Consider the following 115,343-nt stretch of genomic DNA (forward strand, 5'->3'; position numbering starts at 1 on the left):
GCTCCGGTCGCATTGGACGTGCCGTCCGGATGGTCCACCCGGCCGACAATCACGCCGCTCTCGTTGAACAGCGAAATCTGACTGTTGTCCGTCGTCAGCAGCAAGGAATCCGTCCCGTTGCCGCCCGCGATCGACAGTGTCACATGCGTCGTCGCGCCTTCATTGTCCGAGCCCGTCGACGTCGTGGTGTCGACTAGGTCGACATTCGACCGCAGTCCGATCGGCGTGCCGTAGCCCGCCGGGAACGGATTGCCCGCAACATTGTCGTCCGCCGTGTCGTTGGCATCCGCCGCGCCGGCCGAGTTAGCCGGCCGCTCGCCGATCGACTCGTCCATCACCACGCTGTTGCCGGTCGCCACGATCGCCGCCGTCGGGCCATCGTCCTGGAACTGGAGCGCGTTGCCGATGCCGATCGATTGGGTGGCGATGTCGCCATCGCCGTCGGTCACGGTCACGACCGCGTTCACCAGGCTGCCGAGATTGACCGACTCGTCGTAATTGTCCGGTGAAGTCGGGTGATGGAGCGACAGATACTGGGCGACCGTAACCTCGCCCAGATCGTTGATCGAGATCGCAAACGCAACCGCCCCGGTCGCATTGGACGTGCCGTCCGGATGGTCCACCCGGCCGACAATCACGCCGCTCTCGTTGAACAGCGAAATCTGACTGTTGTCCGTCGTCAGCAGCAAGGAATCCGTCCCGTTGCCGCCCGCGATCGACAGTGTCACATGCGTCGTCGCGCCTTCATTGTCCGAGCCCGTCGACGTCGTGGTGTCGACCAGGTCGACATTCGACCGCAGTCCGATCGGCGTGCCGTAGCCCGCCGGGAACGGATTGCCCGCAACATTGTCGTCCGCCGTGTCGTTGGCATCCGCCGCGCCGGCCGAGTTAGCCGGCCGCTCGCCGATCGACTCGTCCATCACCACGCTGTTGCCGGTCGCCACGATCGCCGCCGTCGGGCCATCGTCGTCGAAGTTGATGAAGGAGCCGACCTCTTCGGTGTGGGCGCTGGTGCTCGTCGTCGAGAAATGGAACTCGGTGATGTCGCACCCTTCATTTGAATCGACCCCCGTAACCAGCAATCGATCCATTTGGCTGCTGGTGGTGATATTGACGGTGGTGATGTTATCGAGCCCGGTGATCGTGACGACGTTGGTCCCGAGCCCGCTGACGGTGACGTCAACGCTCCCCGCGACGTTATAGGTACCATTGACAGTGATGGGGGACGCTACCCCCGACTGCCCGGTCAACGTGACGCTGGTAATGGGCGCGGCGGTGGTCGGGCTGCCGTTATAGAAGTCCAGGCCTTGCTCGTTGCCCGTAACGTCGAGGGCGGTGATCTTGACGTCCACCCGCAAATTCGGATTGGAAGGCGTGATCTGGTTGATCGTGAACCCGGCGTTCACGATGTTATCGAGATGGCTGCCGTAAGAGATTTGCGAGGCAGTGCCCGCGGCCAGGGTGCTGCCACTGATAAAGTCGACCTGCAGCGTTTCGGTCGGATTAATGCTCTGGTTGTTGACGCCGAAGCCCTGTGTACTCACGTTGGCCGTGGCATTGTTCGCCCCCAGGAAGCCTGTCACCAGAAGCTGACTGGAAGGGCCACCGGATGAATTGATTGCGTAGAAATCATGATTGCCGGGCGCGGCGTTCTGGCCTGAGAAATTAGCCACGGTGGTCCCCGCGACCGAGGCGTACACCTTATTGGTCAGGTCGATACGGTCGTCCGGGTTGGTCGTGATCAGATGGTGCAACGGAACATACTCGACCAGGTACAGGTCCGCGTTGGTGGCGCTCGTGGGAAACAGCCCAAACGAGAAGGCGAGCGGCCCGGTCTCGGCGGGCTCGGCGTCCGGGTCGGAGGTGCCAATGACGCCGATGACGACGTTCGCATTGTCTGGATCCTGGAACAGCCAGACATAATTGCCATCGACAGTCTGAATTTGGCTGTTCACGCCGACGGTGGTGGAAAACGGATGCCCTAAGGAGTCCTGGGTTAGAACGACTCCGGTGATGGTTTCCCCTGCGCTAGCCGTGGCGTGCACGAAGTCGGCCTGGGAGGCGACCTCCAGCGCGGTGCCCAGAGTCAGGAGATATTGCAGCGTGGTGTTGGGGTTGCCAACGGGGTCAATATCGTCGTCCGTATGGCCGATGCTTTCGTCGATGATGATATCTTGAGCTGTGATGTCGAGCATGGAGATTCTCCCCTTTTTTGAATACATCAAGAAAAGGGTATTCACCCCCACCCGATGCCGGATGCACCTACCCCAGGGCATCCGCTGGCGCACAGAATTGCGGCCTTTAATCCTCCATTGTGCCGCCGCCGAAGAGGACGCGTCCATTCGCGGTTCGATAGTGTTATGGTGAATGCCCTTACCTGATCGAACGATATACATCCTTCGACCGCGACAGGCGCTCGCGGGCAACCGCGTTGGTGGATCGAACGATATGCCGTGGGGTTCCGGCCTCTTGCCGGTATCCTGTCGACGCAGTGCCAACGGCAGGAGGGAGGGGTCAAAGCCCGCTTTTGTGACTTGGTCCCGGATGGTCCGGACGTTCGCCAAAAGTCGCCCAGGCGAGTTCCGCCCTGCTGCCGAGGCGCAGCTTCTCGTAGACGTGATGCAGATGCATCTTCACCGTGCCTTCGGACACATGCAGCCGCTGCGCGATGATCTTGTTGCGCAGGCCGCGTGAAACAAGGCCGGCGACTTCCGTCTCGCGCCCGGTAAGTTTTGGCGCGGGCTGAGGCAGCGGTCTCGGCGTCAGCATATGCTGGAGGATGTGGTCGTCGACCCACTTTCGGCCGGCTGCCACCGCATTGACGCATTCGACAAGGTAACCGTGGCTGATGCCGTCCATCAACAGGCCGTCGGCATCGAGTTCGGGGATTTCGTTGAAGTCGAATCCGCCGTTTGGCTGCAGGATGTAGATGATGCCCAGAGGGCTGCTGGTGGCTCTCAGCCTTGCGGAAAGACCGGCTGCCTGCCGGTCCGCAGCGTCCAACCCTATTATGACAAGAGCAGGCCGGTGGCGCTCCACCAAGGGGAGAACCTCATTCGTATGGTGGCATTCTGCGACAACGCTATGTCCCGCCTTACGCAAAACCCACTCAAGACCGGCGAGATAGACCCCCCGCGGGTCCGCTACAACCAGGGCAGACATGTGAACACCGTCCGTAAAAAACGCAACGAACTTTGTTTAATATGTCAAGAAACCAGAGCTTCGGTCGGTTGTCAAGAAGTTGCTAATATTATAATATATTCAAAGATATGAATGGCATTTTCTGCGCGCTCCACAGGCCCGCCGAAGCGCTCGCGATCGCGCAAGGTGCCTCTGGATTTTGACGCCTGTTAAGCTGCCAGTGATGACGGATTTTTGAGCGGTCTTCTCCCCGGGCAGACCGGCGGAGCTACTCGCAAAGCCAAATCATATGTTCTATGTTCGCTGGCATCACTGCGTACCACCGCTGTGATCGGAACTGAGGTCTGTCCTGAGGCGGGGCATCCATGTTCGAGGCCGGCGGATTTTTTTGGCGACTAATGTCGATGTCAAAGGGGCGGCGCATGGTCGGCGCCTTTGCTCTGGCCACCGCTATACTCGGCCTGTTGCTGCTTGCGCCGGAAGCGGCAAATGCGAAGCCGAACTGGACGCTCGATCCGGCGAATTCGACACTCACCTATCAATCGGTGAAGAAGAACACCATCGTCGAAACCAACAAGATCCGGAACCTCTCCGGCACGTTGACGGCCGACGGCGCCGCCAAGGTCACGTTCGACCTCAACTCGGTCGACACCGGCATTGATCTTCGCAATGTCCGCATGCGTTTCCTGTTCTTCGAGACTTTCAAATTTCCGGCGGCGGAAGTGACGGCGAAAGTCGACCCCGCCGCCTTCGCCGAGCTCGCCACCAAGCGGCGCATGAACGCGCAGATCCCGTTCCGCCTCAGCCTGCACGGCGTCGACAAGGATCTTGAGGCCAATGTCGTGGTCACCATGATCACCGACTCGATGGTGTCGATCGCCTCGGAGGCGCCGGTTGCCGTGCATGTCGAGGATTTTGGCCTGCTGCCCAACATCGAGAAACTCCAGCAGGCGGCCAATGTCAGCAGCATCGTGCCGACGGCCTCGGTGTCTTTCGACTTCGTCTTCACCGCTGATGGCGCCAAGCCGGCGGCGGCGCCTGCCGTTGCGGCCGCGGCCCCGGCCGATGCCGGGCCAGTCGCCACCGATGCCGGCAAGACGTCCTTCAGTGACGATGAATGCCTGAACAGGTTCGAGGTGCTGTCGCGCACCGGCGCCATCTATTTTCGCCCGGCCAGCGCCCGCCTCGACGAAAAGAGCCGCCCGCTGCTGGCCGAGGTGGTCGGCGTCGTCGGCAAATGTCCGAAACTGAAGGTCGAGGTGTCGGGCCATACCGATTCCGACGGCTCGCCGGCGGCCAACAAGACCCTGTCGGAACGGCGCGCCAGGGCGGTCGCCGACGCGATCATCGCGGCTGGTATTCCATCGGCGCAGATTTCGGCTTCCGGCTATGGCGAGGAAAAGCCGGTGGCGCCGAACGATACGCCGAAGAACAAGGCGCTGAACCGGCGGATCGAGTTCTCCGCCACGCCGCTCGCCAACTGATCCGGCCCGTTGGCCGAGAAGGAACCCGGTGCGTTTGGATATGATTGCGAGTTGCGGCAATTTCATGCGCGGCATCGGCCTGGCCGTGCTGGCACTGGTGTTGACCGTGAGTGCGGCCAGTGCCGAACGCCGCATCGCTTTGGTACTCGGCAATTCCCACTACCAGAATGCGCCCGTGCTGCCCAATCCGGTGAACGATGCGCAGGCAATGTCCGATCGCCTGAAGGGCCTTGGCTTCGAAATCGTCTCCGGCCTCGACCTTACCAAGGCGCAGACGCAGGAAAAGATCGCGCAATTCGCCAAACAGGTGCGCGGCGCCGATGTCGCGCTGTTCTTCTACGCCGGCCACGGGTTGCAGGTCTCCGGCAGGAACTACCTGCTGCCTGTCGACGCCGCACTGGAGGACGAGACCTCGCTCGACTTCGAAGCCGTGCAGGTGGATTTCATCCTGCGGCAGATGTCGCGCGAGACCAGCATCAGGCTGGTGTTCCTCGACGCCTGCCGCGACAACCCGCTCGCCGATGTGCTGGCCAAGGAGACCGGCGGCGACAGCTCGGCGAGCAGCGGCCTTGCCGAAATTCCGATCGAGAATGGCGGCGCCGGAACGCTGGTTGCCTTCGCCGCCAGTCCCAACCAGCTGGCCTATGACGGATCGGGCGAGCACTCGCCGTTTTCAGCGGCGCTGCTTGCTCATATCGGCGAGGCGAATGTCTCGATCAGCGAAGCGATGAACCGGGTTACCTCAGATGTGTTCAAGGCCACCGCCGGCCGCCAGCGGCCCTGGATCAACGTCTCGCTGACCACCGATGTCGTGCTTCACAAGGTCGATCTCAATGCGCCGCTGATCGTCGGTGATTCCAACGCGGCTGCGCCCGAAGGCGATTCGCAGACGCGCACCGGCGCCGCCACCAACCCGCCGGGTACCGACGCCGGCGAGCAGGCGCTGGAAAAGCTGCGTGAGGAAATTCCGAAGCTGGGCTCGGACGCGCCCGTCCTTTTCGATGTTCCGGTCAACTTTGGCGACCCGGCGATCGACGGCAAGAGCATCGCCCAGCTCATCCAGGGAAAACCGCACTTCAGTCCGGTCGAAGGCCTGGAAAAGTCGGTCTGGGACAATCAGTGCAGCAACTGCCATCAATGGACCGAGGAGCGGCTGTGCGACCAGGCCAAGACCTACGTTACCAATGACGTCTCGGTGTTGCGCCTGCAACATCCGCTCGGCACGCGCTTCAAGGTGGCGCTCGGCAAATGGGCGCAAAACGGCTGCAAATGAAACCGCGGCGAGTCAGAGCAATCAGGCTCTGCGCAGCGCTTCGGTTTCGGCAAGATGAATGCCCATTTCGACAAAGGCGGTGAGCACCGAGAAGCGATCCGCCACCGCAACCCGCGCCAGTCCGGCCAGAATGCCGGCGTTGACGGCATGGGCAGCGGGCAGCGGCCGCAGCCTCGACCCGTTGGCCTGGTCGGCCGAGCCATTGACATGCCGTTGCACCGCCAGCGCGATCCAGCCGGCAGGGGTTTGCTGCCGCCCCATCGCCGCCTCGGCGACAGCCGCCCGGCGGCTTGCATTGCCGGGTTCGGCGACCCAGTCCTGGACCAGCGCCAGCGTTTCGAGATCCTGCTGCTCGAGCAGCTCGGTCAGGTGGCCCAGGCACTCATGGCCCCACCAGATCGCCGCCCGGTCGGGCAGGAGATAGGCGCAAAAGGTGATCGCTTCCTCGGGGATTCGCCCGACCATCAGCCGGCGACAGAACTCGAGTGAGGGCTGGTCGGTGGGAACAGCCGTCATATCCTGGGCGACAGCACTGTTTGCGGCAAAGAGATCGCGTGCGGTCTGGAATTGAAGCCCGTTGACCATCGCTGCTGTTGTCCTCCCCCCAAGAGCAGCTATCACTCAACGCGCCTGCGAGGCGCGGGTCAAGCCTGTCGACCGCCACATGTCCATGACGTTGTTCACAGACAAACGCGCCGCGCTTTGGTATATTCCACAGTCAGACCCAGGAATCCGAAAAAAGGCCAAGCCGGCTTTCGGAGAGAGAGATGCAGGGTCAAACGGAACATGGAGCCTGGCCGTCTTGGTCCGACGGATCGGGCTTTGGTGACATCGGAAGCTCAGAGCAATTCCAGGAAGAAGCGGCTTTCCGTTGGGAATTGCGTCGAAACAATGAGGCAGAGCAGGAGTAACCGTTATGCTGCGGGGCATTTCAGTCTTAGCGTTGGCGACCGTGCTTTTTTCGACGCACGCCTACGCCGACCCACTTCAGAAATCGGAAGACATTGTGAAGTTTTTTGCCGGCGCGATCGATCACGGCGCGGCGCGCGGGATTTGCGTCGGCACCGAGGATGAGTGCAAGAGCAAGACCGACAAGAAAGATAAGTCGTCGGAGAAGACCGGCCTCGATATGCTGATCAATTTCAGCCTGGATTCGTCCGAGCTCGATGCCAAGGCGCGCAGCGAACTCGATGAGTTCGCCAAGGCGCTGAAGGATGATCGGCTGAGCAAGCTGTCCTTCGTCGTCGAAGGCTATACCGACGCGTCCGGCTCGGCGAACTACAATGAGGGCCTGTCGCAGCGCAGGGCGCAATCGGTGACGGCTTTCCTGGAATCCAACGGCATCGAGTCCACGCGCATCACGGCGGTCGGGCTGGGCGAGGCCAATCCGCGCAACCCCGACCCCTACAATCCCGTCAACCGCCGGGTCGAGATGCGGATCAAGGCGCAGTAGCTTTGCTCGCGGCGTTTTTCGGCCGTTGTTAAACACAAAAGCCGCGTGTCCAAACGGACGCGCGGCTTTTGTGCTGTTCGACGTGATCGGTCAGTTCTTGAGCACGCCGCCGACCGCTACACCGGTGCCGAAGATCAGCGCCTTGGTCAGGAAGTCATTGTTGTCCTGCGGCGGCGGTTCGTCCTCGCGCACGACCTCGCGGTTACGCCTTTTCTGAACGAATTGCTGTTGTCCGCGCGGCTTCTGGGCATACTGCTTCTTGCGCGGTTTCTCCGCCACCGGCTTCAGCGTGCGGGCCTTCTGCACCGCCTGTTTCTTCGGCTTGTCCACGCCGGCCTGGTCGGCCGCATGCTTGGCGCGCACGGCCTCCATCATCGGGTCGGTCTGGATCTCCAGGAACGCCAGCTGCTCACGCGTCAGGAAAGTGGTCGGCGGCAGCCCGTTCTCCTCTTGCCAGTCGCCGATCGCTTGCCGGGTCTTGGCGCCGATGTCGCCGTCGACGCTGCCGAGCTCATTGCCCAGCGCTTCGATGCGCAATTGCAGGTCGATGCGGCCCTGGCGGTCGAGACCGATGGCGTTCTCCGTCGCCTCGGTGCCGAGCACCTTCTTCATGTCGTCCGAAATGCCGACCGAGGTGCGCACGGCAGAGCCGGGGTTCGCTTCGGCAGCATCAAGCGCTGCGACTTCCCGCTCCTGGGCTTTCGGATCCTTCAGCGCGTCGATGTTCAGCCGCGCCACCGTGGCGAAGCGGCCATTCGGGAACTGCTCGAGATAGGCTTCGTAGAATGGCGCGGTATTGCGCTTCGAGGCCTCGTCCCACAGCCGCTGCTCGACTTCCCACGAGGGCGGTTCGCTGGCGACAGGAGCAGGGGCGGGCGCTGCCGTGGCGTTCGCTGCATCGGCGGCCGGCTTGGCCGCGGCTTCAGTTGCGGGTTTTCCAAGGAAAACCTCGCGGCCCAGCGATGCATTGTGCCATGGCCGCTGGCGGCCTTGGGTGGTCTCGGCCACTTCGCCACGCACCCGGGTCAGCGCACTCTGGATCTCGACGCCCGGTTCGGTCAGATGCCTGGCGAGCGCGGTGGAGTAGGGGCTGTCGACGCCGTTGCCGTCAAAGGCGATGGCGCCCGGGTCTGTGGCATAGGCAATCAGGACGCCGCCGGTGCCGACGCCTTCCGATTTCGGATCGATTGGGGCGAGACCGGTGCCTAGCGCGGTGGAGCGCGTCTTCGGCATCGCGGCCGCCAGCGTGCGTGCCAGCGGATTGTCGCGGCAGGCATCGAGGATGATGACGCCGACCGCCGGGTCGGGCGGCAATGCTGCCATGAAGTCGTCGATCTGGATGGTGCGGGTCTTGAGATAGGCCGGCGACGTCAGCTCGGCGTCGACCGGGATCAAAAAGTTCTTGCCGTCGACCTGCATGCCGTGGCCGGCATAGAAAATCACGGCGAGGTCGGCATCGTAGGACCGTTCGGTGAATTTGCTGATCAGGCTGTGCATGCCGGCATTGTCCTGGTCGACGCCCTCGATCACCTCGAAGCCGGCATTGCGCAGCGTCGATGCGATGAGATGCGCGTCATTGGCCGGATTGGGCAACTCGACGGCATGGACATATTTGCTGTTGCCGATGACCAGCGCGACGCGTTTGGCGCCAGGCGCCCCGGCATCCGGCGCTGCAGCCTGGACGGTGCCAAGCGCGGTCAGCATCAACAGAAAAAATCCGCTCAAAAGGACGGCAAACGCTTTCATAGGATCAGCCCTCCGCCCCAATGGGGCGCGTTATGGATGTCTGCGCATGCTAAATTTCACCAGCGACACAGTCGCTTCTGCCAAAATGGCTCTTGGGCGTATGTGATCCCAACCACAGTTTTGGTTCACGACGGACCCAAAAAAGCTCTCTAAATGCCGGCTAATATACCATTTGCCGGCCTCAAAACCAATCGGCCCGGCGAAAACCGGCGCGGCTGCGCACTGAGCTGCGGCTAGCCCGGCTCAAGGTCGTTCTGAAGTGAACCCACCAGCGCCGTGATGGCCTGCTTGTATTTTTCGAACTCCGGCGATGTCTGGCGAACCTCCGTCGTCGTCTGCTGGCCTGCATCGGTCGTCGCGGGCGTCGGCAATTTGCGGCCCATTTTCCGCTCCGCCCAGTCGACGACGTAGCTGGCGGTCTTGCCGGTGAGGAAAGGGTTGGCCTGGATGACGGCCGAGCCAAGCACCGCGCTCAATTGCGCCGATCCCGGCGCCGCCAGCACCTGATGCGCGCCTTCCATGCCGAGGAAATGGCAGAGATAGAGTCGGCCGGCGGTGATCTGGTGGCCGCGCGCCTTGAGATAGGCCTCGCCCTCGCGCGCCAGATTGCGCACCATCTCGCGCGAGATGGTGGCGTCGTAGCGCAGCGCCAAAAGGTCGGCGGTCGACAGCGAGCGCGCCAGTTCGGGACGGTAGGTGTTCATCATCCGGATCCAGGTTTTCGAGATGAACTGGCCGGCGCCGGTTGCCGAAGACAGCGGGTTCTTCGCCCGCGCGCTGCCGCCCGATTCGACATGAACGATACGGTCGGTCAGCGTCTCGACGGCGGGATCGCTGGACGTCGCGGCGATCGCGGCGGTCGCGGTGCCCAGCGGATCGATCGCCACACCGCCCTGATAGAGTTCGAAATGCAGATGCGGCCCGGTCGACAGTCCGGTGGTGCCGATATAGCCGATGATGTCGCCGGCCTTCACCTTGGTGCCGACGCCGCTGGCGATGGCGAATTTCGACATATGCGCATAGCGCGTCTCGCGGCCGCCGGCATGCGCGATCTTGACGACATTGCCGTAGCCGCCGCCGTCGCCCTGGAAGATGATCTCGCCGTCGAAGGCGGCGGCGATCGGCGTTCCCACAGGTGCTGCCCAGTCGACCCCCTTGTGGATGCGAACCACGCCCAGGATCGGATGCTTGCGCGGCCCGAAGGTCGATGTCATGACGCCGCTGACCGGCGTCACCATGCCGTTGGCCACTGTCAGCGAGCGCACCTGATCGTCGCCCGAGACGCAGGAAAACTGGCCGTCGCTCTGCTGGAAGACGAAACAGTCGAGGCTCTTTTGCGCGCCCTGCACGCCGACATAGAGCACCCGTCCGTCGGCCTCGTTCTTGCCGCGCGGCGTCTGCGAATAGATCAGCACCAGGCGCTGGTCCTCGCTGGCGAAGGCGTCCAGATCCTGTCCGCGCGACAGATACATGATGGCTTCGCCGATGATGCCGCTCGGCACGTTGTTGCGCGCGGCCGTCGAATAGATCGCGTCGAGCAGGCGGTATTGCCGTTTCTGCGTACCTTCGGTCTCGGCACCCGAATAATTGAACAGATCCTCGCGCACCCAGGGGTCGACACCCGACACGAAGGCGCCGGCCGCATTGCGTGTCAGCGTGCCGACAAAGACATTCTTGGCGTAGATCGAGACCTGCATCAGCGACATGGTCGTGGTCTCGCGCGTCGGCCTGAAGCCGCGCATCGCCACGACATAGCCGGGCTGCAGGCCGTCCTTGTCGAACAGCGCCTTCAGCGCTTCGCCGGCAAGCTTTGCGTCCTCGGCGGAAAAATGCGCATCGAGCGCAACGCTGTCCAGGCTGCGGTCGTTGAGGATTTTTACGAACGTGTCCTCGGTCGCCTCGAAGCGCTGGTATTCCGAAGTGACGGTGGCAACGCTGGTGTTGTTCTCGACCGCTGTCTTCTGGAAGGCGGGGAGTGCTGCTTCCCCTTCATCGATGGTCTCGCCCCAGCCGGCTTCGGGGTCATCGGCTACCGCCGAGGCACCCGGAGCGGCCTGCGGATCAGGAGCTGGGCCGGGAGCCGCCGGGGCTTCGTCCGCGCCGGGCGAGGGTTGAAGATCATTCTGCAGGTCATTCTGCGGATCGCTGGGTTCGGTCGGCGCAACCGCGGTCTTTCGCTGTGCCTGGAAGAAGGCGAAATCCTCCTGCGTTGACGGGATCGTCGTCATGAATTTTTCGCTGGCGCTGAGCATCACGTCGGACAGGACTTCGATCTCTGGAGAGATGCCGGCCTGGTCGAGCTCCGCCGGGCGCGGCATCGCGCGGCCCTTGGTTGCAGCGCCGGCCTCGGGCGCCAGCGTGATCCACATCGGGTCGCCGGCAAGATCGATGATGGCCGGCACATAGATCGATGCGTCGGCCGGCACGTCGTCCGAGCCTTCGACGGCGTGCAGCTCCTCGTCCTCGTCACCAAACGACCAGTAGTCGGCAGTGAGGTAGAGGCCGGTGGCGATCGCGGCAAGGACGACGGCCCCTAGACCAGCCGCCAGCCCGAGCCAGATCCTGCGTCTGCGCAGCGCGGCCCGCGCCTGCTTCTTTGCCTTGAAGCTGGTGTCGATGCTGTGCGTCACGGCGCGCTTCCGGTCAGGAAGAAGGTCCAGCGCACCTGTTCGAGCGTATCGACTTCGAGAAATTTCGCGGCGATATGGCCGCGTTGCCAGCATTCAGTGATGCCGCGGATCGAGAACCGCCGCCGCTCGATGCACATGTCGGTGGCGCCTGCCAGGATAGCGTGGCCGAAGACATCGGTGGCGTAGATGTAGATGTAGCGGTTTGTCAGCTCCTCACGGATGACGTTGACGCATTGGTTGGCGCCAATGGTCCACCAGCCATCGGTCTGGTCGGCGTCGTCGACCTTCTGGCCGACGGCAAGATTGACGACGTCGAGCGTCTGGTTGCAGACGGTGAATTCGGCGCGCGCTTGCCCAGTGGACAGAAACGCCAGCAAGAGCGTCGCGCCTGCGATCGCAGCAAGCTTCACGCGCGTTCGGGCAAACAGGACGGGATCACGGCGACGGCGTTTCATCGGCGTCCGTGCTACCCGCCGAGGCGGAAATATTTGGCGGTCGCCGAAAATTCCGAGCTCCTGGGGCCGATCTCGTCGAGGATTCTGGGCAACAGCACCGAGGCCGGCATCGGCGTCGAGAAATCCGCCGCCTTGATGTCGTCCGGACCGGTGATCACCATGATGATCTGCGGCAGCGCCTTGCCTGCCGCCTTGTCGGCGGCGCCGAGCCCGATAGGAATGCTGAAAGTCGCCTTGTTGGCTTGTACGACAACACGGTCGTCGAGGTTGAAGGCAATGCCCCTGTGGTCGATCAGGATTACGCTCGACACCAGCCCGCCGCGCGTCACCAGCGTGCCGTCGATCGGCGAACCGTCCGGCACCGAAGTCTGGTCGAGCACAAGCTGCGGTCTGTCGGCGGTGCTTGCCCCCATGAAACGCAGGAAGTCGGTGATCCCGCATTGCGTGGGCTGGATGAGGCGGACGCTGATGTCCGGCTCGACATGGAACTTCGCCTGGAATTCCCCAAGCAGCTGTTCGAACGGCGGCACCGACGTGCCAAAGCCCTCGATCGCGGCACTCTTGTCGGTGGCCGATGTCACCGTCGCATAAAAACAGTCGCCACCATTGAAGGCGCTCACCCAGGTGACCTGCTCCGCGGCCGCAGCGGGCGGCGGCACCGCCGGTTTGGGCACATTCATGGCAATGTCGGGCTCTGCCGGCTTGTCGGCCTGCTGACCGCTGGCAATATCGGGCTGGCTTGGCTTGGGCTCCACGATTGGTTCCGGCGCCTGCGTGTCGGGCTTGGGCGCCTGCGCGGTCGGTTCAGGCGCCTGCGCCTCGGGCGCTTGAGCGGTGGGCTGAGGCGTCGGCGCTAAGGGTTTAGGTGCTTCGGCCGTTGGTTCAGGCGTTTGCGTGGTCGGCTCGGGTACGGTTGCTTTGGTCTCTGCCGGCGGGCCGGCCGGCTCGGGGTTTTTCGCGACATCGGGCTGCGTCGGGTTGGAAGGCGGTTGCAACGAGACCGTCTTGTCGGTTGGTGCGGCTGGCTGCGTAGTGCTCGACGCGACCGGCGGCGTCGGCTGCGGCGCGACCGGCGCTTTGGCTTGATCTTCAGCCGGAGCCTCTGCCGGTTGCGGCTTTGGCTCCTCCACCGGCGCAGTGTCCGGAGCGGGTTTGTCGGCGACGATCGGCTTGGTCAGCTCGGGTTGGAGCGGCGGTGTCTTGTCGGTATCGGTGACGGGAGGCCGGTCTCCGAAACCCACGATACCCGATGCATAGAGCCCCCCCAGCGATGCCACGACAACCGCCGCCAGCGCCGCGATCGTCAGGTTTCGGCCTGTAGTAGCAGGCTTCGTCGGTGTGCTTGCTCGCCTGGGAATTTCAGCTGTCGGCTTCGGTTGCGTCAGAAGTGCCGGGCGCACGTGCGGCACGAAGGATGGCTCTGCCGCGCCGCTTGCGGGGACTGCGCTGAGGCTCTGCGAACCCTCGACCGTCGAGACCGGCCCGGCAGTCTGCCCGGTTCGCGGCAGACCCGGTCGGGGTGCAAGCGAGGCCGGCGGCAAGGTGGCGTCGCTGTCGTCGCGCGTTAGTCGGGCGATTTCGGCCATGCTGGCCGGCCGTTCCTGCGGATCGGGCTGCAGCATGGCTTCGACGACGTCCCTGAAATCGGCATCGATGCCGGAGAGATCAGGCACGCTCCGCCGCTTTTCGACGATCTCGTATTGCGAGCCGCCCATGTCGATCGGCTTGCCGAGCAGCGCCGCCGCCAGCACCAGCCCCAGGCTGTAGATGTCGGACTGTTCGCTGACCTCGCCGCCATAGAGCCCGAGCTGCTCGGGAGAAACATAGTTGTATTTTCCAGCGAACTTGCCGCCGATCAGCGTCTCGCCGCCGACCGCCGCCGATCGCGCAATGCCGAAATCGATGATCTTGGCGCGATCGACCCGGCCTCCCGGTAGGATGATGTTGTCGGGCGAAAGATCGCGGTGGATGGCGCCGGCCTGGTGCACGGCGCTCAGGCCCGACGCCAGCCGGTGGCACAGCTTGCGCACGTCCTGCGTCGCCATCGCGCCGCCGCGCATGACGTCGTACAGCGACTGGCCGTCGACGAATTCCATCGCCAGATAGGGCCGCCCGATGCCGGGGTCGATGGTGAAGACGTGGTAGCGCACGACAGCGTCGTGCGACAAATGGTTGAGGATCGAGGCTTCCTTGCGAAACAGCGACAGGATCGTCTGGTCGCGGGCGAATTCCGGCAGCACAATCTTGATCGCGACGTGATCGCCGGTCTGGATGTTGTGGCCGCGATAGACCTCGCCCATGCCACCCGAGGCGATGCGTTCGTCGAGCTCGTAGATACCGCTGAGCTGCGTGCCGACGCTGGTATCCGCCATATTGGGCAACAGCCGCGTCTTGTCGTCGGAGCTCATCGGTTGTGGCCTCCTGCTTGGGACAGGCCATTGCCTTTGTCTCTGATCTTGACCAGCACGATGGTGACATTGTCGGTGCCGCCGCGCTCGAGAACCATGGAGAGCAGCTTTTCGCAGGCAGCCTGTGGCGCCGCCGACAGTGCTGCTGTCGCTATCTCGGCGTCGCTGACATGAGCCGTCAGCCCGTCCGTGCTCAGGATGAAAATGTCACCGGCCAGCGTCTCGCCTTGCTGGAAGTCGATGTCGATGTCGTCGTTGACGCCGATGGCGCGCGTGATGACGTTGCGGCGTGGCCAGTTCTCGGCTTCGGCGGCGCTGATCACGCCGCTGTCGAGAAGCTCCTGAACCTCGGTGTGGTCGCGCGAAATCTGCGAGATCGCGGCGTTGCGAACGAGATAGACGCGGCTGTCGCCCGACCACAGGCAGGCGAACCTGCCGTCCATGGCCAGAAGGGCTGCGACGGTGGAGCCGATGGTCACGCCGCGCGAGCGTGCGATCCGGCGGATCTCGGCATGCGCCCGGTTCAGCCGGTCCTCGAAGCGCGCGCGCAGATCCGGCGCCGAGCTGGCGATGCCGATCGTCGCCAGATGCTCGACGATACTGGCCGACGCGACCTCTCCGGCCTCGTGTCCGCCCATGCCGTCGGCCACGACCCAGAGGCCGATCTGCGGCTCGACCAGATAGCTGTCTTCATTGTGGTCGCGCACGCAGCCCTTGTGGCTGACGCCGTAGCTCTCAAAGGCGGCACCGCTCACTTGCCTACCCTCCGCAACGCCTTGTCGCCTGGCCAGTCTGCCACAGCCCCATCCATTAGCGTATCGAAATCTAGGCCGCAGGCGATGGACGGCATGATGCCGCCGCTCTCGCTCCGCCCCGCAATCGCCGATCCTGCCATGCAATTCCCCATCAGAAGGCCTTTGGACAGCTGAAGGCGGAAAGCGCCGGCAGCGTGAAGGGGTTGCCATCCTCCCCGGTCTTGATCGTATAGGCGACATCGCGCCCGCCGATGACGAAATGCGCTTCGAGACTGTCGCCATTGGCGGTGACCTGTCCCTTGTCCAGCAATCGTTTCAACGCCCAGGGGCCGTCGAACTTGATTGCGGACTCGCGCCCCGGCAGCTCCGGCGTCAGACTGAGACTGGCCGAACCTGTCTTGCCCGGCCACGGGATCAGGCCCGGGGTGTTGCCGGCCTGCGTGGCCTGCAGCACCTGGCCGTCGATGTTGAGCAGCGCCATGTCGGCATCGCCATGCAGCGACAGCGGCGTGAAGGTGATGTTGATCGATGGCGCCGGCCCGCCGAGCGGAAAGAAAGCCGCGCGGATTTGTGCCGCAAGCTGAAAATTCCTTAGCGTCGATTTCGCCAGATTGCGGCCGAACTTGGTGTCCTGTTTCCAGTCCCAGTCCTGGCCGCTCATGTCGACCAGCGACGCCAGGTTCTGCGCGAAGAACCGGTCGAGCACCCCGCCCGGAGAAAACAGCCTGGCAAAATCGGCCATCGCGACATCGTCGGTGCCGGCAGGGGCGAATGGAAAGCGCCCGGCGATCACCTCTTCGCACGGGCGGCCGACGGTCTCTTCCAGCATTTCATTGAGATGCGTGGTCGATGTCTCGGCGACGGTGCCCTCGAAATCATCCGCCGCCGCACTCACCATCCTGGCCAGCGCCTTCGGCAGCCGCGAGGCGTTGGCGCGCAGCGTCGAGATCTGCAGTTGCAGATTGGCGTTGGCCTGGTCCGTCTGCGCGGGGACATCGGCGGCCAACCGCACACTTTGGTAGATTTCGCGGAAATTCTGGGTCAGGGCATCGAGCGGGCGCTGGCCGGGCGCGCCGGCCACCAAAGCCTGAACGGACCGGAACTGGGCTTCGATGTTGGCGCCCGGATCCTGGCTCTGCGTGCTGACAAAGGCGGTCCCGGCCCGGCTTTGCGATTTACGCGCCGCGAGTTCGATGCCGATGCGGGCAAGGCCCTTGGCGCGCGCGGCGGTTTCCTGGTCGCTGTCTTGAGACGCCGCCGGATTGCGCTCTTGCGTCAACGCTGTTTCGCGCGCGATCGCCTCGAACAGCTGCATCAGCGGCGAGTTCGGCGAGCCGGCCGCGGACAGCGCCAGATATTCCGGCTTGTCGGCGGCCATCGCCTTGAACTTCAACCGGTCGAGCACCTCGTTCCACGCCGCCGCAAAACCCTTGCCGTAGCGATCGAGAAGCTCGGGGCCGAGCTTGAGCAATTCCTGGTCGAAGCCGCCTTGCTCGCCGCCGCTGCCGATCACCCATTGATCGTCGACCAGCGCCTGCGCCACCTTGGCGAGCTGCGCCAGATAAAAGTCGAAACCGGCATGGGTGTAGAGACCGGGGACGCGAAGCGAGGCGAGGTCGTTGGCGTCAGTGCGCTCGAACAGGACCGGCGCTTCCGCGCCGGCCTGCTGCGAAACCGAAAAATCGCCCAGCGCCGCCGCATAGGTAGCCGACTGGATGAGCGCGGTGGCGCGGTCGGCGAGCGTCATACGGCCGAGCGAGCGCTGGGCGGATTCGACCAGCGAACGGTTGAGTTCGAAGGTAGGGTCCTGGTCGTCGTCGAGCGCCAGCATGGCGCGCAAATGTTTCTCCAGCTGCGCGCGGCCGTCACGATTGTGGGCGCCGGGATAGCGGTTCTGCTCCCAGTCGCGCTTCAGCCAGGTGACGACCAACTCGTCGTCGACTTTCGGCGCCTTGCCGCCCAGCATCAGGTAGATCTTCAACGGCTCGTACAGCGCCATCGGATCGGCCATTTTGGCCTCGATCGTGCGTTCGAGCTGGAACAGCAGGCGTGAGCGGAACATCCGCTCCAGCCCCTGCCGGTAGGCGGTCTCGGATGCCGACAGGATACGCTCACGCTGGCTGAGGCCGAATGTCGCCTTGGCCGGCGTCGCCTGGTCTTTTGCGTCATAGCCGGCCGGCAGGCTGCGCAGCGCATCGAGCGCGCCGATGACGGTTTCGAGATCCGCATCCGACACCGTCGTGGTCGCAAGCAGCGGGGCGGCTGTCTGGCGATATTGCCCGGCCGCCTGGCTGGTGGCGGCGACCAGCGATTTGTTTGTCGTGAAGCTCAGGCCGAGGACGCCAAGCCCGGCGATAGCTATGGCCGCGATCGCCGTCAAACCGGCATAGCGGGCGATGGTCGCCCGCCTGTCGGCTGCCTTGTCATAGGACACCCAGCCGGACTCGGCGAAAATCACGCGGCTCAACATATCGTGCAGGAAGAAGCTTTTGCCGGTGCCGGAAAGATGCGCCTGGGCGTTCTTGCCGAAACTGCGGCCGATGCTGCCCAGCAGCTGGTCGATCGGCGTGCCTTCTTGCGTGCCTGAGGAAAAATAGAGGCCGCGCAAGGGCGCATTCAGCTGCTTGCGCGTCGGCTCGAAGACGCCGTCGAGGAAATGCACGATCCGGCCCCTCAGCGCGCCGAGCTGCGCGGCGAAGCCGAAAATGGCGATACGGGCGACGGGATCGGTCTCCGCCTGCAGCCGCTCGCTCATCTCCTCGCTCAGGCGTTTCACCAGCGCATCGAATTCGGCCGGCGCCTCGCCGACCAGGTTCAGGCCGCGCTCCGCGGTCTGGAAGGTTGCGCCCCAGACTTGGCGTCGGCGCGCTTCGTCGAACCCGCCGAAAGTCTCCATGAATCCGGAGACCAGGTCCGCCTTGGTGAACAGTACGTAGACCGGAAAGCGGACCTTCAGGACCGTGTGGATTTCCTGCAATCGGCTGCGGATTTCGGCGACACGGGCGGCCTGCTCGCCGTCCGCCATCAGGTCGGCGAGGCTGATCGCCAGGATGACTCCATTGATCGGCTGCCGTGCCCGATGCCGCTTCAGCAGCGACAGGAAGGCGAGCCAGCTTTTGCTGTCGGTTCGCGCGTCGGAATCCTGCGTCGTGTAGCGCCCGGCCGTGTCGATCAGCACCGCCTCGTCGGTGAACCACCAGTCGCAATTGCGCGTGCCGCCGACGCCTGCCACCGGCTGCGCCTGGCCCGATCCGGCAAGCGGAAAGTTCAGCCCGGAATTCACCAATGCTGTGGTCTTGCCCGCCCCCGGCGGGCCGATGACGATGTACCAGGGGACGTCGTAGAGGAAGTTGCGCTTGCCGCTCGATTGTCTCAGCGTCGCAACCGCCTCGTTCATGCGGGTTTCCAGCAGCTTTGCGTCACTGCCGTCCTCGGCGCTGGCCATCGCGGCTTCCAGGGCCTTTTGCGCCTTGCGCCTTCGCCAGAACCGGATCGCATAAATGACCGCCACCGTACCGACGACGGCGCCGATGATCACCGCGCGCAGCCAGACGGGGTCCAGCGGTCGGGCGCCGGCATAGCGGATCAACGGGCCTGCGAACCAGACCGCGGCGGCAAAGCCGGCCAGCGCGAGCGCTGAGAAGATGCGCAGCAGCCAGCCGGTCACAGTGTCTCCTCCCGCGGGATCATCACATCGACACGGCGGTTTTTGGCGCGGCCCTCCGGTGTTGCATTGTCGGCGATCGGCTCGTCTTCGCCCTTGCCCTCGACCTTTGTCCGCGACGGATCGCTGAAATGCGCCGCGATCATCTTTTCGACCGATTGCGCCCGGGCGACGGAGAGGTCGAAATTCGATTTGAAGGCGCTGGTCTTCTTCGGTTTGACGTTGTCGGTGTGGCCGACGATCCGGACCGGTCCGCGCTCGGCATCGAGGGCCGCCGCGATGCTGGCGGCCACGGGCTCGAACTCGGCTTTGATGTCGGCTCGCCCAGACTGGAACAGCAGTGCGTTGCTGATTTCCACGACGATGAAATCGCCCTTGGTGCCGACGCTGACGCCGCCTGCCTCGATCTCCTTGCCCAGCGCGGCGCGGATGCGGTCGACCTGCGCAATCGTCGTTGGCGCTGCGACGACTTTCACCTCCTCGGTCAGCGGCACGAAGCCGGTGCGCTCGATGGTGACTTGCGTCGCCGGATTGAGCGCCAGCAATTCGCCGGCGACGGCCTCGCCGTCATTGGTGATGAGAACCCGCAGCGTGAAAAAGGCTGCCGTCAAAACCGCCGCCGTCGAGGAGGCGATGGCCCAGAGCGGAACCCGCCTGGAGCCTTGCGCTGACGTCAGCGACAGGCCTTGCCAGCGCGGCGAGATGTCGTCGTCGTTGCCCGTCCTGAAGTAGGCCAGCGTCTCGTAGACGTCGCGGCGGACACGCTCCAGGCCCTCGCGCGCCTGGCCGCGATACTGGCCTTCGAAGCCAAGCGACAGGCAGACATGCATCAGCTCGATGAGATTGCGGTGCGGTTCCGGCGTCGCCAACACCGTGTTCAGCGCCTGGAAGAAACCGGCGCCGGTCGGTTTGACCTCGAAGAAGCGCTGCAGCATGGCGTGCTGCGCCCACGCATCCCGGCCGGAGCCGGGCAGGTTGGCGATGATATCGTCTGCGGTTTCGCAAAGCACATAGCTGGCGATGCGCGCATCCTCTTCGGAGGTATCGGTTCTGGCGATCTTGCGGTCGAATTCCTCGATCAGGCCGGCAACATGCTCCGCCAGCGGCTCGGCCTGTCTTTCGATTGCCACCAGCCGCAGGTGCCCGAGCAGCATCAGCAAGGGCGCCGCGGCGGCAACGATCGGGTTGGCCGTTCCATAGTCGACGTCGTCGCTGGCGCCGAGCAGCGCATCCCACGGCGTTTTCTCTGCCGTTGCGGCCGAACCGTGAAATGACGGGTCGGCGGAAGTCTCGGTGAAAGGCGCGCCTTGATAGATCACAGTCCCCGTGACGTCGGTCTGTGCTGCCGGCTGGCGGCCGGCGTTGGGATCGAAAACCGTCGATTCCGGCGTGCTGGCAGGGGCGATCACGGTGCTGCCTTGCGCCGGCGCATCGCGGGCGAGAACCGTCTTTTGCTTGCGACCGGGATTGGGGCGGCTGGGGCGGATGACGGTCTTGCCGGCCGGATCGAAAGGATCGTCGTCAGAGCTCATCGCCGATCATGCCCCGACGCGCGCGGCCGCGCGACGCACGGCGCCATGTCCGCGCGAACGCGGACCGCAGGACGCTATCTCGCCGTGACGTGACATGTGCCGCAGACCCCCGAGGTCGACCAACCGTACCCGCGTGCTCAATCGTCGTATGTGATCGTAGTCTCAGAAGGTTGCGATTGAAACCCGGCGCAATTTTGGTCGTCGGCTGGTGCCCGGGCAGGCTTCGGGGCAGGCGAGATCAGCTCTTGCCTGGCGGTTTCTGTTTGGCGGCCTTGGCATAGGCTTCGCTGAAATAGGTGAGGAATATGTCCAGCAGGCCGTTTTCGTGCGCTTCCTCCTTGGCCCGCCAGGTTGCGACCAGCGCGTCCCAGGCGCGCGTCTTCTTCGACGCAAACGAGGATGGCGGCAGTTTCTTCGCGATCGCCTCGGGCGACAAATCGTCGAGCAGCCGCGCCAGCGCTGCCTGCATGGCAGCGAAGGTGGCGAATTCATGCGTCTTGAGGTCGTGGAAGGCGTCCTCGATGCTGTGCCTGGCGTCGAGATAGCCGGCCCTGCGCCGGGCAAACATGATGTCGAGGATTTCGTCGGTCCCGGGCACGAACTTCAGCGGATTGTTGTCGGCGGCATTGATCATGGTTCGATCGCTGGTCTTGGCCAGGACTTTTGCCGCGGCGCGCGCCTTCAGCAGCAGCACCAGCTCGTCGACGACGATCCGCAGCACGCCACCGATCTCGCCCGCAACCTCATTCGGCTGGCGCAGCAGGAGCACCTCGGGCGGGATACCGGCGCCGGCGGCAATCGCGCGCAGGATCTCGTCGACTTGCTGTGGCCGGCTGGAGCCCGATGCGGCTGGCGCGGTCGGTGACCGTGGCGATGCGATATGGTCCGGGAAGGATCCGGCGACGGGCATCTGCCGTTGCGTCGAGCCATGGCCACCGTAGGCTGCGTTCCCGTCATTGATCGATACCGCCACGATATAGCGGCCGATCCTGAGCCGGTCGCCTTGCGCAAGCCGGTGCGGGCCGGCCAGGCGCTGGTTCGAGCCGTTGACGAAGGTGCCGTTGCGCGAGACGTCGTGGAGAACGAAAGCGCCGCCTTCATAGCGGATTTCGCAGTGCCGGCCGGAGATGAATTTGTCCGGATCTGGCAAGGTCCAGGCGCAGTTCTCGCGCCCGATCTCGAAGCCGCGGTCGCGCGATGCGTAACCGGGCGGCAGCCCGGCAGGCAGGACATCGACATTGCTGATCTGCAGACTGATGAACATGCAATATAGCCTGTCGACCGCTGGCCTTCCCATTGATCCGATGCGCCACAGTCTAGCAGCTTGCGGGCACAGCGGGAGAGCGACGTTTCACACTGGCGAAAGCGGCGCAAACAGGACCTGTCTGCCGCTCGTCCTCTTTGGTCTGCCACAGAACATGTGGTAGGCTCAACACGGCCTGGGGTGGCAAGTTGCGAAATGTCCCTGAACGTGAGGTCGTTAACACAAGAAGGGCTTCGAACCTGCCACACTAGAGCCTGTTCCATCCCGACAGGTCGGGATGGGGCTCTATTTCTTTGTTTGAGCATGATCGTTTCCGAAAACCGGACCCACTTTTCGGGATCATGCTCCGGCCGCGTCCAGGAGGGGCACGACCCATGCCGAGTGAACAACGCGCCGCACTTGTGCAGACGCCGGTCGGCGCCGAGCTGCTGACCTTCACGCATCTCGTCGGCCGCGACGAGATCAGCCGCTGTCTTGCCTACACCGTGGGATTTGTCAGCACCAATGCGGATATCGATCCGCTGAAGATGCTGGGCGGCGTCGTCTCGATCGAAGGCGAGTCCGATCCCAAACGCTGGTTCAGCGGCCTCATCGCCGAGTTTCGCCTTACCCGCATCGAGGATCGGCTGGCTTACTACGAGGCGATCGTCAGGCCATGGCTATGGTTCCTCGGCAATACCACCGACTGCCGCATCTTCCAGGACAAGACCGCCGTCGAGATCGTCGAGGAGATATTCTCCAAATATGGCGGCATCGCCAAGTTCGAGAAGCGGCTGCAGGGGTCGTATCCACCGCGCGAATATTGCGTCCAATATGACGAGAGCGACCTTGATTTCGTGCAGCGGCTGCTCGAGCACGAAGGCATCATGTACTTCTTCGAGCACGCCGAGGGCGAGCACAAACTGATCCTGGCCGACGCCATGAGCAAGCTGAAGCCTGCGCCGGGCTATGAGACCGTGCTCTATCAGTTCGAAGGGCAGGGCTCGCGCCGCGACGTGGAATACATCACCGAATGGATCCCAGGCAGTGCGGTGCGCCCCGGCGCCTATGCCCACACCGACTACGATTTCGAGAAGCCTGCCGCTGATTTGATGGCGAAGTCGGCGCAGCCCTTCGGCCACAAGCAGGCCGCCGGCGAGAACTATCGCCACCCCGGCGCGCATCTCGAAGTCGGCCGCGGCGACAGCCTGGCGGCGATAAGGCGCGAGGAAATCCAGGCGCCGCATATGCGCATTGCCGCCGTCGGCACCGTGCGTGGCCTGTTTTCCGGCTGCACCTTCAAGCTCGACGGTTTTCCGCGCAAAGACCAGAACAAGGAGTATCTGGTGGTCAGCGCCGAATACCGGCTGTTCGATCCGGGCTACCGCGCCGGCGTCGACACCGACGGCGAGAATTTCAAGGTCGTGCTCGGCGTGGCGCCGACCTCGGTGCCTTATCGGCCGCCAAGGATCACGGCGCGGCCGATCATGCGCGGGCCGCAGACGGCGACGGTCGTCGGCCCGTCCGGCGAGGAGATCTTCACCGACAAATACGCCCGGGTGAAGGTGCAGTTCCACTGGGATCGCCTCGGCAAGAAAGACCAGAAGAGCTCCTGCTTCGTGCGGGTGTCGCAGACTTGGGCCGGCAGCGGCTGGGGCTTCATCCAGATCCCGCGCATCGGCCAGGAAGTGATCGTCGATTTCATCGAAGGCAATCCGGATCTGCCGATCATCACCGGCAGAGTCTACAACGCCTCGCAGATGCCGCCCTACGGGCTGCCTGGCAACGCCACGCAGTCAGGCTGGAAGTCCAACTCGTCGAAGGGCGGCGGCGGCTACAACGAGCTGATGTTCGAGGACAAGGCAGGGTCCGAACTCGTCAATTTCCAGGCGCAGAAGGACCACCACCTTCTGATCAAGCACGACCGCAACAAGACGGTCCAGCACGACCAGTCCGACCGCATCGACCACGACGCCAAGCACTCCGTCGGCCACAACCTCGACGAGGACGTCGGCAACAACAAGACGGTCAAGGTCGGCGTCGACCAGACCACCGATATTGGGTCGAACGACACCGAGACGGTGGGCAAGAACCGGTCGCTGACGGTGGGGGTCGATGAGACGATCAATATCGGCTCGAACTCCACCGAGACGATCGGCGCCAATCACACGCAGACCGTGGCGATCGTCCAGACGATCACGGTCGGTGCAGCGCGTATCGACACCGTTGGCGCAGCGGAGCAGCGTAGCGTTGGTGGCCCTCAAATGAACGATATTGGCGCCACGCGATCAATGACCGTTGGCGCGGGTCAAAGCCACACGATTGGTGCAAGTGACACTTGGCAGATTTCTGCAGATCAGACCGTGCAGACGGGGGCGGACCAGGTGTTCAAGATAGGCGGCGCTCACAGCACCGAAATTGCCAAGGAGCGCGGCGCAAAAGTCGGCGAAGACGACTCGACAGAGATCGGAGGTGCCCGCAGCACGAAGGTTGCGAAGAAGGACATGCTCGATATCGGCGAAGACGGTCTCATCAAGGTCGCCAAGGGCATGACCATCACAGCCGGCGAGCAGATCATCTTCAATTGTGGATCCTCGTCCATCACTTTGAAGAAGGACGGGGAAATCACCATCAGCGGAAAGGACATCATCGTGAAGGCGTCTGGCAAAGTGAACGTCAAGGCTTCCAGCGACATCACGATGAAAGGCTCCGAGATCAAGCAGAACTGAGGCCAGCTATGACAACGGTCGTTGATCGAATTGAAGGCGTGGTGATCGGCGTATTCCTCGGCTTTGGAGACGACGCACCACTCGTCGTATTTCCCGGAAATCCCAACGACACGGCGATCCCCGCACGCACGCTGACGGATCTTTCCGCCGGTATGATCGGAACCGAGGTTGCACTGCTGTTTCAGGATGGAGATCCGTTACGGCCGTTGATTGTCGGCGGCATCGTCGAACCGAGTCGCGGCGACAGTGCGGTGCATATCGTCAGGGACGGAGAGACGGTGAAGATCGTTGGCAAGGAACGGATCGAGTTGCGGTGCGGCAAGGCGGCTATAATCATGGAGAAGGATGGTCACATCACCATCCGAGGAACGTATGTGACAAGCCATGCCAGTGCCACGAATAACATTCGAGGCGGGTCGGTGAATCTCAATTGAGCAAGTTTGTCCTGGAAAAAATCGTCCGGCAGCACGCGGAGATGGCCGCGTTTCTTTGGTCCGTCTATGACCACCACCTCCTGCACCCTGAGGAAAACGCTGAACTGGACGAGATCAGGATTGCTCGGCTGATAGAGCGTCTTGAGGCTCATCTCGACGGTCTGCGGGTCGCGCGCGAAGCCGGGCTCAGGATCGCAAAGGAGCGATATGAGGAGTTCCCCGAACAGGGTGAGCTTTTCGTGCTTAGAATGCTATCGGCGGCCGAACCGCCACGAATCCTCGATCTCGACCTTGATAAGGTGCGGACCTACCTGCGTACCGCTCCGCGCTCGTGACCTCGCCGCAATTGTCTCGGCTAAAACGCCGACACGTCCATTTAGATATCTGCAATCAGCGGTATGTTTATCCACCGGCCGTTCTCGAATTTGTCGACGCCGCGCCCATACTGCTTCCACAGCTGATTTCCGTCGCAGGTCAGCCTGATCGCCGGCGTTGAGTCAAAAACCGACAAGGTCGTACCATTCAGTTCGAGTATTTCCTCGCCTGCCGCAATCAAGACCTTGTTGTCCCAGCGAGCTGAATTCATGAGGGTCTCGGTGCGTCCGTCAACGTCGAGTTGGGTTAGCTGGTCGGCGTTGCCTATCAAAGCCGTGGCGTTCCAGCCCGTCACCAGCATCGTGTCTTTGGACAGCGCGGACACCGATGTAAGACTGGCATTTGTCGGCACGTCTATCTGCTGAAACGCGCCGTTCACGACGTAGGCCAGGAAGCCGTTGTCGCCGGTCGCCACCATCTTTCCGCTGCCGTCGAGTGCAAGGTCGAACAGGTATGTGTCGTCATCGTTGGGGGTCACTTCGACCCAGGCCGGATCTTGCCACAGGCAAATGACACCTTCTGAAGTCAGGCCACACAGTTTGCCGGTGACCACGCGCAACGCATTTATTCGTGGGACGGGATCGCCAACGTCCGGCAGATCCGTCCATTGGCCGCCGCGCAATCGATAGAGGCCCGAATAGCCGTCCACGGCGAACAAGGAATCGGCCACGCAAGCGATCCCGGTCACTTCGATGCCAAAGTCCCGGATAAGCGTGGCTACGTTGTTACGAACCTCGAACAAGAGCGTTCGATCCGCGTCTACCGGCCCGTCGCCAATCGGATGCGCAATCACGTATGCGCCCGCATCGTGCAACGCGATGCAGGTAGGATACAAACCACCAGGCGTGCGATACCTCATACGTCTAACTCCTTGCGGCGCTCCGCTCTACGACGGGACGGCACTGATGTTGGCGTTACCGCCGCTACCTGTAGCGAAAGATGTCGCGGTCGGAGCGCTGGTCTCAGGCCCGCCAACCTCCGTACTATCCGTGCAGCCCATTTGTTTCTTGTAGTAGGAATCGAGCACGATCTTGATGCATTCGGCCTGTGCGTCCGTCAAATTGGCCGCCTTCTTCACGGATTTGACGCCTGCAGCTCTCGCCTGACTGTACTTCCATTTCCCGCCCTTGGCCTTGACATTCGCCTTCTTTGCCTCCGCCCGCGTAACGTCATGTGCCACCTTGTGCTGCTCACCATGATCCATGTTGTCTTTCAGACAGATACAGGGTGCATCGTCTTCGTTGTAATTTCGGCCCGGATGGGGGCTTCCGGCCTGGAAGATATTCTTAAGTTTTTTCCAGACGCGGGCCGCCATCTTTTTTGCCGACTTAAAGGATTTCTTGGTTGAGGCGCGCGCACCTGCTCGTACGAAAGCACAATTGTCTATAATATGGTGCGGTTCATAGCCTTTGGCACACTTGTTCGGCTTGTACATGAATAGGTAATCTTCGTACAATTTCTGACAAGTCGGAGTCCATCCGGGGTTTAGCTTGCATACATGCAGCCAAGGTGGTGTGTTGGCTATTGTCGATCCGTGGTTGTTCGTTGCAAGATCGGTAAATCTTATTGCAGGCTCTCCATCTGCTTTCACATTTGGCGACCACGAGTTGAAGTATTCTTTGCCGGTATTATTGGAAGTTATCACCCCTTTTTTGGCGGCAGATCCGGCCTCTGTTCCAGATGTTTTGGTTAGGTCAGACTTGTTCTTTATGTTTATCGTCTTACCGCCAATTTTCACGGTCCCGGTACCATCCTCCGTATCGGAAGCAAATCCAAAACTAGGGTATGGGATCGGAACTCCGGGTGGAGTCGCTGGATTTTCCGGCGGGGTGAAGCAGACGTCGGGAAAAGCTGCGATTGTCTTTGCGTCAACCGCCTTGCCGGAAATCTCCAGTCCGTTTGCAAAGACGTTGGACATTTAGTTCGGCCTCGACGCCACTACGGCGGCGCCGCAGGCCCCTTCGTCGTTCGAAGCCTCGATGAGCACCGGATTGCCGGCAGCATATCCCTTCTTTGCCGCAGTAAAGGCCATTCCGATCATCGTGGGCACAACGGCGGCTCCGACATTTCCCATCGACTCGCCCGGGGACCAGAGGTCCTGAAATTCGATATGGCCCCTCGTCAGGCGGAGCGACGCCAGAGCCGTCTGCTTGAACCAGTATTGCTCGCCGATCAAATCCGATATTCGATAGCCAATTCCGATCATGTCGAAGAGTGATTCCTGCAGCGCAACGCCATATGCAGCAGTCATACCGTCTCCACGGAGTGGGAGATCCTCCTTGTTGTAAATGGCTGCGGGGTCGCGTGATAAGCCAAGCCCAAGCAACGTTAGCAGGCCCTTTCCAGGCTTCGTACATAGCACGGCCGCGGCGGCCTCTCCGGGGATGAATCCGTTTGGATTGAATTTGGTCATCAGCCGGCTCTGATTGAGATAGTGTCGGACCGTTCGCGAAGTGAGGTAACTGTCGACGCCCACGATCACGACGTTGGGCACTTGTCCTGAAGAGATCAGGCGACGAGCCTGCTCGAGCGCCACATGGCCCGAAGGTCGGCCGTAGCTGATAACGCGCGATTTTACGTGCGGAGCTATCTCAACGATCTCGGCGATTTTGGTCAAAAGCCTCGACGCGTCTCTAACTGGTTTTCCTAGGCGGTTGTCTTCGGCCAAACATAGAATGAGGGCTGTTTGCTCGCCAGCCGTATGCCCTTCGGCCAATGCTTCGGAGATTGCGCCGGCTGCCAGATGCGCAATTCTTCGCTCACCGATCCAGTCCCGCGGTAGCGGTATCGGCGCTCCGATCAAAGGTTCGCCGCGTGCTCCTGTGAAACGTGTCTCTTGAAAACCGTCGAGCCGTGCGCGCATCGCGGCGCAAGAAGCGGGCGCATCAAGCCCCACAGGGGTCACCATGCCAACCGAGGCTATGTCGATCTTGCCGTTCAAGCAGCGTCCTCCTCCTCGTCGTCTGGCGCTGCGCCATTTGCCCGAATGAAGATGCGACCGGTCTCGTGGGCATGAATCATCGATTCCGTTGGGGCGCCGACCCAGCACTCCGTGAAGTCGAGCACCGTTCGCTCGATTCGATGAGACAGGCGCCAGACTATCGAAAAGCGTCGTGCCTCGAGATCGAACAGTATGGTGTCGGGACTCACGTTCCCTTCGAAGGCAGTTAGCCTTCCTTTAAACAACCGCATCGGCAATGCCGTCTGCGGTAGGCGAAAGCTCAGCCGCCCCTCACGGGTCAGGTTCACCAACTGCACGTCCTCGCCACCTCTCGGCGCGTCGATCTGCTGATCAGGCGGCGCCATCTGGAAGTAGCGTTCGTCGAAATCCTGCGGCAGGAAAGGGAATATATTGTCGATCCAGTTCTGGTCATAAGTGCCGCCATATTCGATGCGCCCCGGCCAGCCGCGACCCATCGGCCCAAAACTCATCGGCTTGTAGTCGCCAAAAGGTGAGCGGATGTCCTCGCCGACAGCTTGCGTGTTCGGCAGCCGAAGGCCGGGAATGAGACGCTGGTTTTTGGCCCGCGACCAACCGGTTCCGACCGGGTTGTATCTGTAGCTGGCGGGAAGCTTGTCCTCCGGATCGAGCCTGTCGACACCACCCCAGGCGACGTCATAGGAGATCGGCAGTTTCAGGAAGGGCTGCGGCGACGTAGTAGTAAAGAGCGGACCGATGGAGCGCCATTCGCGGTGGCCAACGACCTCGAATAGTTTTGACCAATTGCCGACTTTGATACCGACCGGCACGCGCTCGGTTGGTCTGCCGTTTGGTGCATAGGCACAGCCATTGGCGACCACATCGCAACGCGGCTTGCGGAAGGCGAAATCGGTTTCCCATAGCGTGGCTGAGTAGCCTGGCTCGCCAGTCTGGGTATCGGCAAAGACGAGCGGCGCCTGCTCCGCGGATTTGCGTACCGGTTCGCCCGGCATCGCGGGAAAGTCGAACGTAGCTTTCACAACTACGACGACCCATTCATGGCCGGCCTTGTCCAAGCCCATGGTGAATTCGTGCTGATACCCCATCTGGTTCCATATCTGCATCAACTCGTCTCCCAACTGCCGGCAAGGATTGTCTCTAGCGTCGCTTGCGGCGCGTGCGGATCGATGTCGAAAATGTCGGAGTACCGGGTCCAGATCACCATGTCGGCGATCAGCTCCTCGCTCGGCTCCATGGATGGCACAGGCAGTCCGCCGAGCGCTGCCTCCAGTTCGTCGGGCGTCAGCTCGCCCCGCTGGGCGGCGGTGGCGGCCTCGTCGATCCCGGCAAACCAGGCTTCGGCATGGGTGAGCGTAACGGGGGCTCCAGGCAGTTGCGCGACGACGCTCAGTGGAAATTTCCGGCCAACCTTGTCTGCGCTTTGCAGGATGATGCCCGCAGACGCGCCGAAGGAATTCGGGCCCGCGAGAAACCGCAGCGCAGTGCCGGGGGCCCAGATGTCCTGGCCGAACAGTGGTACCAGATGCTGCGCCAGCCAGCGGTCCCACAGCCGCACGAACTCGCCCGTCAGCCGCCGCGTCACGAAATCGCCGGTGGCTGGCATTTTGCCGTAAAAGCCGGGCAGGATCATATCTGCGGCGGACATGAGAATTTCTTGAACATCTGGAGGTTGTAGGGATTTTCGACGCTCGCCGCCTTGAGTTTGAAGTCGGCGTACATGCCTTTCGTTCCCAGCCGCAGGCTGTAGACATCGGACAGCGAGGTGCCGGTGAAGCGGCCGCCGCGCAGCATCCTCAGCCACGCCCAGCTGCCGGTCTCGTTGAGCATGATCTCGGGCGAGCCGTCGATCGGCTGGAAGGCGAGCGAAATGACGCCCGTGCCGTCCTTGCCGGGCCATGTCATCGGCTGCGGCCGCGTCGCATTGTTGAAATAGACGAGGCTCTGGCCGTCGAGATTGAGGGTGACACGGGTGACGTTGGGCGACAGGTCCGTCGGCTCAAGCGTGAACGCCATCACCGGGCCCTGGCCGCCGGGAAAGAGATCGTCGCGGATGCGCCGCGCCTGCTCGAAGGCGGCAAGCGCGGACGGGTCGAGGCCGAAATCGGCGCGCCATTTCCACGGCTGCGCCGAGGTGTCGACATAGCTGATCAGATGGTCGTTGATGAAGGCGTCGATCATGCCTGCCGGCCCGAACAGGCGGGCGAAGTCGCGCACGTTGACGTCGACCGCGCTGTCGGGGCTGAACGGATAGCGGTCGTTGAGCGCAGCTTGGCAGAAGGGCAGGATGTCGGCACGCCAGATGGCGTTGAGCTCGGAGGCCACGGCCTTCTGCGTCAGGCCGCTGGTGTCGCCGGCAATGCCGCTCAGCCAGGTGTTGACCGGGTCGGGCAGTATCTGCGCCTGGCGGGCGACGGCGCCGGTCAGTTCAGCCAAGCCGCCCTGTTTCTTGATCGCGTCCTGCGGGTCGGGATTGGCGGTGACCGTCTGCAGCACATTGGACAGCGCTGTCAGTGCCACCACCGCGGCATCGAGCGCCGGTGGCTGGCCGTCGACCTCGGCAATCGTGCTCTTGAGCGGCTTGAAGTGCTCGGCCACCAGCGTGCCGGTCAGGTCCACTTCGCTGGCCGAGCCCGCGCGCGGCAACAGCTTGGCGCCGGTCTTGACGATCTTGCCCAGCTTGCCGAGCTTGCCCAAGAGTTTGGAGCCGCCCTTCGCCGCCGCCTTGTCGTCGGTCGCCGGCGCCTCGTCGGAACGGGTGAGGTCGACCTCCTGAACCACCGCCGTCAACAGCCGCTTCAGCGCGGAATCGGCACTCGACAGGTCCTTCAGATTCTCGCTGGCAATGTTGAGGTCGCTCAGCGGCGCCAGCCGCATGTCGCGCAGAAAACTGTCCCACTGCGCGATGTAGTCGTCGTAGTAGAGCTTGAGGATGTCTTCCGACAGCGCCGACACCGACGTTTCGGAATTCTCCGAGCAGCCGCCGGCAAACACCGCGCGATCGAGTGCCGCCTGGGCGGCGACATCCTCGACCCGGTCGAGGATCGCATCGTGGAAACCGTCATAGGTGAAGGCGCCTGATATGCCGACACGCAGCGTCTTGTCGGAGCGTCGCGAAAACACCTTGGCGCCGTTCGGGCCGGCGAAATTGGCGGGGATCCATTCCTTCAATCCGGCCACCGCCGGATCGGCCAGCAATTGCTTGTAGGCGCGCGCCGGCAGCGAAATCGTGCACACCGTCTTCAACGCTTCGGCGACCAGCGCCTGGTCGGGCGCGATGTAGCTGTCGTCGACCGCCATGCGGCGGATCGCAGCCAGCTGGTGTTCTTCAGCATCGGCGGTCGGGAAGGGGGCGGCCGGTGCGAACTCGGGCAGGTCGTTCACCCACCAATTCTGCACGAAATCCGAATCCATCTGCGACAGGCCGGTCATCATGCGGTAGGTCTTGAGCGCGCCCAGCATGAAATCCGGATCGCGGATCTGCCGCCACATCGTCGCTTCGAGCAGCGCCACCATGCGTGGCTCGAGAACGTTGCGCAAAGCGTGATCGTAGGTATCGGTCTGCGCCCGCATCAGCTCGGCGGAAGCCGATGGCCCGAGCAGATCCTGCGCCTTCTCGGGAGGCGCAGTCCTGGCATTGGCGACCTCGTCCATGGCGTTGAGAGCAACGTCCATCGCCGGCTGCTGCACCGAGGCGGGCGTTGTGGCGGTCGAGGTCAGCGGCGCCTGCAGCGCCTCGAACTGGCCAGCCTGCGCGGCAATCGCATTGCGGTTGTCATAGTAGGACCAGGTGAACAGCGAGCCGGCCAGGATGGCGGCGGCCGCGCAGGCGGCGGCGGCACCGCGCCAGATCCAGCTGCGGCGGCGCTGCGCCAGCGGATCGAACGTGCCGAGCCCGGCCTCCTTGAAGATCACTTCGGTCAGAAGATTCTTCAGGAAGAAGCTGCGCTTTTCAAAACGCTGCGCCGGCATCGAACGCCGCGCCGGCAGGCCGAAGGAAGAGGCGAGTGCGGCGGTCAGCCGGTCGATCGGCGCGCCCTCCTGGGTGGCCGAGGTCAGATAGAGGCCACGCAACCAGGCCGCCTCCTCGTAGCGGCTTTCGCCGAACATCGCTTCGACCAGCACCTGGATCGGCTCGGACAAGCTTTGCAGCTGCGCCGGAAAGCGGAAGATCTCGGCGCGCTCAGTGAGCTTGTCTTCGTCTTCCAGCCGCGGCACCAGTCGCTTTTCGAGCTCCCTCGACAGCGTCGAGATTTCACCCGCGATGGTCTTGGCGTCGACGCGCGCGTCGAGCGGGAAGGTCGTGCCCCACACCTGTTCGCGCGCCTGTGTCGACAGGCCGCCGAAGAAGGCCTCGAAGCCTCTGATCAGATCGGCCTTGGTCAGCATGAGATAGACCGGCAGACGGATCTCCAGCCGCTCCTCAAGCTCGGCCAGGCGCCTGCGGATTTTGCGACCATGCGCCTTGACGGCTTCGTCGCCTTCGGAAAGCGCATCGATCCCAAGCGCGACGATGACGCCGTTCAGCGCACGCCGGCCGCGATGCTTCTTCAACAGGTCGAGGAAGCCCAGCCATTCGGCGGCGTCGACGTCGGGCTGGCTTTCCTGCTGGACATAGCGTCCGGCCGTGTCGATCATCACCGCGTTTTCAGAGAAGAACCAGTCGCAGTTGCGCGTGCCGCCGATGCCTTGCAGATCGTCGGTCAGGTCGATCGGAAAGTTGAGGCCGGACTGGCGCAGAGCCGTCGTCTTGCCGGTGGCCGGCGGACCGACGATCACATACCACGGCATCTCGCGCAGGAATTTGCGGTTGCCGAGCTTGCGGCGCTTCAGCTCGACCATGACGTCCTGGAATTTGGCGCCGACGGCGGCGACGTTTTCCTCGCCGGGGCTGAGCCGCTTTTCCTCGACGGGTGCGGAAATCTCGGCGACGAACATGCGGTTGGCGCGGATCGCGCGGCGCTGCGCGACGATCAGCCAGATCAGCCAGAAGATCACCAGAAGCGCGATGATGACGATACGCACCGTCTCCGACGCCATCGGCACATAGTCGCCGACCCGCACGATCGGGCCGAACACCCAGATGATCAGCGACAGCAGCGCCAGCCCGATCAGCGTCCACAGGAAACGCGAGGTCAGGACCGCCCAGAGGAAGCGCAGGATGAACATGTCACAGCCTCTTCTCGACCAGCACTTCAACGCGGCGGTTGAGCGCACGGCCTTCCCGCGTGGAGTTGTCGGCCACCGGATCGCTTTCGGCGCGGCCTTCGGAAGATATGATCTCCTTCGGCACGCCGGCTTGTATCAGAAGCTCGGCTATGGTTTCGGCGCGCGCTTCCGACAGGCGCTGGTTGCTGGCAAGCGGGTTGGATCTTTGCAGGCGCACATTGTCGGTATGACCAACCACGGTGATCTTTCCGATCAGGTCCTTGTTGTCGAGGATCACCTTGGCGATGGACTCGATCAGGGGCTCATAGCCCTGGGTGAGTGTCGGGCGCGACGATTGGAAGAGTTCGGGACTGGAAGCCTGGATAACCAGCTTGGCCAGCGAGACGCTCTCCGTGCCGCTCAGCGCCTTGCTCGTTTCAGCCGGCGCTGCCTTCTGGAATTCCGGCAGCAGCGCGTAGTCGACGGCGACCGGCAGAGGTGGCGGAGCGTCGGCCTTGGGTGCCGCGCGCGTGACATCGGCCCGCGTCGGCGGCGGCAGCGCGCGCACCAGCGCCGAAAGCTCGACCGCCTGGCTGCTCAGCCCCATCGACAGGCCAATATGGATGGCGGTCGCGATCACCGCGGCGGCCACGGCCATCACCCAGATCGGCACGATGAAACGCTGCGGTTCGTCGGACGCGATCACGCCCTTCCAGTTGGGCGACAGTGGTGCGCCTTCGGCGTCGCTGTCGCGCAGGAAACGCGCTGCCGCCACGCGCACCGCATTGAGCGAGCGGTCGCCGGAGCGGCCGGGCACGCGATATTTGCCGCGGAAGCCGAGCGCCATGCAGTGATACTGCAGCTCCAGCATTTCGCGGTCGCGGTTGGGATGGCGCTCGAGATCTTCGAGGCGGGCAAAGAATTGCGCGCCGGCATCGACGTCGCCGCGCAGCATCACCACCAGCGGCTGGCGCGGCCAGGCGCTGGCGCCGCCCCACGGCGTGTTCAGCGCGAGGTCATCGAGCAGCGCCGCCACCAGCCATGCCGCCTGGTCGGCGCGTTCGAGCGACGAGCCTTGCGCCATGGTGGCGTCGCGGCAGCGCACGAGTTCGTCGAGCAGCCTCGTGCGCAGCGCTTCCGGATTTTCGGGCGGCAGCGCGTTTTCCAGTTCGGGCGCAAATTCGAGCAGCGGCGAGAAAGCGTTGACGAGTGCGTTCGGATGGGCGCGCGAGGAACGCTTGGCTGTGACGCCCGACGCCGGCAGGGGCATGGCGCGCGGCGTCGGCGCTCCGCTCAGACGGATGCGCGTGCGCTCCCGATCCTCGGACAGTCCGAATGGATCGTCCCTGCTCATCATCTCACCTGTTGACCGAGTAGCAGTCGACCTGCGGTTCGCTGGGCAGCACGCCCGAAACGCCGATCACAAAACCGGGCGCTTCTAGCAGCGAGGCCCAGTGCTCGCTTTTCTGGTCGAGCTCAAGACACAGCCGATCACCATCATAGGGAATTTCACGCGGCTGCGAATGCAGCGGCTTCAGCGGAATGCCGGGCAGGCGGGACTTCCACAGCCCTTCGAATTCGCTGGCCGAGCCGACGGTCGCCTGATTGACGAAAATCTTGCGCAAGGCATCCTCCGACAGTTCGGAGCCGATCCGCACCACGATCCGGCTCGCCACCAGAAGCTTTGGGTTGTCGATGCGGATCTTCCACACATTGGTGGCATGCCGCATGACCGGCAGCGCGCGCGATTTCGGCTCGATGTAGCGCAGGCTGAGGATCAGCGAGCGCAGCGCGTCGGCCAGCGCCGAATAGGCCGGGCCCGGCGCCATGTGGTCGTAAACAGGCAGTTCGCCCAAGCGCCGTGCGCTCGAGCCGTAGGTCGCCATCGAGCCGGCGAGGCCGACCAGTTCCATATAGACCTCGGCCGGATGGAAAACGTCCTGCGCCAGCATGTGCGCCAGCCGTGGCCGGGCAGCGTTGACCAAATTGAGGATCAGAAGATCCTCGACGCTGCGGCCCGGGCCGCCCAGCACCATCTTGCCATGCGCTTCGGCGATCTGGTCGAGGCCGGTGACGACCTCCTGCAGCAGGCGGCTGTACCAGGAGGCCGCGCCGATGACCAAGGTCGGCGGCAGGAACGTGTCGTCGAGCGCCACGCCGCCATCGGCGCGCACCCCCTTGAGTTCGGCCACCGGCAGGGCGGTGTAACCGCCGACCGCCGTGCCCGGCGCCAGCAACAGCGCCTGCGGCCGCGCGATCTCGATTTCTTCGGGGTCGGAGCCGCCATGCACGGCGTCGCGCACCGACACGATCCGGCCGCGATAGCGCGCGCCGGACGGCTCGGCGTGCGCCGGGTCGAAACCGACGCCGCCGGGCGGTTCGAGCGGCAGCGCGATCAGCACCGGTCCTGCGCCCATCTCCGGCGTCACCGCCAGCGGCCGCGGCGCATCCATCGTCTCGGGGATCGAAAACGGCGTCCCGTCGGGAAAGATACCACGCGCCGAAAGCACCGAGATCTGGCCGGCATCGAGTTGTGCCTGATCGAGCGTCAGCGTTCGAAAGCCGAACGTATGCAGATGCCCGGCCTGCAAGGCGCCGCGCACCGTCGCCTCGAAGAAGCGGTCCTGTTGCTGGAAATGCTGGGTGCGAAGAAACAACCCCTCCGACCACAGCACCCTGTTTGCATCGCTCATGCCGGCACTCTCTGCTTCCTGCTCATCACCCTGGCGCGGCTTTGCGGAATTGCCTCCGCTAGGCGGAAATGCCGCCGCTGCCGAGCTTCACATTGACGGTGAACTTCGATCCCGGCGACACCGACTTGGTCGTGCGCCAGTTGCGTCCGGTGGGTTCCCTGATCAGCGCGACGAAGCCGAGTGCGGCCACTTCCGGTTCGACCGTGATCGTCTTCGACGCGGTCTTGCCCGGCCCGACCGAAATCGTGTCGGAGCCAATCAGATCGCCGCCAAGTGCCGCGCCGGCACCGCCCTGCAGGGCGAAATAGTCGGCCGAATTGAAGGCGCCGGTGCTCTTCAGGCGCAGGATCATGACGGTCACCGGCCTGTCGCCGCCGCCCGGTCCCGGATTCATGCCGGCGTCGCCGGCAAGATTGACCGTTATGACGGAGGGTTTCGGCGGGCCGCTCTGGCAAGCCGTCAGCAATCCTGTCGCGCCCAAGGCAAGAATGAATTCGCGTCTGTCGATCATGTCCTAGTCCTCCTCATATGCGTCCCTAAAATCAGCGCCGATCTCGCCCAGAAAACGCGTCTCCGCGCTGTGAGCGATTTCACGGTGGCGTTTCTGGTACAGTTCCCAGAGTTTTGCGCCGCGTCCGCCGGTCAGCAGATTGCCGATCGCCGAACTCGACTTCAGTTCCTGTTCGATCGCCGCCGGATCGAAGCGGTCGATCATGCGTTTCAGCGCGCCCTGCACGCCGCGCCAGGCGCGAACGTGATGCTGCGCCAGATCGCGCACCGCATCCCTGATCGCCGCGTCGGCGCCGAGGAAGCCGGGGCTGCGCTCGGCCAGGATGGTCACCAGCGCATCGTCGATCGACGGCAGAAATTTGAGCGGGTTGACCTCGGATGCGCCGACCACGGTCTGCGCCACGCGGGCGTTGCCCTTTTCCTCGGCGCGCTTGCGCAAAAGCTGCATCAGCCCTTCCATCATCAGCCGGTATTCGCGGCCGAATTTCTCCATATCGGCCACCGGATCGCGGCCGGGAAAATCGGCCTCGTCCATGCCCATGCCGCGCAGGAAAGCAGCCCGCAATTCCGTGTCCGACTGTCCGGCCGTCGGCCGCGCTGCGGCTTGCCGGACAGAAGCGCGCGGCGGCGGTGGAGACGGAGCTGGCGGCGGCTGCCGCGGCGATGGCTCAGCCGCGCGGACCGGCAGGTCCCAGGGCGCAGGAGAGGGGGCAGGCGAGGGCGCTTCGCTTGCGCCGCCATTCGTTGCGCCGGCGTCGAGGCTGGTGGACTCGGCAGGGCCAAAACCGAACCCGTCATCGAAGGCCGGCGGCTGCTCGGAACTGGATCTGCTCGGCTCTCTCGACAGCGGCGTGGAGTCGAGGCCGAAGGGATCGTCGAACGATGGCTTGGCGCCGTTTCTGTCATTGGGCTCGGGCGCCGGCGTCGCCACGGGGTCGAGGCTGAACGGATCGTCGAACGCCTGCGAACTGCGTTCGTTGGACTGCGCACGTGCGAATGCGCCCGGCACCGGCTTCTCGAACGGATCGGGCAGATCGGCGGGTCGCGGCCGTCCCGGCTCTTCTTGCGTCGTGGACGAAAAGAAATCGTCGCCGCCGAGGCTGACCGGCGCCCGCGACGCCGCCGGATTGCTGGCGGGCGCCGAGGGTCTATGGGCCGGCGCTTCGGTTTTCGCCGTCTGCAGATCGACCCACACCACATAGTCGCCCAGCCGCAGCCGCATGCCGCTTTGCAGGCGCGCGGTATTTCCCGCGCCGAGCGGGCTGGCGGCATCGTCGATGAACAACCCGCTGCTGGAGGTGTCGGTGACGAAATAGCCGCCCTGCTTGGTGGTGATCTTGCAGTGGGCGCGCGAGACGAACATGTCGGGATCGTTGATCTGCCAGTCGGCGTCCGCGCTGCGACCGATCACCAGCTCACCCTCGTCCAGCCGCGCCTGCCGCGTGACTTGCGCGCGTGGTCCCTGTTCGAGCGTCAGCAGCAGGCTCATGCCGCCACCTCTTCCCGCCAGCCGACTATGGTCCGCAGCCGCATGTCGTCGGCATCTCCCTTTTCGACGGGCCGTTTCAGCCAGGTGGTGCGGGCAAGCTGGACGGTTCCGAGCTTCGCCGGTGGCACTGCCTTTGCCGCAAGAACGATCCTCAGATCGACATCGATGGTTTCGCCGATCAGGTCGCGCACCGCCTGCTTCAACAGCTTCAGCCGCTCGCCGCCCGGCAGGAAGGCCTTGTAATCCTTGTAGCTCAGCGCGCCGATGCGCAGCTCGATGCGGCTCTGTCGGCTGAACGAGCGCGGGCCGATGGTGGCGCTGCGGCCGAGCGTGGCATAGCTGCCGGCAAGCCGCGTCTGCAGCGCCTTGGGGATGGTCATCCAGGCGGCGACAAACTCCTTCAGCACCACCGGCACCTTGAAGGCTTCTGCCAGGAACAGGGTCAGCCGCTCGGGGCCGTCGACCTGGCTGGCGAGCGAGGCGGCCTGGCGAAGTTTTACTGCATCGAGTTCGGCATCCTGCGTGCCCGGCAGCCCGATGCCGGCCATTGCCTCCAGCATGGAACGGACGCGGCCGCCGACCCCGCGTTCGACCTGCACCGCCGGATGCGCATCCGCCCAGGCGCGGTAGTAGAGCGCGATCATCCGGTGCTGCAGGATGTTGACGAAATCGACGAAGGTCGTGTCGCTCGTCTGCCGTGCCTCGGCACCGGCATACCAGCGTTGCGACAGGCGATCGAGCACCCAGCGCGTCAGATGCAGCGGCATCGGCCCTTCGGGCCCGAGCAGGCCGAGATTGTTGACCGTAACGCGCGCCGGCGACGTGTCCGTCGGCTCGCGGAAATCCACCACATCCTGCACCGCGAAGGACAGCCGCACATTCTGTCCGAGCCTTGCCGGCTCGCGGTCCGGCCGACCGGAATGGCCGAACAGGCCGCCTTGCCGTTCCAGCCGGCGCAGCAGTTCGAAGAAGTCGAAACTCTCGGACAGGGTCGCGGCTCGCTCTAGATCAGGTAGCGATTGCCGGGCGTCATCGGCCATGGCACATCCTCCTGTTTCTGGAGCAACCGCGTGCGCGTGCGCACGAACCCGTTTATCCCGGCATGGCGGGCGAACAGCCGCGACAGCAGGCCCGACAGCAGCAAGGTGCTTTGTCCTGCCAGCACCGACTGGTCGACATGCAGGGTCACTTCCGTGCCGCGGCCGAAACACATCGGTCCGTCGATCGCCAGCCGCTCGATCACCGCGCGCGAGTCGATGCGCACGATCGAGCGCACATTGCGGGCAAGCCCGGGATCGCCGCGTTCGGCGTAGAGATCGAGCAGCGCGTGCAGCGGATCGACGCCGCGGCCTTCCTTGGCCAGGCTGAGGAAGTTGAGCGCCAGCTGTGACACCAGCCGCCAGGCGAGATCATCGGCGCGCGACTCGCCGTCGGCGCCGGCCGGCAGCGCCGCGGGGATGGCCGGCTGCGGCGAACGCAATGCGCCGAGCAGCCGCACCGTCTCCACCGGGTCGCCGGCTTCCAGCGTCAGGTTAGGCGTGTCGTCGAGGATGGCCAGGTCGCGGTTGGTGCACAGCGCCACGATGTCGACGCGCTTCAGCGGCCGGTTGGCTTGACTGTGGACCGGGCGCGAGATCGCCAGGAAGACGTCGTCGCCGGCATAGGAGGTGCGCGTCACGCCCTGGCTGCGCTCGTCCTCGGTCGGCCGGCGCGGCCGCCGCTCGGTCGAATAGACCCAGCCGCTGCCACGGTTTTGTCCAAGGCTGAAGAGCTCCGGTATGTCCGCATCGGGACCTTCGGCGTCAGCATCTTCGACGCGGATCACGCGGTAGATCTCAAAATCGCGCGCGCGCGTGCGGTCGGCGTGCAGCACCTGGCGCGTCTTGCGGTGATCGAGCTCGATGACGTTGCACTCGCGCTCGAAGAGATTGATGATCGGCGTCGCGAAAAGTTCGAAATCCGCCGGCGACAGATCGGCGAGCTCGGGCACCGGGCGCCTGAACAGGAAGATGATCTCAAGCCCCGCCTGGCATTTGCGCACCACCGGCTGCAAGCCGGTTACGCGCGCATAATGGAAGCGCTCGGGCATCATGAAATATTCGCGCAACAGGCGGTAACCTTCGAAGGTCGGCCGCGTGCGCGGCATCATCGCCTCGGCATCGGCGATGCCAACCATCTCCGGCGCCGGCAGGGGCGACAGCGGATTGGTCTTGCCTTCAGGTCTTGCGCCGACGCCAGAGCAGACGCCGAAGATCGCGTCGAACGTCAGCGGCGCCTTGGTGCGGTTGGCGAAGTAGAGGTCAAGCCGGTCGAGCGCCAGTTCGCTCAGTTTGACCTTTCCGGTCGGGGCAAGCGTGATGCGAAGTGCGGCTTCGCCGCCCTTGCCACCGATCGGGCCAATGCCGGCGGCGGCCAATGCGCTGCGATCCTGGAAATAGCCGACCGAACTGATTGCGATCGGAAACAGCGTCATGTCCTGCGCCGTGGTGAATGTGCAGCGTGTCGACAGGCCGGCCTGCAGGCTGGAGACCAGCCGCGTGCCGCGCTTGACGACATGGCCGGCAAGCATGGTCTGCACCTGCTGGCCGGGCTTCAGCACCACCATGGCGGTTGCCGGCGCCGGCGTGACGAGATCGGGATAAAGCACGTCGAGGATGGCGCGCGAGAACCGCGAGCGTTCGGCATCCACCTTCAGCCGCGTGCGCGCGGCGAGAAAGGCGACGCCGTCGAGCAGCCGCTCGACATAGGGATCGGGACACGGCACCGTATCCAGCGACAGATTGCGCGCGACGGCCGGATGCATGTCGGCGAACTCCGCCGCCAGCCCGCGTATGTGGGACAGTTCTTCCTCGTAATATTCTACGAAGACCCGGTCCATCTCAGGCTTCCCTGAACTCGGTGCGCGCCACGCCGTTGTCGAGATTGATCGTCGTGCGCAGGCGCATGCGTTCAGGCGTCGGCGTCATGATCAGCACCGCGTCGATCTCGATCTTCAGGCCGGTCTTGTCGCCAAGATTGACCGTGACCTTCGTCGCGCTCTCCTTCAGCCGAGGCTCGAAGGTGGCGAGCACCGCGCGAATCTCACGCGCCAGCACATCGCGGTCGAAGTCGCGCGACGAACGGCCCGAGAAGGACGGCACGCCATAATTGACGACGCTGCGGCGCACCTCCGGAAAGTCGTCCAGCGCTGTCGGGCTGTCGATCATCTGCTCGGCTTCGAGATCGGAAAGCATGGGCGTCGATTCGAAGCGTTCGGTGTTGAACAACGCCTCGATGTCGCGCCGCACGGCCTCGCGCAGCACGTCGGGCGACACCACGATGCCGCGGCTTTCGAGCTCGCCGCGATGCCGGTTCTGAAACGCCAGCCTGTGCAGCCGGCGTTTCTGATCGGGGTTCAATGCGTCGTCGGCGTCGATCCGCCTCGGACCGTCCGCCAGCAGCTCGTCCAGGCGCTCGTCGCCGAGTTCGTCATGCAGAGCCTGCCTGAGCCCGTCTATCTCGGAACTCAGGCCGGGCAAATCGTTGACGAGGCGGTCCCAGAGCGAAGGCTGTACTGCCTCGCGCTTGGCCCGTGAACCGCCCGCCGTTGCCTTGTCCGCGGCAGGGCGTTTTGCACGCCCCTCACTTGCCGACATAGACATCCATTTCGGCTTCGTCATTGTCGTCATAGACGAACTTGATCTTCTTGTAGGCGAAGGAGACCTCCTCCTGGATCAGGTCGGCTTCATCATCGGCCTGCGACATGTCGTATTCCATGATCGAGGCGTCGGTCAGGGTGACGACCAGATAGTCCTTGCTCTCGCCGTCGATGGTCCGCCGTGCGGAGAACTTGACCTCGTCCAGCGCCTTGTTCTCGAACAGGGCCTTGGCCAGATAGGGCGAGGCCTTGTCATAGTGCTTGGTGAACTTGATCATGCCCATCGACACGCGGCCGCGGCGCGAGAGCGAATTGGGGTCATAGGGCGCGACCATCTTGTAGTCGACGCCATGGATCTCGATCTCGTCGTCGTGGCCGTCGCGCGTGCTGGGGCCCTTGATATCCGGAACTTTCAAAAAACCGTCGATCTTCATTGTGGGCATTTTCGTTCTCCACCGCTTTCAACAAAACAAGGTTGGTTGCTGCAATCAGGTCTTCACGGACGGCAATTCCGACACCAGCCGGAGCGAGGCGTTGATGCCTTCCAGCTGATAGTGCGGGCGCAGATAGAAGCGGGCGTTGTAGTAGCCCGGCCGGCCCTCCACGCTGTCGACCTGCACCTCGGCGGCGGCAAGCGGACGCTTGGCGCGCGCCTTGTCGTCGGCAAAGGCCGGGTTGGCCAGCACGTACCGGTTGATCCATTCGGTCAACCAGATCTGCATGTCGGAGCGTTCCTTGAACGAGCCGATCTTGTCGCGCGCAATCGCCTTGAGGTAATGCGCGAAACGGGAAACCGGGAACAGATACGGCAGGTTGGCGGAGAGCCGTTCGTTGGACTGGGCGTCGGGATCGACCAGGCGTCCGGCGCGCGTCTCGTCGTCCTGCAGCGAGTGGGCGCCGATGAAGGCGGCCAGATCGGTGTTCTTGCGATGCAGGATCGGCATCAGGCCGAGTTTGGCCAGTTCCGCCTCGCGCCGGTCATCGATGGCGACCTCGGTCGGGCATTTCATCGCGATCGAGCCGTCGTCCGTCGGGAAAGCGTGCACCGGCAGGTTGAGCACCGTGCCGCCATTCTCGACGCCGCGGATCTGCGTGCCCCAGCCATAGAGCTTGTGGCTGCGGTTGATGTTGACGCCCATCGGGAAGGCGGCGTTCATCCAGACATATTTGTTGTGGTCACCCTGCACCTCCTCCTCGAAGGAGAAGCCCTTGACCGGAACGGTCTCGGACCCGTAGGGCAGACGCGCCAGCACGCGCGGCATGGTCAGCCCGATATAGCGGGCGTCCTCGCTCTCGCGCAGCGACTGCCACGAAGCATAGGCCGGATTGCTCACGATCATCTGCAGGTCCTGCGGATTGGGCAGTTCCTGCCAGCTGTCCATGCGGAACAGCCGCGGCGAGGCGGCGGCGATGAACGGCGTGTGCGCCGAGGCGCAGATGCCGGAGATGTTGCGCAGCAGGCCGACGTCGCGCGGATGGTTCGAAAACTCGTAAGCGCCAACGATGCAACCGATCGGCTCGCCGCCGAGCATCGAATACTCGTCCGTGTAGACTTTCTTGAAGATCGGGCTCTGGTCCCACATCTGGCCTTCATAGTCTTCAAGCGTGTCGGCCAGTTGCTCCTTGGAGATGTTCATCACCCGGATCTTGAGATGCTTGGCATCCGTCTCGGTGTTGTTGATGAGATACCAAAGGCCGCGCCATGTGCCTTCCATCTCCCGCACTTCCGGTGCGTGCAGGATTTCGTTGACCTGCGTCGTCAGCATCTTGTCGATGCCGGCGATCAGCGACTTGATCGACTTGATCGAATTCGACGAAATCGTCGTCGTCTCCGAGCGCGACTGCGCCGCCAGCGCCAGGTTGCGCACAAGCTGCTGCAGCTTCTCGCTGTCGTCCTTCTTGACCTTGAAGTCCTTTTCCAGCAGCTGGCTGAACTCGCCGAGATCGACGGCCTCGGCCTCGGCGACGGATGCTGCGGTCTTTTGCTGTTCGGCCATGATTTATTCCTCACCCTTGTCGTCGGACAGCGCCTGGGCAGCGATCTGGCCAAGCAGCGGCTGATTGTTCAGCAGCTGCGCGATGCGCTTTTCGGCATCGACGCGACCGTCCATGAAGCCGAGCAGTTCCTCGAGCTGGCGCCGCATCTTGAGGATCTCGGCCAGTTGCGGCACCTGTTCAGCGATCTTGTCAGGGGCGAAATCGCCCATCTTGGTGAAGGTCAGGTCGAGTGCGAGCTCTTCGTCGCGCTCCTGGCCTTCGGCCTGCGGCAGCGTGTTCTTCACCCGCGCCTTGACCCTGGGCCCCATTGCTTCCATGAATTTGGGGAAGCGGTTGGCATCGGTCTCGACAAAGGAACGGTCGAGCACCGTCTTTGCCGCCTCCCGGGTCTGCGATGCGCCCGACAGGTCGGCCATCACGCCCATGACGAACGGCAGTTCGATCGTCGTCGGGCTGCCGTAGGTTTCGACATCGTAGGCGATCTGCACGCGCGGAGCGCGATTTCGCTCGATGACCTTCGCTTTGCTTTCGGCTGGCATGTGTTGCTACCTTTCATCCTTTTGGGCAGTCTTCTTGGCGTCGGGAACGCCGGCGAGCAGCCGGAATTCCTTCAGCCCCGACGGGGCGAGATCTTCCATCAGTTCAACAAAATCCATGTGCACCATCCGGCGTACCCGGCGGGCGAGATGCGGGATCGGACTCGACGGCTCGGTGCGGTCGTAGAAGGCCACCACAAGGTCGAGGCACTTCACCACATCGTCGCGCGAGGAAATCCTGTCGGGGAGCCCCGCATTTGGCTCTGCGTAGCTTGCCATCGTCTCGGCTCCATGACCGTTTCTGGCCGGTATTGCCGGGCTTGCCGTGGCAGGCGCCGGACTGGCAGCGCCATTCGTCGTCGCCGCGGCCGTCGTTTCCACCGCCGTGTTGCGTTCCAGCGTCGTCAGCAAACGCTGCAGGAACCGCTTTAATTCCGGAACCGCCGCACCATTGCCTTCAAGCCGGGCGTTCAGCGCCGTGTCGACCGCGTCGAGCGCTCCGATCGCGCCGTGAGCATTGGCGATCAGTGCCGTCATCTGTTCACCGGCCTGATCCATCTGCGCCGCGCATCCGCTGCCCACCCGGTTCAGGAGCTGCCCATGCGCGCTGACCAGCGCTGCCTTTTCGGCGGCATTCAATCCCGACGCCGCTTCCTGAAGCATGACGCGATCGTCGAGCGCGCCCTGTTCCAGATCGCGTCCAGTGATCGGCCCCATGGGTCGTGGGGCGAAGAAAACCATCTGCCTGAGGTCAGCCAGCAGCCCGTCCTGGCTATTCTGCAGGTCGGCCAGCGCGTTGAGGCGGCGCAAGGCGGCGTCGCGCGGCTGACCGCCGGGCCGCAGCGCCGGGTGCATCGTCTCCCAATGCGCCTCGAAAGTCCGCGCGATCAGTGTCAGGCCCTGCGCCAGCCCGGCGAGCCCTTCTTCATTGGCGAGCGCCCGGGCGACGATGACAAGCAGGCGCAGGTCGCGGCCATGTGAACGCAATTCCTCGGCTTTGCCAAGAACGGCAGGCCAATCGACGGGAATCGTCGATTGCGCGGCAGGCTTGTTGCGCCCGTCATGGACAACCTTGACCTGCGGCTCGGTGAGGCGCTCGAGCTCGTGAAAGACCGGATCGTTGCGCAAGTCTTCGCCTGACGGATTTTCACCGTCCAACGGAGCAAGCCAGAGTGCGAGATCGATCACAGCTACCCCCAGCGACCGGCTCTAAAACCGTACGTGACCCAACGTTAGCACACGGTTGCACCCTACCACAATTCGGCAAACCGCTCAAAAGTTAACGGGCGCTACCGCGAGCCAGTGCAACTGCATCTCGAAGGGCGCAATCTATGGCCCGCTTGCCCGGCCCCGTATGTGAAGCGCATCGCATAGAATTTGAAAAATTCGTGGTTGTCTGCATTTGGTGGCGCGGGACTTTCCACAAAGGGAAGCGGCCGGCTGAATGACGCGCTTTGTCAAGCGGCTGCTTATGTGGCAGGCTGTCGACGGGCAGATTGCAGGAGCACGTTCGATGGAACAGCGCCGGTCGTCGCAGAGTGTCAAACGCAAGGAACTGGTCGACAAGCTGAACCCGACCAGCAAGCGGGCCTTCGGCGCAGCGGCCGCAGCGGCAAAGCTTCGCGGCAACCCTTATGTCGAACTTGTCCACTTCATCGAGCAACTGGTGCTTTCGGAACGCAGCGACGTTCAGATGATCCTTGCCGATGCCGATGTTGATATGGGCAAACTGGCCGGCGACATGAGCCGCGCGGTCGACAAGCTGCCCTATGGCGCCACCTCGATCGAGGAATTTTCCGATCATATCTTTCATGCCATCCAGGAAGCCTGGAGCTTGGCCGGGCTGCAGTTCAAGGCCGATGAGGTCCGCAGCGCGCATATTATCCTTGCCTGCCTGAAGACACCGGTGCTGGAGGGCCTGGTGTCGAAGATCAGCGCCGAGTTCGACAAGATCGACGCCGACGCGGTCATTGCCCGCTTTGCTGAAGTGGTGGAGGGCTCGCTTGAGGCCGGCGCCTCGGCTGCGGCTCCTCCCGCAGCCGAGGCGCCACGGCGGGCTCCGGGCGGGGATTCTGCGCTGGCCAAATACGCCACCGATCTGACTCAGCGTGCCCATGACGGCAAGATCGATCCGGTCGTCGGCCGCGATCCGGAGATACGGCAGATCATCGATATCCTGATGCGGCGCCGGCAGAACAACCCGATCCTGACCGGCGAGGCCGGCGTCGGCAAGACAGCGGTGGTCGAGGGCTTTGCCTTGCGCATCGCCCAGGGCGACGTACCGCCGCCGCTGCAAGGCGTCAGCGTGCGCATGCTCGATGTCGGTCTGATGCAGGCCGGCGCCAGCGTCAAGGGCGAGTTCGAAAAGCGCCTGAAGGCGGTCATCGACGAGGTTCAATCCTCCGAAAAGCCGATCATCCTGTTCATCGACGAGGCGCACACCTTGATCGGCGCCGGCGGTGCTGCCGGAACCGGCGACGCCGCCAATCTGCTCAAACCGGCGCTGGCGCGCGGCGAATTGCGCACCATCGCGGCAACCACTTGGGCCGAGTACAAGCAGCACATCGAAAAGGATCCGGCGCTCACCCGCCGTTTCCAGGTGGTCAAGATCGACGAGCCGTCGGAAGCGGTGGCCGTGCTGATGCTGCGCGGCGTTGCCGGCGTGCTCGAACAGCACCATGAGGTGCAGATCCTGGATGAGGCGATCGAGGCGGCGGTCGGCCTGTCGCATCGCTACATCCCGGCCCGGCAATTGCCGGACAAGGCGGTCAGCCTGCTCGACACCGCTTGCGCCAGGGTCGCGGTCTCGCAGCATGCGACGCCGGCCGAGGTCGAGGACATATTGCGCCGCCGCCAGGCGCTGGAGGTCGAAAGCGGCATCATCGGCCGAGAGGCAGCGATCGGCATCGAAGTGGCCGACCGGCAGGCGCGGGTCGACGCCGGGCTTGCCGAGACCGAGACCACGCTCGCCGCCGCCGAGGAGCGTTGGGAGCGCGAAAAGGCGCTGGTCGCCGAGATCCTCGAATTGCGGGCGCGGCTGCGCGGTGGCGGCGTGCCGCTCGATGAGGTGGCGACCGCTGAGGCCGATGCCGAAACGGCGGCGCCGGACGCGGAAAAGACCAAGGTGCCGAAGGCCGAGGCGCCAAAGGCTGAAACACCTAAGGCTGAAAAGCCCAAGGCCAAGGCGGCCAAAGCCAAGGGCGAGGCGCTTGCGGATACAGAGGCGGCGCCGTCAGATCCGGCAGCCGATCTTGCGCGGCTGCGTGAACTCATGGCCGAGCTTGCCACCGCGCAGGGCGAGACCCCGCTGATCCTGCCCTCCGTCGACCGCAATGCGGTGGCTGCCGTGGTTCAGGATTGGACCGGCATCCCGACGGGGAGAATGCTGTCCAGCCAGACCGAGAAGGCGCTCAAGCTGGCAACAACTTTGTCAGAACGCGTTGTCGGCCAGGACCACGCCATGGAGATGATCGCCAAGCGCGTGCAGACCAGCCGCGCCGGGCTCGGCGCGCCGGAAAAGCCGGTCGGTGTGTTCCTGCTCTGCGGCCCCTCGGGCGTTGGCAAGACGGAGACGGCGCTGGCGCTGGCCGAAACGCTCTATGGCGGCGAGCAGAACCTGATCTCGATCAACATGTCGGAGTTCCAGGAAGCGCACACCGTTTCGACGCTGAAGGGCGCACCGCCCGGTTATGTCGGCTACGGCAAGGGCGGCATCCTGACCGAGGCCGTGCGCAGAAAACCCTATTCGGTGATCCTGCTCGACGAGGTCGAGAAGGCGCATCCCGACGTCCACGAGATCTTCTTCCAGGTCTTCGACAAGGGCATGATGGACGACAGCGAGGGCCGGCGCATCGACTTCAAGAACACGCTGATCCTGCTGACGTCCAATGTCGGCTCTGAAGTGATCATGGAGCGCACCGGCAACGGCACGGTGAGGGCAGGGCTCGAGGGCCTCGACGCCGCCTTGCGGGCCCCGTTGCTGAAGGTCTTTCCAGCGGCCTTCCTAGGTCGCGTGGTGACCATCCCCTACTATCCGCTCTCGGATTCGATGATTGAGGCCATCACCCGCCATCAGTTCGGCAAGATCGCGCGGCGGCTGCGCGCCAGCCACGACGCCGAGCTGGTGATCGGCGACGGTGTCATGGCGCTGGTCAAGGCGCGCTGCACCGAAATCGAGTCCGGCGGCCGTATGATCGACGCCATCCTCACCAACACGCTGCTGCCCGAACTCAGCCGCGGCGTGCTGAACCGTTCGCTCGACGGCGAGAAGATGACCAAGGTGACGGTGAGCGCTTCCGCCGACGGGTTTGCCTATTCGTTCGAATAGGCCTGACCGCGAGCCTTCGCCGGCCTACTGCTGCGGTGTCTCCGCCTCGGCGCGGATCAGCTTGATGTCGGCGCCCGCCGCCCAGGCGCTGATATCTTCGCGGCGCAACGCCGCCGCCATCATGTCGGGAAACAGGTCGGGCGTGCAGGCGAAGACCGGAATGCCAAGCGCCGCGACCGAGGCCGACATCGCCGGATCGTAGCCCGGCCGGCCCTGGTCGGTCAGCGCCAGCAGCACCACGACATTGACGCCGGACCGGACCAGCGCCGCCAGTCGCCGCAGCAAGTCCTGGCCATTGCCGCCTTCATAGAGGTCGGTGATCAGCACGAAATGGGACTTGGTCGGCCGCTCGATGCGGTCGGCACAATAGGCGACCGCCTGGTTGATGTCGGTGCCGCCGCCGAGCTGCACGCCGAACAGCACCTCGACCGGATCGCTGAGCTCTTCGGTCAGGTCGACGATTGCCGTGTCGAAACAGACGAGCTTGGTGCGCACCACCGGCAGCGACGCCATCACAGCGGCGAAGATCGAGGCGTAGATCACCGAGCTCGCCATCGAGCCTGACTGGTCGACGCACAGCACCACCTCATCGAGATCGACCAGCCGGCGCTGCTTGCGCATGAAGCCGACCAGCTTCTCCGGCACGATGGTTTTGTGTTCGGGCTGGTAGTGGCGAAGATTGGCCGAGATGGTGCGCGGCCAGTCGATGTCGCGCTGGCGCGGGCGGTTGGTGCGTCGCGACTTGTCGAGCGCGCCGCGGATCGCCTCGGCGGTCTTCTGTTCCAGCCGCTGCATCAGCTTGGCGACGATGTCGGCGATGATGGTGCGGGCAATGTCCTTGGTCTTGGCCGGCATCACCGAGCGCAGCGAAATCAGGTCGGCGACGAGGTTGACGTCGGCCTCGATCGCCTTGAGGAATTCCGGCTCCATCAGCATCTGCTTCAGGTTCAGCCGTTCGAAGGCATCCTTCTGCACGATCTGAACGACCTGTGCCGGAAAGAAGGAGCGGATATCGCCCATCCATTGCGCGACGCGCGGCGCCGAGCGGCCAAGCCCGCCGCGCCGCTTGCGCGGGTCGGCATCGCCATTGGCGCCGTCGCCGTAAAGCGCATCGAGCGCCGACGACAGTTTTTTGTCGTCGCTGGAAAGGGCTGAGGAGGACTCGTCATCGGCGCCGATCGCCAACCGCCAGCGGCGCTCGCGCCCGCCATCGGCTGATGCTGTGGCGCCATCCGCGTTTGTCTCGTCTTCCATCATCACGCTCCGCTCGCAAGCAGGGGCCCAAGCCTCTCCAGGTGCCTGCGCCAACCCTCACCACCGTCCGGCGCCGGCGTCAGCCCGGCCGGCAGCCTGGCGGCGCGGCCGAGCACGGCCTCGATCAGCCGCCGGCGCTCCATCGAGTCCAGATTGGAGAAGACGCGGCGCAGCAGCGGCAGATGCGCAATGAAGGCATCCTCGTCGAGCGATTTCAGCCACGCATCGACCGCGCCGCGCAGACCCTCATCATAGATCAGCCGCTGACCGGCGGTGCTGAAGAAACCTTCGAAGAAACCCGCCGCCTGTGCCACCGGTGTCCCCGGCGACAGCCTGCGCCCGAGCAGCCCGGCGGCGTCCTCGGCCGACAGCTGGCCGGCCTCGTAGAGCAGATGCGCAGCGCAGCCGGCAAGCAGCGCCGTGGAGCGCGACCCATCCAGCACGCCGGTCAGCCCGTTGCGCCAGGCGTCGAGCACGTCTTCGCCGGGCTCGACCAGCCGGATCGCCGTGTCGGCCTTGCGCATCGCGCCGACCAATGTCGTCGCGGCCTGCTCGTCGAGGTCGCGCACTGCATAGGGCAGCGCGATCGCGCCTTCGACGATCAGCCGTTCCAACAAACCGGACAGCCGGTTGGTTTCGGTCTTGCGCGCCTCGCCATAGCGGATGATGTCGGCAAGCGGCGGCACCGAGGCCAGCATCTCCAGGCATTCGCTGCTGTGCGCCGCGCGCGCCTCTAGCGCCGCAAGGCCGGCGCTCGAAGCCTCCGACAGATCCGCAGTGATGGCGCTCTGGACCAGGGCTGCCAGCGTGTCGAGGCTGGTAGCGGCGCCGAGCATCTGGGTCAGGCGGCCATTGGCGGCCTTTTCGATGGTCGGGCCATAGATCAGGTTCTCGACCAGGCGCACGGCATATTCCGGCTCCCAGGCCAGCGTCCATTTTTCGCGAAACGTGCCGCGGCTGCGGCCGGCATCGGCCAGCTTGCCCCATTGCACGCCAAGCACGTTCAGCCGGTGCAGCAAGGTCGAGCGAAACAGTCCGCTGTCGCTGCGCAGGTCGACGGACAGTTCGCGCTCCAGCGCCTCCGGCTTCAGCCGCGCCGCCTTCTGGTTGCGCTGCAGATCCTCGATCAGCGGCGCCAGCGGCGTATCCGGCGGAATCTCGCCGACATCGGCACCCAACAGCAGCTCGGCTTCGACCAGTGACCACAGCACCGCCTCGCCGTTGAACAGCGCCGCGATCGCGGCATCACGCAATTCCTCGAAACCGGGTTTTGGCCGCTCGCGAATGGCGGCCAGCGTGCGGGCAAGCCGCTCGGCCTCGATCAGCGATGCCGTCGACACCAGATGCCCCTTCGCCCGCAGCACCGCCGCGATCATCGCCAGCCACAGCGTCGCGGCTTCGCGCCGCTCGCGCGTGCGCCACAGATGCTTGCACCAGCCGGGCGCAACCACGCCGGCGCCATAACCGTAGCCCAGCGCCAGCCGCGGTCCCGTCCAGGGCGCCCATGTCATCGTGCTCTTGCGCCGGGCAATTCCTTTGATCACCGCCTGGTCGTTCTTCTGCGTGTGGGTGGCCTGCAGGGCCGGCACGTGCCATGCGCCGCACACGACGGCGATCGGTCCGTCGAACTCCTTGCGCGCGGCAGCGATTTCCAGCCGCATATGCGCTTCACGTTTGGCCTCGAACGGCGCGATTGTGCCTTCGCCGTCGCGCAGCGTCGTCATCGCATCGGCGATGGCCGCGAAGATCGGACCGGGCTGCGGGTTTTGCTCGATAATGTCGGCCCACCAGCTTTCGCCATCCTCATAGCCTGCGGCCTCAGCCAGCGTGCCGATCGGATCGCGATGCGATGCCGTCTCGCCATCCGCGCCGGCTTCGTCCTTGGGCTCAGCCGTGTCGGCCTCATCGGTCTTGTCGGCGCTCTCCGTCGCCGTCGCGAACCGCGCCGACGACGGCAAGTCGATGAACCTGAGCGCCGCCTTGTTCTCCACCGCCCACACCGCCGCCTGGTATTCGGGCGAGAACTCGGCGAATGGCCAGAAGCTGGTCGCGGCCGGCTCGTCCTCGGGATAGCAAAGCAGCGCCACCGGCGGCTGCATTTCCGAACGCGCCAGCAGCGGCAGCAGTGCGGACGCGTCGCTCGGCCCTTCGATCAGCACCGCGACCGGCTGCAGGTCGCGCAGCGCCTGCACCAGGCTGGCGGCGGAGCCCGGCCCGTGATGGCGGATGCCGAAATAGGTGACGTCGCTCATGACCTCAGATCGCTGCGTTCAGCGCCGCGTAATAGCCGGCATAGTCGGGCCGCTTCTTGAGCACCGTTTCGAGATATTCCTCCAGCACCACCTTGTCCTGCACTGGGTCCTTGATGATGGCGCCGACAAGGCTGGCGGCGAGGCCTTCGGCGCCGAGCTTGCCGCTGTCGAACCACGCCGCCTGGCTGAGGCCGCCGACCATGGTGGCGATCGCCTCGGCGGTCGACAGCGAGCCCGAAGGCGTCTTCAGCGTCACCTTGCCGTCGGCGGTGGCGCCGGAGCGCAGCTCGCGGAAAATGGTCAGCACGCGGGCGATCTCCTCGCCGACATTTTTCGGCACCGGCAGGTCGAGCCCGCCAGCCATCTCGTCGACCCGTTTGGAAACGATCGCCACCTCTTCGGCCATGTCTTCTGGCAGCGGCAGCACCACCACGTTGAAGCGGCGCTTCAGCGCCGAGGATAGTTCGTTGACGCCCTTGTCGCGGTTGTTGGCGGTGGCGATGATGTTGAAGCCGCGCTGGGCGTAGATCGAGGTGTTGAGTTCCGGGATCGGCATCATCTTTTCCGACAGCACGGTGATCAGCGTGTCCTGCACGTCCGAGCCCATGCGCGTCAGCTCTTCCAGCCGGCACAGCTTGCCGCTTTCCATCGCGCGGTAGAGCGGCGTCGGCACCAGCGCGTCCTGGCTCGGGCCCTTTGCCAGAAGCTGGGCATAGTTCCAGCCATAGCGGATCTGGTTCTCATCGGTGCCGGCCGTGCACTGCACGATCAGCGTGGAATTGCCCATGATGGCGGCGGCGAGATGTTCCGACACCCAGGATTTCGCGGTGCCGGGAACGCCGAGCAACAGCAGCGCGCGATCGGTGGCAAGTGTGGCCACTGCTGTTTCCATCAGCCGGCGGCGGCCGACATACTTTGGCGATATCACGGTGCCGTCAGTCGCTTTGCCGCCGAGCAGATAGGTCAGCACGGCCTTCGGCGACAGGCTCCACCCCGCCGGCTTCTGGCGGTCGTCATTGCGCGCCAGCGCCTGCAGTTCGGACGCATAGGCCTGCTCGACCGGGAGGCGGATGGCTGCGTTCATGGTGCTGTTCTCCGATTGCTCATGTGTTGGGTCCAGGCCCGGTCAGGGCCGCGTTGAGGCGAAGGAAAGCGAGCGAGGCGGCCGCCGGCGGCATGCCGGCCGCGACAACGTCGCCGATCAGTTTTTCGGCCGTCGCCGCTGTGCCAAGAAAGCCCATCGTTTCCAGGGCGTGGTCCGCGCTTCGCTTCGCGGGCTCGTCGTTTCCCGCAACCTTGGAGCGCAGTGCCGACAGCGCCTTGCCATTTGTCAGATCGCCCCATTCAAGCCAGCTTGCCTCGGCGCCTTCCACCAGGTTGAGCGCTTCAAGATTCTGCGCGTCCTTCAGGATTTGCCTGATCAGGGTACGCTTCCTGCCGCTGTCCAGGCGCAACATGAGGTGGAAGACGAAAAGCGCCGGCTTGCCACCTTCGGCGACAAGCGTGTCCGCCAACAGCGCCACCGTGGCATCGCTGCCGGACACCGCGACCATCCGAACGAGAGACAGATCCGCTTTGTCGTCGACACCGAATTGCCATGCCTCGATAAAATCGGATTCTGTTTTGCCGAAACGCGCGGCAAGATCGACCAGGTAGCAGCTTGCAAACAGGTCGACGCGACGACTTTCCTGCGCAGCCGATTTGAGTTTTGCCGGCGTGTAGGTGGTGCGGCGGCGGATGAAGCCGGATTTGCCCTCTGCGATGAAGGCGGCGAGTTCGGTAACAGAATCGTCGGCTCCGCCATCGCCGGCGCGGCCGTGCTCGCCCAGCCTTGCCAGCAGCCGGCCCGCCAGTTCCTGCACCTTGCCGGAGCGGTCGGTGGCGAGGCTCTTCAGGAACGGCGCGTCCTGAGGCGTCAGACCGAAATGCATCAGTTCGATCAGTGCCAGCCTGATTTCCGCCGGTTCGCCCGGTGCCTTGGCTTCGATCAGGCTGCGGGCCGTGGCCGGGTCGCGGCGACGCATCTCGGCCAGCGCAATGCGCCGTGCAGCGGGATAGAAGTCGTCCCAATTCTGCGCCGTCAACTGCTCCTGCGGGGCAATCTTCAGCCCCTCGACGCTGGCCTGCCAGTCGATCCAGGGGGCGTAGACGTCAGGACTGTTTTGATCCGATGCCGCCGGCATCCAGTCCATTGGATGCAACACGTAGCCGCGGCTGGCGACAAGCGTCGCCACGCGCGCCTTACGCCGCGCATCGGCGGCATTCTTCAGGGCCGCCCGCAACAGCGGCCGTAACCGCTCCGGCAGCAGCGGCAGGCCAAGCCTTGGCAGCGGCTGGCGGCGCTTCAGCGTCTTCGGCGCCGCAGGCCGCAAGCCGACATCGAGCGCCTGCGCGGCGATCGCCAGCAACAGCCGCTCGCGTTCGTCCGGAGTTGCGCCGCCGGCGATGTCCTTCCACGCGGCTGGGGCCAGATCGAATGTGGTTCCGCCGGTGATCCAGCAGTCGCGCATCGTCGCCAGGCCGGTCAGTTCGAGCTCGTTCATGACAGATCGAGCCTCCCGAAGCCGCTTTGCGCGGCCAAGAGATCGAGCCGCGCACCGTTCCAAAGTGCTGCCGTGGCCGCGAGATCGAGGCCAAGCACTGTCTGATCGACGGTTCCGGCGACCGGCAAAGCGATACCTTGCGGGTCGTGCGCTGCTTGCCACCAGGCGGCGCCACGCTCGTCGAGCAGGATCGCACCGGCCGGCAGCATCAGCGGGCAGTCGGTGGACCAGGGTGCTGCGTCCTGATGCGATGTATGCGCCGCGAGCGGATCCTTGATGGTGCCGAGGCCGAAATCGGGCCAGGCGCCGGACGTGACATCGCCCTTGCGTTCTGCCACCAGCGCGCGCAGCGGCTGGCGCGACGGGTAGAACACCAGCCTTGCATCGAACCGGTCGCCGGGCGTGAACGCGGCCGAGCGGCGACCGGCCGAGGCCGGGAAGAAATCGAGCAGCAGGGCAAACTGAGGCGTCGGGCTTTTCAGATCGAGCAGCCAGGTCGAATGGCTGACGAGGCCGTCGCGGCGGGTTTCGATCTTCTCGCCGATGACTTCCCAATGGCTGTCGACCTGCTTTGCATCGGGATTGGCGAGTACCTGGTCGCGGGTCTCGGACGCCGACACCAGCCGCTTCAGTTCGGGATCGTCGGGTGCCGCGCGCCAGGCCTTGGCCAATAGCACCAGCTTGCCGAGTTCGCGGATCGCCGCATCCGGCCGTTCCTCGCTACGCAGCGCCATCAACCGGGCCGGGATCTCGTCGATGCGCCCGGCGAGTGCCGTCGCCTTCATGTCGACCAGCCGCGCGGCAATCCGCCGGCAGCGCTCGCTGCTGGCATCGGCAAAGGCTGAGAGGCCGAGCCGCAGCTGGTCGGCGATCCACTGGTCGAGTTCGTCCAGCGCGCCCGCCACCGCCGTTCGCGTGTCTTCCGCCCGCTTGCGCTGCGCTGCCTCACGGCGCTCAGTCGCGGCGGCGTCCTCGACGGTGCCTTCCTCCGGCTGTGCTGCCTCACCGATGCTCTTGCCGGAAGCACCGGCAGCGGCGCCCGGCGTTGCGGTGGCTGGCTGGCTTGTCGTCTTCCTGCGCCGGCCAAGCCAGTCATTCACCCATTCCGGCGTCGATTCGGCAGCGGTGAAGTTGGTCGGCGCGGTGGCGGCGATCCACATCAGCGCCAGCGTGTGCTTGCACGGAAACTTTCGCGACGGGCAGGTGCATTTGTAGCCATGGTCGCCGGTGTCGACCACGGTGCGATAGGGATTGGAGCCGGAGCCCTGGCATTCCCCCCAGATCAGTGCTTGCTGCTCGTTCTTCTCCAGCCGCGGCCAGTTCGAGCGCTTGGTCAGCTTCGAGGCGGCGCTCAGCGACGCCTGATCGGGGGCCAGCGCCTCGATGGTTTTCAGGTCGAATTCCAAGCCGCGCCTCTCGTACCCCGACAATCGCAATCACCACTATAGGGTGCCGTTTGTGAAGGATTGTTGTGGCTCCGGCAAGACGAAGATCACTCAGATCAGTACAGCGGCGTGGCCATGTGCCGGGGCGTCGGCCATTCCGTCGTGACCCCCGGTTGCACCGGACGCTCAAGATAGGTCGACAGCACGACATAGCTTCGTGTCGAGGTGACGCCGGGCGTTTCGTAGAGACGCGCCAGCAGGCCTTCGAGCGCCCTGGTGTCCTCGGTGCGAACCTTGAGCAGCATGCAGGTGTCGCCGGCCACCGAATGGATTTCCTCGACCTCAGGATATTGGGAAACGGCCATCAGCTCCGGCGTCTTGCCCCAGCCCTTGGTATCGATATGTACGAAGGTGAGCAGCGGCTTCTTCACCGCCTTGGGGTCTATGATCACCGCTGTGCCGCGGATGGCGCCGCTACGCCGCAGGCGCTTCACCCGCTCATGCGCCGCCGGCGGCGACAGGCAGACGCGTTCGCCAAGTTCGGCGTAACTGATCGTTGCATCCTCGACCAGCACGCCTAATATTTTTCGGTCGATCGCGTCGAGCTCGCGGGCGGCTACCTTGTTCTGCAGAACACCATCTGTTTCTTCATCCATAACGAAATTCCTTGTTGTCGCAGAATTTAATTCGGCCACTATGCCGATATGACGAACACACATCAAGCTGCAACGCTCCCAACAACAGCGCCGATTCCGGCGCTGGCCTATCTGCTGACCGGCTGCATCGCCGTCATCGGCTCCAACTCACTGGTTCTGGGTCCGATCGCCCCGGCGGTGGCGGCATCCTTCGGCACCAGCGTGCCGGCGGTGATGGCCGCGTCGGCCGCATTCGGTCTCGGCACCTCGGCAAGCGCTTTGTTCCTCGCCCGCTACATCGACGGTGTCGGCGCCCGCCGCATGCTGCAGGGCGCGTTGCTGTTGCTGGCTGTCGCGCTTCTCGCCAGCGCGCTGGCGCCGACGGTATTCGCGCTGGTCGCGGCGCAGGCGGTCGCCGGCCTTGCCGCCGGCGTCGCCATGCCGGCAATTTATGCCAGTGCGGCGGCCATCGCGCCGCCCGGCCGCGAAAGCGGCACCATCGGCGTCGTGCTGACCGGCTGGACCGTGTCCATGGTGGCCGGCGTTTCGCTGTCGGCCGTGCTTGCCGACCTCGTGCACTGGCGCGCCGTCTTCGCCGCCGTCGCGGTGCTTTCAGCAATTGCGCTCGCCGCCTTGTCGATGACCTCGCTCAGCGACGCCAGGAAGAGCGGCCCGGCGCCGACGCCGTTCGGTGCGCTGGCCATTCCCGGCATCGTGCCGCTGCTCATCGCGTGCACCGCCTTCATGACCGCTTTCTACGGCGTCTACGGCTATCTCGGCGATCATCTGCACCAGGATCTCGGTGAGCCCGTCAGCGCCAATGCGCTCGCCGCTCTCGCCTATGGCGCCGGCTTCGGCACGGCGGCTTTTCTCGACGGCGTGATCGATCGCATCGGCGCGCGCCGCGTCATGCCTTTCGCCTATCTCTTGGTCGCCGCGGTCTATGTCGCGATTGCGCTGGCGAGCAGCAATTTCGCGCTGATCCTCGCCATGATCGCCATATGGGGCCTTGCCAATCATTTCGGCCTGAACGTGCTGGTGATGCGGCTCACCGCGCTCGATCCGTCGCGTCGCGGCACCATCATGGGCCTGAACAGCTCCGTCACCTATCTCGCGGTCTTTATCGGCACCACCAGCTTCGGGCCGCTTTACTCGACATTCGGCTTCTCCGCCTGCGCGATTGTCGCCGCCGTGCTGATGCTGATCGCGGCTGCGGCGGGGAGCTGGCGTTCGCACGTCAGACCGTAAGCGACTGCGGCAAAGCTTGCATCTTCATCCCGTCCTTCGTTAGAGCTTGGCTCGCCATGCGAGCCGCGCCTAGATGAAGACAACACTTGAGACCACCGCCGATCCCTTGGCCGAGGATCTCGCCTTCCTGGCCGAGCGGCTGACGGCGTTCAATGACGGCGATGTCGGCCCTTCCGGCCGCAAAGCGCTCGCCGTCTTCGTGCGCGACGAGGGCGGCACGGTCGTCGCCGGCATTTCGGGCTACACCGCCTGGGGTTGGCTCTACGTGCAATGGCTGTGGGTCGATGAACGTGTGCGCGGCCGGCATATGGCCGGCGACATGCTGGACGCCGCCGAGCGCGAGGCGCTGGCGCGCGGCTGCCGGAACGCCTGGATCGACACGTTCAATCCGACGGCTGCCAAGGTCTATGAGCGGCAGGGTTACCGGCCTTTCGGCGAGCTGCCGGATTTTCCTGTCGGCCGCAGCCGCATCTTCCTGCAGAAGAAACTGGTGGCCTAACCGGCCAGCCGGCCGCCTTGCATCGGCTGCGGGACGCCGGTGGTGCTGGGAAAGCTGATCGGCAGGCCGCGCAGCACGCGCACCGCCAGGAACGCAAAACACTCGGCTTCTACGGCATCGCCTTTCCAGCCCAGCGTTTCGGCTTGGATGACCTCGACGCCGGCGCGGCTCGCCAGCATCGCCATCATCGTCGGGTTATGGCGGCCGCCGCCGCTGACCGCCAGCCGCTTCGGCCGGCGCGGCAACAGGTCGAGCGCCTTTCTGACGGCCGAAACGGTGAAGGCCGTCAGCGTCGCCGCGCCGTCCTCGACGCCGAGCCCGTCGGCCATCGCTGCTGTAAAGTCGAAACGGTCGAGCGATTTCGGATAGGGTTTTGTCAGGTAAGGATGCTGCAGCAATTTGGCCAGCCGTGCTTCGTCGACCTTGCCAGCCGCGCCCAGCCTGCCGTCGCGGTCCATCTCGCCGAGGCCCTTCGCCTTTATGAAATCGTTGAGCGGCGCATTGGCCGGGCCGGTGTCGAAGGCGACGACATTGTCCTTGCCGTCCCACCAGGTGATGTTGCCGACGCCGCCAAGATTGAGCACGGCGGTGTCGCCGCTGGCATCGACCTCCCTCAGCAGCGCCGCGTGATAGGCGGCCGCCAGCGGCGCGCCCTGGCCGCCGGCGCGCACATCGGCCGAGCGGAAGTCGTAGGCGACCTTGGCGCCGAGGATCGAATGCATCAGCTCGCCGTCGCCCAGCTGGCGCGTATCGCCGCGCCGCCCGGGTTGCGGGGCGCGATGCAGCACGGTCTGGCCGTGGAAGCCGACGACGCCGATATCGGCCATTGTCAGTCCGTAGCTTTCGACGAGATCCTTCACCGCCGCCGACTGCGCCCGCGTCAGTGCCTCTTCGGCTTCGGCAAAGATCGCCGGCTCCGACCCGTCGAAATTCCACGCCCTCGCCTGGCGCAGCGTCTCTTCCAGCAAGGTGCGAATCGATTGCGGGTAGGGGGCCAGCGTATAGGTGCCGAAATCGGCGATGCGCTCGCCATCGGTCTTGATCAGCGCGACGTCGATATTGCCGTCAAGCACGGTGCCGGTCATCAGGCCGACGGCCCAGATTGGTTCCATGGTCGATTCCCTTGCGACACCGTTTGCGATTCCAACGGGAATCACCTGTCGGACGGATTGGCTCGTCAGGCAAGACCTTGGCCGACGCCTGCTCGAACTTGCCGGCAGCCTTTTTCGCCGAACAGCGAAAATCGAGCAACGCCGTTCTTGTCTCTTGCCGCTCAAGACGCCAGCTATGGGACGAGCGACATCGGCATATGCCGATGTCCGTACACAATCACCAAGGGAGAAACGACATGGCATCCGAAGTTGCAGTGATCGCCGGCGCGGGCGCGGGCCTGAGCGCCTCGCTGGCCCGCCTTCTCACCGCGGAAGGCTATCGCGTCGTGCTGGCCGCGCGCAACACGGCCAAGCTCGCGGCGCTGGTCGAGGAGACCGGCGCGCTGGCCGTCGAAACCGATGTCGCCGACCCGGCCTCCGTCGCAAGCCTGTTCGAGGCCGCCGACAAGCAAGGCCCGCTGGCGCTGGCCGTCTTCAACGCCAGCGGCCGCACCCGCGGCCCGATCGCCGAGGTTGATGCCGAGGCGGTCAAGCAGGCGCTGCTGGTGGGCGCCTATGGCGGCTTCCTGATCGGCCAGCAGGCGGCGCGGCGGCTGCTTTCGCGCGGCTCCGGCTCGATCCTGTTCACCGGCGCTTCCGCCAGCATCAAGGGTTTTCCCAACTCCGCCGGCTTTGCCATGCCGAAATTCGGCCTGCGCGGCCTGGCGCAATCCATGGCTCGCGAACTTTTCCCGAAGAACATCCATGTCGCGCATTTCATCATCGACGGCCAGATCGCAGCAGCGGGACGGACGCCCGAGCGGCCGGACAGCCAGCTGTCGCCCGATGCGATCGCGCAGACCTATCTCGCAACCCATCGCCAGCATCGCAGCGCCTGGAGTTTCGAGGTCGAGCTGCGGCCCTGGGTCGAGACATTCTGATCGGTTAGGCAGGGCCGTTCTCGTGAACGTGAAATCTTTGAGAGAATATTCCCGGCTTCGTGTTTGAGAAGAAATGCGGTTCGTTGATCCGGCAGAGAGCATTGCCGATGATGTCGTCAAGGCTTGGTATTCCACCAAGCCGCAATGACTTCAGGATTACGAGGGATCGACAATGTCCGAACGCGGAAACGCTTCCAATTCTCTTCTTTTTTCGGCCATCGGCCGGCGGGCTGCCCTTGCGGCACTTTTCGTCTCGGCCGTGACACTTGTTGGCCTGGCGCAGCCGACGCCGTCCTTCGCCGAGGACAAGAAGTCGATCAAGGTCGGCATAATCAGTGGCGAGGATGAAGATGTCTGGCGTGTCGTCGTCGCCCAGGCCGCCGAAAAGGGCCTCGCCATCGAGACCGTGGTGTTCAACGACTACACTCAGCCCAACGAGGCGCTCGAGCGTGGCGAGATCGACGCCAACGCCTTCCAGCACCAGCCCTATCTCGACAACCAGATCAAGACCCAAGGGTATCATATCGTGCGCGTCGGCTACACCGGCGTCTGGCCGATCGGCCTCTACTCCAAGAAATACACCAAGGTTGCCGACCTGCCGGAAGGCGCGGTCATCGGCCTGCCGAACGACCCCTCCAATGAAGGCCGCGCGCTGCGCGTCCTGCAGAACGAAGGCGTGATCAAGCTGAAGGACGGCACCGGCATCCTGGCGACCACCGCCGACATTGCCGAGAACCCGAAGAAGGTCGTCATCAAGGAGCTCGACGCCGGTATTGTCGGGCGCTCGGTCGAGGATCTCGACGCGGCCGTCGTCAACACCGACTGGGCGCTGAAGAGCGGCCTCGGCCCGGACAACCGCATCGCTCAGGAGCCGGTGGCCGACAATCCCTACCGCAACTTCATCGCCGTCAAATCCGGCAATGAGAACGAGGCCTGGGTGAAGACGCTGGTCGCCTCCTACCAGAACGAGAAGGTCAAGGCGGAGTTCGACAAGGTCTACAAAGGCACCGGGATCAGCGCCTATTGATCGGCGCTTGGCTGTCAGGAGCAGGCGGCCCGCTTTTGAGCGGGCCGCTGTCGCATTTTCGTACCGTTGAAACGGACGGTGAGATGAACCAGCACGTCACGGCCGAACGGGTCGATCCGGTCCAAATATCTGCTGCCGGGCAGGAAGATGTCGTCCGTCTTGTCGATCTGAAGCGGCGCTTCGGCGCGACGCCGGCGCTCGACGGCGTTTCGCTGACGGTGAAGAAGGGCGAGATCCTCGGCATAATCGGCCGCAGCGGTGCCGGCAAGTCGACGCTGATCCGCTGCCTCAACGGGCTGGAGCGGCCGGATTCCGGCGACGTCTTCATCGAGGGCCGTGAGATCGGCCGGCTTGGCGAGCGTGAGCTGCAGCCACTGCGGCGGCGCATCGGCATGATTTTCCAGCACTTCAACCTTTTGTCGGCCAAGACCGTCGAGGACAATGTCGCGCTGCCGCTGAAGATCGAGGGCCGCCCGAAGGCAGAACGGCTGGCGCGCGCCGCCGAACTGCTCGATCTCGTCGGCCTGTCGGAAAAGGCAAAAGCCTACCCATCCTCGCTGTCGGGCGGCCAGAAGCAGCGCGTCGGCATTGCCAGGGCTTTGGCCGCGCGACCGGCGCTGCTCTTGTCCGACGAAGCGACCTCGGCGCTCGACCCGGAGACCACGCGCTCGATCCTGGCCTTGCTGAAGGACATCAACCGTCAGCTTGGCCTGACCATCCTGCTTATCACCCACGAGATGGAGGTGATCCGCTCGATCGCCGACCGCGTTGCGGTGATCGATGCAGGGCGTATTGTCGAGCAAGGCCCGGTCTGGTCGGTTTTTGCAGAACCGCGCTCCGAAATCACCAGGAGCCTGCTTGGTGGCATCCGCCCGCAACTGCCGGCCGAGATTGCCAGCCGGCTTGTTCCGGGTGACGGCGCCGAGCTCATCCTCAGGATCGACGTCGCCGGCGAGGCCGCGCGTGGCCCGCTGCTGTCCGATCTCGCGGTGGCGGTGCCGGGTCCGTTCCGCCTGGTGCATGGCGGCATCGACCATGTCCAGCAGCAGCCTGTCGGCACGCTGTTCGTGGCGGTGGCGGGCAACGATGCAGGCCATCTCGCTGACGTGATCACATTCCTGAAGGCTCGCGACGCGCGGGTGGAGGTGCTTGGCCATGTCGCCGGTTCTGTTTGAACTTCTGCTGCGTTCGATCTGGGAGACCGTCCTGATGACGGCCGCGTCGGGCCTTATCTCGCTGGTCTTCGGCCTGCCGCTCGGTCTGGCCTTGATCGCCACCGAGCGCGGCGGCATCGCTGAAAACATCTGGGTGAACCGCGCACTCGGCGCCGTCATCAACGGCTTCCGCTCAGTGCCGTTCATCATCCTGCTGGTGGCGCTGATCCCGGTGACGCGGCTGATCGTCGGTACCTCGATCGGCACCTGGGCAGCCATCGTACCGCTGTCGATCGCCGCGACGCCCTACTATGCCCGCATCGCCGAAGTGTCGCTGCGCGAAGTCGATCGCGGACTGATCGAGGCGGCGCGCGCCATGGGCGGCAACCGCTGGACGATCATCCGCGAGGTGCTGGTGCCGGAAGCTTTGCCCGGCATCGTCGCCGGTTTCACGGTGACATTGGTGACGCTGATCGGCGCCTCGGCCATGGCTGGCGCCATCGGCGCCGGCGGCCTTGGCGACCTTGCCATCCGCTACGGCTACCAGCGTTTTGAGACCAGCGTCATGGTCGCCGTGGTCATCGTGCTGATCATCCTCGTCTGCGGCATCCAGTGGATTGGCGACCGGCTGGTCGCAAGGCTGGATCGGCGCGGATGAGCGTCCGCGAACATTATTTGCCGGCAGGCTGCCAAAGGTAGCGCCGGCTTTCTTCATTCGCCTTGAGATTGGATTGCGCATTGCTTTGATTGAACCAGCCTGCGTGCCACCGTGACAACGGGGCCGGCAAACAAGGAGCTTGACCATGCCCAGGATCGTACCCGTGCTCGATCTCAGCCGTCTCGAACAGGGCGCCTCCGAGCACCGAACGTTTCTGTTCGACCTGCGCACGGCCGCGCGCGACGTCGGGTTCTTCTATTTGACCGGCCACGGCATATCGGCTGCCGACACCGCCGAGGTGCTCGACGCCTCGCGACGGTTCTTTGCCTTGCCGGAGGCCGACAAGCTGGCGATCGAAATGGTCAAATCCTCGCAGTTTCGCGGCTACACCCGCGCCGGCGGCGAGCTCACCAAAGGCAAGGCCGATTGGCGCGAACAGCTCGACATCGGCGTCGAGCGGCCAGCCATCCCGCAAGGCCCCGGCGTGCCCGCCTGGACGCGGCTGCAAGGGCCGAACCAGTGGCCGGCAGCACTGCCCGAACTGAAGCCGGCGCTGCTGGCGTGGCAGACCAAGGCGACCGCCGTGGCGATCCGTCTGCTCAGGGCCTTCGCTCTGTCGCTTGACCAGGCCGAGGACGCCTTCGATCCGATCTACCGCAATGAGCCCAACCACCGCATGAAGATCGTTCGCTATCCCGGCCGCAACGCCACCGGTGACGACCAGGGCGTCGGCGCGCACAAGGATGGCGGCTTCCTGACGCTTCTGCTGCAGGACGAGAACAAGGGCCTGCACGTCGAATATGACGGCAGCTGGGTCGATGTCGATCCGCTGCCCCATACGCTGGTGGTCAACATCGGCGAACTGCTCGAACTGGCCTCGAACGGCTATCTCCGCGCGACCGTGCATCGCGTGGTGACGCCGCCGGCCGGGGTCGAGCGGATCTCTGTTCCGTTCTTCTTCAGCGCCCGGCTCGACGCGACCATCCCGCTGCTCGAACTGCCCGAGGAACTGGCGGCCGAGGCGCGGGGGCCGGCCAGCGATCCCGACAATCCGCTGTTTCGCAATGTCGGCACCAACGTGCTGAAAAGCCGCCTGCGCTCGCATCCCGACGTGGCGCGCCGGCACTATGCCGATCTCCTGGAGACCGGCGCCTCAGCCACTTGAAGTGATTTGGGGCGGAACAAATTTCTGCATCTTGCGGCTGTTTTAGAAAGCCGTTTGTCGCCAACCTCCGCGAATACGCGCATATAGGAATTATCGTTCGGCGGTTTCCTCCCATTCCACCGGACGGTGTTCCCCTCTGAAGGTTCTTGACCTTCTTTTTTGGCCGGGCCGCTTTCGCGCCCGGCCTTTTTCTTTGTTCAACGGCCGACAACCGGCTTCGACACGCATCGTCGCTTGAGAACGGTGCGGCAGTCTCTTCAGTCAAACTTAAAACGTTTGCATTTTGCCAAAAGCCAATTACAAACGTTTCAAACAGTTCGTTCGGGAGGAACGATTGCCACCCCGCGTCACCACGCTGAAAGAGCTTGCGGCAAGCCTCGACCTGTCGATAACGACAGTGTCGCGGGCGCTTGCCGGGCATGAGCAGATCGCGCTGAAGACACGCGAGCGTGTCGCGCAAGCGGCGCGCCAGGCCGGCTATGTCCCCAACACGGCGGCGCGCACGCTGGTCTCCGGCCGCAGCGGTTTCGTCGGTCTGGTGCTGCCGGTCAGGGGCCCAAACCTGGTCGATTCCTTCCTTGGCGAATTCGTCACCGGGCTCGGCGAAGGGCTGGTGTCGCACGGCGCCGACCTCATCCTTGCCACTGCAGCGCTTGGCCATTCCGAACTGTCGGTGCTGCGCCATGTCGTCGAATCCGGGCGCGCCGACGGCGTCGTCGTCACCCGCATCGCCGAGGTCGACGAGCGGCTGACCTATCTGCGCGAGCGCGGCTTTCCCTTCGTCGCACATGGCCGGCTGCTCGACAGCGACTTTACCTACAACTGGCTCGACACCGATGGCGCGCACGCCTTTGGCGAGGCCTTCGACATGCTCTACGATCTCGGCCACCGCCATTTCGGCCTGGTGACGATCTCCGAGCCGATGACGTTCCGCCACCTGCGGCAGGACGGTCTTGCCGCCGCCATCGGCCGCCGTGGCGATCCATCGGTGCGCCTCGATGTGGCGACGGCGCCGCGCTTCGACCGCGGCGCCCGCATCCAGGCGATCAACCGCATGCTGCAAGGCACGGACCGGCCGACCGCTGTCATTGCCCTTTTCGACGAGTTGGCGCTGACGGTGATGGAGGAGGCGGCGCGCGCCGGCCTCAGCGTGCCGCGCGACCTCTCCGTGATCGGCTTCGACAATGTCGTTGCCTCGGCCTATGCGCCGCCCGGCCTCACCACCTTCGACGCCTCGATCCGCCAGTGCGCGCGCGAGATCGCCGACATGCTGCTCACCGTCATAGCGGAGCGGCCTGCCGCGCCGCTGACGCGGCTGATCCGGCCGACGCTGGTGCCGCGCGCCAGCCATGGGCCCGCACCGCGCACATGAAACTGACGCCGCAACGACGGCGCATATCCAGGGAGGAAGACCATGATGAAGATGTTGAGGACATTGGCAGGCGCCGCGCTGGCGCTGTCGCTGGCCGCCGGCGGTGCGCAGGCGCAGCAGGTGCTGTTCTGGTCGACGCAGGCGCGCCCGGTCGAGGAAACCCAGAAGATGCGCGACGCGGTGCTGAAAGGCTTTGATGGCGCCGTCGACTATCAGGTCGCCGAGGACGGCCCCTGGCTCACCCGCCTGCAGGCAGAACTGCAGGCCGGCACCGGCACCATCGGTCTGCTTGGTGGCCTGCATGGCGACTTCTCGACCGTCGGCGCCAACCTCATCGATCTCTCGGCCGTCGATGTCGGCGGGGTCAAGGTCAACGAGGCCTACAAGAAGCTCGGCACGCTCGGCACCGGTGAGCAGAAATACATGCCGTGGATGCAGGCCACCTATTTGATGGCGGCCAACAAGCAGGCGCTCCAATATCTGCCGCAAGGCGTCGATCTCAACACCATCACCTACGACCAGTTGATCGAATGGTCGAAGAACATCGCCGAAAAGACCGGCTCGCCGAAATTCGGTTTTCCCGGCGGTCCGAAGGGGCTGAAGCATCGCTTCTTCGAGGGTTTTCTCTACCCGTCCTACACCGGTTCGATGGTGACCAAGTTCCGCTCGCCGGAGGCGGAGACTGCATGGAACAAATTCAAGGAGCTGTGGCAGTACACCAACCCGAATTCGACCAACTACGCCTTCATGCAGGAGCCCTTGCTGTCGGGTGAAGTGTGGGTGGCGTTCGACCATGTCGCGCGGCTAGCCGATGCCTTCAACCAGAAGCCGGACGAGTTCGTCGCCTTTCCCGCGCCTGCGGGTCCCGCCGGCCGCGGCTTCATGCCGGTCGTCGCCGGCGTTGCCATCCCCAAGACATCGCCGGATGTCGACAAGGCCAAGGCGTTGGTCGCCTATATGCTGAAGCCGGAGACGCAGATTGCGACGCTGAAAGCGACCAATTTCTTTCCGGTCGTCGACGTCAAGCTGCCCGACGACATGCCGGCCTCGGTGAAAGCATTCGGCCCGGCGATCGCCACCATGACCGGCGCACCCGACGCGCTGCCGGCGCTGCTGCCGATGGGGCTCGGCGATCTCGGCGGCAAGTTCAACCAGGTCTACACCGATAGCTTCGAGCGCATCGTGCTCGGCGGCGAAGACGTCCATAGCGTGCTCGAAGAGCAGGCGGCCGCACTCAAGGCGCTCATCGACCAGGCCAAGGCGCCATGCTGGGCGCCCGACAAGCCATCCACGGGTGCCTGCCCGGTGGAATAGCAACCAGCCAGATCCTCCCGAGGGGGCGTCCGGAGTTTGTTGCACTCCGGGCGCCCAGACCGCGGCGCTGCAAAGGACACCACCATGCATGGCAAGGCTCTGCCCTATCTACTGCTGATGCCGGCGACCTTGTTCCTGTGCGTTTTCTTCCTCTACCCCTTCGTGCTGGTCGCCTTCGAGGCGGTGACCCGAGACGGCGCTTTCACCCTCGACAATTTCCGCGCCATGGCCGGCAGCTGGAAGTTTCCGGTCACCGTGCGCAACACGTTGCTGCTGGCGGCCATCGTCGTGCCGATCCAGCTCACCATGGCGCTGCTTATGGCGAGCGTGGTGTCGCGGCTGGAGACCGGGCGCAGTGCAGCGCTCTACATCTTCGCCATCCCGCTTGGCATTTCCGATCTCGCCGCCGGTCTGATCTGGCTCGCCATCTTCGACCAGTCCGGCTTCCTCAACACATTGCTTTCCCATCTCGGCGTCGTCGATCGCCCGGTCATGTTCCTCGGCTACCAAAGCAAGCTCACCATCTTCATCGCCGTGGCGCTGGCCGAGATCTGGCGCGCCACCGCCATCATGATGGTCATTCTCGTCGCCGGCATGGGGCTGATCCCCAAGGAATATTACGAGGCGGCGGAAGTGTTCGGCGCCGGGCCGTGGAAGCGGTTCGTGCGCATCACGCTGCCGCTGCTGCGCCCCAGCCTGCAGACGGCGATCATCCTGCGCGTCATCCTTGCCTTCGAGGTGTTTGCCGTGGTCGCAGCCCTTGGCGGCACCAACCTGCCGGTGCTGATGGGCGAGACCTATAACTGGCAATTCACGCTGCAGGATCGCAATGTCGCCGCCGCCTCGGCGCTGCTCATCCTCGCCATCTCGATCGGCTTCACGCTGTTCTTCCTCAGAGTGCTACGCGTACCCAAAGAGGCCCGCATATGAGCGCCGTTGCCGAGACACGGGTCGCAGCAGTCGCGGACGCCCGCAAGGCCGGCGACTGGCTGCTTGTCGCCACGGCGATCCTGCTCAGCGTCTGGGTGCTGCTGCCGATCTATCTCCTGATCGTCAACGCGCTGTCGTCGCCGGACGCGGTGACCGCCTTCCCCAAGCGTTTCTTCCCCGCCTTCGATCTCGGCAGTCTTTCGTTCTTCGTCAATTTCGCCGGCGTCGCCAGGGCGCTGTGGAACTCGGTTCTGGTCGCCACGCTGACGATGATCCTGTCGATCGGCTTCGGCGCGCCGGCAGGTTACGCTCTGTCGCGTTTCGATTTTCCCGGCAAGGGCACGTTCCGCTTCCTTGTGCTGATGACGCGGGCCTTCCCGCTGCCGCTGCTGGCCCTGCCGCTGGCGGTGATGTTCATCCGCACCGGCCTCGACGACACCGCGATCGGCCTGGCGCTGGTCCACACCACGCTGGCGCTGCCCTTCGCCGTGCTGATCACCTTCTCGCTGTTCTCCGGCATTCCGGTCGAACTGGAGGAGGCCGCCTGGACGCTCGGCTGCACCAGACTGCAGGCGTTTCGCAAAGTCATCCTGCCGCTGGCATTGCCTGGCATCGCGGCGTCTGCGGTCTTTGCCTTCACCATCTCCTGGAACGAGGTGTTTGCCGCCGCCGTGCTCACCATCGAGAACCGCACGCTGACCGCTTTCCTTCTGCAGAGCCTCGGCGAGTCGCCGCTCTATCTCAAATTCGCCGGCGGCGCGGCCCTGGTCGTGCCGGCGCTGATCTTCATCTTCGCCGTCCGCAAATATCTGTTCGCCATGTGGGGGATCGCCAACCGATGATACGCGACACGGAGAAGGCTCATGGCTGAGATCGCGATCAAGGGCGTCGCCAAACGCTTCGGCGGCTTCACCGCTTTGCATCAGGTCGACCTCAGCATCGCTGATCAGGAATTCATGGTGCTGCTCGGCGCTTCCGGCTGCGGCAAGACCACGCTGCTCCGCATCGTTGCCGGACTGGAGACGCCGAGCCAGGGCGAGGTCTGGATCGGCGGCCGCCGCGTCGACCATCTGCCGCCGCGCGAGCGCGGCATCGCCATGGTGTTCCAGAACTATGCCGTCTTCCCGCATCTGACCGTCTTCGAGAACATCGCCTTCGGCCTGCGCATGAAGAAGCTGCCGCAGGCCGACGTCGAGCGCCGCGTCAACCGCACCGCCGAACTCATGCATATCGAGCAATTGCTAAAACGTTATTCCGGTCAGCTGTCCGGCGGCCAGCGCCAGCGTGTCGCCGTTGCCCGCGCGCTCGCCATGGAGCCCGACGTCATCCTGATGGACGAGCCGCTGTCCAACCTCGACGCCCTGCTGCGGCTCGAAATGCGCGCCGAACTCAAGGGCGTGCTGGCGGCGTCGAAGACCACCACCATCTATGTCACCCACGACCAGGTCGAGGCGATGAGCCTTGCCGACCGCATCGCCGTCATGCATCAGGGCCGCATCGTCCAGGCCGCGTCGCCGGTCGAGGTCTACCGCAACCCGGCGGCGCGTTTCGTCGGCTCGTTTATCGGCAATCCGCCGATGAATTTTATCCCGGCGGTGAAGGCTGCAAACGGCAGCTGGAGCGTTGCCGGGCTGACGCTGCCCGGTCCGAAATCGGACAAGCAGAAAATCGAGTTCGCCATCCGCCCGGAGGATGTAGACGCCGGCAGCGAAGGCCTGCACGCCACCGTGCGTGTCATCGAGCCGCTCGGGCCGCATACGCTGGTGACCTGCGATGTCGAGGGCGGCCTGTTCCGCGCCATCCTGGAATCGAATGCCAGCGTCAAGGTTGGCGAGCAGCTGCGACTGGCGCCCAAACCCGATCGCATCCGCTGGTTCGATCCCGAAACCACCAACGCCCTTTGATCCCTTAGAGAATGAACGCATCCATGACTTCACTTGCCGTCGACGAGACCATCGCCCGCGCCGTCGAGGTGCTGAGGGAAAACGACCATGGCGACTACACCATTCCGACCAAGGGCCTCTACCCCTTCCAGTGGAACTGGGATTCCTGCCTGACCGCGCTTGGCCTTGCCCACTATGACGAGGCGCGCGCCTGGACCGAGATCGATACGTTGTTTGCCCACCAATGGCCGGACGGCATGGTGCCGCACATCATCTTCCATGTCTGGAACGACGGCTATTTTCCCGGGCCCGATGTCTGGCGCACCAATCGCCCGACCGCCACGTCCGGCATCACCCAGCCGGCGGTCGCCGGCTTTGCCGTGCGCCGCCTGTTCGATCGCGCGAGCGACAGGACATTGGCGGCGGAGCGGGCGCGCGCGCTGCTGCCGAAGATCGATGCCTGGCACCGCTGGTTCTACGAAAACCGCGACCCCAAGGGCGAAGGACTGGTTGCCATCATCCATCCCTGGGAATCCGGCCGCGACAACTCGATCGACTGGGACGACGCCTTCGAACGCGTGCCGACCGAAGGCGTCGAACCTTATACGCGCCGCGACACCTTGCACGCCGATCCGGCGCATCGGCCGACCAAAGAGCAGTACGACCGCTATCTCTGGCTGCTGCAGCATTTTCGCGCACTCGGCTGGGACAATGCCAGGCTGCATGACGCCTCGCCGTTCCAGGTCGTCGATCCCGGCTTCAACGCCATCCTGATCCGCGCCTGCGCCGATCTTGCCGATCTCGCCGAAGCGCTGGGTGAGAGCGAGATCGCCAAAGCCAATCGCGCCCGTGCCGCAAAAGGCCTGGCGGCGATGGAGCGGCTGTGGAGCGACGCACACGGCCAGTATCTTTGCCTCGACCGCATCACCGGCAAGCTCATCGACAGCGCCTCCGTCGGCGGCATTTTGGCCGCCTTCGCGGCCATTCCTGAAAGACGATCGGCGGCGCTCGCGGCACGCGTAGAGCAGCTTGCCGGCAGAGCGCGCTATGTCGTGCCCTCGCACGATCCCGACGATCCGCGCCTCGACGCCAAGCGCTACTGGCGCGGCCCGGTCTGGCTGGTCGTCAACTACATGATCGCCGACGGCCTCACTGCTGCCGGCCATGGCGATGTCGCGCAACACATCACGCAGTCCAGCCTCGACCTGATCGGCGAAAGCGGCTTTGCCGAATATTACGACCCGCTCACCGGCGAACCACTCGGCGGCGGCCGCTTCACCTGGACAGCGGCAATGGTGATCGAGTTTTTGCGCGGGGCGCCTCTCTTCCCTTCTCCCCTTGTGGGAGAAGGTGGATCGGCGCGGTAGCGCCGAGACGGATGAGGGGTGTTCCAGGGAACGCCAACGTCTCACTCCGCTGGAACACCCCTCATCCGACCTCGCTTTGCGAGGCCACCTTCCCCCACAAGGGGGGAAGGGAAGGGGACGTCAGCTCACCCAAACTTCGGATCAAGGCCGCCCGACTTGTACCGCTTGGCCATCTCAGCAACCGGCAGCGGCTTGATCTTTTGCGCATTGCCTGCGGTGCCGAACTGCTCGAAGCGCTCTTTGCAGAGCTTGCGCATCGCCGCCATTGCCGGCGTCAGATATTTGCGCGGATCGAACTCGCTTGGGTTTTCGGTCAGCACCTTGCGGATGGCGCCGGTCAGCGCCATGCGGTTGTCGGTGTCGATGTTGATCTTGCGCACGCCATGCTTGATGCCGCGCTGGATCTCTTCCACCGGCACGCCCCAGGTCGGCTTCATCTGGCCGCCATATTTGTTGATGATCTCCTGCAGATCCTCCGGCACCGAGGACGAGCCGTGCATGACCAGATGCATGTTGGGCAGGCGGCGGTGGATCTCCTCGATCACGTTCATCGCCAGCACAGCACCGTCCGGCTTGCGCGAGAATTTGTAGGCGCCGTGGCTGGTGCCCATGGCCACCGCCAGCGCATCGACATGGGTGTCCTTGACGAACTCGACCGCCTGTTCCGGATCGGTCAGCAACTGGTCGTGGCTGATCGCGCCTTCGACGCCATGGCCGTCTTCCTGCTCGCCGCCGCCGCTCTCCAGCGAACCGAGCACGCCGATCTCGCCTTCGACCGAGACGCCGCCCCAATGCGCCATGTCGACGACACGACGGGTGATGCCGGAGTTGTAGGCATAGTCGGCCGGCGTCTTGCCGTCTTCCTTCAGCGAGCCGTCCATCATCACCGAGGTGAAGCCGTACTGGATGGCGGTCACGCAGGTGGCTTCGTTGTTGCCGTGGTCGAGATGCATGCAGACCGGAATGTCGGGGTGGATTTCGACCAGCGCGTCGATCAGCTTGGCCAGCACCACGTCATTGGCATAGGCGCGCGCGCCGCGGCTTGCCTGAAGGATGACCGGCGACTTGGTCTCCTCGGCCGCCTCCATGATGGCGAGGCCCTGTTCCATATTGTTCATGTTGAAGGCAGGTACGCCGTAGCCATATTCGGCGGCGTGATCGAGCAATTGTCTCAGTGTTATGCGAGCCACCCAATAGTCTCCCGTATCTGGTTTCAAGCGCAACGTCGCGGGCCGGCCGCTTGCCGGCCGGTCCATGATGCTTCTGGCCAAATTTCACGCCAACCGCAACCGCCAGAGGCCGGATGGGCCGCAATTCTTGTTGCAGGGCTGAAATCCAGGCATTTTTGATGGGTCAGGCGGCGATCGACGCCCGCGCCGCCAGGATCTGGACGCAGGCATTGGCCGCTTCCTTGCCCTTGACTGTGAAGTGCTCGAAGAAGAAGCGGTGGTGCTCGGCGCTGTCGTGATAATTGTGCGGCGTCAGCACCGCCGACAACACCGGCACGCCGGTCGACAGCTGCACATTCATCATGCCGTCGAGGACGGCACTCGCCACGAACTCGTGGCGATAGATGCCGCCATTGACGACGAAGGCCGTGCCGAGGATCGCGGCGTAGCGGCCGGTCTGGGCAAGCGTTTTGGCGTGCAGCGGGATCTCGTAGGCGCCGGGCACGTCGAAGACATCGACGGCGAAGCGCCCGCCGCCGAGAACGGCAAGCTCCGCCTCGAAGGCTTGCACGCACTGGTCGACTATATCGGCGTGCCAGCGCGCGCGCATGACGGCGATACGGGTCGTTTCATAGTCTTTTGGGGTATGCTGATTCATGGGTCCATCCTTCCGTTTCGAACCAGAATCAGGACGCACGATACGAAATCCGGCCCGCGCAAGCGGTCCGTCTATCGTTTCGTTCTCTTCCATCCGGACTGTAACCGTCGGCTCCGGAATCACACCGGATCTGCTGACCTTTCCGTTGCCGGAAGGCGCTCGCGGGCTTGGGCCGAAACCCTTACCGCCGGTGGGGACTTTCACCCCGCCCTGAGAACATTAACGGGGGTTTTATGGAGGGGCACGAAGGGGCTGTCAATCGGCGACGACATTTCGGTCGTCATCCTAGGGCGGAGCAAGGAGCGAAGCGACGCGCGCAGACCCTAGGATCCATGCCGTGACGTTAAGGCGTTGCAACGATTGCAGAATTCTGCACCGTTGCGCTTATGGTGGAGGTCGCGGCATGGATCCTCGGGTCAAGCCCGAGGATGACGAAGCGCTTGGGGGGAGATCAGCTCACCCACGTTCCGGAAACATCGCCTTCAACCCTTCGCGCGAGGCCTTGGCCACACCGCGCTCGGTGATCAGCCCCGTCACCAGCCGTGCCGGCGTCACATCGAACGCCGGGTTTGCCGCCGGTGTCGCTTCCGGCGAAACCCGCACCTGGGCGATCTTCCCATCCGCCGTCTTGCCCCAGACCAGCGACACTTCATCACCCGACCGCTCCTCGATCGGGATTTCGGCCAGCCCGTCGGCCACCGTCCAGTCGATGGTGGGCGAGGGCAGGGCAACGTAGAACGGCACGTCATTGTCGGCGGCGGCGAGCGCCTTGAGGTAGGTGCCGATCTTGTTGCAGACATCGCCATTGGCCGTCGTGCGGTCGGTGCCGACGATCACCATGTCGACGTCGCCATGCTGCATCAGATGGCCGCCGGCATTGTCGACGATCAGCGTGTGCGGCACGCCGTGGCCGGCCATCTCCCAAGCGGTAAGCTGGGCGCCCTGGTTGCGCGGCCTGGTTTCGTCGACATAGACATGGACCGGAATGCCAGCCTCCACGGCGAGATAGATCGGCGACGTCGCGGTGCCGTAGTCGACCGTCGCCAGCCAACCGGCATTGCAATGGGTGAGGATGTTGACCGGCTCGCCCGGCTTCTTGCGCGCCGCGATCTCCTTGATGATTTTCAGGCCGTTCTCGCCGATGGCGCGGTTTAAGCCCACATCCTCGTCGGCGATTTCGGCGGCGCGCTTGTAGGCGGCTTCGGCGCGTTGCTCGGGTGCGATCGGCCTGAGGGAGCGTCGCATTTCGTCCAGCGCCCAGCGCAGGTTGATCGCCGTCGGCCGCGTCTTGTGCAGCGTCTCCCACACAGTGTCGAGCGCTGCGTCCGAAGGATCGTCCGCCATCTGGATGGCGACGCCATAGGCCGCCGTGACGCCGATCAGCGGCGCACCGCGCACCCACATGTCACGGATCGCGGTGGCGATGCCGTCGACCGTGCCGATCGTCTCCACGCGGAACTCATGCGGCAGCCAGCGCTGGTCGATGATCTCGACCGAACGCTTGTCATCGCTCAGCCAGATGGTGCGGTAATGGCGCTCGCCAACGTTCAAATCCTGCTCTCCCGTTCGATAAGCGCGGCGAGATTGTTGACCTCGTCCATGCCATGAAGCTGGCGCCGGTTGACGGCGATGTGGCGGCCGAATTTCAGCGCCTTGGCCTCGCAGGAAGCGCGCAGATCCTCGTCCTCGATGGTCTCGAAATCGGCATTGTGGGCGAGGCCGAGGATTCGCCGGTGCACCTCGATGCCGGCAAAGCCGAGCAGGTCGGTCCAGATCTGGTGCAGCACATGGTCGAGCGCTTGCTCGGCGCCGAGCACGTCGCCCTGATCCTCGAACAGGCTCTTCTGATAGAGCATGCCGGTGCGCTCGGTGCGCCATAAAGCCGAGAATTCGGCGCGGAACACCGCCCAAGTCTCGTTGGTGACCCCGAGCAGATAGGCGCGCATGGCGTCGCGCTTGCTGTTCCGTTCATGGCCGCGTTGCGAGAAGAAGGACATCCAGAAATTGGCGAGCAGCATGCCGACATCGAAGGCCATCGGACCATAGAAGGCGAACTCCGGATCGATCATCCGGGTCTCGGTGTCGGTGACCATGATCGAGCCGGAATGCAGATCCCCATGCAGCAGCGTCTCGGCATTGGCGGCGAAGATATGCTTCAGCCGCTGCGCCTCGACCTTGAGGTCGCGGTCGGCGCGCAGCTCGGTGACCAGGCCATCAAGCTGCGGTGACGTATGCCGGTTCAGCTTGGCGTCGAAATAGGGGTCGGAAAACACCAGATCCTCGGTGATGCCGCAGAGCTCGACATTGTCGGCGAACAGCGCCAGATCGGCCTTGCGGTCCTTGGTCGGCATGGAGAGATCGGAGCCGCGGAACAAAGTGCGGGCCATGAACAGGCCGATATCCCTGGCAATGTTCGGGAGCTGGCGGCCGTCGATCAGGGCGCGGCGCAGAATGATGTGTGGCGGCGCCAGATACTCCATGATGATCAGCGCCTGGCCTTCATCGAAATGGTAGATCGCCGGCACCGAGCCAGGCGCTCTGCGCTCTTGCCTTGTCAGGGCGTGATACTCAAAGAAGGAACGCTTCAGCGGCAATGGCCACCTGTCGCCGACGAGGCGGACATAGGGCAGGGCCTGCTTGACCACGGCCGCACCCGAGGCTCCCTCGACGATGAAGACGAGGTTCAGATTGCCGTCACCGACCTCGCGCACCTTCCAGGCGCCGGTGTCGTTGCCGATCCTGGCGCATAGCGCTTCGTTCGTGCCGAGGCGCGTTGCAAGCGTCTCCACCGACAGTGCTTCGAACGGCAGTTTCCCAGTCATTCCTCACCCTCGCGCTTGGTCGCTCCGATCATAGAGGAGCGATGGCGGCGGGGCCAAGCTAGGAAGCTGTCTGGCAATTGTCAATCGAGTTGACAATTGATGACATAGCCCATAGCGTCATCGTCAGGGAGGAACGAATGGGCAATGATGCCGTGTTCCGCGTGGACGGGCTGAGGAAGTCCTTCGGCCATATCGAGGTGCTTGGCGGCGTCTCGCTCGAATTGCATGCCGGTGAGATCACCGTGCTGATGGGCGCCAATGGCGCCGGCAAGTCCACCCTCGTCAAAATCATCAGCGGCGTCTACGACCATGCCGGCGGCACCATGCGCCTCGCTGGCGCCAGCTTTGCGCCGAACACGCCGGCCGAAGCGATCCGCGCCGGTGTCGTCACCGTTCATCAAAACATCAATGACGGCGTCGTCGCCGACCTCGATGTCGCCACCAACCTGACGCTGGATCGGCTGAGCGGCAAAGGCGCGCCGCTGCTGTTCAATCCAGGCCGGGTGCGCCGCGAGGCTAAAGCGGTCGCCGACCGCATGGGGCTCGCCATCGATCTGAAGGCGCGCATCAGCGATCTCTCGCTGGCCGACCGCCAGATGGTGGCGATCGCGCGCGCCATGGCGCACCGGCCGAAAGTGCTGATCCTCGACGAGCCGACCTCATCGCTGTCCAGTGCCGAGGCCGACCGGCTGTTCGCGCTGCTCGACCGGTTGCGCGAGCAAGGCGTTGCCATCCTCTACATCTCGCACCGCATGTCGGATATCAGGCGGCTTGCCGACCGCATTGTCTCGATGCGCGATGGCGTCATCTCGGGCGTGTTCGACAGCAATCCGCTCGACTATGAGGGCGCGGTCAACGCCATGCTCGGCCGCAAGATCCATCTCGACCAGATCGAAGCCAGGACTTCGGCCAAGCCGATCCTGACCATCGAGGGCCTGCGCATTGCACCGGGCGCCCGGCAGATCTCGCTGACGCTTGGCGATGGCGAGGTCGTTGCAGTCACCGGCCTCGTCGGCGTCGGCAAGACCGCACTCGCCGAAACGCTGTTCGGCCTGCGCAAGCCGCTATCCGGCACGATGCGTTTGAGCGGCAAACCCTATGCGCCCGCGTCGACAGGCGAAGCCATCGCGGCCGGTGTCTTCCTCGTTGCCAAGGATCGTGGCGAAAACGGCATTGTCGGCGGCTTCAACATCCAGGAAAACATCAGCCTTCCCTTCCACAAGCGCATGTCGCGCTTTGCCGTTCTCAAGCGCGGCCTCGAGCGTACGACGGCCCGCCGCCAGATCGAGGATCTTGGCATCGTCTGCCGTTCGGAAAAGGACGAGATGACGACGCTATCGGGCGGCAACCAGCAGAAGGTGATGGTCGCGCGCTGGATGGCGCAGGCAGCCACTTTGTTTATCCTCGACGAGCCGTTCCAGGGCGTCGATATCTCGGCCAGGCGCGACATCGCCGCCAAGCTGAGGGCAAGCGCCAATGGCCGCGCTACGCTTTTGTTCGTCACCGAACTCGACGAAGCGCTGGAAACGGCCGACCGCATCCTGGTGATGTCCGAGCAGACCATCGTCGGCGAGCATCGCAACGCCGATGTCGATCTCGATCGCCTGCTGGCCGAAGTCGCAGGCGGGCCGCTGCACAGCGCGGCCTGAGCAAAGAAATATGAGAATTGGAATGGAGCGTATGGGTTTGAGTTCTTTTAGAGATGGCGGGCGCTGAATGACGCTGCGCGACTACGCCATCCGCTATGGGTTCATCGTTCTTCTGTTCGGCCTGATCGCGTATTTCGCCATCGCCGCCGATGGGTTCGTCTCGCCGCAAAGTGCCGTCTTCATTTTCCAGTCGGTCGCCATCACCGGCGTGCTGGCACTCGGCGTCACTGCCACTTTGGTCGTCGGCGGCTTCGATCTGTCGATTGGCTCGGTCGCGACGTCGGCCATGATGGCGGCCGCCTATGTCATGGTCGTTCTGGAGCAGAACGTTGTCGTCGCTGTCGTCGTCTGCCTGCTCATCGGCGCCATTGTCGGTCTCATCAATGGCTGGCTCATCGTCTATATGCGCGTGCCCGATCTTCTTGCGACGCTTGGCATGATGTTCCTGCTGGTCGGCCTGCAGCGCATTCCGACCGAAGGCCGCTCGATCGCTACAGGGATGACCATGCCCGATGGCTCGGTCGCCAACGGCAAGTTCGCCGACGCTTTCCTCGCGCTCGGCCGCCACCGCTTCGACTTCTTCATCCCGAACCTCATTCCGGTGTCGGTCGTGGTGCTCCTCGTGCTCGCCGTGCTGATCTGGTTCTTCCTCGAATACACCCGCTTCGGCCGCATGATGTATGCGGTCGGCTCCAATGAGCGCGCCGCCGAACTCGCCGGTGCGCCTGTCAAGGCATACAAAATCTGGGCCTACGTCATTTCAGGAGTTTTTGCCTCGATCGGCGGGATTTTGCTGGCGGCCCGGCTTGGACGCGGCGACATCGCCTCGGGTAATAATCTGCTGCTCGATGCGGTTGCCGCGGCGCTGATCGGCTACGCGGTGCTCGGCGCCGCCAAGCCGAACGCCTTCGGCACCGCCATCGGCGCGCTGTTCGTCGGCATCCTGCTGCAAGGCCTGACGATGATGAACGCGCCTTACTACACGCAGGATTTCGTCAAGGGCGTGGTTCTGGTCGTCGCCCTTGTCTTCACCTTCGCCCTTTCCGGCCGGGGCAGGAGATAGAACGGCTGCCGGAACAGTTTTGGGTTCAACAAACGGAGGAAAAAACGTGAACATCACAAGACGACTTTTGGGGAAGGTCGCGCTCGGATTGGCCGGCGCAACAATGCTGATGCAGGTCCCGGCTCTTGCCGCCGACAAGCCGGCGCCGTTCGACAAGCCGGGGGTCAAGATCGCGCTGGTGCGCTATCTCTCGACCGGCGATTTCTTCCAGGCCTATCTCTCGGGCGTCGAGTCGCAGTCCAAGGCGCTCGGCATCGACCTGCGCGTGCTCGACAGCCGCCAGGATGCGGCCCTTCAGTCCGACATGGTCGACCAGGCCATCGCGCTTGGCGTGCAGGGCATCATTATCCAGCACGGCCTGACGGAATCGATGAAGGATGCCGCCCAGCGCGCGGTCGACGCCGGCATCAAGGTTGTCGCCTTCGACGTCAATGTCGAAAACCCGAAAATCCCGCAAGTCGAACAGTCCGACAAGGACCTGGCGCGCCTGGCGCTCGAACAGGCGGTCAAGGACAATGGCGAGAGCTGGAACGCCGGCTATGTCTACGTCGCCGGCATCGCGCCGCTCGACCGCCGCAACGAGACCTGGGTCGACGTCAAGAAGAAATATGCCGGCATCAAGGAAGTCGCGATGTTCGGCACGCTCGACAATCCGATCGCCAACTCCGTCGCCAACCAGGCGCGCTCGGTGCTGCAGGCGCATCCCGACATCAATGTGATGTTCGCGCCCTATGACGAATTCGCCAAGGGTGTGAAGATCGCCGTCGACGAGGCGGGCTCGAACAAGAAGATCAAGATCTATTCGGCCGACATCTCGACCTCGGATATTGCAGCGATGCGCGAGACCGACAGCGCCTGGGCAGCCACCGCCGCCACCAACCCGGCCGTCGTCGGCCAGGTCTCGGTGCGGGCGCTGGCGCAGCTTCTCGCCGGTGAAGATCCCGGCCATAACGTCATCGTGCCGCCGACGCTGATCACCCAGAAAGACCTGATCGACAAGGACATCAAGAACATGGAAGACCTGTCGGCCAAGCTGCCGCAATTCGCCCATGCCGATGTCGCCATGCCGGCCTGGATGCCGAACCCGAACGCGAAGTAAACGCGGCGTCTGATAAATGCGAAGGGCGGCTATGGGCCGCCCTTTTCATATTGATGGTAAGCCAGCCTACAGCCAATGCTCTGGATCGCGCATCCCGTGTACAATCGCCACGACGACAACGCCGTCGGGTTGCGGTTCGTAGATGACGATATAGCGGCCTTCGACAAGCACGCGGGCCGTCGCGCTCAACTCGGGCCGCGCGCCGCCCATCCTAGGGTGTTGCGCCGCCAGCTCCAGCCTCTCAAAAATGCGCATCAACAGCTTGTCTGCCGCCTTTTCATTGTCGGCGGCGATGGTATGCCAGATGTCCCGCAAATCCTGCGAGGCGCGCGGTGTGAGCCGATAGCTAGCCACGGGTGCGGCGTTCTGCCTTCAGGCTGCGAATGAAGTCGGCGGGGTTGACGTCCACCGGCTTGCCGCTGGCCATGCCGTCGGCATAGGCCCGCTTCAGGTGCTCGAGTTCGAGCGTGCGCAATTCCTCGCGCTGCTCCCACAGGCGCAGGGCGTCGCGGACAATCTCGCTGTTGGAGGCATAACCGCCACCTTCAATGGCGCTCTGCAGGCGCGCCGCCTGCTGCGGGGTAAGGGATATGGTCAGGGTGCGCATGGGTTCGTTTTTCATCCCCACACTATAATGCATCCAACAAGATCTAACAATATTTGTTAGGAATCCGTCCCCCGCATCACGACCGCCCCGCACGCGCCAACCCATGCGCCACCAGCCGGTCGATGACCTCTGGATAGCTGACGCCGCTTGCGGCCATCGCCTTGGCATACATGCTGATGTCGGTGAAGCCGGGGATGGTGTTGAGCTCGTTGATCACGAACGTCATATCCGGCATCAGAAAGAAGTCGACACGCGCCATCGCGTCGCAACCGACGGCCCTGAACGCCTTTGCCGCCATGGCGCGCATGGCCGCCTCCACCTCAGGCGGCAGCTCGGCCGGCACCATCAACGCCGCGCCGTCCTCGTCGATGTATTTGGCGTTGTAATTGTAGAAGCCGTGGCTTTCCGCCGGCACGATCTCGCCCGGCCGCGACACGAAGAGTTCGCCCGCGGGGCTTTCCAGCACGCTGTATTCGATCTCGCGGCCGCGAATGAATTCCTCCGCCAGTAGTTTGCGATCGTGCTGGAAGGCCTCTGTAAGCGCCCGCTCGAATTCCTGGCTGCCATTGACCTTGGCGACGCCGACCGACGAGCCCTGCCGCGCCGGTTTGATGAAAATCGGCAGGCCTAGCTGGTCTTCAAGCACGGCCAGCGAAGGCACCGCACCCTCCTCGATCGTCACCGAGCGCGCGACGGGCACGCCGGCCGCCTTCAGCAGCCGCTTGGCGATGTCCTTGTCGAGCGCCGTGGCGGAACCCAGAATACCGCAGCCGGCGAGCGGCACGCGCGCCACCTCGGCCAGCCCTTGCACCGCGCCGTCCTCGCCATGCAGCCCGTGCAAAACCGGAAACAGGATATCGATGGCGGGCAGGTCTGAGGCGCGCCCTTGGCGGGGATCGCCAGCATCCGCCCATGTCCGCCGGGCACCAGGCAGAGCTGCGTACCGTCAGGCGGTGTCGCCAGCGCGCCGTCCTTGAAGTGGCTCAGCAGCCATTGCCCTTCGCGTGTGACGAAGATCGGGATGGCATCGTATTTCGCCGAATCCAGCGCGGCCATGACATTGGTTGCTGAAAGCAGCGAAACCTCATGCTCGGCGGAGCGCCCGCCGAAGAGCACGCCGATACGAAGTCTTTTCGCTGCCATCGATAACTCCACCAAGGATCAGGGTTGGAGCTCGCATGCGAAACACAAGGCGCTCCCTAAACCGGTCGAGCAATAAGCGAAGGATTGGAGTGGGATTTTGACCGGTTCGAGCAGTTTTTCAGCACGGAGTGCGAAAGCGGTTTTCCGCCTGGAGTCCGTCAAGACCAAGAGACGGAGCGGTTCACCGTTTTCGCCAAACGATGGACCGCCCCAAGAGCATGTCTTCACATCGCTACCGCAGCGCCGCCGCGATGTTGCCGCCGTCGACCGTGGTGACATCGGCGGTGGTGCGCTCGGCCAGCGCGTGATGCAGGAAGGCCTGCGCCACGTCGTCGGCCGTCACTTCCTGCCCGAGCAGATTGCCGGACATGTATTCCTTCTCCGACACGCCGCGCGCGCCGGAGCGGCTGGCGATCATGGCGTCGGTCAACAGGCCGGACCGGATGCGGTCGGCATTCACCGCATTTGAGCGGATGCCGTAGGCGCCGTAGTCCAGCGCATACTGCCGGGACAGGAAAAGCGTCGCCGCCTTCGGCACGCCATAGGCGCCGAATTTCGGGCCGGGATTGACCGCCTGCTTGGAGGTGTTGAACAGCAATACGCCGCCCGTGCCCTGTTCCAGCATGATGCGCACCGCATTCTGCGCCGCCGACTGGTGGGCGAAGAAGTTGAGCTCGAAGCTCTTGCGCAGCAGGGCGTCATCGAGTTCGCCGATCCGGCCTTCCCAGGCAGCACCCGCATTGGAGACCAGGATGTCGACGCCGCCATAGACGGCGACCGCTTTGTCGAAGGCAGCGCGCAACTCGGCGGGATTGGTGATGTCGGCGCCGACGCCGATTGAATTGTTGCCGGCCGCCTTTGCAGCCTCGGCAGCCTTTGCCGCATCGAGATCGACAACCACGGCATGCGCGCCGTTGGCGGCGAACAGTTTTGCTGTCGCAGCACCAATCGCGCCGGCGCCGCCGGTGATCAGCACCACCTGGCCGCTCAGCGGCTTCGGCTTGTTGGAGGCAAGCTTGGCCTGTTCCAGCGACCAGTATTCGAGCGGGAAGAGATCGGCCTTGGACAGCGGATGGAAACTGCCGACGGCCTCGGCGCCACGCACCGCCTCGATCCACATCTCGCCGACATCCGACGCGATCTTGGCATCCTTCAGCGTGCGGCCATGGCCAAACATGCCGAGACCCGGCACCAGCGTCAGCCTCGGCATCGGATCGAGCATGGTGCGTTTGACGTCGTCCAGTGCATCGTTGGTTTCGAAATAAGCGCGGTACTCGCTGGCGAAGGCGTCGACATGGCTCTTGATGACGGCCTTGTAGTCGCCGGCCTTGTCGGCGTCCGGCGCCGGCACCGCCATCGGCCCGGTCTTGATGCGGATCGACAGGTCGGGCGTCGACACACCGCGCGCGGCGTAGTCGGCAATGCCGGCCGCGTTGATGAAATCGACAATCGCGTCTGAGGTGCGGAAGTCGCTGATCATGCGGTCGAAGCGGCCTTCGCCGCGCGATACCGCCATAGCGCCACGCAGCGCCGGTGCGATGGACGAGGGCGTGGCGAGTTTTGCCGGCAGCGCTGCCTTGGCTGGCTGCGGCTTGCCGTTCTTGGCGACATAGTCCTCGGCGACATTCACATAATGGATCATCCGGTCGTAGGCCTGCTTGGCGTCGTCGCCGAAAGTGAAGATGCCATGCTTGTCGAGGATCAGGCCTTCGACGCTGGGGTCGGCGTCGTAGACATCGGCCGCCACCTTGGCGAGGTCGAAGCCCGGCTTGATGTAGGGGACATAGCCCATTTTGTCGCCGAAGACGGCCTTGATCAGCGGCTTGCTGTCTTTCTGGTCGACAATGGCGAGGATCGCGGTCGAGTGGGTGTGGTCAACGAATTTGTGCGGCAGGAAGGCGTGCAGCAGCGTCTCGACCGACGGGTTGGGCGAGGCGGGGTCGATGAGGTTCGCCCGCTGCAGCGCCACCATGTCCTCGTCGGCGAGGCTGTCCAGCGCGCGTGCTTTCAAGAGCGCGCCCATCTTCACCGCCGGCAGGCCTTGCGGCTCGATAACGCCCATGTCCCAGCCGCTGCCCTTGACGCACAGCACATCCCACTCGTCGCCAACGAGGTCGGTCGCCTTGGTCTTGCAGGACGTGTTGCCGCCACCATGCAGCACCAGCCGCGGCTCGCCGCCGAGCAGCCGGGTGGTGTAGACGCGCAGCGCGAGGTCGCGGGCGACGCCCTTTTTCGCATAGTCGGCAACGAGCTTTTCCGCCTCGCCATCATTCCAAAGGTTCTTCATGTCGCTATGTCCGCTTTGCTGTCTTTGATGTTGCTGTGAACAGGAATGCCACGACGCCTTGATGACAATGCGCCGGCTGCAGGATTTCGTTTGTCAGGAAGCCTTTTTTGCCCCCGCACTGGCTCCGGCATGGTCGAGCAGCCGCCGCGCCATGCTGGCGCCGACCACCAGATGCGTGCAGAGCCCGCCGGCGAGTGCGGCGAGCAGCGGTTCGAACTTGCTGTCCTCCTGCACCACCATCAGGCGCTTTTCGATTTGGCGCAGCGACGACAGCGAGGCCGAGATGACGCGGCGGTTATAGCTGCAGTCGAGCGCCTTGCCGGCGGCATCGATGATCTGGCCGGCGATGACGCCGGCGGCACCCGCCTCGCGCAACACCCCCATCTCGCCGGGGCTTAGCGCGCCGCATTTGACGACATGGCTGTCGGCGTCGACGGTGCCGACCGAATAGAGCGCCAGATCGCAATTGCCGATATCGGCCAATTGCTCGCGGATCACCGGCTCGGCGCGCAGCCCATGCGCCAGCAATTCCGTCGTCAGCACCAGCGGCGCGTAGAAATTCAGGCCCTTGGCGTTGAGCCGCCGGGCGATTTCCATCGTGCATTGGTCGGGGCGGTAGGAGTAGGGCGCGCCGAGATTGCCGCAAAGCTGCACCACGGTGACGTCCTGCAGGTCGGCATAGGACATGATGTCGGCGATGGTGTAGACGGTGCGGCCCCAGGCGACGCCGATGCGGTCACCCTTTTGGATCAGTTCCAAAAAGACGCTCGCCGCCAGCACCGCAATGTCGATCGAAGGGTCGACGACGTAGGCATTCTCCGGCGCGATCCAAACCGCGTCGAGCTTGAGTGCATCCTCGAGCTGGCGCGCCAGAACGTCGTCGGTGAACAGCTGCGTCGAGGTCGAGATGTTGACGATGCCGGTCTCGCGCGCCTTGCGCAGATACATGGCCACCGAAGCGCGAGAAATGTTAAGCTGGCTGGCGACCTGGTCCTGGCGCAGGCCATGGGCATAATAGAGCCACGCGGCCTTATGGATAAGCTGTTCTGCCGGTCGGATCGCCATGCCGTCTCCTCGGCTGACATTATTCACGGCTCTCGACAAAAGTCAAACTGGCCTGGGTACACCGTACCTTCTTGCCCACAGAATCTGGATGATCATTGCGCCAAATGCGCCCGGTCGGGAATCGCTGATGGTGACGCGGCCCGAACCTGTGGTTAGAAGTTCTCAACAAAGAAAATTCGGGGAGAACGGGATGGGCAATGCGTACGATCAGGATCTCGGCAAGAACGCCGCCAATCACCAGCCGCTGACGCCGCTCACCTATCTGGAGCGGGCGGCGAGGACCTATCCAGATCATGTCGCCATCGTCCATGGCAGCCAGCGCATCACCTATCGCGACTTCTGGCGGCGCTCGCTCAAGCTCGCCTCGGCGCTGTCGAAGCGCGGCATCGGCAAGGGCGATACCGTCACGGTGATGCTGTCCAACACGCCGCCGATGCTGGAGGCGCATTTCGGTGTGCCGATGACCAAGGCGGTGCTGCATTCGCTCAACACCCGCCTCGACGCCGCCGTCATCGCCTTCCAACTCGACCACGCCGAGACCAAAGTGCTGATCGTCGACCGTGAGTTTTCGGGCGTCGTCAAACAGGCGCTGGGGCAGGCCAAGGCGAAGCCGCTGGTCATCGACTATGACGATCCGGACTACGCCGCCGATGCGCCCTATCCCAAGGGCGAGCGGATCGGCGCGGTCGACTATGAGGAGTTCGTCGCCGGCGGCGACGCCGACTATGCCTGGTCGATGCCGGACGATGAATGGGGCGCCATCTCGCTCAACTACACCTCAGGCACGACGGGCAATCCCAAAGGCGTCGTCTACCATCATCGCGGTGCGGCCCTGATGGCCTACACCAACACCATCCATGCTGGCATGGCCAAGCATGCCGTCTATCTGTGGACGTTGCCGATGTTCCACTGCAATGGCTGGTGTTTTCCGTGGACGCTCGCCGTCCAGGCCGGCACCCATGTCTGCCTGCGCTGGGTGCGGCCGAAGCCGATTTACGATGCCATTGCCGACCACGGCGTCACCCATCTGTGCGGTGCGCCGGTCGTCATGTCTGTGCTGATCAACGCCAGGGACGAGGACAAGCGCCACTTCCCGCAGACGGTCACCTTCAACACCGCGGCCGCGCCACCGCCGGAAGCCGTGCTGTCGGGCATGGCCGATGCCGGCTTTGCCGTCACCCATCTCTACGGCCTGACCGAGACCTATGGCCCGGCGGTGGTCAACGAATGGCATGGCGCCTGGGACGCCCTCGACAAGGGATCGAAGGCGCAGAAGAAGGCCAGGCAAGGCGTGCGCTATGCCGCGCTCGAAGGGCTGACGGTGATGGACCCCGAAACGATGCAGGAGACGCCGGCCGACGGCGAGACCATCGGCGAGGTCATGTTCCGCGGCAACATCGTCATGAAAGGCTATCTGAAGAACAGGAAGGCCACCGACGAGGCTTTTGCCGGCGGCTGGTTCCATTCCGGCGACCTCGGCGTCATGCACCCGGACGGCTACATCCAGCTCAAGGACCGCTCCAAGGACATCATCATTTCAGGCGGCGAGAACATTTCGTCGATCGAGGTCGAGGACGCGCTCTACAAGCACCCGTCCGTAGCGTCCTGCGGCGTCGTCGCCAGGGCCGACGACAAATGGGGCGAGGTGCCGGTCGCCTATGTCGAGCTGAAGCCGGGCAAGGCGGCGAGCGAGGCCGAGATCATCGATCACTGCCGCGCGCTGCTTGCCCGCTTCAAGGTGCCGAAGGCGGTGATTTTCGCGGAGATCCCGAAGACCTCGACCGGGAAGATCCAGAAGTTCCGGCTGCGGGAGATGGCGAAGGGGGCTTAGGCGGCGGCATTGGCACTCTTGCTGCGACCTCGACAATTTGTCGCGGGCCTCCGCGACTTCGTCATCCTAGGTGGAGCAGTCGCGAAGCGACGTCGCGGCAACCCTAGGATCCATGCCGTGACCTTGCGGCCAAACGCCAACGGTCGAGAATGGCTGTGCCCGACGAAAGGTCGTTGATCGGCGTAACGTCTTGATCCGCCTAACTCTTTTTCAGACGTCGCGGCATGGATCCTAGGGCCTGCGCCGCATCGCTTCGCTCCTTGCTTCGCCCTAGGATGACGAATTCGAAGGCGGCCGCTAACCGCGATGGTCGGCCTCGCCCGCCACTCTGTCACCATCTGTCACCAATTATACGCGTACGTCGAATCCGCATTGACACCTCCCTCTTTTCAATTTACGACTGACGAAAATTGAAATTCGTCACTCGTTAATTGACAGAGAGCCATGTCCGAAGCCGCCAGCATCATGGTCGACGCCGCCCGGCAGGAGAATGTCACGCGCATTCTCGACTGCGCCGAGCGCCTCTTCCGCCACTATGGTTACGGCAAGACCAATGTTGCCGACATCGCCCGCGAACTCGGCATGTCGCCGGCTAACATCTACCGTTTCTTCGCCTCCAAGGTCGAAATCCACCAGGCCGTCTGCGGCCGCATGCTGCTTGCCAGCTACAATATGGCCTACGCGATCTGCCACCTGCCGATCAGCGCCGAGGAACGGCTGCGGCGCTATATCCATGCGCAGTACAAGATGACGCTGGAAGTCATGCTCGACGACCAGAAGGTCCACGAGATGGTCATCGTTGCGTTGGAGCGTGACTGGGGCGTCATCGACAAGCATATCGACAGCATTCACGACCTGTTTGCCGAAGTGATCCGCGAAGGCATCGAGGCCGGCGAGTTTGCCGACCAGGATCCGGTCATCGCGTCGCGCTGCTTCGGCGCCGCCACCGTCATTCTGTGCCACCCGCAAATGGTGGCGCAGTGCCTCGCCAAGACCAATCGGGCGATGCCCGACGACCTCATCGATTACGCAATCAAAGCCCTGAAATAACCGCCGCCCGCCGGGCGCCGGTGTCGACCGTTCATCTCCAGTCGGGAGTACGAAAGTGTCTTTGTCCAGTTCCATCCTCCGCAAGCTGCCGGTCGCCGGCCTGATCGTCGCCACGCTCGGGCTCGCCGCCTGCAGCCAGGAAAAGGCCGAAGTCCAGGACATCATCCGTCCGGTCAAGGTGGTCGAGATCGGCCAGGCGCAAAACAGCCGCGAACTCGCCTATTCCGGCTCGGTGCGCGCCCGCACCGAAATGAACCTCGGCTTTCGCATCTCGGGCAAGGTCACCCAGCGCCTCGTCGATATCGGCCAGCACGTGACATCCGGCGATGTGCTCGCCCGCATCGATCCCACCGATTACGAGCTTTCGGTCAAGAGCGCCAAGGCCAACCTCGATGCCGCCGAGCGCCAGGTCGAGACCGTCGATCTGTCCCGCAAGCGCGCCGAGCAGCTTTTTGCCAAGAACTTCACCTCGAAGTCGCAGCTCGAACAGGCGACGCTGAGCTACAATCAGGCGGTGGCCAGCCGCGATGCCGCCCGCTCCACCCTTTCGCAAGCGCAGAACCAGGTCGTCTACACCGATCTCAAGGCGAGCGAGAATGGCATTGTCACTGCGGTCTCCGCCGATGTCGGCCAGGTGGTCGGCGCCGGCACGCCGGTGATGACCGTTGCCGTCGATGGCGAAAAGGAAGTGCTGATCGCGGTTCCCGAAATGGACATCGCCGCCTTCAAGCCGGGCAAGGACGTCACGGCGAGCTTCTGGTCCGACGATGCGCTGAAGCTCTCCGGCAAGGTCCGCGAAGTCGCCGGCAGCGCCGACCAGCAGTCGCGCACCTTTGCCGTCCGTGTCTCGCTGCCCGACGATCCGCGCGTGCTGCTCGGCATGACCGCCAACATCGAGGCTTCAGTGGCCAAGAAGCAGGAGATGGTGTCGATCCCGCTCAGCGCACTGGCGGAAAAGGATGGCCGCAAGATTGTCTGGACCGTCGACCGCGCCGGCGAGACGGTGCACGAGCGCCCGGTCAAGGTTGCGGAGTTTACCGCCGACGGCGTGAGTGTCACCGATGGGCTGAAGCCGGGTGACGTCGTCGTTGCCGCAGGCACCCAGTTCATGACCGAGAATCTCAAGGTCAAGCTGAGTGGCGACGCGGTGCAGGCCGCCTCGGCGGAAGGCGACGCGGCAAAGGCCGTGCGCTGACGGCAGACGCATGAAGCCGGCTTGATCGTCGCTTCGGCGAAAGGCCGCGCAAGCATTCAAGGTTTCCGGGCGGCGAGCGCCCGATGGTCGAGACGCCAAGGTCGAGTTCCCCCGCATCGATCCACGCGTCCCACCGCGATGAGAGTCTCTCCCGCTCGGAAAGCCTCGCCGCCCGGAAGCCAGCATCGGAAATCCTGAAGCCGCACGCCGAGTGTGTGCGCAGACGATCAACGAATTGGACTGACGCCGATGACCACCACCAACGACAGCAGTGAAAAGCGGCCTTTCAATCTTTCGCGCTGGGCCATCGGCCATCCGTCGATCGCGCGCTTCCTGTTCGGCCTGATCATCATCGCCGGCGGTCTCGGCCTGATGCGCATGGGCCAGAAGGAAGACCCCGATTTCACCTTCCGCGTCATGGTCGTCCAGGCGATCTGGCCGGGCTCCTCGATCCAGGAGATGGAAGACCAGGTCGTCAACAAGATCGAGCGCAAGCTGCAGGAAACGCCGCATCTCGATTTTGTCCGTTCCTACACGCGCGCCGGCAGCGCCATCATCACCGTCCAGATCAAGGGCGACACCAATGCCGAGGAGGTGAAGGACGCCTTCTACCAGGTGCGAAAGAAGGTCGGCGACATCTCGGGCGACCTGCCGCAAGGCCTGCTCGGCCCCTATTTCAACGACGAGTTCGGTGACACCTTCATCACGCTGCATTCGATCAGCGGTGATGGCTACTCCTATCCCGAGCTGAAGAAGTTTGCCATCCAGGCGCGCGACATGCTGTTGACGACGCCGGGCGTCGAGAAGGCCGTCATCATCGGCGACCAGCCGGAGAAGATCTATATCGACATCTCGTCCAAGGCGCTGGCCGAACGCGGCCTGACGCTGACCGACCTGCAGAACGCCATCAAGGGCCAGAACAATGTCGACCCGGCAGGTTTGGTCGACACCGGCCTGCGCTCGGTGCGCATCTCGGTCGAAGGCGACGTCACCAAGGCAGCCGACATCAGGGAATTGCGCCTGCGCGCCGGCGGCCAGGTGACGCGTCTCGGCGACATCGCCACCGTGTCCTCCGGCCTCGAGGATCCCTATCAGCGCAAGTACCGCTTCAACGGCCACGAAAGCGTCCAGGTCGGCGTTGTCATGGCCAAGGGTTTTAACGTCACCGATGTCGGCAAGGACGTCGAAGCGACCTACAAGCGCTTCGAAGAGGCGCTGCCCTACGGTGCTTCGGTCGACCAGATCTCCGACCAGCCGGAAGTCGTGCGTGATGCCGTGAAGGAGTTCATGGAGGCGCTCGGTGAAGCGCTGCTGATCGTGCTTGCGGTGTCGCTGCTGTCGATCGGCTGGCGCTCCGGCCTGGTCATCGCCATCGCTATTCCGCTGGTGCTGGCAGCGACCTTCGCCATCATGTACGAGCTCGGCATCGACCTGCAGCGCATTTCGCTCGGCGCGCTGATCATCGCGCTCGGCCTCCTCGTCGACGACGCCATGATCGTCGTCGAAATGATGGAGCGCAAGCTGGAGGAAGGGTTGGTCAAGATCGAGGCGGCGAGCTTCGCCTATTCCTCGACCGCTTTCCCGATGCTGACCGGCACGCTGATCACCACCGCCGGCTTCATCCCGGTCGGCTTCGCCGCCTCCACGGCCGGCGAATATGTGCGCACGCTGTTCTACGTCGTCGGTATCGCGCTGGTCGTGTCCTGGTTCGTCGCCGTCTATTTCACGCCATGGCTCGGCTACATGATCCTCAAGCAGAGGAAACACGCCGGCGGCGATCATCACGACGCCTTCGACACCGGCTTCTACCGTCGCTTGCGCGCCACGGTCGGCTGGGCGGTGCGCCATCGCATCATCGTGCTGGTGATGACGCTGGTGACCTTCGCCACCAGCCTGTGGGCGTTCCAGTTCATCCCGCAGAACTTCTTCCCGCAATCGTCGCGTCCCGAAATCCTGGTCGATCTCTGGCTGCCTGAGGGAACCTCGATCAAGGAGGTCGAGACGCAGGCAAAGGCGCTTGAATCGAGGATGATGGACGACAAGGACAAGCGCTTCATCGCCACCTATATCGGCGAGGGCGCGCCGCGGTTCTTCCTGCCGCTCGACCAACAATTGCGCAATCCGAACTATGCGCAGCTTCTGGTGATGGCCAATGACGAGCCGGCGCGCGAGCGGCTGATCCTCAAGCTGCGCTCCATCCTGGCGCAGGATTTCCCCTCGATCCGCTCCAAGGTCGACCGTCTGTTCTTGGGACCGCCGACCGGCTGGCCGGTGCAGATGCGCGTCATGGGTCCGGACCGTCAGGAAGTGCGCCGCATCGCCGATCAGGTGAAGGCCAAGTTCACCGAAAATCCGCTGCTCGCCGCAGTCCATGACGACTGGCTGGAGCCGGTGCCGGCGATGAAGCTGGTCATCGATCAGGACCGCGCCCGGGCGCTCGGCGTCACCTCGCAACGCATCCGCCAGATGCTGCAGGCGTCGATGTCCGGCGCGCCGCTCGACGACTTCCGCGACGGTGAGGAGACGGTGTCCATCGTCGCCCGTGAACCGGACGCCAGCCGCAACCTGCTGTCCTCGGTCGACTCGGTCTATATCCCGACCGATTTCGGCGGCTTCGTGCCGCTGTCGCAGGTCGCCAAGGTGGTGCCGGTGCTCGAGCAGGGCGTCGAATGGCGGCGCGACCGTCTGCCGACCATCTCGGTGCGCGCCACGCTGCCGGACGGCGTCCAGTCGAACGATGTCGTCACCAAGCTCTACAACGACATGCAGGGCATGCGCGCCGGCCTGGCGCCCGGCTATAAGATCGAGATCCAGGGTGGCGCGGAGGATTCCGCCGAAAGCCAGGCCTCGATCGCAGCCAAGGCGCCGGTCATGCTGGCCATCATCGTCGTGCTTTTGATGATCCAGCTACAGCATTTCGGCAAGGCGATGCTGGTCCTGGCTACCGGTCCGCTCGGCATCATCGGCGCTGCGGCAGCTTTGCTGATCAGCGGCGCGCCGTTCGGTTTCGTCGCCATCCTCGGCGTCATCGCGCTGCTCGGCATCATCATGCGCAACTCGATCATCCTGGTCGACCAGATCGACCAGGACATAGCCCGGGGCATGGACCGATCGGAGGCTATCATCGGCTCGGCCGTGCGCCGTTTCCGGCCGATCGTGCTGACCGCAATGACGGCGGTGCTGGCGCTGATCCCGATCTCGCGCGCCGTGTTCTGGGGTCCGCTCGCCTACGCCATGATGGGCGGCATCCTCGTCGCCACCGTGCTCACCATCCTGGTGCTGCCGGCCGGCTACGCCCTGTTCTTTGGCCGCGAGCCGAAGAAGGCCAAGGAGCCGGTAGGCGAGGCGGTGCAGGACAATGAGCGGCCGCAACTGGCCCTGGCCGCCGAGTAACCGCCGCTGGCGCATAGGATGCGCTCTTGGAAAAATGCTACAACGCCGTACGTTTGACGTGCGGCGTTGTGGCGTTCTGATGGCCATGATGCCCCATTTGTTGCGTGGAGGATGATCATGACCCCGGCCCAGACGTCGATCGCGCTGCGCCTGCCGATCGACGGACGCCATCGGCAGATGTTCATCGACGGCGCCTGGGTCGATGCTGCCTCGGGCCGCATCATGGAGACCCGCAATCCGGCGACCGGCGCGGTCATCGCCACGGTGCCGCGCGGCGATCGTCACGACATAGACATTGCGGTGGCCGCGGCGCGAAAAGCCTTCGACGGGCCGTGGAGTCGGTTCAAGCCCTATGAGCGGCAGGTGCTGCTGCTCAAGATCGCCGATCTCTTTGAAAAGCACTGGGAAGAGATCAGCCGCTCCGACACCGCAGACATGGGCATGCCGATCGTGCGCACCCGCGCCAACCGCAACCGTGTCATCGGCATGCTGCGCTACTACGCCGGCATGGCGACGGCGCTGCATGGCGAGACTATCGACAATTCGCTGGCCGGCGAAATCGTCTCCTTCACCCGCAAGGAGCCGGTCGGCGTCGTCGGCGCCATCATCCCGTGGAACGCGCCGACCGCGGCGTCGATCTGGAAGATCGGCCCGGCGCTCGCCACCGGCTGCACCATCGTTTTGAAACCATCCGAAGAAGCGCCGCTGACGCCGTTGCTGATCGCCGACATCATGAGCGAGGCCGGCGTGCCCTCGGGCGTCGTCAACATCGTCACCGGCACCGGCGTCGAGGCGGGTGCCGCCCTCGCCGAACATATGGGCGTCGACAAGATCGTCTTCACCGGCTCGACCGCGACCGGCCAGTCGATCGTCCGCGCCTCGGCCGGCAATCTGAAGCGCGTCTCATTGGAGCTCGGCGGCAAGTCGCCGGTCATCGTCTGCGCCGATGCCGATCTCGACAAGGCCGTCCCGGTGGCGGCGATGTCGGTCTTCGCCAATTCCGGCCAAATCTGCATTGCCGGCTCGCGGCTCTTCGTCGAGCGCTCCATCCATGACGAGTTCGTCGCGCGGCTCGCCGCTTACGCAGAGGGCCTGAGGATCGGCGACGGCATCGACCCGGCGACCGAGATTGGCCCTCTGGTTTCGGTGCGACAGCTCGAACGTGTCACGGGTTACCTTGAAGCCGGATCGGCGGAAGGTGCGCGGCTGGTGACCGGGGGTACCCGCCTGACGGAGGGCGCTCTCGCCGCCGGCAATTTCGTTGCGCCGACCGTCTTTGCCGGCGTCTCCGACGACATGAAGATCGCCCGCGAGGAAATTTTTGGCCCGGTCATTTCGGCGCTGCCCTTCGATACGCTGGACGAGGCGGTCGAGCGCGCCAACAACACGCCCTACGGTCTTGCCGCCGGCGTGTTCACCCGGAACGTCGCCACCGCGCACCAGCTGTCGCGAAGAATCCGCGCCGGCTCGGTGTGGGTCAACACCTACCACGCCATCGATCCGGCGGTGCCCTTCGGCGGCTACAAGATGAGCGGCTACGGCCGCGAGGGCGGCGCGGAGCATCTCGGCGAATATCTCAACACCAAGGGCGTCTTCATCAAAATAGATTGAACGGCCGCGCGTAGGAAAATGCTCCGCGACGCGGGTTTCGCAAAACAGAATTCCTTTCCAGGACGGCAAAGCCGTCCGATCCTGCCTACATATCGGAGCGATAAAGCTCGTCCACCTCAGGTGATCGTCCCATGGCAGATAACAAGCAATTGCGGCTCGGCGCCTTCATGCGCCCGGTCAGTCTTCACACCGGCGCCTGGCGCTATCCCGGTTCCTATCCCGACGCCAATTTCAACTTCGCCCATCTGAAGCGCTTCGCGCAGACGTTGGAGGCGGCGAAGTTCGATGCCTTCTTCATGGCCGACCATCTGGCCGTGCTCAACATGCCGATCGAGGCGCTGCGGCGCAGCCATACGGTGACGTCGTTCGAGCCGTTCACGCTGCTGTCGGCGCTCGCCGCCGTCACCGACCATATCGGCCTGGTCGCCACCGCATCGACGACCTTCGACGCGCCCTATCACATCGCTCGCCGCTTCGCCTCGCTCGACCATATCAGCGGCGGCCGCGCCGGCTGGAACATCGTCACCACATCCAATCCCGATGCCGCGCTGAATTTCGGCCTCGACGAGCATGTCGAGCATGATGAGCGCTATCACAATGCGCGCGAGTTCTACGATGTGGTGACCGGCCTGTGGGACAGTTTTGCCGACGACGCCTTCATCCGCGACGCCGAAAGCGGGCTCTATTTCGATCCGGCAAAACTGCATGTGCTCGACCATAAGGGCGAGCATCTTTCGGTGCGCGGCCCGCTCAACATTGCGCGGCCGGTGCAGGGCTGGCCGGTCATCGTCCAGGCCGGCGCATCGGAGGCGGGGCGGCAATTGGCAGCCGAAACGGCTGAGGTGATTTTTGCTGCCCATAGCGATCTTGCAGCCGGTAAGCGCTTCTTCGCCGATGTCAAAGGCAGGGCTGAAAAGCTGGGCCGGTCGCGTGACGATATCAAGATCCTGCCCGGCGCCTTCGTCATCGTCGGCGACAGCGTCGAGGAGGCGCAGGCCAAGCGGGCCAAGCTCGACAGCCTGGTCTATTACGAGAGCGGGATCGCCTCGCTGTCGATCGCGCTTGGCCATGACGCATCCCACTTCGACCCGGACGCACTCTTGCCTGAAATCCCCGAAACCAACGCCTCGAAAAGCGGCCGCGAGCGCGTCATCGAGCTGGCGCGCCGGGAGAACCTCACCGTTCGCCAGCTGGCGCAGCGGCTCGGCGGCTATGCCGGCCTTGCCTTTGTCGGCACGCCGAAAACCATTGCCGATGCGATGGAGGAATGGCTCGTTGCCGAGGGATCCGACGGCTTCAACGTCATGTTCCCCTATCTGCCCGCCGGGCTCGACGACTTCGCCGAGAAGGTGGTGCCCGAACTGCAGCGGCGAGGCCTCTTCCGGCGCGAATATGAGGGCACGACCTTGCGCGAAAATCTCGGCCTGAAGCGGCCGCCGAACCGGTTCTTCGAAGGCGAGGAAGCGGCCATCCGCAAGGTCGGCTGAGACACTCTCGGATGAGCTTGTGCAAAAAGGAAACGGGCGCGCCGAAGCGCGCCCATTCTTTTCGAGCCGTCATTTTCAGATGACGAAATACCAGTTGGCCAGCAGCATCACCACCACGCCGGCGACCAAGGTCAGATAGGGCAGCATGCCCGCCTTTTTGACCGAGAGGTCGGCGCCCGCCATGCCGAGATCGGCCAGCATGTGGTCGGGGAACTTGCCCTTGTCCTGGATGTAGTGGCGGAAGCAGAACACCGGGATGATCAGGGCTGCGGTGATCAGGCCGGCCCACAGCGCCATCGGGTTCCACACCTTGGCGCCGGCGCCCATGAAGATGGCGTTGACATAGGCGAAGATGGCGCCGAGGCCGAGCAGCCAACTCGGGGCCTTCCAAGGTCGGTTGATGTGGCCGTTGTCGATGCGGTGGATCCAGCCGGCATTGAGGTTGAGGAAGTTGAAGATGATGTAGCCGCAATTCGACACGGCGAGGATGAAGAAGAAGCTCGTCGCGTCGGCCGAGGCGATGGCCAGCACGATCAGGTTGAAGACGAGGTCTGTCCACATCGCCCGTGTCGGCGCGCCATGCTCGTTGACGTGGCTGAGGTAGCGCGGCAGCCAGCCGTCGACCGAGCCCTGGTAGAGCGTGCGCGAGGAACCGGCCATCGCCGTCATGATGCACAGCACCAGCGCCAGGATCATCAGCATCACCAGGAGGCTGTGGATCAGCGCGCCGCCACCGACCATGCCGGCCAGCGCATCGGCGACGCCTGAGCCGTCGACAATCGGCGTCGCCAGCATGCCGTTTAAGCCCAACACGCCCTGGAAGGTGAAGGGAACCAGGATGAACAACAGCATGCAGAGCAGGCCGGAATAGAAGATCGCCTTGAACGTGTCGGTGCCCGGGTTCTTGAACTCCGAGGTATAGCAGACGGCCGTTTCGAAGCCGTAGGTCGACCATGCGGCGATGAACATGCCACCAAGCACCAGCGTCCAACCGGCAATGTTCCACGAGCCGGGCTCCGGCGCGTAGGCGGCGGCCAGCGGTACCAGCGGCGAAAAATTCGCCCAGTTGATCTGGCCGGTGACGATCGGCACGACGCCGACGATCAGCATCGGGATGATGACCAGCAGGCCGATATATTTCTGCACATTGGCGGTACCGAGAATACCGCGATGCTGGATCGAGAAGATGATCAGCATCAGCACCGCGCCGATGAAGAAGGTTGCGTTTAGGGTGAAGGAGACAGGGCCCAGCGTATGGCTGAACAACGTCCAGGTGCGGATCGCCGGCGTGGCCGCCGCGGTCACCGCTGCGATGGCGTCGGCAGGCGCCGTTCCCGCATGAGCCGCGATATAGGCAACGACATCCGGTGAGGCATCGGTGAAGATCGGCACCGGCGCCAGCGCATTGAGGATATAGGCGGCGGCGATCGAGCAGCCGAGCGACAGCACCGGCGACCAGGCGAACCAGTTGCACCACACCGACAGCGGCGCGATGAACTTGGAGTAGCGCAGCCAGGCGGTGGCGCCGTAGATCGAGGCGCCGCCCGACTTGTTCGGGAACAGGCCGGCGATCTCGGCATAGGTGAAGGATTGCAGGAAGCCCATGATCATGGAGGCGATCCAGATTCCGAAGGCCAGCGTTCCCGTCGTGCCGGCAATGCCGCCGATCGAAAACAGGACAAGGGCAGGAACGCCGCTTGCCACCCAGAAGGCGCCCCGCCAGTCGATGTTCCGGTGCAGCTTGCCTTCCGCAGGCTGCTCCAGGGCCGTGCTTATCGTGCTCATATGTCCATATTCCCCTTTTTTGTGTTCCCGGCCGGCGATGCCTCGGCTTCGCGAAGCTTGTTCCCCGGCAAATGACTGCACGACTCCGGTGTTTCCACTCAGTCGTATTTTTTTCTTAACAGTGAAGATTGATCCGGCGCGCTTTCACGTCAAGCGATTTGTGACGTCGTGCACATCACGCTTGCGAAACATGGCTTCAGCCGTCGCCAACAGCAGCCGGCGAAGCAGTTTCGTGCGCGCTTGAAGGCGGCTATCAGGAACGCGGTTTGGTCTTTTGCGGATCGTAGTGGGCGAAGGCCACCACCCGCGCCGGCAGCCGCTTGGCATGGCCGTCGAGCTTGCCGATCTCGACCTCCGTACCGATGGCCGCATGGGTGACGTCGAGTCTCGCCAGCGCGATGTTCTTGTTCAGCACCGGCGAGCGCATGCCTGAAGTGACGACGCCGATCTGGGCGCGGCCGACATGGACGCAGTCGCCATGGCCGACGGCGACATTGCTGTCGATGTCGAGGCCGACGAGCTTGTGCTGCGGGTGCTCCTTGCGCCGGATCAGCGCCTCGCGGCCGATGAAATCGTCGGTCTTGGTCTTCAGCGGCACGGTGAAGCCTATGCCCGCCTCGAACGGATCGGTCTGATCGGAGAACTCGTAGCCGGCGAAGATCAACCCGGCCTCGATGCGCACCATGTCGAGCGCCTGCAGGCCCATCGGCTTCAGCCCGTGCGGCTGGCCGGCCTCCCAGATCGCGTCGAACACCTTTTCGGCATCGCGCGGATGGCACCAGACTTCATAGCCGAGTTCGCCGGTATAGCCGGTCCGTGATACCACGACCGGAATACCATTGCCGCCGCCGATGCGGGCAACTGCGAAACGGAACCATTCGAGCTCGTCGATCGAGGGCTGCACAGGCGAGGTCCAGATCACTTCCCGCAAGATGTCGCGGCTTTTCGGTCCTTGCACGGCGACATTGTGCATCTGGTCGGTGGAGGAGCGCACCAGCACGTTGAGGCCGAGTTTCTTGGCCGTCTCGCGCAGCCATTCGCCGGACAGGTCGTCGCCGCCGACCCAGCGGAAATTATCCTTGCCGAGGCGCAGCAGCGTGCCGTCGTCGATCATGCCGCCATGCTCGTAGCACATGGCGGAATAGACGACCTGGCCGACGCCGAGCTTCTTGACGTCACGGGTCAGCGTGTATTGCAGCAGCGCTTCGGAATCCGGACCGGTGACCTCGAACTTGCGCAGCGGCGACAGGTCCATGACCACCGCATCCTGCCGGCAGGCCCAGTATTCGGCGATCGGGCCCTCCTTGGCGAAGGCGTTGGCCAGCCAATAGCCCCTGTACTCCACGAAGTTGCGGGTGTGCTTGGCGAAGGATGAATGGAAGGCGGTCTCGCGGGTCATTTTCGGTTCCGAATCGGGCGTCATGCGTCTGGCGATCGCTCGCGAGAATTTGTGCTGGCCGGAATAGGTCCGCACATGGATGTCGGTGAGGTCCCAGCCATTGGCGGGCGTCGTGTCGTCGGGGCAAGCGGAGGAGACACAGACGATGTCGGTCAGCGCTCTGAGCAGCACATAGTCGCCGGCCCGCGACCACGGCTCGTCCGACACCATGACGCCATGCGCGTCGATCGCTGTGTTGAAGAAGAAGTTGATCGCCATCCAGCCCGCGCGCGGCGTCACGTCCTTGTCGGCCAGCGCGCGGTTGAAGTTCTCCGAGCAGTTGGTGTGCCCGGGATAGCCGATATCGTCGTAATACTTGGCCGCACACGCCAGCGCGAAAGCGTCGTGCCGGCCGCATGTGTCCTGCACCACCTCGACCAGCGGCTCCATATCCTGGTCGTAGTATTTCGAATGCAGGCCGGGCATCGGATAGCTCGACCCCATCAGCGTGCGCGTCGTCGTCACGTCGAGCGGATGATCGAGTCCCTTGTCCAGCTTACGCGCCGAAAAGCACTGGAAGTCGGTGCACTGACGGCCGTCGACATCGATGATCTGCAGATAGTCGCCGGCCTTGACGAAGTAGGATTCGGCGGTTGCCGAATGGACACGCAGGTCGAGCACCGGATCGGCCAGAGGGTCGGCGAGCTGCGACTTCGATTTCAGCCGGATGGTGTTGCGCCGCAGGAGGACCGTGAGCGGCGTCGCGGTGTCATGGCCATCAACCAGCATCGGCCCGCCAGGCGCTGCAATCAGCATCGCGCCATCACGTGCGATGGTGAATGCCTGCTCGGTGCCGGCGGGCGTCGCGCCACCAAACACGCGCATCGCCTTGGGCTGGTCGAGCTGCACCTGCCGGCGCTCGAGCCCGCGGCGCACGGAAGCGAGACTGTCATCCCCCTCGGCCAACAGCGCCTTGATGCCGGCAGCATTGCTGTTGGATTTCTCGCCGAGGATGCCGGGGTCGGTCGCGCCCGATTTCTCCCAGGCCAGCAGCTCGCAAGCCTGCCCGCCTTCGACATTGCGCACGCTGACCGTATCGCCGGCCTCGACCTCGATCAGCACCGCGCCATTGCCTGGGATGGTATAGCGCTCCAAGCCCGGCGGCAGCGCGATCTGGCCGGGCCTCAGGATCTGGGTGGGGCGCGGCGGGCCGGCTGTTACGGAAGGGTAGGGCGACTGGCTCATCTCAACTCGGGTTTCGAGAAACAAGTTTGCCTGTGTGTGAAATTATTTTAGCAGCAAGAATAGCAGGGGGATCGCGTTTGGCAAGGCGAAGGTGACGTAAGCTCCCCCTTCTCCCCCTGTGGGAGAAGGTGTCGCCGAAGGCGACGGATGAGGGGTGTTCCAGCGGAGTGAGACGTTGGCGTTCCCTGGAACACCCCTCATCCGTCTCGGCGCTGCGCGCCAATCCACCTTCTCCCACAAGGGGAGAAGGAAGAAGTGCGCACAAGCGCTATGCCAAGTCCTCGGAATGCCCGATCGCCACGCCGTACTCTGCAGCCGAATCCAGCATCGTGTGCCACAGGCTCTCGGCAAAGGTCGCAAACACCAGAACGTTGAACACCGCCTGTCCGTCACGGTCCTTCCCGCGCCAGAGCGTGACGCTGGTGTGGTCCATCGAGGTCGCAGCCGCCACGCCAACCGGAAATGCATCGGGATGCAGATCGATCGACGAGAGCTTGGCCAGCATCGTCCGCGCCTTGGCGCCGGAGATGCTGATCAGCACCCGCGCATGCGATTGGTCGGAGAGCGACGCCGATTGCACGAAGGCTGGGGCAAGCGCCCCAATCCCATGCTTGTCGCCCTTGGACAGAACAAAGAACTGGTCCGGTCCCGACCAGATCAGCGTCGCATCCGCCGTGCCGACCGCCTTCGGTGTTTGCGGAGCCGCAACGCCGAAGTGAGCCTTCGCAGCCTTGCCCATCTCGGCCGCCTTGCCGCGCCGCGCCATCACCTGGACGAGGTCGAAATTGCGGATCTCGGTCAGCGACACGCCAGCATCGCCTTGCGCACCGTAAGCGCCAGCAGCGAGCGCCCGCTCGATTGGACTGCGAATATCCCAGGAAAACTCAGCCACGCTGGCGCCCTCCATCCGGGTCGTAGAAGACGGGATTGCAGAGTTCGACATCATAGTCCTCGCCGCGCAGCGGGTCGTGCGCGTGGACGATTTCGCCGATGCGCTCGCGGCCGCGTTCGACCAGGCCGAGCCCGATCCACTGGTCGAGCGTTGGCGAGAAGCAGACCGAGGTGACATAGCCCTGATCGTTGTCCGGCCCCGGTGTCTGTCCCTTCGGAATGATGTGCGCACCAGAGCGCAGGCGCCGCGCTTTGTCGACCGGCTTGATGCCGACGACGACCTGCCGGTCCGGCGCCACCAGCGCCTCGCGGCCGGCCATGACGCAGCCAATGAAATCCTTCTTGGTCGACATCATCTTGCCGAGGCCAAGATCGGCGGCGGTCGTGGTGCCGCTGAGTTCCGGTCCGGCGACATGGCCCTTTTCGACACGCATGACGCCGAGCGCCTCGGTGCCGTAAGGCGTCACGCCGAATTGCTTGCCGGCAATCATCAGATTGCGCGCCATCGCCTCGCCATGGCGCGCCGGCACCGAAATCTCGAACGCCATCTCGCCGGAGAAGGAGATGCGGAACAGCCGCGCCTTGATGCCGCCGCGCAGCGCCACTTCGCGCGCGCCCATGAAGGGGAAACCTTCATTGGACAGGTCTTCGTCCGGGTCGACGATTTCCTTCAAGAGATCGCGTGTCTTCGGGCCAGCGATGGAGAATTGCGCCCACTGGTCGGAGACCGAGGTCAGCTGCACGTCGAGTTCGGGAAACAGCACCTGCCGGCAGAATTCGAGATGCTGCATCACCAGCCCGGCCTTGGCGGTGGTGGTGGTGAGGAAGTAATGGTCTTCGGCCAGCCGCGATGTCGTGCCGTCATCATAGACCAGACCATCCTCGCGCAACATCAAGCCATAGCGCGCCTTGCCGACGGCGAGGGTGGAGAAGGTGTTGATGTAGACGCGGTCGAGGAAGGCGCCGGCATCGGGGCCGTGCACGTCGATCTTGCCCAGCGTCGAGACATCGCAGAAGCCGACGCCGGAGCGCACCGCCTTGACCTCGCGGGTCACCGATTCCAGCCAGTCCTTCTCGCCCGCGCGCGGATACCATTGCGCGCGCTTCCACAGGCCCGTGTCGACAAAGATCGCGCCCTGTTCGGCGGCCCAGTGATGCGACGGCGTCAGCCGCGTCGCATGGAACGTCTCGTCGCGATGATGGCCGGCAAAGGCGCCGATGGCGATGGGCACATAAGGCGGTCGATAGATCGTCGTGCCGGTCTCAGGGATGGATTTGCCTGACACCGCCGCCATGATGGCGAGGCCGGCGACGTTGGACGTCTTGCCCTGGTCGGTTGCCATGCCGAGCGTCGTATAACGCTTCAGGTGCTCGACCGATTCAAAGCCTTCGCGCTGCGCCAGCTCGATGTCTGAGGCAGTGACATCGTGCTGCTGGTCGACAAAGGCTTTTCCCTTGCCCGCGACATGCCAGAGCGGGGTCAGCGAGAACGCCTCATCGTCGGCGACGGGAGCGACGCCCGCCGTGCCATTGTGTCCAGCGTCACGCGCCGCTGCCGCGCCTGCGGCAAACCCCTGGCTGAGGCAGGCGCCAAGACCGAAATCACCGTTGGCCGCACCGGCCGCGACCATGCCGGGGGGCGCGCCATCCGGCACGAAGGCGGCGATGTCGTCGCGCCATTTCGGGCGGCCGCGATGGTAGGAGGTGAGGCCAACGGCTGGGTTCCAGCCGCCGGAGGTGGCGAGCCCATCGGCCTCGACCTCGGCGCGGGCGCCGCCGGTCAGCGACACCGAGATCTTGCGCACGCCATCCTTGCCGCCATCGACGCCGCTGACCGAGCCATGCAGCACGGTGAAGCCGTTCTTGGAGGCGAGAGAACGATGGGCCGGCGATACATCCGGCCGTGCATCGATCACCGCCGCTACCTGCAGTCCGGCGCCGAGCGCGGTCTCGACCGTGCGCCAGCCATCCTCATTGTTGGTGAACAGCGCGACGCGCTTTGCCGGCGCCGCAGCATAGCGCGTGACATAGGTCCGCATGGCGGACGCCATCATCACGCCGGGCGTGTCGTTGCCGGCAAACACGATCGGCCGTTCGATCGCACCGGCGGCGACGACGCAGCGCTTGGCCACGATGCGCCACAGCCGCTGGCGCACCTGATGCTCGGGCGGCGTCGGCAGATGGTCGTTGACCCGCTCGATCGCGCCATAGGTGCCGCCGTCATAGACGCCGAACAGCGTCGTGCGGGTCATGATGCGGACATCGGGCATCGAGTTGAGTTCGGCCAGCGTGCGCGCCAGCCATTCCGCCGCCGGCAGCCCGTCGATCGTGCCGCCATCCGACAGCAGGCGGCCGCCGGGGACAAAATCCTCTTCGCACAGGATGACGCGGGCGCCGCTGCGGCCAGCGGCCAATGCTGCCGCGAGACCCGCCGGGCCGGAGCCGGCGATCACCACATCGCAATGCGCCCATGCCTTGTCGTAATGATCGGGATCGGGAAGCTGAGCCGCGCGGCCGAGGCCGGCGGCACGGCGGATCGCCGGCTCGTAGATCATCTCCCAGAATTTCGCCGGCCACATGAAGGTCTTGTAGTAGAAGCCGGCAACGAGGATCGGCGCGAACAGCTGATTGACCGACATCACATCGTGCCGCAGCGACGGCCAGCGGTTCTGGCTGGCGGCTTCGAGCCCTTCATAGAGCTCGGCCGTCGTCGCCTTGGTGTTCGCCTCGCGCCGTGCGCCGGTACGCAGCTCGACCAGCGCGTTGGGTTCTTCCGAGCCGGCGGTCAGGATGCCGCGCGGACGATGATACTTGAACGAGCGGCCGACCAGCTTGACGCCATTGGCGACAAGCGCCGAGGCCAGCGTGTCGCCCTGGAAACCTTGGAAGGTCTTGCCGTCGAAGCGGAAGTTGAGCGGCGTGGTGTGGTCGATCAGACCGCCATTGTCCAGCCGGTTTATCTGTGCGCTGGCCATCACGCACCAACCTTTGCGGCACCGGCGCCGGCCGCCGGTTCCACCGCCGAAATTTCATGCGTCAGCGTGTTGCGGGTGACCTTCAGCCAGGCCCGGCAGCCGCCGCCGTGATACCAGTTCTCAGCCATCACGCCGGCGACATTGTCGCGCAGATAGACATAATCGTAGACGGCGTCTTCGCCGGCATCCGCCGCCGGCCGCGCGGGCTTGGCGTCGCCGAGATAGGTGAACTCGCCGAGTTCGCGTTCGCCGCAGAAAGGACAGACAATACGCATGGTTTTCCGACTGTCCTCAGTGCAGGTTCGGTTGGGCGCCCTGGCCCTTTTCGTCGATCATGGCGCCGCGCTGGAAGCGGTCGAGGCGAAACAGCGCCGCCTCTTTGTGCGACTCGTCGCGCGCCAGCAGATGGGCAAAGACGAAGCCGGAACCGGGCGTCGCCTTGAAGCCGCCATAGCACCAGCCGGCATTGAGGTAGAGGCCGTCGACCGGCGTCTTGTCGATGATCGGCGAGCCGTCCATCGACATGTCCATAATGCCGCCCCACTGGCGCAGAAGCCGCACGCGGCCGATCATCGGGATCAGCGCCATGCCGCCTTCGCAGACATCTTCCATGACAGGCATGTTGCCGCGCTGGGCGTAGGAGTTGTAGCCGTCAATGTCGCCGCCGAAGACCAGCCCGCCTTTGTCCGACTGGCTGACATAGAAATGCCCGGCACCGAAGGTCATGACCCCGGGAATGAGCGGCTTGATCGCTTCCGAGACGAAGGCCTGCAGCACATGGCTTTCGATCGGCAGGCGCAGGCCTGCCATCGCGGCGACGCGCGAAGATGAACCGGCGACCGCCATGCCGACCTTGCCTGCGCCGATCTTGCCACGCGAGGTCTCGACGCCGGTCACCTTGCCATTGCCGTCTCTGACAAAGCCGGTGACCTCGCAGTTCTGGATGATGTCGACGCCGAGTTCGCTCGCCGCATGGGCATAACCCCAGACCACCGCGTCGTGGCGCGCCGTGCCGCCGCGCCGCTGCAGAAGGCCACCCTGCACGGGGAAACGCGCATGGTCGAAATTCAGGAACGGCAGCATCTTCTTCAACGCCTCCTGATCGAGCAGTTCGGCATCGATGCCGTTGATGCGCATGGTGTTGCCGCGCCGCGCATAGGCGTCGCGCTGGGCATCGGAGTGATAGAGGTTGAGAACACCGCGCTGGCTGACCATTGAATTGTAGTTGAGATCCTGCTCCATCCGCTCCCACAGCTTCATCGATAGCTCATAGAAGCCGGTATTGCCGGGCAGACCGTAATTGGAGCGGATGATGGTGGTGTTGCGGCCGGCATTGCCGGAACCGATCCAGCCCTTTTCCAGCACGGCGACGTTTTTGATGCCGAACTCGCTGGCGAGGAACCAGGCAGTGGCGAGGCCATGGCCGCCGCCGCCGATGATCACCACATCGTAGTGGTCTTTCGGGCTGGCATCGCGCCAGGTGCGCTGCCAGTTCTTGTGGCCGGAAAGGGCAGCGCGGGCGAGCGAGAAGATCGAATATTTCATACGTTCATTCCGAGGTCGCTCGCACCGCTGCGCCGGGTTAGATGTCCAGCGTGTGGTCGCGCTCCCATTGCGTGAAGTGCGAAGCATAGGAATTCCATTCCTGGTGCTTCAGCTTTAGGTAAGCCGACGAGAATTCCTCACCCAGCGCCGCCTTCAGCGATTTGTCCTTGTCGAACTCACGCAGCGCATCGAGCAGGTTGAGCGGCAGCTTCGGCGCACCTTTCACCGTGTGGCCATGCTGGTACATGTCGATGTCATAGCGCTTGCCGGGATCGGCCTTCGAGCGGATGCCGTCGAGACCGGCGGCAATGATGACCGCCTGCAGCAGATAGGGGTTGGCGGCGCCGTCGGGCAGGCGCAGTTCGAAGCGGCCGGGACCGGGCACGCGCACCATGTGGGTGCGGTTGTTGCCGGTCCATGTCACCGTGTTGGGCGCCCAGGTGGCGCCGGAAATGGTGCGCGGCGCGTTGATGCGCTTGTAGGAGTTGACCGTCGGATTGGTGATCGCGGCAAGAGCGGAAGCATGCTTCATGATGCCGCCGAGGAAGTTCTTGCCTTTGGCTGACAGGCCGAGTTCCATCGCATTGTCGGCAAAGACGTTGGTCTTGCCGGCCTTGTCCCACACCGAGATATGGGCGTGGCAGCCATTGCCGGTCAGGCCCTGGAAGGGCTTTGGCATGAAGGTGGCGCGTAGCCCATGCTTCTCGGCCACCGACTTGACCATGAACTTGAAGAAGGAGTGCTTGTCGGCGGTGGCCAGCACATCGTCGAAGGCCCAGTTCATCTCGAACTGGCCGTTGGCGTCCTCATGGTCGTTCTGGTAGGGGCTCCAGCCCAGAGCCAGCATATGGTCGCAGATCTCGGCGATGACATCGTAGCGGCGCATCACCGCCTGCTGGTCGTAGCAGGGTTTCGACGCCGTATCGTATTTGTCGGAAATGACGCTGCCGTCGGGCGAGATCAGGAAGAACTCGGCCTCGACGCCGGTCTTGACATGCATGCCGTCTGTTGCTGCCTCCGCGATCAGCCGCCGCAGCGTGTTGCGCGGCGCCTGCTCGACTTCCTTGTCGTCCATGATGCAGTTGGCTGCGACCCAGGCGACATCGGGCTTCCACGGCAGTTGGATCACCGACGTCGGATCCGGCACCGCCAGCATATCAGGATGCGCCGGCGTCAGGTCCAGCCAGGTGGCGAAACCGGCAAAGCCGGCGCCGTCCTTCTGCATGTCGGCGATCGCCTGTGCCGGCACCAGCTTGGCGCGCTGGCCACCGAACAGGTCGGTGTAGGAGATCATGAAATATTTGACGCCGTTTTCTTTGGCGAATGCGGCGAGATCGTTCCCCATTATAGTTCCTCGCTTATGTCTTTGGATGCTGTTTTTAGAAGCCGTTCTTCCCTGGTATCCAGTTGGTGCCGGCAAGCGGCACGCCGGCCATGGCGGCGGCTTCGATGGTGAGCGCGACGAGATCCTCGGGCTCGAGATTGTGCAGGCTGTTCTTGCCGCAGGCACGCGCAATCGTCTGCGCCTCCAGCGTCATCACCTTGAGATAGTTCGCGAGGCGCCGTCCGGCGGCGATCGGGTCGACCCGCTTCATCAGCTCGGGATCCTGGGTGGTGATGCCGGCGGGGTCGCGGCCCTCGTGCCAGTCGTCATAGGCGCCGGCGGTGGTGCCGAGCGCATTGTACTCCGCCTCCCAGCGCGGATCATTGTCGCCGAGCGCGACAAGAGCGGCCGTGCCGATCGACACCGCGTCGACGCCCAGCGCCAGCGCCTTGGCGACATCGGCGCCGTTGCGAATGCCGCCCGAAACGATCAGCTGCACCTTGCGATGCATGCCGAGATCCTGCAGCGCCTGCACCGCCGGCCTGATGCAGGCAAGCGTCGGCTGGCCGACATTTTCGATGAACACTTCCTGCGTCGCGGCCGTGCCACCCTGCATGCCGTCGACAACGACGACATCGGCGCCGGCCTTCACCGCAAGGGCTGTGTCGTAATAGGGGCGGGCGCCGCCGACCTTGACATAGATCGGCTTTTCCCAGTCGGTGATTTCGCGCAGTTCGAGGATCTTGATCTCGAGATCGTCCGGCCCGGTCCAGTCGGGATGGCGCGAGGCCGAGCGCTGGTCGATGCCTTTCGGCAGCGTGCGCATCTCGGCGACGCGGTCGGAAATCTTCTGGCCAAGCAGCATGCCGCCGCCGCCCGGCTTGGCGCCCTGGCCGACGACCACTTCGATCGCATCGGCGCGGCGCAAGTCCCTGGGGTTCATGCCGTAGCGCGACGGCAGGTACTGATAGACCAGCGTCTTGGAATGCCCGCGCTCTTCCTCGGTCATGCCGCCGTCGCCGGTGGTGGTCGATGTCCCGGAGAGCGTCGCGCCGCGTCCCAGGGCTTCCTTCGCCGGACCGGACAGCGATCCGAAACTCATGCCGGCCACCGTGATCGGAATTTTCAGCTCGATCGGCTTCTTGGCATGGCGCGAGCCGAGCACCACCGATGTGTCGCAGCGTTCGCGATAGCCTTCGAGCGGATAGCGCGAGATCGAGGCGCCGAGGAACAAAAGGTCATCGAAATGCGGCAGCTTGCGCTTGGCGCCGGCGCCCCTGATATCATAGATGCCGGTCGCCGCGGCGCGGCGGATTTCGGAGAGCGTGTAGTCGTCGAAGGTCGCGGATTTGCGCGGCGTCGTCGGCGGGTTCTTGTAGGTCATGATGCCTCAATACGCGTCGGCGTTGTCGATATTGAAATTGTAGAGCGTGCGCGCCGAGCCATAGCGCTTGAACTCCGACGGCTTGACGCCGGTCACGCCGGCGCGGTCGAGCAAGCCCTGCAAGAGTTCGATATGCTCGGGCCGCATCTCCTTGGCGATGCAGTCAGCGCCGAGGCTCTCGACCTTGCCGCGCACGAACAGCCGCGCCTCGTAGATGGAATCGCCCAGCGCATCGCCGGCATCGCCCAGCACCACCAGATTGCCCGACTGCGCCATGAAGGCCGACATGTGGCCGATATTGCCGTGCACGACGATGTCGATGCCTTTCATCGAAATGCCGCAGCGGGAGGATGCGTTGCCCTCGATGACCAGAAGTCCGCCCTTGCCGGTGGCGCCGGCATACTGGCTGGCGTCGCCCTTGATGACGATGGAGCCCGACATCATGTTCTCGCCGACGCCGGGGCCGGCCGAGCCGTGCACGGTGATCGCCGCGCCGTCATTCATGCCGGCGCAATAATAGCCGACGCTGCCGCGCACATCGATGCTGACCGGCTGGTCGACCCCGACCGCGACCGAATGGCTGCCCTTGGGGTGCAGCACCTCCCACGCCGTCTCGTTGGAGCCGGGCGTCAGATTGTGCAGCGCCTGATTGAGTTCTCGCAGCGACGACACATCGAGATCGAAAATCCGGGAGGCGTGGTCTTGCGCCGCCTTCGACAGTTTGGTTGCCGGCATGGGCTCAATGCTCCCAGAAATAGACGGTTGCGGGTTCCGGTTCCCAGACCCTCGCATTGTCTATGCCGGGCAGCTTGGTCAGCGCGCGATATTCCGAGCCGAAGGCGACATACTGGTCGGTCTCGGCCATGACCGCCGGCTTGCAGGCGATCGGATCGCGCACCACGCCAAAACCGTTCTTGGTGCCGACGACGAAGGTGAAGAAACCGTCGAGGTCGGACAGCGTGCCCTCCAGCGCCTCGCCGAGATTCTTGCCATGCGCCATCTGCGACGAGAGATAGGCGGCCGCGACTTCGGTATCGTTCTCGGTCTCGAAGGTCATGCCTTCGCGCTTGAGCTCGCGCCTGACATTGTTGTGGTTGGAGAGCGATCCATTGTGCACCAGGCACTGGTCGGCGCCGGTCGAGAAGGGGTGCGCTCCCATTGTGGTGACGGCCGATTCCGTGGCCATGCGGGTATGGCCGATGCCATGCGTGCCGGTCATCGAGCGCACGTCGAAGCGGTCGACGACAGCTTCCGGCAGGCCGACTTCCTTGTAGATCTCCACTGCTTCGCCGGCGCCCATGATGCGCACGTCCGGCCGGATCGACTGCAACGCTTCGCGCGCGGCGTCGACCTTGCCGGGCGCGGTCCTGAGCACGGCGTGCGTCGACTTCACCGCAATGCTCACCGGCGCGCCGATGGCCTTGGCGAGTTCGGCGTCGAGGCCACGGAAGTCGCGATCGGGCTTCGCCGACTGGATGGTGATCTTGGCCTCATTTTTGGAAGGCGCGCCATAGATGGCGATGCCGGCGCTGTCGGGGCCCCGATCGCTGAGCGAGATCAGCATTTGCGACAGCATCGAGCCGAGCTGCGGCTCAAGCGACTTGTCCTTCAGAAAAAGTCCGACGATTCCACACATGTCAGCCTCCCGGCGTTTACCTCTACGAGATGATGTACCGAATGCGCTGCCCGAATTCAATCGTATGAAAAAAATTTTCCTCTAGTTACGTATGCGGCTCAATGCCGCTTTGCGCAGTATCGGCGCCGGCACGGGCGCTGTGAACCCATTTGGCGGTTCGAATGCGGGCGAGTTTGTAGGCATCGAGAATCGACAGCGCATAGATCAGGAAGCCGCCGGCATGGCGGCCGACGAAACTGGCGTCGGCCGGCGCGATCTTGGCCGTCACCCAGGCGAGGATGACCATGAAGAACAGGAACTGCAGGCCGCGCACCGGCACGCCCAGAATGACATGGCCGCTTGCCGGCAGGACGACTGCCGCGCCAAGCACCAGATAGGGGTTTGTCGGGGCGCTCATGCCACCTGCCTTTCCTGTCTGTTGATGGCGTCGCGCAGCCCCGAGGCCGAGGCGAGCAGCCGTTCGACCAGCGCGGGTTCGAGCCTTGTGCCGAAGGCAGCCTGCCGGAACACGCCGTAGCGGGCGCGTTCGGCCTCGGCCAGCAGCCAGACGATGCGCACGCCGTTCGGTGTGATCAAAAGTTCCTTGGCGCGGCCTTCGGCAAAGATCTCCAGATGGCTGGCGATCAGGTTCTGCGGAAAGCGCGCCGCCCTTAGGTCAGTTCGCAGCACGGCTTCGGCCGGAAAACCCGGAGCCTTCGGCAGCGTATGCTGGAGGTGGTCGAAATTGGAGAAGGTGGTCGGCGAGCCCGGCCGCATCATCATATCGAAGGTCGCCGGCACCGCGACCGGTTCGGTGACCGTGACACTCAACCAGCGCGCCGGCAGCTTTCGCGTCGCCAGCGTGTCGACGATGGTGCGCACTTGTACGCGCCGTTCGTTCCACGAACCCACCCAGGTGACGACGCCAACCGTGCCATCGGAAATGTCGACGGCATCTGCAATGACGGTTCGAATGCTCGCCACCTCGGCGGCAAGAGCGGCCTTGGCCCTGTTGCGGCTGGCGCGCGCAAGCCAGGCGAGGTGCAGGACGAGAGCCAAGGCAATCGCCCCGGCCAGCAATGCTGTCGTCACCTCAGACACCTCGTCACGCAATGCCTGCCCAAACCGGCAGGCCCTCTCCTGTCAATAGCCCTGTGGCTTCGGCCACGGCATGGTGAACTGGTCGCCGCGGCGCACATAGCGGTAGCGGTAGAAATGGAACCACAGCGAGATCAGGAAATAGAAGATGGTCATCGCGATCAGCTGCGAGCCGAAGCCGAGGAAGATCGCGAAGAACGTCACCACGCAGAGGCAAAACAGCACGATCGCCGGCAGCGGATGGAAGGGATGCGTGTAGCCGCGGCGGATGGTTCCGAGCGGCCACTTCTTGCGGAACATCATGATGTTGATGCTCATGAAGGTGTATTGCAGCACGCCCGACAGGATCGAGAAGGTGATCGCCTGGTTGAGGTCGGCGATGAAGGCGAAGGCCAGCGCGATCGGCAGCAGGAACAGGATCGAGCGGTAGGGCGTGCGGTATTTCGGATGCACGGCCGAGAACCAGGTCGGCAGATAGCGGTCACGTCCGAGCGAGAACCAGGCGCGCGCGGCGTCGTTGATGCAGCCATTGGCGGAGGCAAGTGCTGCCAGCAGCGTGGCGATGAACAACAGGTTTTCGAGCAGCGCGCTGCCGGTCAGCTTGCCGGCGTCCCACAGCGGATAATAGGTGATGCCGAGATATTCCCACGGCATCATCGAGGCGCAGACATACCAGGTCATGGCGGCGGCGATCAGGAGCGTGATCATGCCGGCCATGGTGCCGTAGGGCAGGGAACGCGCCGGCGAGCGCACTTCCTCGGCTGCCTGCGTGGTGCCTTCGATGCCGAGATAATACCAGATGCCGAACTGGAAAGCGGCGATGACGCCGATCCACCCATAGGGCAGCGCATTGCCCGGCGTCACCAGCTCATTGAGCTTCAGCACAGCACCTTGCGTCCACGGGCTGACCGAGAAGAACAGGATGACGATCGAGACATAGGCGATCGCGGTGATGACGAAATTGACGTTGAGCGTCATCAAGACGCCGCGATAGTTCAGCCACGCCAGCACGACAATGGTGGCGGCGATGAAGGAATTGTGGGTGAGCCCCTCGACGCCGGCCTTGGCGACAATGGTGTCGCCGAGCAGGATGGCGTCCGAGACCTCCAGCATGGTGTAGGCAAAGACAAGGAACAGCGCGACGTTGAAGGCCATCAGCGGCCCGACAATATGCTTGGCCTGCGCATATTGGCCGCCAGCGGCGGCGACCGTCGATGTCACCTCGGAATCGATCATGGCGACCGAGGTGTAGAGCAGCCCGACCACCCAGCAGACGATCAGGGCGGCCAGCGCGCCGCCCTTGTCGGCCGAGAAATTCCAGCCGGTGAATTCGCCGACCAGCACGATGCCGACGCCGAGCGCCCAGACATGGGCAGGGCCGAGCACCCTGAGCAGCGAGACCCTGTCGCCATGGATTACCGTGCTTGTCGTTTCAGCCGCGACCGCCATTGTTTTCCCCTACACCCGGTGCTTTTCGGAAACGGCTTCAAGCTCGCCTTCGCGCGAGGAGGTCAGCACCTCCTCGGAGTAGGTCGTGTCGATCTTGAACCAGTCGTAGAGCATCCACAGCGCAAGCACGACCGAGATACCCCAGCATGCATAAGACAGAGCCATCCACATGGTGCTTCCCCAAATCTCTGGCGTTATTTGTCGTCGAATTTTTCGTTGATGACGTCGCGGTATTCGCGGTCGGAGGCGCGGAACAGGAAGACGAAATAGCCGATCAGCACCGCCGCCATGATGATCAGCGTCGGCCAGTCGATGATGTAGTGGAAGCGGTTCTGGATGATGTCGTGCGCGGTCTCCGGCGTGTAGCCGAGCTTTTCCCAGATCGACGCCATGGTCGGGTTCTGGCCAAGCGCTTCCCAGGTCTTGGCGTCGAGCGCGTCGATGGATTTTGCAGCACCCGCGAGGCCCATCTTGAGCGGCAGCCATAGCGCCACGAAAATGGCGACCACGACGACGACGATATCGAAAACCTGGCTGGCCTTGCCTTGCTCCGGCGGTGTGTAGCGCGACATGTCTTCTACCCCTCAGGACGTTCTATTTCAGGACTCACGGTTGCGGGCCGCGTCGGCGTTCTTGATGTCGAGACCGTAGATGAAGTCCTTGTCTTCCTTGTAGTGATTGACCATCGCCAGGATGGCGGCAGTGTTGAAGATCAGCACGGCGGCCGCCGCGATGGCGACGACGATCTTGATCCCGGTGTCCGGGATGTAGGGCCACGTCATGATGAGCACGAAGAGGATCGTCGCCCACAGGCAGATGATCAGGAGCGCGGATCCGCGCACGTCGGAACGGTACAGCGCTTCGATGCGCTGCTGCAGGTCTGACATCGGTTTTCCCCTTTATTCCAACGCCGGCTTCCGAACTGGCCGATCGTTGCCCTCTTTCAAGAGAGTGAAATTTTTTTCACAAATTCAGGCCGATTTGCGAAATTGTCAAGACGAATTTACGTTTGGTTAACCGGTCATTTGGCGTGGCAAATTTTGCCTGACAATGAAATTATTTGCTTACGGGTATTGCGGCGCCCGAACGTTTGCGATCAATATTCGCTCAAAGCACCCGCCGCGGCGCGAGGGGCAGGGAACACAATTGAATTTTCGAACGGAGGATTAGCGGATGACGGCATCCTGGAGATTTTCGACCCTGGCGGATCGCCATCGCGCGCTCGGCTCGAAGCTCGAAGACTGGAGCGGCATGGGCACCGCCTGGACCTACGACAAGGACGCCGACGAGGAATACACCGCCATCCGCACCAAGGCCGGGCTGATGGATGTGTCGGGCCTGAAGAAGGTCCACATCACCGGGCCGCACGCCTCGCACCTCATCGATCTCGCCACCACGCGCGACGTCGAAAAGATCTATCCCGGCAAGTCGGCCTATGCCTGCATGCTCAACGAGGCCGGGAAATTCACCGACGATTGCATCCTCTATCGCACCGGCCCGAACGCCTGGATGGTGGTGCACGGCTCCGGCACCGGGCATGAGGAACTGCAGCGCGCTTCCGTCGGCCGCGACGTCTCGCTGCGCTTCGACGACAATCTGCACGATCTGTCGCTGCAAGGGCCGACAGCGGTCGACTATCTCGCCAAGCATGTGCCGGGCATCCGCGATCTCAACTATTTCCATCACATGCAGACGCAGCTGTTCGGTTTCCCGGTGATGATCTCGCGCACCGGCTACACCGGCGAGCGCGGCTACGAAATCTTCTGCCGCGGCCAGGATGCGGGCACGATCTGGGACAGGATCCTCGACGAGGGCAAGAGCGCCGGCATCATCCCGTGCCGTTTCACCACGCTCGATATGCTGCGCGTCGAGAGCTATCTGCTGTTCTATCCCTACGACAATTCGCAGAAATACCCGTTCGAGAATGAAGGCCCTGGCGACACGCTGTGGGAACTCGGCCTCGACTTCACCGTCAGTCCCGGCAAGACCGGTTTCCGCGGCGCCGAGGAGCACTATCGGCTGAAAGGCAAGGAACGCTTCAAGATCTATGGCGTTCTGCTCGACGGCAAGGAGCCGGCCGACGAGGGCGCGCCGGTCTATCGCGACGGCAAAAAGGTCGGCGTGGTGACCTGCGCCATGTATTCTCCGCTGGTCAAGAAATCGATGGGCATCGCCCGGCTCGACGTCGACTGCGCAGTCAAGGACACCAAGCTCGAGATCCGCAACAAGAGCGGATCGATCAAGGCGACGGCGCAGCCGCTGCCGTTCGACGATCCGAAGAAAACCAAGCGCACCGCCAAGGGTTGAGGCACAGTTAGCAGCGAGGGATTTAGGGCACAAAGAGAGAATGGCAGCCAAGACGATCATCAGCCGGCCCATTTACGGAACCCTGTCTCCGCAGCCCGGCAAGCATCATCTTTTTCTGGCGGATGCGGAAGGCGCGCTGGCGATCGTTGATATGGCAAAGACGGCGCCGCCCGGTTTCTTCGACGGGGTGGAAATCGTCTTCATTCCTGGTCCCGACGGCAAACATGTCGCCGCCCTCGAAGCACTGAAGCCGGCGCAATTCCACGTCGCGCCGTCCTTCGCCAGCCTGCTGCCGAGGCTGAAGCAGACGCTGACCAACGCCCATATGGGCCTGCGCCTCTATCTCGCCGGCACCGAAGGGCTGATCGGCCAGGCCATGCAGGTGGCGCTCGAAGCCGGCATCGACCACACCTCCATGCAGACCGAGCATCGCGGCTCGCTGGCGCGGCGCATGCAGTGCGTGCATTGCAAAGGCATCACCGAAAATGTGACGACGCAGCCGGCGACCTGTGCGCATTGCGGCCTGCTGCTTTTGGTGCGCGACCATTATTCCAGGCGTCTCGCCGCCTTCCAGGGTGTGTGCATCAACGCCGAGGATCGCAGTGAAATTCCTCCCAAAGAGGAGGCCTTCCCATGAGCACCGGCACCACCAAGCTCGATGTCGTGGTAAGCGATGTCGTTCCGGTCAACGACCTCGTCACCCGCTTCCATTTCCGCCGCCGCGACGGCGAGTTGCTGCCGACCTTTTCCGGCGGCGCCCATGTCGTGGTCGAGATGCGCGACGGCGACCTCACAAGGCTCAATCCGTATTCGCTGATGGGCTCGCCGCTCGACACGCGCGAATACACCATCTCGGTGCGTCGCGACGATGTCGGCCGCGGCGGTTCGCTGTTCATGCACAG

91 protein-coding genes, 1 pseudogene and 1 riboswitch (1 of these 93 running past the window's edge) are annotated in these 115,343 nt (G+C 64.0%); of the genes and pseudogenes, 32 read left to right on the forward strand and 60 right to left on the reverse strand.

Features of this window, described 5'->3' with window-relative positions; translation table 11 throughout:
- Both AC1DYC_RS28580 and AC1DYC_RS28585 read right to left on the reverse strand, forming a co-directional pair.
- Positions 1–2,195: DUF5801 repeats-in-toxin domain-containing protein (locus AC1DYC_RS28580; protein WP_477411043.1), on the reverse strand; the 2,195-nt coding region annotated here is incomplete at its 3' end.
- A 319-nt stretch (positions 2,196–2,514) separates the two neighbouring features.
- A complete protein-coding gene (locus AC1DYC_RS28585) occupies positions 2,515–3,003 on the reverse strand; it encodes a helix-turn-helix domain-containing protein (RefSeq protein WP_477411044.1) in 489 nt (162 codons plus the stop codon).
- A gap of 560 nt (positions 3,004–3,563) precedes the next feature.
- Here AC1DYC_RS28585 and AC1DYC_RS28590 point away from each other — a divergent pair.
- Positions 3,564–4,625 (forward strand): OmpA family protein, encoded by a 1,062-nt coding sequence (locus AC1DYC_RS28590; RefSeq protein WP_477411045.1) that lies wholly within the window; start codon positions 3,564–3,566, stop codon positions 4,623–4,625.
- Positions 4,626–4,665: 40 nt separating this feature from the next.
- A complete protein-coding gene (locus tag AC1DYC_RS28595) occupies positions 4,666–5,898 on the forward strand; it encodes a caspase family protein (protein WP_477411176.1) in 1,233 nt (410 codons plus the stop codon).
- A gap of 21 nt (positions 5,899–5,919) precedes the next feature.
- Here the strand turns inward: AC1DYC_RS28595 and AC1DYC_RS28600 are convergent, their stop codons facing one another.
- Positions 5,920–6,483: a DUF6931 family protein gene (locus AC1DYC_RS28600; protein WP_477411046.1), complete on the reverse strand. Its 564-nt coding sequence runs from the start codon at positions 6,481–6,483 to the stop codon at positions 5,920–5,922.
- A gap of 331 nt (positions 6,484–6,814) precedes the next feature.
- On the opposite strand from AC1DYC_RS28600, the gene AC1DYC_RS28605 reads away from it, so the two are divergent.
- The gene (locus AC1DYC_RS28605; protein WP_477411047.1) at positions 6,815–7,351 is read left to right on the forward strand and encodes an OmpA family protein; all 537 of its coding nucleotides are present in this window, start codon (positions 6,815–6,817) and stop codon (positions 7,349–7,351) included.
- A 90-nt stretch (positions 7,352–7,441) separates the two neighbouring features.
- Here the strand turns inward: AC1DYC_RS28605 and AC1DYC_RS28610 are convergent, their stop codons facing one another.
- The 8 genes from AC1DYC_RS28610 to tagH (AC1DYC_RS28645) all read right to left on the reverse strand — a co-directional run bounded on the left by AC1DYC_RS28610 (position 7,442) and on the right by tagH (AC1DYC_RS28645) (position 21,805).
- Entirely contained in the window at positions 7,442–9,097 is a 1,656-nt protein-coding gene (locus AC1DYC_RS28610) for a caspase family protein (protein ID WP_477411048.1), read from the reverse strand.
- Between the two features lie 233 nt (positions 9,098–9,330).
- Positions 9,331–11,727, reverse strand: a complete 2,397-nt coding sequence (locus tag AC1DYC_RS28615) for a M23 family metallopeptidase (protein ID WP_477411049.1) — start codon at positions 11,725–11,727, stop codon at positions 9,331–9,333.
- On the reverse strand, positions 11,724–12,182 hold the full coding sequence (locus AC1DYC_RS28620; RefSeq protein ID WP_477411050.1) for a DUF1036 domain-containing protein: 459 nt from the start codon (positions 12,180–12,182) through the stop codon (positions 11,724–11,726). Before AC1DYC_RS28620 ends, AC1DYC_RS28615 begins: the two co-directional genes overlap by 4 nt.
- A gap of 11 nt (positions 12,183–12,193) precedes the next feature.
- Positions 12,194–14,590: a serine/threonine-protein kinase gene (locus AC1DYC_RS28625; RefSeq protein ID WP_477411051.1), complete on the reverse strand. Its 2,397-nt coding sequence runs from the start codon at positions 14,588–14,590 to the stop codon at positions 12,194–12,196.
- Positions 14,587–15,345 carry a PP2C family protein-serine/threonine phosphatase gene (locus tag AC1DYC_RS28630; RefSeq protein WP_477411052.1) on the reverse strand — a complete coding sequence of 253 codons (759 nt, stop codon included), beginning with the start codon at positions 15,343–15,345 and terminating at the stop codon, positions 14,587–14,589. Before AC1DYC_RS28630 ends, AC1DYC_RS28625 begins: the two co-directional genes overlap by 4 nt.
- 151 nt (positions 15,346–15,496) lie before the next feature.
- Positions 15,497–19,012, reverse strand: a complete 3,516-nt coding sequence (gene tssM / locus AC1DYC_RS28635; protein ID WP_477411053.1) for a type VI secretion system membrane subunit TssM — start codon at positions 19,010–19,012, stop codon at positions 15,497–15,499.
- A complete protein-coding gene (gene tssL, locus AC1DYC_RS28640; RefSeq protein ID WP_477411054.1) occupies positions 19,009–20,541 on the reverse strand; it encodes a type VI secretion system protein TssL, long form in 1,533 nt (510 codons plus the stop codon). Before tssL ends, tssM (AC1DYC_RS28635) begins: the two co-directional genes overlap by 4 nt.
- Before the next feature lie 238 nt (positions 20,542–20,779).
- Positions 20,780–21,805, reverse strand: coding sequence for a type VI secretion system-associated FHA domain protein TagH (tagH, locus tag AC1DYC_RS28645; protein WP_477411055.1), 1,026 nt, complete (start codon positions 21,803–21,805; stop codon positions 20,780–20,782).
- Positions 21,806–22,179: 374 nt separating this feature from the next.
- Between tagH (AC1DYC_RS28645) and AC1DYC_RS28650 the strand changes: the two genes are divergently transcribed.
- Genes AC1DYC_RS28650 through AC1DYC_RS28660 form a run of 3 tightly spaced genes read left to right on the forward strand, consistent with a single transcriptional unit; the run spans position 22,180 to position 25,282 of the window.
- Positions 22,180–24,513: a type VI secretion system Vgr family protein gene (locus AC1DYC_RS28650; protein ID WP_477411056.1), complete on the forward strand. Its 2,334-nt coding sequence runs from the start codon at positions 22,180–22,182 to the stop codon at positions 24,511–24,513.
- An 8-nt stretch (positions 24,514–24,521) separates the two neighbouring features.
- The gene (locus AC1DYC_RS28655; protein ID WP_477411057.1) at positions 24,522–24,947 is read left to right on the forward strand and encodes a DUF6484 domain-containing protein; all 426 of its coding nucleotides are present in this window, start codon (positions 24,522–24,524) and stop codon (positions 24,945–24,947) included.
- Positions 24,948–24,988: 41 nt separating this feature from the next.
- Complete coding sequence (locus tag AC1DYC_RS28660) at positions 24,989–25,282, forward strand: hypothetical protein (RefSeq protein ID WP_112620958.1); 294 nt, start codon at positions 24,989–24,991, stop codon at positions 25,280–25,282.
- A 41-nt stretch (positions 25,283–25,323) separates the two neighbouring features.
- On the opposite strand, the gene AC1DYC_RS28665 is transcribed toward AC1DYC_RS28660, so the two are convergent.
- From AC1DYC_RS28665 to tssA, 17 genes are read right to left on the reverse strand one after another with little or no spacing between them, the layout of a single operon-like run.
- Positions 25,324–26,181, reverse strand: coding sequence for a hypothetical protein (locus tag AC1DYC_RS28665; RefSeq protein ID WP_162707734.1), 858 nt, complete (start codon positions 26,179–26,181; stop codon positions 25,324–25,326).
- Between the two features lie 27 nt (positions 26,182–26,208).
- Positions 26,209–27,240, reverse strand: a complete 1,032-nt coding sequence (locus AC1DYC_RS28670) for a PAAR-like domain-containing protein (protein WP_477411058.1) — start codon at positions 27,238–27,240, stop codon at positions 26,209–26,211.
- Complete coding sequence (locus AC1DYC_RS28675; protein ID WP_477411059.1) at positions 27,241–28,263, reverse strand: 3-oxoacyl-ACP synthase; 1,023 nt, start codon at positions 28,261–28,263, stop codon at positions 27,241–27,243.
- On the reverse strand, positions 28,260–29,366 hold the full coding sequence (locus AC1DYC_RS28680; RefSeq protein ID WP_477411060.1) for a DUF2169 family type VI secretion system accessory protein: 1,107 nt from the start codon (positions 29,364–29,366) through the stop codon (positions 28,260–28,262). Before AC1DYC_RS28680 ends, AC1DYC_RS28675 begins: the two co-directional genes overlap by 4 nt.
- Positions 29,366–29,908 (reverse strand): type VI secretion system-associated protein TagF, encoded by a 543-nt coding sequence (gene tagF / locus AC1DYC_RS28685; RefSeq protein WP_477411061.1) that lies wholly within the window; start codon positions 29,906–29,908, stop codon positions 29,366–29,368. Before tagF ends, AC1DYC_RS28680 begins: the two co-directional genes overlap by 1 nt.
- Positions 29,890–33,429, reverse strand: coding sequence for a type VI secretion system membrane subunit TssM (tssM, locus tag AC1DYC_RS28690; RefSeq protein ID WP_477411062.1), 3,540 nt, complete (start codon positions 33,427–33,429; stop codon positions 29,890–29,892). Before tssM (AC1DYC_RS28690) ends, tagF begins: the two co-directional genes overlap by 19 nt.
- Position 33,430: 1 nt before the next feature.
- Positions 33,431–34,762 carry a type IVB secretion system protein IcmH/DotU gene (gene icmH, locus AC1DYC_RS28695; RefSeq protein ID WP_477411063.1) on the reverse strand — a complete coding sequence of 444 codons (1,332 nt, stop codon included), beginning with the start codon at positions 34,760–34,762 and terminating at the stop codon, positions 33,431–33,433.
- Positions 34,763–34,766: 4 nt separating this feature from the next.
- Complete coding sequence (gene tssK, locus AC1DYC_RS28700; protein ID WP_477411064.1) at positions 34,767–36,101, reverse strand: type VI secretion system baseplate subunit TssK; 1,335 nt, start codon at positions 36,099–36,101, stop codon at positions 34,767–34,769.
- 58 nt (positions 36,102–36,159) lie between these two features.
- Positions 36,160–36,612, reverse strand: coding sequence for a type VI secretion system lipoprotein TssJ (tssJ, locus tag AC1DYC_RS28705; protein ID WP_477343646.1), 453 nt, complete (start codon positions 36,610–36,612; stop codon positions 36,160–36,162).
- Positions 36,613–36,615: 3 nt separating this feature from the next.
- Complete coding sequence (tagH, locus tag AC1DYC_RS28710; protein WP_477411065.1) at positions 36,616–38,100, reverse strand: type VI secretion system-associated FHA domain protein TagH; 1,485 nt, start codon at positions 38,098–38,100, stop codon at positions 36,616–36,618.
- Entirely contained in the window at positions 38,097–39,140 is a 1,044-nt protein-coding gene (tssG, locus tag AC1DYC_RS28715; RefSeq protein ID WP_477411066.1) for a type VI secretion system baseplate subunit TssG, read from the reverse strand. The genes tagH (AC1DYC_RS28710) and tssG overlap by 4 nt, the downstream gene beginning before the upstream one ends.
- On the reverse strand, positions 39,104–40,978 hold the full coding sequence (gene tssF, locus AC1DYC_RS28720; RefSeq protein ID WP_477411067.1) for a type VI secretion system baseplate subunit TssF: 1,875 nt from the start codon (positions 40,976–40,978) through the stop codon (positions 39,104–39,106). The genes tssG and tssF overlap by 37 nt, the downstream gene beginning before the upstream one ends.
- Position 40,979: 1 nt before the next feature.
- Complete coding sequence (gene tssE, locus AC1DYC_RS28725; RefSeq protein ID WP_477411177.1) at positions 40,980–41,735, reverse strand: type VI secretion system baseplate subunit TssE; 756 nt, start codon at positions 41,733–41,735, stop codon at positions 40,980–40,982.
- The gene (locus AC1DYC_RS28730) at positions 41,722–42,171 is read right to left on the reverse strand and encodes an Hcp family type VI secretion system effector (protein WP_023673716.1); all 450 of its coding nucleotides are present in this window, start codon (positions 42,169–42,171) and stop codon (positions 41,722–41,724) included. Before AC1DYC_RS28730 ends, tssE begins: the two co-directional genes overlap by 14 nt.
- A gap of 54 nt (positions 42,172–42,225) precedes the next feature.
- Positions 42,226–43,734 (reverse strand): type VI secretion system contractile sheath large subunit, encoded by a 1,509-nt coding sequence (gene tssC, locus AC1DYC_RS28735; RefSeq protein ID WP_352589033.1) that lies wholly within the window; start codon positions 43,732–43,734, stop codon positions 42,226–42,228.
- Positions 43,735–43,737: 3 nt separating this feature from the next.
- Positions 43,738–44,274: a type VI secretion system contractile sheath small subunit gene (tssB, locus tag AC1DYC_RS28740; protein WP_352589029.1), complete on the reverse strand. Its 537-nt coding sequence runs from the start codon at positions 44,272–44,274 to the stop codon at positions 43,738–43,740.
- A gap of 6 nt (positions 44,275–44,280) precedes the next feature.
- Entirely contained in the window at positions 44,281–45,459 is a 1,179-nt protein-coding gene (tssA, locus tag AC1DYC_RS28745; protein WP_477411068.1) for a type VI secretion system protein TssA, read from the reverse strand.
- 325 nt (positions 45,460–45,784) lie between these two features.
- Between tssA and tssH the strand changes: the two genes are divergently transcribed.
- Positions 45,785–48,598 (forward strand): type VI secretion system ATPase TssH, encoded by a 2,814-nt coding sequence (gene tssH / locus AC1DYC_RS28750; RefSeq protein ID WP_477411178.1) that lies wholly within the window; start codon positions 45,785–45,787, stop codon positions 48,596–48,598.
- Positions 48,599–48,622: 24 nt separating this feature from the next.
- On the opposite strand, the gene AC1DYC_RS28755 is transcribed toward tssH, so the two are convergent.
- The 6 genes from AC1DYC_RS28755 to AC1DYC_RS28780 all read right to left on the reverse strand — a co-directional run bounded on the left by AC1DYC_RS28755 (position 48,623) and on the right by AC1DYC_RS28780 (position 56,688).
- Positions 48,623–49,852 (reverse strand): VWA domain-containing protein, encoded by a 1,230-nt coding sequence (locus AC1DYC_RS28755; RefSeq protein WP_477411069.1) that lies wholly within the window; start codon positions 49,850–49,852, stop codon positions 48,623–48,625.
- A 2-nt stretch (positions 49,853–49,854) separates the two neighbouring features.
- Positions 49,855–52,104 carry a DUF5682 family protein gene (locus AC1DYC_RS28760; protein WP_477411070.1) on the reverse strand — a complete coding sequence of 750 codons (2,250 nt, stop codon included), beginning with the start codon at positions 52,102–52,104 and terminating at the stop codon, positions 49,855–49,857.
- 4 nt (positions 52,105–52,108) lie between these two features.
- Entirely contained in the window at positions 52,109–53,188 is a 1,080-nt protein-coding gene (locus AC1DYC_RS28765) for an ATP-binding protein (RefSeq protein WP_477411071.1), read from the reverse strand.
- 19 nt (positions 53,189–53,207) lie between these two features.
- Positions 53,208–54,647: a DUF5691 domain-containing protein gene (locus AC1DYC_RS28770; RefSeq protein WP_477411072.1), complete on the reverse strand. Its 1,440-nt coding sequence runs from the start codon at positions 54,645–54,647 to the stop codon at positions 53,208–53,210.
- Positions 54,644–56,053 (reverse strand): SWIM zinc finger family protein, encoded by a 1,410-nt coding sequence (locus tag AC1DYC_RS28775; RefSeq protein WP_477411073.1) that lies wholly within the window; start codon positions 56,051–56,053, stop codon positions 54,644–54,646. The genes AC1DYC_RS28770 and AC1DYC_RS28775 overlap by 4 nt, the downstream gene beginning before the upstream one ends.
- Before the next feature lie 95 nt (positions 56,054–56,148).
- A complete protein-coding gene (locus AC1DYC_RS28780) occupies positions 56,149–56,688 on the reverse strand; it encodes an Lrp/AsnC family transcriptional regulator (protein WP_142868845.1) in 540 nt (179 codons plus the stop codon).
- A gap of 48 nt (positions 56,689–56,736) precedes the next feature.
- Here AC1DYC_RS28780 and AC1DYC_RS28785 point away from each other — a divergent pair, with 48 nt between their 5' ends.
- Both AC1DYC_RS28785 and AC1DYC_RS28790 read left to right on the forward strand, forming a co-directional pair.
- The gene (locus AC1DYC_RS28785) at positions 56,737–57,915 is read left to right on the forward strand and encodes an MFS transporter (protein WP_477411074.1); all 1,179 of its coding nucleotides are present in this window, start codon (positions 56,737–56,739) and stop codon (positions 57,913–57,915) included.
- 73 nt (positions 57,916–57,988) lie between these two features.
- Positions 57,989–58,414: a GNAT family N-acetyltransferase gene (locus AC1DYC_RS28790; RefSeq protein ID WP_477411075.1), complete on the forward strand. Its 426-nt coding sequence runs from the start codon at positions 57,989–57,991 to the stop codon at positions 58,412–58,414.
- Here AC1DYC_RS28790 and AC1DYC_RS28795 read toward each other — a convergent pair.
- Positions 58,411–59,526: an anhydro-N-acetylmuramic acid kinase gene (locus AC1DYC_RS28795; protein WP_477411076.1), complete on the reverse strand. Its 1,116-nt coding sequence runs from the start codon at positions 59,524–59,526 to the stop codon at positions 58,411–58,413. The genes AC1DYC_RS28790 and AC1DYC_RS28795 overlap by 4 nt on opposite strands.
- Positions 59,527–59,762: 236 nt before the next feature.
- Here AC1DYC_RS28795 and AC1DYC_RS28800 point away from each other — a divergent pair, with 236 nt between their 5' ends.
- The 11 genes from AC1DYC_RS28800 to AC1DYC_RS28850 all read left to right on the forward strand — a co-directional run bounded on the left by AC1DYC_RS28800 (position 59,763) and on the right by AC1DYC_RS28850 (position 71,316).
- Positions 59,763–60,446, forward strand: coding sequence for an SDR family NAD(P)-dependent oxidoreductase (locus AC1DYC_RS28800; RefSeq protein ID WP_477411077.1), 684 nt, complete (start codon positions 59,763–59,765; stop codon positions 60,444–60,446).
- 172 nt (positions 60,447–60,618) lie between these two features.
- The gene (locus tag AC1DYC_RS28805; RefSeq protein ID WP_477411078.1) at positions 60,619–61,473 is read left to right on the forward strand and encodes a MetQ/NlpA family lipoprotein; all 855 of its coding nucleotides are present in this window, start codon (positions 60,619–60,621) and stop codon (positions 61,471–61,473) included.
- Between the two features lie 83 nt (positions 61,474–61,556).
- Positions 61,557–62,648 (forward strand): methionine ABC transporter ATP-binding protein, encoded by a 1,092-nt coding sequence (locus tag AC1DYC_RS28810; RefSeq protein WP_477411079.1) that lies wholly within the window; start codon positions 61,557–61,559, stop codon positions 62,646–62,648.
- Positions 62,629–63,285 (forward strand): methionine ABC transporter permease, encoded by a 657-nt coding sequence (locus tag AC1DYC_RS28815; protein ID WP_352588987.1) that lies wholly within the window; start codon positions 62,629–62,631, stop codon positions 63,283–63,285. The genes AC1DYC_RS28810 and AC1DYC_RS28815 overlap by 20 nt, the downstream gene beginning before the upstream one ends.
- Positions 63,286–63,430: 145 nt before the next feature.
- Positions 63,431–64,450, forward strand: coding sequence for an isopenicillin N synthase family dioxygenase (locus AC1DYC_RS28820; RefSeq protein WP_477411080.1), 1,020 nt, complete (start codon positions 63,431–63,433; stop codon positions 64,448–64,450).
- A 334-nt stretch (positions 64,451–64,784) separates the two neighbouring features.
- A complete protein-coding gene (locus tag AC1DYC_RS28825) occupies positions 64,785–65,822 on the forward strand; it encodes a substrate-binding domain-containing protein (RefSeq protein ID WP_477411081.1) in 1,038 nt (345 codons plus the stop codon).
- A gap of 42 nt (positions 65,823–65,864) precedes the next feature.
- Positions 65,865–67,136: an ABC transporter substrate-binding protein gene (locus AC1DYC_RS28830; RefSeq protein WP_477411082.1), complete on the forward strand. Its 1,272-nt coding sequence runs from the start codon at positions 65,865–65,867 to the stop codon at positions 67,134–67,136.
- Positions 67,137–67,220: 84 nt separating this feature from the next.
- Positions 67,221–68,066, forward strand: a complete 846-nt coding sequence (locus tag AC1DYC_RS28835) for a carbohydrate ABC transporter permease (protein WP_477411083.1) — start codon at positions 67,221–67,223, stop codon at positions 68,064–68,066.
- Positions 68,063–68,908 (forward strand): carbohydrate ABC transporter permease, encoded by an 846-nt coding sequence (locus tag AC1DYC_RS28840; RefSeq protein ID WP_477411084.1) that lies wholly within the window; start codon positions 68,063–68,065, stop codon positions 68,906–68,908. Before AC1DYC_RS28835 ends, AC1DYC_RS28840 begins: the two co-directional genes overlap by 4 nt.
- 21 nt (positions 68,909–68,929) lie before the next feature.
- Entirely contained in the window at positions 68,930–69,970 is a 1,041-nt protein-coding gene (locus AC1DYC_RS28845; RefSeq protein WP_477411085.1) for an ABC transporter ATP-binding protein, read from the forward strand.
- A 23-nt stretch (positions 69,971–69,993) separates the two neighbouring features.
- Positions 69,994–71,316, forward strand: a complete 1,323-nt coding sequence (locus AC1DYC_RS28850; protein ID WP_477411086.1) for an amylo-alpha-1,6-glucosidase — start codon at positions 69,994–69,996, stop codon at positions 71,314–71,316.
- Positions 71,317–71,441: 125 nt separating this feature from the next.
- On the opposite strand, the gene fba is transcribed toward AC1DYC_RS28850, so the two are convergent.
- The 4 genes from fba to mtnK all read right to left on the reverse strand — a co-directional run bounded on the left by fba (position 71,442) and on the right by mtnK (position 75,965).
- Positions 71,442–72,506 carry a class II fructose-bisphosphate aldolase gene (gene fba / locus AC1DYC_RS28855; protein ID WP_477411087.1) on the reverse strand — a complete coding sequence of 355 codons (1,065 nt, stop codon included), beginning with the start codon at positions 72,504–72,506 and terminating at the stop codon, positions 71,442–71,444.
- 163 nt (positions 72,507–72,669) lie between these two features.
- Positions 72,670–73,143 carry a 6,7-dimethyl-8-ribityllumazine synthase gene (locus tag AC1DYC_RS28860; RefSeq protein ID WP_477411088.1) on the reverse strand — a complete coding sequence of 158 codons (474 nt, stop codon included), beginning with the start codon at positions 73,141–73,143 and terminating at the stop codon, positions 72,670–72,672.
- A gap of 77 nt (positions 73,144–73,220) precedes the next feature.
- Positions 73,221–73,365, reverse strand: a riboswitch (FMN riboswitch).
- Positions 73,366–73,599: 234 nt separating this feature from the next.
- On the reverse strand, positions 73,600–74,694 hold the full coding sequence (mtnA, locus tag AC1DYC_RS28865; protein ID WP_477411089.1) for an S-methyl-5-thioribose-1-phosphate isomerase: 1,095 nt from the start codon (positions 74,692–74,694) through the stop codon (positions 73,600–73,602).
- Positions 74,691–75,965 (reverse strand): S-methyl-5-thioribose kinase, encoded by a 1,275-nt coding sequence (mtnK, locus tag AC1DYC_RS28870; RefSeq protein ID WP_477411090.1) that lies wholly within the window; start codon positions 75,963–75,965, stop codon positions 74,691–74,693. Before mtnK ends, mtnA begins: the two co-directional genes overlap by 4 nt.
- A gap of 137 nt (positions 75,966–76,102) precedes the next feature.
- On the opposite strand from mtnK, the gene AC1DYC_RS28875 reads away from it, so the two are divergent.
- The 3 genes from AC1DYC_RS28875 to AC1DYC_RS28885 all read left to right on the forward strand — a co-directional run bounded on the left by AC1DYC_RS28875 (position 76,103) and on the right by AC1DYC_RS28885 (position 79,776).
- Positions 76,103–77,614 carry a sugar ABC transporter ATP-binding protein gene (locus AC1DYC_RS28875; RefSeq protein ID WP_477411091.1) on the forward strand — a complete coding sequence of 504 codons (1,512 nt, stop codon included), beginning with the start codon at positions 76,103–76,105 and terminating at the stop codon, positions 77,612–77,614.
- Between the two features lie 67 nt (positions 77,615–77,681).
- Positions 77,682–78,677: an ABC transporter permease gene (locus AC1DYC_RS28880; RefSeq protein WP_477411092.1), complete on the forward strand. Its 996-nt coding sequence runs from the start codon at positions 77,682–77,684 to the stop codon at positions 78,675–78,677.
- Between the two features lie 46 nt (positions 78,678–78,723).
- A complete protein-coding gene (locus tag AC1DYC_RS28885) occupies positions 78,724–79,776 on the forward strand; it encodes a substrate-binding domain-containing protein (RefSeq protein ID WP_477411093.1) in 1,053 nt (350 codons plus the stop codon).
- A gap of 66 nt (positions 79,777–79,842) precedes the next feature.
- On the opposite strand, the gene AC1DYC_RS28890 is transcribed toward AC1DYC_RS28885, so the two are convergent.
- From AC1DYC_RS28890 to AC1DYC_RS28910, 5 genes and pseudogenes are all read right to left on the reverse strand, one after another.
- The gene (locus AC1DYC_RS28890; RefSeq protein WP_477411094.1) at positions 79,843–80,130 is read right to left on the reverse strand and encodes a type II toxin-antitoxin system RelE/ParE family toxin; all 288 of its coding nucleotides are present in this window, start codon (positions 80,128–80,130) and stop codon (positions 79,843–79,845) included.
- On the reverse strand, positions 80,123–80,398 hold the full coding sequence (locus AC1DYC_RS28895; protein WP_477411095.1) for a type II toxin-antitoxin system ParD family antitoxin: 276 nt from the start codon (positions 80,396–80,398) through the stop codon (positions 80,123–80,125). The genes AC1DYC_RS28890 and AC1DYC_RS28895 overlap by 8 nt, the downstream gene beginning before the upstream one ends.
- A gap of 61 nt (positions 80,399–80,459) precedes the next feature.
- Positions 80,460–81,526: pseudogene (locus AC1DYC_RS28900) on the reverse strand (D-alanine--D-alanine ligase family protein).
- A gap of 232 nt (positions 81,527–81,758) precedes the next feature.
- The gene (locus tag AC1DYC_RS28905; RefSeq protein ID WP_477411096.1) at positions 81,759–83,813 is read right to left on the reverse strand and encodes a bifunctional aldolase/short-chain dehydrogenase; all 2,055 of its coding nucleotides are present in this window, start codon (positions 83,811–83,813) and stop codon (positions 81,759–81,761) included.
- A 93-nt stretch (positions 83,814–83,906) separates the two neighbouring features.
- Positions 83,907–84,878: a sugar-binding transcriptional regulator gene (locus tag AC1DYC_RS28910; protein WP_477411097.1), complete on the reverse strand. Its 972-nt coding sequence runs from the start codon at positions 84,876–84,878 to the stop codon at positions 83,907–83,909.
- Positions 84,879–85,068: 190 nt separating this feature from the next.
- Between AC1DYC_RS28910 and AC1DYC_RS28915 the strand changes: the two genes are divergently transcribed.
- From AC1DYC_RS28915 to AC1DYC_RS28940, 6 genes are all read left to right on the forward strand, one after another.
- The gene (locus AC1DYC_RS28915) at positions 85,069–86,709 is read left to right on the forward strand and encodes an acyl-CoA synthetase (protein ID WP_477411098.1); all 1,641 of its coding nucleotides are present in this window, start codon (positions 85,069–85,071) and stop codon (positions 86,707–86,709) included.
- A 444-nt stretch (positions 86,710–87,153) separates the two neighbouring features.
- Complete coding sequence (locus AC1DYC_RS28920; protein ID WP_477302300.1) at positions 87,154–87,759, forward strand: TetR/AcrR family transcriptional regulator; 606 nt, start codon at positions 87,154–87,156, stop codon at positions 87,757–87,759.
- A gap of 55 nt (positions 87,760–87,814) precedes the next feature.
- Positions 87,815–88,954, forward strand: coding sequence for an efflux RND transporter periplasmic adaptor subunit (locus AC1DYC_RS28925; protein WP_477411099.1), 1,140 nt, complete (start codon positions 87,815–87,817; stop codon positions 88,952–88,954).
- Between the two features lie 249 nt (positions 88,955–89,203).
- The gene (locus AC1DYC_RS28930) at positions 89,204–92,347 is read left to right on the forward strand and encodes an efflux RND transporter permease subunit (RefSeq protein WP_477411100.1); all 3,144 of its coding nucleotides are present in this window, start codon (positions 89,204–89,206) and stop codon (positions 92,345–92,347) included.
- Between the two features lie 117 nt (positions 92,348–92,464).
- Positions 92,465–93,958, forward strand: coding sequence for an aldehyde dehydrogenase family protein (locus AC1DYC_RS28935; protein ID WP_477411101.1), 1,494 nt, complete (start codon positions 92,465–92,467; stop codon positions 93,956–93,958).
- Positions 93,959–94,089: 131 nt separating this feature from the next.
- The gene (locus AC1DYC_RS28940; protein ID WP_477411102.1) at positions 94,090–95,445 is read left to right on the forward strand and encodes an LLM class flavin-dependent oxidoreductase; all 1,356 of its coding nucleotides are present in this window, start codon (positions 94,090–94,092) and stop codon (positions 95,443–95,445) included.
- A 75-nt stretch (positions 95,446–95,520) separates the two neighbouring features.
- Here AC1DYC_RS28940 and AC1DYC_RS28945 read toward each other — a convergent pair whose 3' ends face one another.
- From AC1DYC_RS28945 to AC1DYC_RS29020, 16 genes are all read right to left on the reverse strand, one after another.
- Entirely contained in the window at positions 95,521–97,230 is a 1,710-nt protein-coding gene (locus AC1DYC_RS28945) for an APC family permease (RefSeq protein WP_477411103.1), read from the reverse strand.
- A 253-nt stretch (positions 97,231–97,483) separates the two neighbouring features.
- Entirely contained in the window at positions 97,484–99,853 is a 2,370-nt protein-coding gene (locus tag AC1DYC_RS28950; RefSeq protein ID WP_477411104.1) for a DUF1989 domain-containing protein, read from the reverse strand.
- A 268-nt stretch (positions 99,854–100,121) separates the two neighbouring features.
- On the reverse strand, positions 100,122–100,745 hold the full coding sequence (locus AC1DYC_RS28955) for a sarcosine oxidase subunit gamma (RefSeq protein WP_477411105.1): 624 nt from the start codon (positions 100,743–100,745) through the stop codon (positions 100,122–100,124).
- Entirely contained in the window at positions 100,738–103,719 is a 2,982-nt protein-coding gene (locus AC1DYC_RS28960; RefSeq protein WP_477411106.1) for a sarcosine oxidase subunit alpha, read from the reverse strand. Before AC1DYC_RS28960 ends, AC1DYC_RS28955 begins: the two co-directional genes overlap by 8 nt.
- A complete protein-coding gene (locus tag AC1DYC_RS28965; protein ID WP_477411107.1) occupies positions 103,719–103,994 on the reverse strand; it encodes a sarcosine oxidase subunit delta family protein in 276 nt (91 codons plus the stop codon). The genes AC1DYC_RS28960 and AC1DYC_RS28965 overlap by 1 nt, the downstream gene beginning before the upstream one ends.
- A gap of 16 nt (positions 103,995–104,010) precedes the next feature.
- Positions 104,011–105,264: a sarcosine oxidase subunit beta family protein gene (locus AC1DYC_RS28970; RefSeq protein ID WP_477411108.1), complete on the reverse strand. Its 1,254-nt coding sequence runs from the start codon at positions 105,262–105,264 to the stop codon at positions 104,011–104,013.
- Positions 105,265–105,301: 37 nt separating this feature from the next.
- The gene (glnT, locus tag AC1DYC_RS28975; RefSeq protein ID WP_477411109.1) at positions 105,302–106,609 is read right to left on the reverse strand and encodes a type III glutamate--ammonia ligase; all 1,308 of its coding nucleotides are present in this window, start codon (positions 106,607–106,609) and stop codon (positions 105,302–105,304) included.
- A gap of 34 nt (positions 106,610–106,643) precedes the next feature.
- A complete protein-coding gene (locus tag AC1DYC_RS28980; protein ID WP_181058446.1) occupies positions 106,644–107,972 on the reverse strand; it encodes an FMN-binding glutamate synthase family protein in 1,329 nt (442 codons plus the stop codon).
- A 6-nt stretch (positions 107,973–107,978) separates the two neighbouring features.
- The gene (locus AC1DYC_RS28985) at positions 107,979–108,707 is read right to left on the reverse strand and encodes a GltB/FmdC/FwdC-like GXGXG domain-containing protein (protein ID WP_477411110.1); all 729 of its coding nucleotides are present in this window, start codon (positions 108,705–108,707) and stop codon (positions 107,979–107,981) included.
- Between the two features lie 4 nt (positions 108,708–108,711).
- Positions 108,712–109,608, reverse strand: a complete 897-nt coding sequence (locus AC1DYC_RS28990) for a class II glutamine amidotransferase (RefSeq protein WP_477411111.1) — start codon at positions 109,606–109,608, stop codon at positions 108,712–108,714.
- Positions 109,609–109,693: 85 nt separating this feature from the next.
- Positions 109,694–110,005, reverse strand: a complete 312-nt coding sequence (locus tag AC1DYC_RS28995) for a hypothetical protein (RefSeq protein WP_477411112.1) — start codon at positions 110,003–110,005, stop codon at positions 109,694–109,696.
- Positions 110,002–110,688: a hypothetical protein gene (locus AC1DYC_RS29000; RefSeq protein ID WP_477411113.1), complete on the reverse strand. Its 687-nt coding sequence runs from the start codon at positions 110,686–110,688 to the stop codon at positions 110,002–110,004. Before AC1DYC_RS29000 ends, AC1DYC_RS28995 begins: the two co-directional genes overlap by 4 nt.
- A gap of 42 nt (positions 110,689–110,730) precedes the next feature.
- Positions 110,731–112,134 (reverse strand): APC family permease, encoded by a 1,404-nt coding sequence (locus AC1DYC_RS29005; protein WP_477411114.1) that lies wholly within the window; start codon positions 112,132–112,134, stop codon positions 110,731–110,733.
- A 9-nt stretch (positions 112,135–112,143) separates the two neighbouring features.
- Positions 112,144–112,299 (reverse strand): hypothetical protein, encoded by a 156-nt coding sequence (locus AC1DYC_RS29010; protein ID WP_162712379.1) that lies wholly within the window; start codon positions 112,297–112,299, stop codon positions 112,144–112,146.
- Between the two features lie 29 nt (positions 112,300–112,328).
- A complete protein-coding gene (locus AC1DYC_RS29015; RefSeq protein WP_477411115.1) occupies positions 112,329–112,706 on the reverse strand; it encodes a hypothetical protein in 378 nt (125 codons plus the stop codon).
- Between the two features lie 27 nt (positions 112,707–112,733).
- Positions 112,734–113,021 (reverse strand): hypothetical protein, encoded by a 288-nt coding sequence (locus AC1DYC_RS29020; RefSeq protein WP_477411116.1) that lies wholly within the window; start codon positions 113,019–113,021, stop codon positions 112,734–112,736.
- A 286-nt stretch (positions 113,022–113,307) separates the two neighbouring features.
- On the opposite strand from AC1DYC_RS29020, the gene AC1DYC_RS29025 reads away from it, so the two are divergent.
- The 3 genes in view from AC1DYC_RS29025 to AC1DYC_RS29035 are tightly spaced (at most 40 nt apart) and all read left to right on the forward strand, a layout consistent with a single transcriptional unit that may run on beyond the window.
- On the forward strand, positions 113,308–114,441 hold the full coding sequence (locus tag AC1DYC_RS29025; RefSeq protein WP_027041338.1) for an aminomethyl transferase family protein: 1,134 nt from the start codon (positions 113,308–113,310) through the stop codon (positions 114,439–114,441).
- 40 nt (positions 114,442–114,481) lie between these two features.
- A complete protein-coding gene (locus AC1DYC_RS29030; protein WP_477411117.1) occupies positions 114,482–115,078 on the forward strand; it encodes a dimethylamine monooxygenase subunit DmmA family protein in 597 nt (198 codons plus the stop codon).
- On the forward strand, positions 115,075–115,343 hold the 5' portion of the coding sequence (locus AC1DYC_RS29035; RefSeq protein ID WP_477411118.1) for a PDR/VanB family oxidoreductase. Its footprint extends 697 nt past the window's final position; only the first 269 of its 966 coding nucleotides appear in the window; its start codon is at positions 115,075–115,077; its stop codon lies beyond the right edge, outside the window. Before AC1DYC_RS29030 ends, AC1DYC_RS29035 begins: the two co-directional genes overlap by 4 nt.

It is taken from the genome of Mesorhizobium sp. P2_E7 (genome assembly GCF_056403855.1).

What these genes read in the sequence shown, in the direction of transcription:
- AC1DYC_RS28765 (WP_477411071.1), bottom strand. Translation starts at nt 53,188, where the DNA reads ATGAACGCAGCCATCCGCCTCCCGGTCGAGCAGGCCTATGCGTCCGAA.
- AC1DYC_RS28805 (WP_477411078.1), top strand. Translation starts at nt 60,619, where the DNA reads ATGTCCGAACGCGGAAACGCTTCCAATTCTCTTCTTTTTTCGGCCATC.
- tssK (WP_477411064.1), bottom strand. Translation starts at nt 36,101, where the DNA reads ATGAGCGATGCAAACAGGGTGCTGTGGTCGGAGGGGTTGTTTCTTCGC.
- AC1DYC_RS28850 (WP_477411086.1), top strand. Translation starts at nt 69,994, where the DNA reads ATGACTTCACTTGCCGTCGACGAGACCATCGCCCGCGCCGTCGAGGTG.
- AC1DYC_RS28965 (WP_477411107.1), bottom strand. Translation starts at nt 103,994, where the DNA reads ATGCGTATTGTCTGTCCTTTCTGCGGCGAACGCGAACTCGGCGAGTTC.
- AC1DYC_RS28600 (WP_477411046.1), bottom strand. Translation starts at nt 6,483, where the DNA reads ATGGTCAACGGGCTTCAATTCCAGACCGCACGCGATCTCTTTGCCGCA.
- AC1DYC_RS28995 (WP_477411112.1), bottom strand. Translation starts at nt 110,005, where the DNA reads ATGAGCGCCCCGACAAACCCCTATCTGGTGCTTGGCGCGGCAGTCGTC.
- tagH (WP_477411065.1), bottom strand. Translation starts at nt 38,100, where the DNA reads ATGAGCCTGCTGCTGACGCTCGAACAGGGACCACGCGCGCAAGTCACG.
- tssL (WP_477411054.1), bottom strand. Translation starts at nt 20,541, where the DNA reads ATGAGCTCTGACGACGATCCTTTCGATCCGGCCGGCAAGACCGTCATC.
- AC1DYC_RS28840 (WP_477411084.1), top strand. Translation starts at nt 68,063, where the DNA reads ATGAGCGCCGTTGCCGAGACACGGGTCGCAGCAGTCGCGGACGCCCGC.
- AC1DYC_RS28620 (WP_477411050.1), bottom strand. Translation starts at nt 12,182, where the DNA reads ATGAAACGCCGTCGCCGTGATCCCGTCCTGTTTGCCCGAACGCGCGTG.
- tssH (WP_477411178.1), top strand. Translation starts at nt 45,785, where the DNA reads ATGGAACAGCGCCGGTCGTCGCAGAGTGTCAAACGCAAGGAACTGGTC.
- AC1DYC_RS28785 (WP_477411074.1), top strand. Translation starts at nt 56,737, where the DNA reads ATGACGAACACACATCAAGCTGCAACGCTCCCAACAACAGCGCCGATT.
- tagH (WP_477411055.1), bottom strand. Translation starts at nt 21,805, where the DNA reads ATGTTCATCAGTCTGCAGATCAGCAATGTCGATGTCCTGCCTGCCGGG.
- tssC (WP_352589033.1), bottom strand. Translation starts at nt 43,734, where the DNA reads ATGGCCGAACAGCAAAAGACCGCAGCATCCGTCGCCGAGGCCGAGGCC.
- AC1DYC_RS28610 (WP_477411048.1), bottom strand. Translation starts at nt 9,097, where the DNA reads ATGAAAGCGTTTGCCGTCCTTTTGAGCGGATTTTTTCTGTTGATGCTG.
- AC1DYC_RS28980 (WP_181058446.1), bottom strand. Translation starts at nt 107,972, where the DNA reads ATGACCTACAAGAACCCGCCGACGACGCCGCGCAAATCCGCGACCTTC.
- AC1DYC_RS29005 (WP_477411114.1), bottom strand. Translation starts at nt 112,134, where the DNA reads ATGGCGGTCGCGGCTGAAACGACAAGCACGGTAATCCATGGCGACAGG.
- AC1DYC_RS28800 (WP_477411077.1), top strand. Translation starts at nt 59,763, where the DNA reads ATGGCATCCGAAGTTGCAGTGATCGCCGGCGCGGGCGCGGGCCTGAGC.
- icmH (WP_477411063.1), bottom strand. Translation starts at nt 34,762, where the DNA reads ATGAGCAGGGACGATCCATTCGGACTGTCCGAGGATCGGGAGCGCACG.
- AC1DYC_RS28730 (WP_023673716.1), bottom strand. Translation starts at nt 42,171, where the DNA reads ATGAAGATCGACGGTTTTTTGAAAGTTCCGGATATCAAGGGCCCCAGC.
- AC1DYC_RS28665 (WP_162707734.1), bottom strand. Translation starts at nt 26,181, where the DNA reads ATGAGGTATCGCACGCCTGGTGGTTTGTATCCTACCTGCATCGCGTTG.
- tagF (WP_477411061.1), bottom strand. Translation starts at nt 29,908, where the DNA reads ATGTCCGCCGCAGATATGATCCTGCCCGGCTTTTACGGCAAAATGCCA.
- tssJ (WP_477343646.1), bottom strand. Translation starts at nt 36,612, where the DNA reads ATGATCGACAGACGCGAATTCATTCTTGCCTTGGGCGCGACAGGATTG.
- AC1DYC_RS28960 (WP_477411106.1), bottom strand. Translation starts at nt 103,719, where the DNA reads ATGGCCAGCGCACAGATAAACCGGCTGGACAATGGCGGTCTGATCGAC.
- AC1DYC_RS28595 (WP_477411176.1), top strand. Translation starts at nt 4,666, where the DNA reads ATGATTGCGAGTTGCGGCAATTTCATGCGCGGCATCGGCCTGGCCGTG.
- tssG (WP_477411066.1), bottom strand. Translation starts at nt 39,140, where the DNA reads ATGGCCGATGACGCCCGGCAATCGCTACCTGATCTAGAGCGAGCCGCG.
- AC1DYC_RS28590 (WP_477411045.1), top strand. Translation starts at nt 3,564, where the DNA reads ATGGTCGGCGCCTTTGCTCTGGCCACCGCTATACTCGGCCTGTTGCTG.
- AC1DYC_RS28755 (WP_477411069.1), bottom strand. Translation starts at nt 49,852, where the DNA reads ATGGAAGACGAGACAAACGCGGATGGCGCCACAGCATCAGCCGATGGC.
- AC1DYC_RS28875 (WP_477411091.1), top strand. Translation starts at nt 76,103, where the DNA reads ATGGGCAATGATGCCGTGTTCCGCGTGGACGGGCTGAGGAAGTCCTTC.
- AC1DYC_RS29010 (WP_162712379.1), bottom strand. Translation starts at nt 112,299, where the DNA reads ATGGCTCTGTCTTATGCATGCTGGGGTATCTCGGTCGTGCTTGCGCTG.
- AC1DYC_RS28680 (WP_477411060.1), bottom strand. Translation starts at nt 29,366, where the DNA reads ATGCAGATATGGAACCAGATGGGGTATCAGCACGAATTCACCATGGGC.
- AC1DYC_RS28810 (WP_477411079.1), top strand. Translation starts at nt 61,557, where the DNA reads ATGAACCAGCACGTCACGGCCGAACGGGTCGATCCGGTCCAAATATCT.
- AC1DYC_RS29025 (WP_027041338.1), top strand. Translation starts at nt 113,308, where the DNA reads ATGACGGCATCCTGGAGATTTTCGACCCTGGCGGATCGCCATCGCGCG.
- AC1DYC_RS28820 (WP_477411080.1), top strand. Translation starts at nt 63,431, where the DNA reads ATGCCCAGGATCGTACCCGTGCTCGATCTCAGCCGTCTCGAACAGGGC.
- AC1DYC_RS28950 (WP_477411104.1), bottom strand. Translation starts at nt 99,853, where the DNA reads ATGAGCCAGTCGCCCTACCCTTCCGTAACAGCCGGCCCGCCGCGCCCC.
- AC1DYC_RS29020 (WP_477411116.1), bottom strand. Translation starts at nt 113,021, where the DNA reads ATGTCAGACCTGCAGCAGCGCATCGAAGCGCTGTACCGTTCCGACGTG.
- AC1DYC_RS28795 (WP_477411076.1), bottom strand. Translation starts at nt 59,526, where the DNA reads ATGGAACCAATCTGGGCCGTCGGCCTGATGACCGGCACCGTGCTTGAC.
- AC1DYC_RS28625 (WP_477411051.1), bottom strand. Translation starts at nt 14,590, where the DNA reads ATGAGCTCCGACGACAAGACGCGGCTGTTGCCCAATATGGCGGATACC.
- AC1DYC_RS28655 (WP_477411057.1), top strand. Translation starts at nt 24,522, where the DNA reads ATGACAACGGTCGTTGATCGAATTGAAGGCGTGGTGATCGGCGTATTC.
- AC1DYC_RS28915 (WP_477411098.1), top strand. Translation starts at nt 85,069, where the DNA reads ATGGGCAATGCGTACGATCAGGATCTCGGCAAGAACGCCGCCAATCAC.
- AC1DYC_RS28815 (WP_352588987.1), top strand. Translation starts at nt 62,629, where the DNA reads ATGTCGCCGGTTCTGTTTGAACTTCTGCTGCGTTCGATCTGGGAGACC.
- AC1DYC_RS28970 (WP_477411108.1), bottom strand. Translation starts at nt 105,264, where the DNA reads ATGAAATATTCGATCTTCTCGCTCGCCCGCGCTGCCCTTTCCGGCCAC.
- AC1DYC_RS28920 (WP_477302300.1), top strand. Translation starts at nt 87,154, where the DNA reads ATGTCCGAAGCCGCCAGCATCATGGTCGACGCCGCCCGGCAGGAGAAT.
- AC1DYC_RS28990 (WP_477411111.1), bottom strand. Translation starts at nt 109,608, where the DNA reads ATGTGTGGAATCGTCGGACTTTTTCTGAAGGACAAGTCGCTTGAGCCG.
- AC1DYC_RS28945 (WP_477411103.1), bottom strand. Translation starts at nt 97,230, where the DNA reads ATGAGCACGATAAGCACGGCCCTGGAGCAGCCTGCGGAAGGCAAGCTG.
- AC1DYC_RS28930 (WP_477411100.1), top strand. Translation starts at nt 89,204, where the DNA reads ATGACCACCACCAACGACAGCAGTGAAAAGCGGCCTTTCAATCTTTCG.
- tssE (WP_477411177.1), bottom strand. Translation starts at nt 41,735, where the DNA reads ATGTCGGCAAGTGAGGGGCGTGCAAAACGCCCTGCCGCGGACAAGGCA.
- AC1DYC_RS28670 (WP_477411058.1), bottom strand. Translation starts at nt 27,240, where the DNA reads ATGTCCAACGTCTTTGCAAACGGACTGGAGATTTCCGGCAAGGCGGTT.
- tssF (WP_477411067.1), bottom strand. Translation starts at nt 40,978, where the DNA reads ATGGACCGGGTCTTCGTAGAATATTACGAGGAAGAACTGTCCCACATA.
- AC1DYC_RS29030 (WP_477411117.1), top strand. Translation starts at nt 114,482, where the DNA reads ATGGCAGCCAAGACGATCATCAGCCGGCCCATTTACGGAACCCTGTCT.
- AC1DYC_RS28770 (WP_477411072.1), bottom strand. Translation starts at nt 54,647, where the DNA reads ATGAACGAGCTCGAACTGACCGGCCTGGCGACGATGCGCGACTGCTGG.
- mtnK (WP_477411090.1), bottom strand. Translation starts at nt 75,965, where the DNA reads ATGACTGGGAAACTGCCGTTCGAAGCACTGTCGGTGGAGACGCTTGCA.
- glnT (WP_477411109.1), bottom strand. Translation starts at nt 106,609, where the DNA reads ATGGGGAACGATCTCGCCGCATTCGCCAAAGAAAACGGCGTCAAATAT.
- AC1DYC_RS28845 (WP_477411085.1), top strand. Translation starts at nt 68,930, where the DNA reads ATGGCTGAGATCGCGATCAAGGGCGTCGCCAAACGCTTCGGCGGCTTC.
- tssB (WP_352589029.1), bottom strand. Translation starts at nt 44,274, where the DNA reads ATGCCAGCCGAAAGCAAAGCGAAGGTCATCGAGCGAAATCGCGCTCCG.
- AC1DYC_RS28835 (WP_477411083.1), top strand. Translation starts at nt 67,221, where the DNA reads ATGCATGGCAAGGCTCTGCCCTATCTACTGCTGATGCCGGCGACCTTG.
- tssM (WP_477411062.1), bottom strand. Translation starts at nt 33,429, where the DNA reads ATGTTCATCCTGCGCTTCCTCTGGGCGGTCCTGACCTCGCGTTTCCTG.
- AC1DYC_RS28895 (WP_477411095.1), bottom strand. Translation starts at nt 80,398, where the DNA reads ATGAAAAACGAACCCATGCGCACCCTGACCATATCCCTTACCCCGCAG.
- AC1DYC_RS28650 (WP_477411056.1), top strand. Translation starts at nt 22,180, where the DNA reads ATGCCGAGTGAACAACGCGCCGCACTTGTGCAGACGCCGGTCGGCGCC.
- AC1DYC_RS28860 (WP_477411088.1), bottom strand. Translation starts at nt 73,143, where the DNA reads ATGAATCAGCATACCCCAAAAGACTATGAAACGACCCGTATCGCCGTC.
- AC1DYC_RS28790 (WP_477411075.1), top strand. Translation starts at nt 57,989, where the DNA reads ATGAAGACAACACTTGAGACCACCGCCGATCCCTTGGCCGAGGATCTC.
- AC1DYC_RS28780 (WP_142868845.1), bottom strand. Translation starts at nt 56,688, where the DNA reads ATGGATGAAGAAACAGATGGTGTTCTGCAGAACAAGGTAGCCGCCCGC.
- AC1DYC_RS28910 (WP_477411097.1), bottom strand. Translation starts at nt 84,878, where the DNA reads ATGGCGATCCGACCGGCAGAACAGCTTATCCATAAGGCCGCGTGGCTC.
- AC1DYC_RS28935 (WP_477411101.1), top strand. Translation starts at nt 92,465, where the DNA reads ATGACCCCGGCCCAGACGTCGATCGCGCTGCGCCTGCCGATCGACGGA.
- AC1DYC_RS29015 (WP_477411115.1), bottom strand. Translation starts at nt 112,706, where the DNA reads ATGTCGCGCTACACACCGCCGGAGCAAGGCAAGGCCAGCCAGGTTTTC.
- AC1DYC_RS28830 (WP_477411082.1), top strand. Translation starts at nt 65,865, where the DNA reads ATGATGAAGATGTTGAGGACATTGGCAGGCGCCGCGCTGGCGCTGTCG.
- AC1DYC_RS28880 (WP_477411092.1), top strand. Translation starts at nt 77,682, where the DNA reads ATGACGCTGCGCGACTACGCCATCCGCTATGGGTTCATCGTTCTTCTG.
- AC1DYC_RS28760 (WP_477411070.1), bottom strand. Translation starts at nt 52,104, where the DNA reads ATGAGCGACGTCACCTATTTCGGCATCCGCCATCACGGGCCGGGCTCC.
- AC1DYC_RS28605 (WP_477411047.1), top strand. Translation starts at nt 6,815, where the DNA reads ATGCTGCGGGGCATTTCAGTCTTAGCGTTGGCGACCGTGCTTTTTTCG.
- AC1DYC_RS28985 (WP_477411110.1), bottom strand. Translation starts at nt 108,707, where the DNA reads ATGCCGGCAACCAAACTGTCGAAGGCGGCGCAAGACCACGCCTCCCGG.
- AC1DYC_RS28905 (WP_477411096.1), bottom strand. Translation starts at nt 83,813, where the DNA reads ATGAAGAACCTTTGGAATGATGGCGAGGCGGAAAAGCTCGTTGCCGAC.
- AC1DYC_RS28940 (WP_477411102.1), top strand. Translation starts at nt 94,090, where the DNA reads ATGGCAGATAACAAGCAATTGCGGCTCGGCGCCTTCATGCGCCCGGTC.
- AC1DYC_RS28660 (WP_112620958.1), top strand. Translation starts at nt 24,989, where the DNA reads ATGGCCGCGTTTCTTTGGTCCGTCTATGACCACCACCTCCTGCACCCT.